Annotated in this window: 91 protein-coding genes, 2 tRNA genes and 1 pseudogene (1 of these 94 running past the window's edge); 40 read left to right on the forward strand and 54 right to left on the reverse strand. The window is 67.6% G+C overall.

Annotated features, from left to right (window positions below):
* The 4 genes from ACYQZ5_RS13675 to ACYQZ5_RS13690 all read right to left on the reverse strand — a co-directional run.
* On the reverse strand, positions 1 to 113 hold the start of the coding sequence (locus ACYQZ5_RS13675) for a sulfatase (protein ID WP_379731235.1). 1447 nt of this gene lie to the left of the window's left edge; only the first 113 of its 1560 coding nucleotides appear in the window; the start codon lies at positions 111 to 113; the stop codon falls past the left edge of the window.
* A 75-nt stretch (positions 114 to 188) separates the two neighbouring features.
* Complete coding sequence (locus ACYQZ5_RS13680) at positions 189 to 812, reverse strand: IMPACT family protein (RefSeq protein WP_379731234.1); 624 nt, start codon at positions 810 to 812, stop codon at positions 189 to 191.
* A 1-nt stretch (position 813) separates the two neighbouring features.
* Positions 814 to 1314: a TrpY family transcription regulator gene (gene trpY, locus ACYQZ5_RS13685; RefSeq protein ID WP_379731233.1), complete on the reverse strand. Its 501-nt coding sequence runs from the start codon at positions 1312 to 1314 to the stop codon at positions 814 to 816.
* Between the two features lie 33 nt (positions 1315 to 1347).
* Positions 1348 to 1719, reverse strand: a complete 372-nt coding sequence (locus ACYQZ5_RS13690; protein WP_379731232.1) for a hypothetical protein — start codon at positions 1717 to 1719, stop codon at positions 1348 to 1350.
* Between the two features lie 87 nt (positions 1720 to 1806).
* Between ACYQZ5_RS13690 and ACYQZ5_RS13695 the strand changes: the two genes are divergently transcribed.
* A complete protein-coding gene (locus ACYQZ5_RS13695) occupies positions 1807 to 2400 on the forward strand; it encodes a hypothetical protein (protein WP_379731231.1) in 594 nt (197 codons plus the stop codon).
* On the opposite strand, the gene hisB is transcribed toward ACYQZ5_RS13695, so the two are convergent.
* Both hisB and hisA read right to left on the reverse strand, forming a co-directional pair.
* On the reverse strand, positions 2397 to 2984 hold the full coding sequence (gene hisB / locus ACYQZ5_RS13700; protein WP_379731230.1) for an imidazoleglycerol-phosphate dehydratase HisB: 588 nt from the start codon (positions 2982 to 2984) through the stop codon (positions 2397 to 2399). The two genes, ACYQZ5_RS13695 and hisB, sit on opposite strands and share 4 nt — an antisense overlap.
* 470 nt (positions 2985 to 3454) lie before the next feature.
* A complete protein-coding gene (gene hisA / locus ACYQZ5_RS13705) occupies positions 3455 to 4183 on the reverse strand; it encodes a 1-(5-phosphoribosyl)-5-[(5-phosphoribosylamino)methylideneamino]imidazole-4-carboxamide isomerase (RefSeq protein ID WP_379817860.1) in 729 nt (242 codons plus the stop codon).
* An 89-nt stretch (positions 4184 to 4272) separates the two neighbouring features.
* Between hisA and ACYQZ5_RS13710 the strand changes: the two genes are divergently transcribed.
* Together ACYQZ5_RS13710 and upp are read left to right on the forward strand one after the other, a co-directional pair.
* On the forward strand, positions 4273 to 6018 hold the full coding sequence (locus ACYQZ5_RS13710; RefSeq protein WP_459846518.1) for a DNA-directed DNA polymerase II small subunit: 1746 nt from the start codon (positions 4273 to 4275) through the stop codon (positions 6016 to 6018).
* Positions 6019 to 6078: 60 nt separating this feature from the next.
* Positions 6079 to 6759 (forward strand): uracil phosphoribosyltransferase, encoded by a 681-nt coding sequence (gene upp / locus ACYQZ5_RS13715; protein WP_379731972.1) that lies wholly within the window; start codon positions 6079 to 6081, stop codon positions 6757 to 6759.
* 116 nt (positions 6760 to 6875) lie between these two features.
* Here the strand turns inward: upp and ACYQZ5_RS13720 are convergent, their stop codons facing one another.
* The 3 genes from ACYQZ5_RS13720 to ACYQZ5_RS13730 all read right to left on the reverse strand — a co-directional run bounded on the left by ACYQZ5_RS13720 (position 6876) and on the right by ACYQZ5_RS13730 (position 10136).
* Positions 6876 to 7652 carry a DUF7979 domain-containing protein gene (locus ACYQZ5_RS13720; RefSeq protein WP_379731971.1) on the reverse strand — a complete coding sequence of 259 codons (777 nt, stop codon included), beginning with the start codon at positions 7650 to 7652 and terminating at the stop codon, positions 6876 to 6878.
* A 43-nt stretch (positions 7653 to 7695) separates the two neighbouring features.
* Positions 7696 to 7863: a hypothetical protein gene (locus tag ACYQZ5_RS13725; protein ID WP_379731970.1), complete on the reverse strand. Its 168-nt coding sequence runs from the start codon at positions 7861 to 7863 to the stop codon at positions 7696 to 7698.
* Between the two features lie 134 nt (positions 7864 to 7997).
* A complete protein-coding gene (locus ACYQZ5_RS13730; protein WP_379817862.1) occupies positions 7998 to 10136 on the reverse strand; it encodes a S9 family peptidase in 2139 nt (712 codons plus the stop codon).
* Between the two features lie 119 nt (positions 10137 to 10255).
* Here ACYQZ5_RS13730 and ACYQZ5_RS13735 point away from each other — a divergent pair, with 119 nt between their 5' ends.
* The gene (locus ACYQZ5_RS13735; RefSeq protein ID WP_379731583.1) at positions 10256 to 11068 is read left to right on the forward strand and encodes a S24/S26 family peptidase; all 813 of its coding nucleotides are present in this window, start codon (positions 10256 to 10258) and stop codon (positions 11066 to 11068) included.
* Positions 11069 to 11125: 57 nt separating this feature from the next.
* Here ACYQZ5_RS13735 and ACYQZ5_RS13740 read toward each other — a convergent pair whose 3' ends face one another.
* Entirely contained in the window at positions 11126 to 12778 is a 1653-nt protein-coding gene (locus ACYQZ5_RS13740; RefSeq protein WP_379731584.1) for a Cdc6/Cdc18 family protein, read from the reverse strand.
* A 1071-nt stretch (positions 12779 to 13849) separates the two neighbouring features.
* Here ACYQZ5_RS13740 and ACYQZ5_RS13745 point away from each other — a divergent pair.
* The 5 genes from ACYQZ5_RS13745 (at position 13850) to ACYQZ5_RS13765 (ending at position 16680) form a co-directional block, all read left to right on the forward strand.
* Positions 13850 to 14491, forward strand: coding sequence for an Era-like GTP-binding protein (locus ACYQZ5_RS13745; RefSeq protein WP_379731585.1), 642 nt, complete (start codon positions 13850 to 13852; stop codon positions 14489 to 14491).
* 2 nt (positions 14492 to 14493) lie between these two features.
* Positions 14494 to 14916 carry a DUF2073 domain-containing protein gene (locus tag ACYQZ5_RS13750; RefSeq protein WP_379731586.1) on the forward strand — a complete coding sequence of 141 codons (423 nt, stop codon included), beginning with the start codon at positions 14494 to 14496 and terminating at the stop codon, positions 14914 to 14916.
* A gap of 4 nt (positions 14917 to 14920) precedes the next feature.
* Complete coding sequence (locus ACYQZ5_RS13755) at positions 14921 to 15718, forward strand: OapC/ArvC family zinc-ribbon domain-containing protein (protein WP_379817864.1); 798 nt, start codon at positions 14921 to 14923, stop codon at positions 15716 to 15718.
* Positions 15719 to 15805: 87 nt separating this feature from the next.
* Complete coding sequence (locus ACYQZ5_RS13760) at positions 15806 to 15898, forward strand: hypothetical protein (RefSeq protein ID WP_459077012.1); 93 nt, start codon at positions 15806 to 15808, stop codon at positions 15896 to 15898.
* Positions 15898 to 16680 (forward strand): DUF7089 family protein, encoded by a 783-nt coding sequence (locus ACYQZ5_RS13765; RefSeq protein WP_379817867.1) that lies wholly within the window; start codon positions 15898 to 15900, stop codon positions 16678 to 16680. Before ACYQZ5_RS13760 ends, ACYQZ5_RS13765 begins: the two co-directional genes overlap by 1 nt.
* 255 nt (positions 16681 to 16935) lie before the next feature.
* Here ACYQZ5_RS13765 and ACYQZ5_RS13770 read toward each other — a convergent pair whose 3' ends face one another.
* Complete coding sequence (locus ACYQZ5_RS13770; RefSeq protein WP_379732581.1) at positions 16936 to 17520, reverse strand: DUF7090 family protein; 585 nt, start codon at positions 17518 to 17520, stop codon at positions 16936 to 16938.
* A 107-nt stretch (positions 17521 to 17627) separates the two neighbouring features.
* Here ACYQZ5_RS13770 and ACYQZ5_RS13775 point away from each other — a divergent pair, with 107 nt between their 5' ends.
* A complete protein-coding gene (locus ACYQZ5_RS13775) occupies positions 17628 to 18305 on the forward strand; it encodes a class I SAM-dependent methyltransferase (protein WP_379732582.1) in 678 nt (225 codons plus the stop codon).
* A 431-nt stretch (positions 18306 to 18736) separates the two neighbouring features.
* Here the strand turns inward: ACYQZ5_RS13775 and ACYQZ5_RS13780 are convergent, their stop codons facing one another.
* Both ACYQZ5_RS13780 and ACYQZ5_RS13785 read right to left on the reverse strand, forming a co-directional pair.
* Entirely contained in the window at positions 18737 to 19759 is a 1023-nt protein-coding gene (locus ACYQZ5_RS13780; protein ID WP_379732038.1) for an LLM class flavin-dependent oxidoreductase, read from the reverse strand.
* Between the two features lie 58 nt (positions 19760 to 19817).
* A complete protein-coding gene (locus tag ACYQZ5_RS13785; RefSeq protein ID WP_379732039.1) occupies positions 19818 to 20957 on the reverse strand; it encodes a thiamine ABC transporter substrate-binding protein in 1140 nt (379 codons plus the stop codon).
* A 161-nt stretch (positions 20958 to 21118) separates the two neighbouring features.
* On the opposite strand from ACYQZ5_RS13785, the gene ACYQZ5_RS13790 reads away from it, so the two are divergent.
* Complete coding sequence (locus tag ACYQZ5_RS13790; RefSeq protein ID WP_379732037.1) at positions 21119 to 21616, forward strand: hypothetical protein; 498 nt, start codon at positions 21119 to 21121, stop codon at positions 21614 to 21616.
* Positions 21617 to 21674: 58 nt separating this feature from the next.
* On the forward strand, positions 21675 to 22733 hold the full coding sequence (locus ACYQZ5_RS13795) for an AI-2E family transporter (RefSeq protein WP_459846528.1): 1059 nt from the start codon (positions 21675 to 21677) through the stop codon (positions 22731 to 22733).
* Between the two features lie 27 nt (positions 22734 to 22760).
* Here ACYQZ5_RS13795 and ACYQZ5_RS13800 read toward each other — a convergent pair whose 3' ends face one another.
* Positions 22761 to 23540 (reverse strand): sulfurtransferase, encoded by a 780-nt coding sequence (locus ACYQZ5_RS13800; protein ID WP_379732456.1) that lies wholly within the window; start codon positions 23538 to 23540, stop codon positions 22761 to 22763.
* Positions 23541 to 23660: 120 nt separating this feature from the next.
* On the opposite strand from ACYQZ5_RS13800, the gene ACYQZ5_RS13805 reads away from it, so the two are divergent.
* Positions 23661 to 24524, forward strand: coding sequence for a sulfurtransferase (locus tag ACYQZ5_RS13805; RefSeq protein ID WP_379732457.1), 864 nt, complete (start codon positions 23661 to 23663; stop codon positions 24522 to 24524).
* Between the two features lie 92 nt (positions 24525 to 24616).
* Positions 24617 to 25234, forward strand: a complete 618-nt coding sequence (locus tag ACYQZ5_RS13810; RefSeq protein WP_379817871.1) for a transcription antitermination protein — start codon at positions 24617 to 24619, stop codon at positions 25232 to 25234.
* A gap of 66 nt (positions 25235 to 25300) precedes the next feature.
* On the opposite strand, the gene ACYQZ5_RS13815 is transcribed toward ACYQZ5_RS13810, so the two are convergent.
* Both ACYQZ5_RS13815 and ACYQZ5_RS13820 read right to left on the reverse strand, forming a co-directional pair.
* Positions 25301 to 25573 carry a DUF7553 family protein gene (locus tag ACYQZ5_RS13815; RefSeq protein ID WP_379732222.1) on the reverse strand — a complete coding sequence of 91 codons (273 nt, stop codon included), beginning with the start codon at positions 25571 to 25573 and terminating at the stop codon, positions 25301 to 25303.
* 60 nt (positions 25574 to 25633) lie between these two features.
* A complete protein-coding gene (locus ACYQZ5_RS13820; protein WP_379732221.1) occupies positions 25634 to 25903 on the reverse strand; it encodes a DUF7553 family protein in 270 nt (89 codons plus the stop codon).
* 103 nt (positions 25904 to 26006) lie between these two features.
* Between ACYQZ5_RS13820 and uvrB the strand changes: the two genes are divergently transcribed.
* Positions 26007 to 28067 (forward strand): excinuclease ABC subunit UvrB, encoded by a 2061-nt coding sequence (uvrB, locus tag ACYQZ5_RS13825; protein ID WP_379732220.1) that lies wholly within the window; start codon positions 26007 to 26009, stop codon positions 28065 to 28067.
* A gap of 24 nt (positions 28068 to 28091) precedes the next feature.
* Here the strand turns inward: uvrB and ACYQZ5_RS13830 are convergent, their stop codons facing one another.
* Together ACYQZ5_RS13830 and ACYQZ5_RS13835 are read right to left on the reverse strand one after the other, a co-directional pair.
* The gene (locus ACYQZ5_RS13830; RefSeq protein WP_459846534.1) at positions 28092 to 29069 is read right to left on the reverse strand and encodes a hypothetical protein; all 978 of its coding nucleotides are present in this window, start codon (positions 29067 to 29069) and stop codon (positions 28092 to 28094) included.
* A 95-nt stretch (positions 29070 to 29164) separates the two neighbouring features.
* Entirely contained in the window at positions 29165 to 30271 is a 1107-nt protein-coding gene (locus tag ACYQZ5_RS13835) for a DUF7345 domain-containing protein (protein ID WP_459846537.1), read from the reverse strand.
* A 133-nt stretch (positions 30272 to 30404) separates the two neighbouring features.
* Here ACYQZ5_RS13835 and ACYQZ5_RS13840 point away from each other — a divergent pair, with 133 nt between their 5' ends.
* From ACYQZ5_RS13840 to fer, 3 genes are all read left to right on the forward strand, one after another.
* Entirely contained in the window at positions 30405 to 30596 is a 192-nt protein-coding gene (locus tag ACYQZ5_RS13840; RefSeq protein WP_379732917.1) for a DUF7554 family protein, read from the forward strand.
* 113 nt (positions 30597 to 30709) lie between these two features.
* Positions 30710 to 31210: a 2'-5' RNA ligase family protein gene (locus ACYQZ5_RS13845; RefSeq protein ID WP_379818460.1), complete on the forward strand. Its 501-nt coding sequence runs from the start codon at positions 30710 to 30712 to the stop codon at positions 31208 to 31210.
* A gap of 127 nt (positions 31211 to 31337) precedes the next feature.
* Entirely contained in the window at positions 31338 to 31727 is a 390-nt protein-coding gene (fer, locus tag ACYQZ5_RS13850; RefSeq protein ID WP_379732596.1) for a ferredoxin Fer, read from the forward strand.
* Between the two features lie 162 nt (positions 31728 to 31889).
* Here the strand turns inward: fer and ACYQZ5_RS13855 are convergent, their stop codons facing one another.
* On the reverse strand, positions 31890 to 32603 hold the full coding sequence (locus ACYQZ5_RS13855; protein ID WP_379732598.1) for a hypothetical protein: 714 nt from the start codon (positions 32601 to 32603) through the stop codon (positions 31890 to 31892).
* Between the two features lie 160 nt (positions 32604 to 32763).
* Between ACYQZ5_RS13855 and ACYQZ5_RS13860 the strand changes: the two genes are divergently transcribed.
* Positions 32764 to 33780: an A24 family peptidase gene (locus ACYQZ5_RS13860; protein WP_379818462.1), complete on the forward strand. Its 1017-nt coding sequence runs from the start codon at positions 32764 to 32766 to the stop codon at positions 33778 to 33780.
* Here the strand turns inward: ACYQZ5_RS13860 and ACYQZ5_RS13865 are convergent, their stop codons facing one another.
* Positions 33781 to 34257 (reverse strand): phosphate-starvation-inducible PsiE family protein, encoded by a 477-nt coding sequence (locus ACYQZ5_RS13865; protein ID WP_379732675.1) that lies wholly within the window; start codon positions 34255 to 34257, stop codon positions 33781 to 33783.
* A gap of 80 nt (positions 34258 to 34337) precedes the next feature.
* Here ACYQZ5_RS13865 and hisI point away from each other — a divergent pair, with 80 nt between their 5' ends.
* Both hisI and ACYQZ5_RS13875 read left to right on the forward strand, forming a co-directional pair.
* Positions 34338 to 34742: a phosphoribosyl-AMP cyclohydrolase gene (hisI, locus tag ACYQZ5_RS13870; RefSeq protein ID WP_379732674.1), complete on the forward strand. Its 405-nt coding sequence runs from the start codon at positions 34338 to 34340 to the stop codon at positions 34740 to 34742.
* Positions 34739 to 35875, forward strand: a complete 1137-nt coding sequence (locus tag ACYQZ5_RS13875) for a DUF7118 family protein (protein ID WP_459846542.1) — start codon at positions 34739 to 34741, stop codon at positions 35873 to 35875. Before hisI ends, ACYQZ5_RS13875 begins: the two co-directional genes overlap by 4 nt.
* A 21-nt stretch (positions 35876 to 35896) precedes the next feature.
* Here the strand turns inward: ACYQZ5_RS13875 and glmM are convergent, their stop codons facing one another.
* The 9 genes from glmM to lipA all read right to left on the reverse strand — a co-directional run bounded on the left by glmM (position 35897) and on the right by lipA (position 46904).
* Positions 35897 to 37264: a phosphoglucosamine mutase gene (gene glmM, locus ACYQZ5_RS13880; RefSeq protein WP_459846545.1), complete on the reverse strand. Its 1368-nt coding sequence runs from the start codon at positions 37262 to 37264 to the stop codon at positions 35897 to 35899.
* Positions 37265 to 37769: 505 nt separating this feature from the next.
* Positions 37770 to 39665 carry an ABC transporter ATP-binding protein gene (locus ACYQZ5_RS13885; protein WP_379732455.1) on the reverse strand — a complete coding sequence of 632 codons (1896 nt, stop codon included), beginning with the start codon at positions 39663 to 39665 and terminating at the stop codon, positions 37770 to 37772.
* An 84-nt stretch (positions 39666 to 39749) separates the two neighbouring features.
* Positions 39750 to 40262: a hypothetical protein gene (locus ACYQZ5_RS13890; protein WP_379818000.1), complete on the reverse strand. Its 513-nt coding sequence runs from the start codon at positions 40260 to 40262 to the stop codon at positions 39750 to 39752.
* A complete protein-coding gene (locus tag ACYQZ5_RS13895; RefSeq protein ID WP_379732354.1) occupies positions 40259 to 40546 on the reverse strand; it encodes a hypothetical protein in 288 nt (95 codons plus the stop codon). Before ACYQZ5_RS13895 ends, ACYQZ5_RS13890 begins: the two co-directional genes overlap by 4 nt.
* 40 nt (positions 40547 to 40586) lie before the next feature.
* On the reverse strand, positions 40587 to 42011 hold the full coding sequence (lpdA, locus tag ACYQZ5_RS13900) for a dihydrolipoyl dehydrogenase (protein ID WP_379732352.1): 1425 nt from the start codon (positions 42009 to 42011) through the stop codon (positions 40587 to 40589).
* Positions 42012 to 42013: 2 nt separating this feature from the next.
* A complete protein-coding gene (locus ACYQZ5_RS13905; RefSeq protein ID WP_459846549.1) occupies positions 42014 to 43525 on the reverse strand; it encodes a dihydrolipoamide acetyltransferase family protein in 1512 nt (503 codons plus the stop codon).
* Between the two features lie 3 nt (positions 43526 to 43528).
* Complete coding sequence (locus ACYQZ5_RS13910) at positions 43529 to 44515, reverse strand: alpha-ketoacid dehydrogenase subunit beta (protein ID WP_379731836.1); 987 nt, start codon at positions 44513 to 44515, stop codon at positions 43529 to 43531.
* Positions 44512 to 45621 (reverse strand): pyruvate dehydrogenase (acetyl-transferring) E1 component subunit alpha, encoded by a 1110-nt coding sequence (gene pdhA / locus ACYQZ5_RS13915; protein WP_379731835.1) that lies wholly within the window; start codon positions 45619 to 45621, stop codon positions 44512 to 44514. Before pdhA ends, ACYQZ5_RS13910 begins: the two co-directional genes overlap by 4 nt.
* Before the next feature lie 332 nt (positions 45622 to 45953).
* Entirely contained in the window at positions 45954 to 46904 is a 951-nt protein-coding gene (gene lipA, locus ACYQZ5_RS13920) for a lipoyl synthase (RefSeq protein ID WP_379731834.1), read from the reverse strand.
* Positions 46905 to 47019: 115 nt separating this feature from the next.
* Here lipA and ACYQZ5_RS13925 point away from each other — a divergent pair, with 115 nt between their 5' ends.
* Complete coding sequence (locus tag ACYQZ5_RS13925) at positions 47020 to 48453, forward strand: MATE family efflux transporter (protein ID WP_379818004.1); 1434 nt, start codon at positions 47020 to 47022, stop codon at positions 48451 to 48453.
* Positions 48454 to 48529: 76 nt separating this feature from the next.
* Positions 48530 to 50899 (forward strand): DEAD/DEAH box helicase, encoded by a 2370-nt coding sequence (locus ACYQZ5_RS13930; protein WP_459846554.1) that lies wholly within the window; start codon positions 48530 to 48532, stop codon positions 50897 to 50899.
* A 66-nt stretch (positions 50900 to 50965) separates the two neighbouring features.
* Here the strand turns inward: ACYQZ5_RS13930 and ACYQZ5_RS13935 are convergent, their stop codons facing one another.
* From ACYQZ5_RS13935 to ACYQZ5_RS13945, 3 genes are all read right to left on the reverse strand, one after another.
* Positions 50966 to 52663 carry a hypothetical protein gene (locus tag ACYQZ5_RS13935; protein WP_379731955.1) on the reverse strand — a complete coding sequence of 566 codons (1698 nt, stop codon included), beginning with the start codon at positions 52661 to 52663 and terminating at the stop codon, positions 50966 to 50968.
* A 255-nt stretch (positions 52664 to 52918) separates the two neighbouring features.
* A tRNA-Ile gene (locus tag ACYQZ5_RS13940) sits at positions 52919 to 52992 on the reverse strand.
* 85 nt (positions 52993 to 53077) lie between these two features.
* Entirely contained in the window at positions 53078 to 53647 is a 570-nt protein-coding gene (locus ACYQZ5_RS13945; protein ID WP_379731954.1) for an FxsA family protein, read from the reverse strand.
* A 102-nt stretch (positions 53648 to 53749) separates the two neighbouring features.
* Here ACYQZ5_RS13945 and ACYQZ5_RS13950 point away from each other — a divergent pair, with 102 nt between their 5' ends.
* From ACYQZ5_RS13950 to ACYQZ5_RS13970, 5 genes are all read left to right on the forward strand, one after another.
* Positions 53750 to 54148 (forward strand): DUF5778 family protein, encoded by a 399-nt coding sequence (locus ACYQZ5_RS13950; protein ID WP_379731953.1) that lies wholly within the window; start codon positions 53750 to 53752, stop codon positions 54146 to 54148.
* A gap of 100 nt (positions 54149 to 54248) precedes the next feature.
* Positions 54249 to 55514 carry a glutamyl-tRNA reductase gene (hemA, locus tag ACYQZ5_RS13955; RefSeq protein WP_459846558.1) on the forward strand — a complete coding sequence of 422 codons (1266 nt, stop codon included), beginning with the start codon at positions 54249 to 54251 and terminating at the stop codon, positions 55512 to 55514.
* A gap of 41 nt (positions 55515 to 55555) precedes the next feature.
* Positions 55556 to 55831, forward strand: coding sequence for a 4a-hydroxytetrahydrobiopterin dehydratase (locus tag ACYQZ5_RS13960; RefSeq protein WP_379732633.1), 276 nt, complete (start codon positions 55556 to 55558; stop codon positions 55829 to 55831).
* Positions 55832 to 55859: 28 nt separating this feature from the next.
* On the forward strand, positions 55860 to 56255 hold the full coding sequence (gene lwrS / locus ACYQZ5_RS13965; protein ID WP_379732634.1) for an LWR-salt protein: 396 nt from the start codon (positions 55860 to 55862) through the stop codon (positions 56253 to 56255).
* Positions 56256 to 56300: 45 nt separating this feature from the next.
* Positions 56301 to 56954, forward strand: coding sequence for an HAD family hydrolase (locus tag ACYQZ5_RS13970; protein WP_459846560.1), 654 nt, complete (start codon positions 56301 to 56303; stop codon positions 56952 to 56954).
* Here ACYQZ5_RS13970 and ACYQZ5_RS13975 read toward each other — a convergent pair.
* The 4 genes from ACYQZ5_RS13975 to ACYQZ5_RS13990 all read right to left on the reverse strand — a co-directional run bounded on the left by ACYQZ5_RS13975 (position 56951) and on the right by ACYQZ5_RS13990 (position 61533).
* Positions 56951 to 57568 (reverse strand): SGNH/GDSL hydrolase family protein, encoded by a 618-nt coding sequence (locus tag ACYQZ5_RS13975; protein WP_379733059.1) that lies wholly within the window; start codon positions 57566 to 57568, stop codon positions 56951 to 56953. The genes ACYQZ5_RS13970 and ACYQZ5_RS13975 overlap by 4 nt on opposite strands.
* The gene (locus ACYQZ5_RS13980) at positions 57568 to 59460 is read right to left on the reverse strand and encodes a molybdopterin biosynthesis protein (protein ID WP_459846563.1); all 1893 of its coding nucleotides are present in this window, start codon (positions 59458 to 59460) and stop codon (positions 57568 to 57570) included. The genes ACYQZ5_RS13975 and ACYQZ5_RS13980 overlap by 1 nt, the downstream gene beginning before the upstream one ends.
* Positions 59457 to 60695 carry a molybdopterin molybdotransferase MoeA gene (locus tag ACYQZ5_RS13985; RefSeq protein WP_459846565.1) on the reverse strand — a complete coding sequence of 413 codons (1239 nt, stop codon included), beginning with the start codon at positions 60693 to 60695 and terminating at the stop codon, positions 59457 to 59459. Before ACYQZ5_RS13985 ends, ACYQZ5_RS13980 begins: the two co-directional genes overlap by 4 nt.
* 124 nt (positions 60696 to 60819) lie before the next feature.
* Positions 60820 to 61533, reverse strand: a complete 714-nt coding sequence (locus ACYQZ5_RS13990) for a class I SAM-dependent methyltransferase (protein WP_459846568.1) — start codon at positions 61531 to 61533, stop codon at positions 60820 to 60822.
* Positions 61534 to 61643: 110 nt separating this feature from the next.
* Here ACYQZ5_RS13990 and cmk point away from each other — a divergent pair, with 110 nt between their 5' ends.
* The 7 genes from cmk (at position 61644) to ACYQZ5_RS14025 (ending at position 66764) form a co-directional block, all read left to right on the forward strand.
* The gene (cmk, locus tag ACYQZ5_RS13995; protein WP_379732921.1) at positions 61644 to 62222 is read left to right on the forward strand and encodes a (d)CMP kinase; all 579 of its coding nucleotides are present in this window, start codon (positions 61644 to 61646) and stop codon (positions 62220 to 62222) included.
* Positions 62223 to 62224: 2 nt separating this feature from the next.
* Positions 62225 to 63121 carry an RNA-guided pseudouridylation complex pseudouridine synthase subunit Cbf5 gene (locus tag ACYQZ5_RS14000; RefSeq protein WP_459846570.1) on the forward strand — a complete coding sequence of 299 codons (897 nt, stop codon included), beginning with the start codon at positions 62225 to 62227 and terminating at the stop codon, positions 63119 to 63121.
* Positions 63122 to 63162: 41 nt separating this feature from the next.
* Entirely contained in the window at positions 63163 to 63300 is a 138-nt protein-coding gene (locus ACYQZ5_RS14005; protein ID WP_379732990.1) for a hypothetical protein, read from the forward strand.
* A gap of 65 nt (positions 63301 to 63365) precedes the next feature.
* Complete coding sequence (locus ACYQZ5_RS14010) at positions 63366 to 64436, forward strand: succinylglutamate desuccinylase/aspartoacylase family protein (protein WP_379818783.1); 1071 nt, start codon at positions 63366 to 63368, stop codon at positions 64434 to 64436.
* Between the two features lie 64 nt (positions 64437 to 64500).
* Positions 64501 to 64571 (forward strand) — tRNA-Pro (locus ACYQZ5_RS14015).
* 325 nt (positions 64572 to 64896) lie between these two features.
* On the forward strand, positions 64897 to 65154 hold the full coding sequence (locus tag ACYQZ5_RS14020) for a hypothetical protein (RefSeq protein WP_379730436.1): 258 nt from the start codon (positions 64897 to 64899) through the stop codon (positions 65152 to 65154).
* On the forward strand, positions 65151 to 66764 hold the full coding sequence (locus tag ACYQZ5_RS14025) for a DUF7845 domain-containing protein (RefSeq protein WP_379730435.1): 1614 nt from the start codon (positions 65151 to 65153) through the stop codon (positions 66762 to 66764). The genes ACYQZ5_RS14020 and ACYQZ5_RS14025 overlap by 4 nt, the downstream gene beginning before the upstream one ends.
* Positions 66765 to 67022: 258 nt before the next feature.
* On the opposite strand, the gene ACYQZ5_RS14030 is transcribed toward ACYQZ5_RS14025, so the two are convergent.
* The 16 genes from ACYQZ5_RS14030 to ACYQZ5_RS14105 form a co-directional block, all read right to left on the reverse strand.
* Positions 67023 to 67430, reverse strand: coding sequence for a hypothetical protein (locus tag ACYQZ5_RS14030; protein ID WP_379730434.1), 408 nt, complete (start codon positions 67428 to 67430; stop codon positions 67023 to 67025).
* 265 nt (positions 67431 to 67695) lie between these two features.
* Positions 67696 to 67968 (reverse strand): hypothetical protein, encoded by a 273-nt coding sequence (locus tag ACYQZ5_RS14035; RefSeq protein ID WP_379730433.1) that lies wholly within the window; start codon positions 67966 to 67968, stop codon positions 67696 to 67698.
* A complete protein-coding gene (locus tag ACYQZ5_RS14040; RefSeq protein ID WP_379730432.1) occupies positions 67965 to 68294 on the reverse strand; it encodes a hypothetical protein in 330 nt (109 codons plus the stop codon). The genes ACYQZ5_RS14035 and ACYQZ5_RS14040 overlap by 4 nt, the downstream gene beginning before the upstream one ends.
* A gap of 3 nt (positions 68295 to 68297) precedes the next feature.
* The gene (locus ACYQZ5_RS14045; RefSeq protein WP_379730431.1) at positions 68298 to 71309 is read right to left on the reverse strand and encodes a zinc metalloprotease; all 3012 of its coding nucleotides are present in this window, start codon (positions 71307 to 71309) and stop codon (positions 68298 to 68300) included.
* A gap of 223 nt (positions 71310 to 71532) precedes the next feature.
* Positions 71533 to 72912: a hypothetical protein gene (locus ACYQZ5_RS14050; RefSeq protein ID WP_379730430.1), complete on the reverse strand. Its 1380-nt coding sequence runs from the start codon at positions 72910 to 72912 to the stop codon at positions 71533 to 71535.
* On the reverse strand, positions 72909 to 73715 hold the full coding sequence (locus tag ACYQZ5_RS14055) for a hypothetical protein (RefSeq protein WP_379730429.1): 807 nt from the start codon (positions 73713 to 73715) through the stop codon (positions 72909 to 72911). The genes ACYQZ5_RS14050 and ACYQZ5_RS14055 overlap by 4 nt, the downstream gene beginning before the upstream one ends.
* Positions 73708 to 75456: a hypothetical protein gene (locus ACYQZ5_RS14060; RefSeq protein WP_379818782.1), complete on the reverse strand. Its 1749-nt coding sequence runs from the start codon at positions 75454 to 75456 to the stop codon at positions 73708 to 73710. Before ACYQZ5_RS14060 ends, ACYQZ5_RS14055 begins: the two co-directional genes overlap by 8 nt.
* Before the next feature lies 1 nt (position 75457).
* Positions 75458 to 75820, reverse strand: coding sequence for a hypothetical protein (locus ACYQZ5_RS14065; RefSeq protein ID WP_379730427.1), 363 nt, complete (start codon positions 75818 to 75820; stop codon positions 75458 to 75460).
* 61 nt (positions 75821 to 75881) lie between these two features.
* Complete coding sequence (locus ACYQZ5_RS14070) at positions 75882 to 76175, reverse strand: hypothetical protein (protein WP_379730426.1); 294 nt, start codon at positions 76173 to 76175, stop codon at positions 75882 to 75884.
* A complete protein-coding gene (locus tag ACYQZ5_RS14075) occupies positions 76172 to 76525 on the reverse strand; it encodes a hypothetical protein (protein WP_379730425.1) in 354 nt (117 codons plus the stop codon). The genes ACYQZ5_RS14070 and ACYQZ5_RS14075 overlap by 4 nt, the downstream gene beginning before the upstream one ends.
* A 91-nt stretch (positions 76526 to 76616) precedes the next feature.
* Positions 76617 to 76976 (reverse strand): hypothetical protein, encoded by a 360-nt coding sequence (locus tag ACYQZ5_RS14080; RefSeq protein ID WP_379730424.1) that lies wholly within the window; start codon positions 76974 to 76976, stop codon positions 76617 to 76619.
* 1 nt (position 76977) lies between these two features.
* Positions 76978 to 77394: a hypothetical protein gene (locus ACYQZ5_RS14085; RefSeq protein ID WP_379730423.1), complete on the reverse strand. Its 417-nt coding sequence runs from the start codon at positions 77392 to 77394 to the stop codon at positions 76978 to 76980.
* Position 77395: 1 nt separating this feature from the next.
* Positions 77396 to 79201 (reverse strand): hypothetical protein, encoded by a 1806-nt coding sequence (locus ACYQZ5_RS14090; RefSeq protein ID WP_379730422.1) that lies wholly within the window; start codon positions 79199 to 79201, stop codon positions 77396 to 77398.
* Positions 79198 to 79545, reverse strand: a complete 348-nt coding sequence (locus ACYQZ5_RS14095) for a hypothetical protein (protein WP_379730421.1) — start codon at positions 79543 to 79545, stop codon at positions 79198 to 79200. The genes ACYQZ5_RS14090 and ACYQZ5_RS14095 overlap by 4 nt, the downstream gene beginning before the upstream one ends.
* Positions 79542 to 79778, reverse strand: a complete 237-nt coding sequence (locus tag ACYQZ5_RS14100; RefSeq protein WP_379730420.1) for a hypothetical protein — start codon at positions 79776 to 79778, stop codon at positions 79542 to 79544. Before ACYQZ5_RS14100 ends, ACYQZ5_RS14095 begins: the two co-directional genes overlap by 4 nt.
* A complete protein-coding gene (locus ACYQZ5_RS14105) occupies positions 79771 to 80010 on the reverse strand; it encodes a zinc-ribbon domain-containing protein (RefSeq protein WP_379730419.1) in 240 nt (79 codons plus the stop codon). The genes ACYQZ5_RS14100 and ACYQZ5_RS14105 overlap by 8 nt, the downstream gene beginning before the upstream one ends.
* 235 nt (positions 80011 to 80245) lie before the next feature.
* On the opposite strand from ACYQZ5_RS14105, the gene ACYQZ5_RS14110 reads away from it, so the two are divergent.
* Positions 80246 to 80431, forward strand: coding sequence for a hypothetical protein (locus ACYQZ5_RS14110; protein WP_379730418.1), 186 nt, complete (start codon positions 80246 to 80248; stop codon positions 80429 to 80431).
* 3 nt (positions 80432 to 80434) lie between these two features.
* Here the strand turns inward: ACYQZ5_RS14110 and ACYQZ5_RS14115 are convergent, their stop codons facing one another.
* Both ACYQZ5_RS14115 and ACYQZ5_RS14120 read right to left on the reverse strand, forming a co-directional pair.
* Complete coding sequence (locus ACYQZ5_RS14115; protein WP_379730417.1) at positions 80435 to 80758, reverse strand: hypothetical protein; 324 nt, start codon at positions 80756 to 80758, stop codon at positions 80435 to 80437.
* 72 nt (positions 80759 to 80830) lie between these two features.
* Positions 80831 to 81436 (reverse strand): site-specific integrase, encoded by a 606-nt coding sequence (locus ACYQZ5_RS14120; RefSeq protein ID WP_379730416.1) that lies wholly within the window; start codon positions 81434 to 81436, stop codon positions 80831 to 80833.
* Positions 81437 to 81639: 203 nt separating this feature from the next.
* Here ACYQZ5_RS14120 and ACYQZ5_RS14125 point away from each other — a divergent pair, with 203 nt between their 5' ends.
* The 4 genes and pseudogenes from ACYQZ5_RS14125 to ACYQZ5_RS14140 form a co-directional block, all read left to right on the forward strand.
* The gene (locus ACYQZ5_RS14125) at positions 81640 to 81897 is read left to right on the forward strand and encodes a hypothetical protein (protein WP_379730415.1); all 258 of its coding nucleotides are present in this window, start codon (positions 81640 to 81642) and stop codon (positions 81895 to 81897) included.
* A 50-nt stretch (positions 81898 to 81947) separates the two neighbouring features.
* Entirely contained in the window at positions 81948 to 84194 is a 2247-nt protein-coding gene (locus ACYQZ5_RS14130; RefSeq protein WP_379730414.1) for an ATP-binding protein, read from the forward strand.
* A gap of 210 nt (positions 84195 to 84404) precedes the next feature.
* Positions 84405 to 85406 carry a Cdc6/Cdc18 family protein gene (locus tag ACYQZ5_RS14135; protein WP_379730413.1) on the forward strand — a complete coding sequence of 334 codons (1002 nt, stop codon included), beginning with the start codon at positions 84405 to 84407 and terminating at the stop codon, positions 85404 to 85406.
* A 120-nt stretch (positions 85407 to 85526) separates the two neighbouring features.
* A pseudogene (locus tag ACYQZ5_RS14140) lies at positions 85527 to 85953 on the forward strand (hypothetical protein); the annotation flags it as partial.

Raw genomic sequence — 85953 nt, forward strand, 5'->3', positions numbered from 1 at the left:
AACGCGTCGAGGCCGGGCGTCGTGTCACGGTCGTAGCCGTACGGGCCGAGGTGGTCCTTCCGGACCGTGTCCATCACCACGAAGAGGACGTTCTCGGGCGAGCCGCTGGTCATACCCCGAGTAGTGGCTGTTGGGCGGATAAGTTTCCTGTTCCGTGCCGACCGCCGGTCCCCGACGACAGCCGCCGGCTACTCGACTCGCGCCCGGCCGCTGGTCGCGGACTGGATGCGATCGCGCAGGTCGTCGCTCTCGGTGACCGGGACCGACACGTCGAAGCTGACCTCGGCCTCGTACGCGGCGTCGAACTCGCAGTCGGCGCCCTCGAGCAGCCCCCGAACCGTCCCGGAGTCGTCGTAGTCGACGGTGACGGTGAAGCGGTGGCGCGGCTGGACCTCGGTGACGCCGGCGTCGTCGACGGCTTCCTTCACTGCGCGGGAGTAGGCGCGGGCCAGCCCGCCAACGCCGAGATTCGTCCCGCCGTAGTAGCGCGTCACGACCGCGACGACGTTCCGGATCTCGCGCTGCTGGAGCACGTTCAGCGCGGGCTTGCCCGAGGAGCCAGTCGGCTCGCCGTCGTCGCTCTGGTACTCCCGGATCATGACCTCGTTCACGCGGTCCGGCGAGGTCTCGCCCGCGGGGACGCGGTACGCCGGGACGTTGTGGGTGGCGTCGTCGTACTCCGCGTCGACGGCGTCGACGAACGCCTCCGCGGCCTCGACGGTGTCGACGCGGTCGACGTGGCCGATGAACTCCGAGCCGCGGATCTCGAAGCGGGCCTCCCCGCGGCCGGCGACGGTGCGGAACGGCTCCATCTCAGAAGCTCACTTCCCGGACGTGCGGCAGGTCGTGGACCCGCTTCAGCAGGTCGCCGGACGGTTCGTCGTCGAGGATCAGGTACAGCATCGGCTCGTCGGCGAACTCCGGGTCGTCCGAGAGCACCTGCCGGATCGAGTGCCCCTCCTCGGCGACGATCTCGGTGACGCGGGCGACGATGCCCGCGGCGTCTGCGTCGGTCGGTTTGACCCGGACGACGGTGAAGTCGAGCACGGGCGCGAGATCCATCAGGCTCGGCACCGCCGAGATGTTCTGGAAGATGTCCCGGAGCTCGTCGTCCGCCAGTAGCGCCTCCGTGGTGGAGTCGACGACGCGGCGATCGACGCCGACCTCCCGGGCGATCTGCGTGTCGGGGATCTCGATGCCGCCGGAGACGACCCGCCCCTCGTCGTTGATCGAGAAGCCGCGTTCGAGCAGCAGACGCACCACCGCCTGCTGGGAGGGCGACCCCTCGAACTTCTCCATGATCTCGTCGAACACGTTACCGTGAAAGGGGGCGCGGCAGGGTTAAAGTCACTCTCCTCGCTCGGCGGCCGATCGGGCGGGCGTGTTCCCGGCCGCGCGGTCGATCTGACAGTCGATGCAGCGGTCGTCCTCGTAGCAGTGCTCGACGCCGTGTGGGCAGTCCCACGCCGACTCCTCGGCGGAGAGTCGGCGCTTCTCGCGTTCCCACGCGCGCTCCCACTCCTCGATCGTCCCGTTGCGCTCGGAGTGGTAGACGACCTCGTCGTCCTGCAGGATCTTCGCCTCCTCGAACTCGCTCGCGGCTTTCACGGTCGCGACGGCGTCGGCGATCGACGTGACCGACTCGCTCTCGACGCCGTGGCGTCGGAACAGCTTGACGACGATCGAGCGGCCGGTGGTCTCGGTCGGCGGGATGTCCACGGTATCCGAGGTCGTCGCTCGCCGGCCTTAAGCGGCGGGTCGGCCCACACGACACAGATTTTTCCCCGGCGGGGGCGACACCCGACCATGGCCGACCTCCAGTCGTGTTACTTCTGTGGCGCGCCCGACGAACTCGGGGAGTACGCGGTGGTCCCGCCCCGCCTCGGCGGCGGCGACCGCTCGGTAGCGCTCTGTCCGGACTGCAAGACGAAACTGCTGCGCGTGATGGAGCCGCTGATCGAGCGGGCCGAAGGCGGCGACGGAGCGAGTGCGGAGGCAGCCGACGCGGCGGACGACTCGACCGCAGCGCAGTCCACGACGGGCGCGCACAGCGATCCCGGTCCCGCGACGGGCGGGGTCACGATGAGTTCGGGCGGGAGTCCGGAGTCGGGCGGTGGCGGTGAGGGGGGTGGTGGTGAGGCAGGTGTCGGTGAGGCGGGTGGCGATGGAACAGGCGACGGTGCGGGGTCGCGACCCGGTACCGGGGAGGGGACGCCCCCGAGCTACCGCCGGGCGATGCGGATGCTCTCGAACCGGCCGTTCCCGATCGAGCGCAGCGAGGCGGAGTCGATGCTGGCGAACGCCTACGACCTCGAACGCGAGGAGATCGACGCGGTGCTCTCACACGCGGCGTCGGAGGGACGGCTCGTCGTCGAGGACGGGGAGATACGGGAGCCTTAGAGCGTCTCCTTCGTGCTCGGGGTGTCGCTCCGGCGCTCGTCCAGCCGGGTGGCGTCGTCGAGCGCGCGGGCGAGTCCCTTGAACAGGGCTTCGACCTCGTGGTGGGCGTTGTCGCCCTCGATCTCACAGTGGAGCGTGAGGCCGGCGTGCTGGCCCAGCGAGCGCGCGAAGTGGCGGGCGAGCACGCTGGTGAACTCGCCGACCGTCTCCTGCGAGAACGCGCCGTCGAACCGGAAGTACGGGCGACCGGAGACGTCGACGACGACGCTCGCCTGCGCCTCGTCCATCGGGACGCGGCGGTCGGCGAACCGGCGGATGCCCGAGCGATCCGCGAGCGCCTCGTCGAACGCCTGCCCGAGGACGATCCCCACGTCCTCGACCGTGTGGTGGTCGTCGATCTCGAGGTCGCCGTCGCAGGTCAGTTCGAGGTCGAACAGGCCGTGCCGGGCGAAGGCGTCGAGCATGTGGTCGAGGAAGCCGATCCCGGTGTCGACCTCGCTGTCGCCGCTCCCGTCGAGCGTGAGCGTGCAGTCGATCTCGGTCTCGGCCGTCTCCCGGGCGACGGTCGCGTGCCGGTCGGTCATGGTTGGGAGGGCGTTCCGTGGGGGCAAAGCGGTTGTGGAAGGGTGGAGTAGTGGTGTTCGGTGTCTCGACCGCCGAGTTCGGTGTTTCAACGGCAAACAGGACCGCCGAATTCGGTGACCTGACCGCAAACACGACCGCGGAGTGGGCTAGACCACTTGCGACCGCCCCGCACAGCCCTCAGGCCTCCCCAGCCGACTCCTTCCCTCACGTCCGTTCGGTCGGTCGTCCCTCGCGCGCTCGTTCGCGCACGGAGGCGCTCACGTCGCGCGCCGACCGCCACAGCGGTGCGGTCGCGGTGGACGCCTCGCGGCCGGCACCGGTCGCCGGCCGCGGGGGGGGGTGGGGACTCGGTGCTGCGCCGGACCTCGTGTCCGGCGCACTGCGGTCACAAGTGGTCTACGATCGAGATGCTGTCGCGCTTGCCGTTCCAGTAGCCAACGAACGAAACACCGACGAACCAACCCCAGAATCAGACCTCCATCGCCTCAGCAAGCGAAAACCGACCTTCGTACAGCGCCGTCCCCACCACCACCGCCGCCGCCCCAGACTCCCGAAGCTCACCCACGTCCGCCAAATCAGTGACCCCGCCGCTCGCGACAACCGGAATCTCCACCGCATCGACCACTCTTTCCACCGCCTCGCGGTCGATCCCCGAGAGCTGTCCCTCCACGTCGACGTTGGTGAACAGCACCGAGCCCGCGCCCAGTTCCTCATAGCGCGCCGCGGCCTCGGCCGGATCGAGTCCGGTTCCCTCGGTCCAGCCCGAGACGACGACCTCCCCCTCCTTCGCGTCGAGGCTAACCATCACGCTCCCCGGATGCGTCTCCGAAATCTCCTCGACGATTTCGGGGTTCTCGACCGCCGCGGTGCCGAGGATCACGCGATCGACGCCGGCGTCGAGCAGCGAGGTGGCGTCCTCGACGGTCCGAATCCCGCCGCCGACCTGGACGTCCACGTCCTCGCCCGTCGCGTCGACGATCGCTTCGATCGCGTCGGCGTTCTCCCGGTCGCCCTCGAACGCGCCGTCAAGGTCGACGAGGTGGAGGGTTTCGGCGCCCTCGTCCAGCCAGCGCTCCGCGGCGGCGACGGGGTCGCCGTAGCGTTTCCCCGAGTCGCGCTCGCCGGCGACGAGCTGGACCGCCTCGCCGTCCTGTACGTCCACCGCGGGGATCACCTCGAACGTCGGGAACTGGCTCACGCCCGGGGCTGGGGACGCCGCTCGCTTAGCCGTGCCGGAACCGGGGGCCGGTCGGTATCCTTTTCCGCCCCCCTCGCCGAGAGATTCCCGTGCCACAGGAGTCCCATCGACGGCTCGTGGAGGAACTCACGAGCCGGGGGTACAACGCCGAGCGCGAGGCGGTGACGCTGCTCGCGAACGCCGGCGAGCCCGAACTCGCCGCCGAAGCCGCCGCCGAGGCGGCCGGCGACGCGTTCGTCGTCACGGTCGAGCACGCCCGCGAGGCGCTCGACAGCGCGCTGCTCGACCCCGCCCCCGAGAGCGAGGCGACTCCCGACGAACCCACCCCGCCGGAGGCCAGCGAGGGCGCCCCCGACCTCGCCGAACAGGCGCCGACGGACATGAATGCCGGGAACGACCCGACGCCCGCGGACGAACTGCTCACGGGCGAGGACGGAAGCGGCGATCCCGACGTTTCGACTGGAGCCAAAAATTCTGAAAATCGGCAGACTGAATCCGTATCCGGAGTCGAAACGGAGGGGTCAGCGGGCGCGAGTGCGGGCGAAGGGGGAGCAGCAGACGACGGCGGGACGACCGCCGACGCCGAGAGCCAGCCACCGACGACCGCCGACGCGATCGGCGACCGCTCGCCGCCGGCCCCCGACATCCGCAACGACGTGACCGGCCGATCGACGGGCACCGGCGAGTACGAGGAGTTCGTCGGGACGTTCCAGGACCGCTACGAGCGGCTCTCGGGGCTGCTCCGCCGGCGCGTGAACCACCGGCCCGCGGAGGCGATCCAGTCGATGCCCGGCGGCAGCGAGGCGGAGATGATCGGCCTCGTCGACGACATCCGCTCGACCGCCTCGGGCCACTGGATCGTCGAACTGGAGGACACCACGGGAACGTTCCCCTGCCTGATCATGAAGGACCGGGCCTTTGCACCGCTCGTCGACGACCTGCTGCTCGACGAGTGTCTCGCGGTGCAGGGGACGCTGGCCGACGACGGGGGGATCCTGTTCGTCGACTCGCTGCACTTCCCCGACGTGCCCCGGACCCACAAGCCCAACACCGCCGACCGCCACGTGCAGGCGGCGCTGATCTCCGACGTCCACGTCGGGAGTCAGGAGTTCGCACAGGAGGCGTGGGACCGCTTCGCCGACTGGCTCCACACCCCCGAAGCGGAGGCCGTGGAGTACCTCCTGATCGGCGGCGACATGGTCGAGGGCGTCGGCGTCTACCCGGATCAGGACGAGGAGTTGGACGTCGTCGATATCTACGAGCAGTACGAGGCGTTCTCGGAGCAGCTCAAGAAGGTGCCCGGCGACATGGAGATCGTGATGATCCCCGGGAACCACGACGCGGTCCGGCTCGCGGAGCCACAGCCCGCCTTTACGGAGGAACTCCGCGACATCATGAGCGCCCACGACGCGCGGTTCACGGGCAACCCCTCCACCGTCACCGTCGAGGGCGTCTCGGTGCTGATGTACCACGGCGTCTCGCTGGACGAGGTGATCGCCGAACTCCCCGAGGAGAAAGCCAGCTACGACCACCCGCACAAGGCGATGTACCAGCTCCTCAAGAAACGGCACGTCGCCCCGCAGTACGGCGGTCACACCCGCGTCGCCCCCGAGGAGAAGGACTACCTCGTGATCGACGAGGTGCCGGACGTGTTCCACACCGGCCACGTCCACAAGCTCGGCTGGGGGAAGTACCACAACGTGCTCGCCGTCAACTCGGGCTGCTGGCAGGAGCAGACCGCGTTCCAGAAGTCGGTCAACATCGACCCCGACTACGGCCACGCGCCGATCCTCGATCTGGACACGCTCGACATGACGGTGCGGAAGTTCGTGTAGGCCACACACGGAGGAACTGAACCGCCCGCGTTTATGCCGCTCGCGACCCCACAGCCGACAATGCCCATCGAGGACCGCGACCAGGCCAAGCTGGTCACGCACGCGCTGGCGAAGGACACGCTGTCACAGATCCGGGACGTAGAGACCGAGCAGGTCGGCTTCCGCAAAGGACTCGTCAAACTCGGCCGGATCTGCGGCTACGAGATCATCGACGGCGCGATGGAGACGGAGTACGTCCCCGTCGAGACGCCGCTGACGGAGACCACCGGCGAGCGCGTCAAGGGGCTTGACGACGTAGTGATCATCAACGTCCTCCGGGCGGCGACGCCCTTCGTCGAGGGGCTGCTCAAGGCGTTCCCCCGCGCGAAGCAGGGAGTCATCTCCGCCGGCCGCGACGAGGAGGCCGGGATGGGCGAGGACGGCACGTTCCCCATCAGCGTCGACTACAAGAAGCTGCCCGAGATCACCGCCGACGACACGGTCGTCGTCGCCGACCCGATGCTCGCGACGGGGTCGACGATGTGTACCGTGCTGGAGCACGTCCTCGACGCCGCCGTCGAGGGGCCCGAGGACCTGTTCGTGCTCTCGGCGGTGTCGGCGCCGGAGGGACTCGTCCGCGTCGACGAGGCGTTCCCGGAGGCCGACCTGCTGACCGTCTCGATCGACGACGGGCTCAACGACGAGGGGTTCATCGTCCCCGGGCTCGGCGACGCCGGGGATCGGTCGTTCCGGACGAACTGAGCGAGGGAGGCAAACGTCGCGCCGTACGGCGCGACGGCAAACTACCTCGGATACCGAACGGCGAGTGAAAACGAGCCGTGAGGTGGGGTGTTGGTTGGGAAACCGTCGGGACCGAACTACCGCCAGCGGTCGTAGGCGTAGAGCCCGCCGGCGGTCAGCAGTAGGACGATCCCCAGCGCCGCCACGCCGAGGCCGACGACGAAGCCGGCGAAGCCGGATCCGAAGTCGTCGACGTGGCCGTAGACGGAGACGCTGTACAGCGTCCCATCTTTCCGGACCGTGGTCGGGAGCTGATCGACGTAGGGGTCGTTCACGTACGGGCGGTAGCCCAGATCGTCGCCCGTGGAGTTGTCGATGATGCGGTCGACCGTGCGCTGTTCGCCCGCGGTGAGGTTCGCGTAACGCGGTGCCTGCGCGGCGATCGCGTCGGCGACGGGGCGCAGCGAGACGCTCTCCGCGCGGACGAGCGAGCCGTTCTCCTCGACCGTGAGCCGGTAGTAGCCGTCGGGGTCGGTGTTCTCGTTGGTGTCACGCACGAACGCGTACTCGCGGTCGATCTCGCGCAGATCCGCGCGGGCGTCGGGGTCGTCGACGGTGGCCGACCCCTCGCGCATGGCGGTCACCAGCGCGTCGAGCGTGGCGTTCGGCGCGCGGTACTCCTCGCCGTAGCGTGCGGTGAGCCGGTAGTCCGGGAGCGCGACCTCGTGGTCGTGAGCGCTGACGAGCCGTTTCTGGTCGGAGACGTTGTCGAGGTCGATCGGCTCGGCGACGTAGATTTGGGAGGTCTGTGCGGGCGGGGACGTGGCCTCCGCTGCCCAGCCGAGGTAGTACGGCGCCGGGAGGCAGAGCAGCCCGACGACGGCGAGCAGGAGGGCGACGCGGCGGGGATCCATCGGCCGAAAATCCCGGCGGTTCGGGTAAGTGCCTTCTGGGGCCTCAGGGCGACCAGTTACAGGCGGCGCCGTCGGCCAGCCCGTGCTCGTCGACGTAGGTGGTGAGGCAGGCGTAGTTGCAGAACGCCATCGGCTCGGCGTCCACGGCACCCTCGGCGACGTAGACGGGGTCGTGCTCCTCGACGGTCGAGTCGCAGTACACGCAGTCCATACGGAGGGTAAGGGATCGGGACCGATGGGCGTTACGGCGGAACCCCTTCGCTTCGGATCGAAACCGCAGCCGGGCAGCGCGTCTGACGAGCAGGTGAAGCCGCCCTCAGTAGCGCTCCGGAGCCGTCGGGAGCGCTACTCGTCGCTCCCGTCGGTTTCGTCGTCTCCGCTCTCGCTGTCTCCGTTCTCGTCGTCCTCGCCCGCCGAGAGGCCGTCGTCGCGCTCGCGGTCGAGCGCGCGCGGCACGTCGTGGTGGTCACTGTAACCGTCGAACCACCGGGCGATACGCTCGATGCGGTCGACGATGTGGCCCGGCTCGCCCGAACGCGAGAGTTCGTGGCCCTCGCGCGGGTAGCGGACGAACCGCGTATCGGTGCCCTGCTTGCGGACCATGCGGTACCAGAGTTCGGCCGTGCAGGCCGGGGTGCGGTAGTCCTCCTCGGAGTGGATCACCAGCGTCGGCGTCTCCACCTCGTGGGCGTGGCCCGCCGGCGACTTCTCCCAGAGGAACTCAGGCTCCTCCCACGGCGTGGTGTCGAAGTCGCCCTCGACGAGGGCGTAGGCGCCGTCGGTCGAGCCGTAGAAGCTCGTGAGGTCGTAGACGCCCCGTTGGGAGACCGCGGAGGCGAAGAAGTCGGTCTGGCCGACCGTCCACGAGGTCATGAAGCCGCCGAAGGAGCCGCCCGTGAGGTGGACGTCGTCGCCGTCGACGTACTCGCGATCGGTCAGCAGGTCGACGCCGGCCATCACGTCGGTCAGGGTCACGTCGCCCCAGTCGCGCTCGATGGCCTGCATGTACTCCTCGCCGTAGCCCGTCGAACCGCGGGGGTTCGACCAGAACACGACGTAGCCGCGGGCGGCGAGCGTCTGGAACTCGTGCCACATCGTCCCGGCGGTGGTCCACATCGCGTGGGGGCCGCCGTGGACCTCGACCGCGAGGGGGTACTCCTCGTCGGGATCGAACTCAGGGGGCGTGATCGTCCAGCCGTGGACCTCGCCCTGCTCGGAGTCGAAGTGGAGCTCTTCCGGCTCCTGTACGGAAACGTCGTCGAGGTAGTCGGCGTTGAGTTCGGTGAGGCGGACGCAGTCCTCGCGCTCGGCGCCCGCGCCGCCGTCGAGGCCGGGCTGGTCGGCGTGCTGGCGGCTGCAGACGAACACGTCGCCGGGGTGGTCCCACTCGCTCATCGCGAACGCGAAGCGCTCCTCGCCGACGTGGCCCGTGCTGACGGCGCCGGGCCGAACCACGCGGCGGGGCGCCTCGCTCGCGTCGGCCGGCGCCGACCAGACGCTCGTCTTCCCCTCGTCGGGCGTCGAGAAGTAGACGCGCTCGCCGTCGGGACCCCACTGCGGCGCGGACTCGTACCCCAGCCCGCGGTCGAGCTCCTCGGTGATCCACGCCACGTCGCCGTCCGCGTCGAGGACCTTGAGTTCGGCGGGTTGGATGGTGACCTGCTCCTCCTCGCTGTAGAGGAACGCCACGTCGCCGTCGGCGTTTGCGGCGAGGCCGGCGCCCCAGCCGCTCGACTCGTGGATCTTCTCGGCCTCCTCGGCGTCGGTGTCGTAGGCGTAGATCGAGTAGCGGTGTGAGTCGTCGGGGTCCTCGCCCACGTCCTGTGCGGTGTAGTACAGCGTCGACGCGTCGCCCCAATCGGGGCCGGCGAAGTCCACGTCACCGTCGGTGATCCGCTCGACCTCGACGTCCTCGGCGCTCGCGAGGCCGTCGCCGACGTGGGCGACGTAGACGTGCGAGCGCGTGCCGTCGAAGTACGACTGGCCCGTGCGGTAGACCGTGCGGTCGATGACTCGGGGGTCAGGCTCCTCGCGCTCGTACTCCTCCTCGTCGGAGATGTCGACGTCGAGTCCCTCCTCGCGCTCGTCTTCGGTCGTGGACTGGGTGAACGCGATCCGGGTGCCGTCGGGCGACCAGCTGATCCCCTGGACGCCGGCGGGGACCTCAGTGACTTGCCGTGCCTCGCCGCCGCCGACCGGGATCAGCCAGAGCTGCGGGCGGTCGTCGTCCTTCCCGCGGTTCGAGACGAACGCGATTCGGTCGCCCGACGGCGACCAGCGGGGCTGGCTGTCGCCGCCTTCGCTGACCGTGAACTGCCGGGGGTCGTCGCTCCCGTCGCTGGGGACGAGATAGACCGTCGACTCGTAGCTCTCCTCGTCGTCGGGCGTTGTCCGGACGAACGCGACCTGTTCGCCGTCCGGCGAGAGCCGAACGTCGCCGGGTTTGGTGATCTCGTGGAAGTCCGCGGCCTCGATTCGTGCCATGGAGTGACGCGGGGTCCTCCGGACCGAAAGGATGTCGGTTGCGGCCAAAAGCGAACGAGAGCGGCGACGGCACGGGTAGTCAGAAGGCCTATGACGACCCCCCCGCAAGCAAGGATCAGATGAGTGCTGGCGAGGGTCCCCCGCCGAAGCCGTCCGCCGGGGACGACGAACCGGACGGGCCGATCCAGCGGTTCCTGACCGCCGAGAGCGGCCCGCTGATGTTCGCTCGCGAGATGGCGACCAGCATGGCGACCGTCGCCCTCGTCGGGCTGTTGCTGTTCGCGATCAGCGGCGTCTGGCCGCCGATGGTCGCCGTCGAGAGCGGGAGCATGAACCCCAACATGCAGAAGGGCGACCTGATCTTCGTCACCGAGCCCGGGCGGTTCGCGCCCGACGCCGCCCACGGCGACACCGGCGTCGTCACCCACCGGGTCGGAGAGGAGGTCGGCTACAAGACGTTCAACGACTTCGGGACGGTCGTGATCTACGAGCGGCGGAGCGGCCCGCCGGTCATCCACCGCGCCCGGTTCTGGGTGGAGGACGGCGAGAACTGGTACGACGAGGCCAACAAGGCGTGGGTGGAGGGCGCCGACAACTGCGGGGAGATGGACAACTGCCCGGCCCCCCACGCCGGCTTCATCACGAAAGGCGACAACAACGCCTACTACGACCAGACCGGCAACATCCGGGAGCCGGTGAAGCCGGAGTGGCTGGTCGGCACCGCGCGGCTCCGGATCCCCTACCTCGGTTGGGTCCGGCTGGGTTTCTCGGGTGCGGCGACGCCCGGGCCGATCGACGGCGGGACCGCGAGCGCGACGACCGGCGGCCCGGCGACGGTGAACGCCACCGCTTCGAGTGGAGTCGAGATGGCGGGGTCGGTCGAAGGGGTTTCGAGTCCGGGACTGTCCTCGGACCGAATCGCGGCGGTCTGATGCGGTAGCTGCTGGGGGATCTTTACCGTCGGGAGAAAGGAACGCTACGCGAACCGATCAGTTGTCGAAGCGGGCCTGGACGAACGGCTGGGCGTTCTCGATGTCGCCGAGTCGGGAGTCCGAGAGGAGGACGTGTTCGGTCTCCTCGATCGGGACCGACAGCGAGATTTCCTTCGTGCGGCCGTAGCGACCCTTGGAGACGACGACGGCGTTGACGATGCCGAGCATGTCGAGTTCGCTGATCAGGTCCGTGACGCGGCGCTGGGTGAGCACGTCGGCGTCGATCTCCTCACAGAGCCGCTTGTAGATGTTGAACACCTCGCCGGTGTTGATGTTGTGGACGCCGTTTTTCTCGAGGAGGATCGTCGCGAACAGGACGATCTTGCTCTGAGTCGGCAGGGTGCGGACGACCTCGACGACGCGGTCGAGTTCGATCTTGTCCTGGGCCTGCCGGACGTGCTGCTCCTCGACGGTCTCGGCCTGACTGCGCTCGGCGAGTTCGCCGGCGGTGCGGAGGAGGTCCAGGGCTCGGCGGGCGTCACCGTGCTCCTGTGCGGCGAAGGCAGCGCAGAGCGGAATCACGTCGTCGGTCAGTGCGTCCTCCTTGAACGCCACGTCCGAACGGTGCTGGAGGATGTCCCGGAGCTGGTTCGCGTCGTACGGCGGGAACACGATCTCCTCCTCGCCGAGGCTCGACTTGACGCGGGGGTCGAGGAAGTCGGTGAACTTCAGGTCGTTCGAGATCCCCATGATCGAGATGCGGGAGGTCTCCAGTTCGGAGTTCATCCGGGAGAGGTTGTACAGCGTGTCGTCGCCGGACTTCTCGACGAGCTTGTCGATCTCGTCGAGCATGATGACGACCACGCGCTCGTGGTAGTCGATCGCGTCGAAGAACTTGGTGTACACCCGGTCGGTCGGCCAACCGGTCATCGGCACCTCCTCCATCTCCTCGCGATCGTCCTCGAGTTGGTCGATCTCCTCGTCGATCGCCTCGACGCTGTCGAACTCGGTGTCGGCGAGCGCGTCCTCGTCGCCGTCGGCCGCCGTCGAGCGCAGTTCGCGCAGCTCCTCGAGGCGGTCGGCGACGATCTCGCGGTTCTTCTCGATGAACTTGTTCGCGAGCTGGGCGAGCACGCGGTACTGCGTGTCCGTGATCTCGCAGTTGATGTACTCCACCTCGCAGGGCACGTCGTACTTCTCGGAGGTGGACTCGAGCTCCTGGCTGACGAACTTCGCGCTCGCGGTCTTCCCCGTTCCCGTCTTCCCGTAGATCAGGATGTTCGACGGCGTGTCCCCGCGCAGCGCGGAGACGAGGATGGTGGCCATCTGGTTGATCTGGTCGGTCCGGTGGGGAAGCTCGTGGGGCGTGTAGGAGGGTCTGAGCACCTCCTTGTTGCTGAAGATCGGTTCGCCGGCCATCAGGTCGTCGAACAGCCCCTGACTGTCGCCGTCGTCCTCCAGCATCCGGTCGATGTCGACGCCGCCGGTGTCGAGATCGACCGAGGAGTCGATCCCCTCCGTGTCCAGCGAGGCGTCGACGCCGTCCGGGAGATCGTCGGTCGACTCGGGCTCGCCGGCGTCGGGCGTCTCCTCGGCCCCATCCGGATCGGCGTCCCCGTCTTCGCCGTCGTCGAACGCGCCGTCGTCGGTGATCGGCCAGCCGTCGTTCGGATCGCCCTCTCCCTCCGTGTCGTCGTCGGTGTCGTTCATTTGGATACCCCTACGTTTCGTGTGGAGAACGGCACTCGGGACCGGTATATCCGGCACGTGACCCGCTGCAAGGCACGATCCCAGGCGAGACGTTCCGGAGCGCCGTCCAGTTGATGCACTCGAACCAAATGAATAGGGGTACCAAAAACCTGTCCCTGTCGGCGCGATCTGCTGGGGGAGCCGCGTCGACGATCGCGTCTCGATCGGCTCACGGGCGATGTGTCGCGCCCCCGTACCCCACTGTTTCGACTGGACCGATCCGCCCGACTGGGAGACGGTCCGTCGAGTGGTGCGAGCTCGTCGAGAGTGGCCGCGAGGGTCGAAGGGATCGGGGGTAGAGGTGAAACGGAGGGTCGGCGGCGGCAGGTACATGGCTGGCATCGCTTCGAGTGGAAAAGCCCGATAGGAAGGGGGCAGTCAGCGACGGCGCCGGTCGGTAGGGGGTGGCGACGCTCGATCGACGGGAAACGGTAGGGGGTGGTGACCCCCCCACCCCATCGTTTCGGGTGGAACGCGAGTCAGCCGGGGGTGAGGGTGGCGAGAAACGGCAGAACCTGCCGTCTATCGAGCGGTAGTTTTACACTACACGACGATAGATTAGTCCGTACTGCAATTTATCTTCTTTATTTAGACGTGGAGTTGTGTGGTTAGTTGTGTCTCTGACCGCCAGCTCGCGACCCCACCCCCTCGTCGTCTCGGCGCTCCACGGGAAACGGAGGGGAGGGGGTCGTCGGCGCGATCCGTCCAACATCGAACCCGACAAGACGGGCGGTTCGAGCAGTGTATCCCGAAAATATTCTCGATCTTCACCGAACACGCCGGGCATCCACCTTTGTTTCGAGTGGAAACGGTCCGTTCCCGATGGCGGGGGAGCCGCTCGGTCCCCGATCGACGGAGCTCCCCTTCGGCGGTGCCCCTCGATTTCGTGTCGACGGCTCGAAACGCGGTTTCGATCGGCAGGAGCGTCGACGCCGCCCGGAACACGGCGCCCCGATCGACGCCATTCTTAAGTACATCGCCGGCGGAACTCGCTGTAACGGCTCCCTACCGCCACGGGGGCAGGAGACAAGGATGGGTCTGCTCACGAATCTGAAACAAAGTATCACGCAGGTCACGGACGGCCTGTTCGCATCGGAGGAGCCGAAACGGATCGGGATATACGGCCCACCGAACGCCGGGAAGACCACGCTGGCGAACCGCATCGCCCGCGACTGGACCGGCGACGCGGTGGGCCCGGAGAGTCACATCCCCCACGAGACCCGGCGTGCGCGCCGGAAGGAGGACGTGACGATCGAACGCGACGGCCGGGAGGTCACGATCGACATCGTCGACACCCCCGGCGTCGCGACGAAGGTCGACTACGAGGAGTTCCTCGACCACGACATGGAGAAGGAGGACGCCGTCCGGCGCTCCCGCGAGGCGACCGAGGGCGTCGCCGAGGCCATGCACTGGCTCCGGGAGGACGTCGACGGCGTGATCTACGTGCTCGACAGCACCGAGGACCCGTTCACGCAGGTGAACACGATGCTGATCGGCATCATCGAGAGTCAGGAGCTGCCGGTGCTCATCCTCGCGAACAAGATCGACAAGGACGAGTCGGACATCCAGCGAATCGCCAACGCGTTCCCGCAGCACGAGACGATCCCGCTCTCGGCGCTGGAGGGACAGAACATGGACGAAGTGTACGAGAAAATCGCGGAGTACTTCTCCTAACAATGCCCGAAGTGACCAGCGGAGACGGCGACGGGACGCCCCCCGAAGAGGACGGCCTCGACGACGGGGTCCGGGTCGACATGATCAGCGGCGCCCGGATGGAGGGGCTCACCAGCATGGAGAAGATCCGGCTGATTCTCGACGGCGTCCGCGATGGGAACATCGTCATCCTCGAAGAGGGACTCACCCCCGACGAGGAGTCGAAGCTGATCGAGGTCACGATGACCGAGATCAGCCCGGACGAGTTCAGCGGCATCGAGATCGAGACGTACCCCAAGTCCAGTTCCGGCAACGCCGGGCTGTTCGACCGACTGATGGGGAACGACGAGCAGACCCAGAAGCTCACCGTGATCGGGCCGGCGAACCAGATCCAGACGCTCCACAAGGACGAGAACCTGATCAGCGCGCTCGTCTCGCGCAAGTAGTCCCGTGCCCCACGAGTGTACCACCTGCGGCCGGCAGTTCGACGACGGCTCCAAGGAGATGCTGTCGGGCTGTCCGAACTGCGGCGGGAACAAGTTCCAGTTTCAGCCGCCCGGCCGCGACACCGCCGAGCCGTCCTCGGCGACCGACGACGCCGCCACGGCCGACGCCGAAACCGCCGGGTCGGCCGAGTCCGAGCGACCCGACCGTGGCTCACCGTCGACGGAACCCTCCGACGGCGACTCCCAGCTCCCGGAACGGTCCGGCGACGACTCCAAGCCGCCGGAACGGTCCAGCGGCGACTCCCAACCCCCGGCCCACCCGGCCGAAGCGGAGCCGGACGTCGACGCCGCTGAGGACCGTGCACAGACGGACGCCCGGTCCGCTGCGGTCAGCAGCGAGGAGATCGACGAGGGTCGCCGGACGGCGGAGGACGGGCCGCCCTCGGACCGCGGCTCTCCCGCCCGGGGCACGCCGCAGGGTCCCCCGGCGGAGCGTTCCCCGGACGAGTCGGCCGACGAGTTCGACCTCTCGGGCGCGGTCGGCCCCGAGGACGACGAGCCGGTCGAGAAACAGCCCGTCGCGGGCTCGGCCCCCCAGCACGAGGAGCCGGCCTCGGACGACGACCTGGGTGCGCTGCGCGAGGAGCTGAACGACCAGTTCGAGAGCATCAAGATCACCGCCCCCGGGCAGTACGAACTCAACCTCATGGAGCTGTACGACCGGAAGGAGTACATCATCTCGCTTCAGGAGGACGGCCGCTACGTGATCGAGATGGCCGACGACTACGGCATCGACGAGTAGGCCTCCGTCCCGCGACTCTCTCTGTCCCTTTCTGCCACCTCGACCGCTTCAGCAACCGTTAACAGCCACGCGGTCGCAGACGGGGGTATGAGCACGGCGACGAAGATCGTCACCAGCACAGTGGGCCTGTCGGCGCTTCTGGCGTTCGCCTTGGTCTTCCAGATCGTCCTCTCGGCCTGATGTTCGCCGAGCGGACGCTCTCGCCGGCGGTCGAGCGGCTGCACAGGGAGATCACGCCCGACGTACTCGTCCTCGACACCGAGCGGGACTTCGAGACGCTCCCGCCGGCGGTCGCGGAGGAGCTGGGCCTCCTCGTGGAGTCGCTCGACCCCGCGAGCTACCCCGAGGCGTGGCTCCCGGAGAACGCGCCCGCACAGCTCGAGGCGTACGCGTCCGAGCAGTTCACCATCGGCCTCCCGGGCGACGGCACGGTCGTCCGGACCCACCAGACCGAGCCGCCGACGGTGCTCGTGAAGGCCCGCGCCGAGACCACCCCGGCGTCGTTCCGGGACTTCCTGATCGCGGAGGCGCTGGTCGAGATCGACGAGGGGGTTCCGGAGAGCTTCCTCCCGTTCTTCGGCGAGCAGTACGCCGAACTCGACTCGGCGCTGGGGCTGGGCGGGACGGCGACGTACCAGATCGCGGCCGCGCTGTTCGACGCGTGGGTCGGCCTGCACACCCGCGAGCGGTTCCGCGCGTGGGCGGGCGACCACGACGAACTCCACGCCGCGTGGGAAGACGCCGGCGACCGCCTCGTCGGTCGGATCGACGACCTCCCGGGCGAGGTCGCCCGCGGGGAGACGGAGTTCCCGGCGGCGACGGAGCTGGCGTGCTCGGCGGTGAAACACGGCCTCGACCTCCCGGCGCCGTTCGCGGCGTTGGACACGCTGGCCTACCGGGACCACGGCGCCGAGTACGCGGTCCGCTGGGCGGAGAAGACGATCGACTCGCTCACGGAGTAGCGGCGGGACGGTTCGTGTTCGTCGGTCGGTTCGAGTCGGCGATCCGTTTCGACTGTTTCCCCTCTTTCGACTGCAGCCTGCCTTTCGACTGCACTTCCCTGTTTCGACAGCACCGACCGTTTCGACTCCACGAAGCGTTTCGACTCCGCGAACCGTTTCGACTCCACTATCCCCTTCGACTGGAACGACAGCCGCGACGCTCTCTCGGTGTTTCGACTGGAAACCAACCGATCGGTGCGGAGGGGAGCTGTCGGTCTACTCCTGTGGCTCGTAGCTCACGCTGCCGTCGTCGTGGAGGCGGACCGTCGCGTCGAACAGTTCCGCGAACGCGGCGACGGTGTCGTCGTCGTGGACCTCGCTGGAGAGGTGGAACAGGCAGACTGCGTCGTGTTCGCGCACCAGTTCGATCAGCCGTTCGGCGGCCTCGAGCGCGGCGGCATCGTCGCCGTAGTAGGCCAGTTCGCTGAGCGAGTCCAGCGTGATCCGGCGCTTCCCGTCGTTCTCGGTGAGGAACGCCTCGACCTGCTCGACGATCCCCTCGACGTCGTCCGGGCCGGCGGCGTAGTGGACGTGCGGCGCCGAACGCCGGGAGTAGCCCCGTTCGATCGAGAGCGTGTCGAGTATCTCCGCCCGCGACTCGTCGACCTCGTAGTAGTCGAGCTTCTGTTCGACCTCGCGAGCGGTGGTTCGGGTCGAGACGACCAGGAAGCGGTCGGTGTCGACGCTGAGGAAGTCGGTGTCGACGCGGTCGGTCTCCCCGATGCTGGGGTGTAGCAGCAGTAGCGCGGTCCCGGCCGGGACGCTGTCGGGCGCGCCGTCGATAGCGAGGTCGTACTCCATATCCGGTAGTAGCGCGGCGAGGACTTCAAACTCGCGGCGGTACTGGCGGGAGGCGACTCCGCGCCCGGAGCCGAACCGGTTTTGCCCGCCACGCCCCACGCACGACCATGAGCGTTCGCGAGGAGTTCGACACCTGGGCTGCGGAGGGCCGCGAACAGGGGATGGAGGAGCGCCACTGGCACACCGCGCGACCCATCCTCGCACGGATTCCGGTCGAGGAGGGGGACACGGTGCTCGATCTCGGGACGGGCAGCGGCTACGCGCTGCGGGCCCTCCGGGAGCGCGGCATCGGCGCCGGCTACGGCCTCGACGGCTCGCCCGAGATGGCGCGGAAGGCCGACGGCTACACCGACGACGACGCGGTCGGCTTCCTGGTCGGTGACTTCGACCACCTCCCGTTCGCGACGAACTCGATCGACCACGCCTTCTCGATGGAGGCGTTCTACTACGCGAACGACCCCCACCGGACGCTGGAGGAGGTCCGTCGCGTGCTGAAACCCGGCGGGACGTTCTACTGCGCGGTGAACTACTACGAGGAGAACACCGCGTCCCACGAGTGGCAGGAGACCATCTCGGTGGAGATGACCCGCTGGGACCGCGAGCAGTACCGCGAGGCGTTCCGCGACGCCGGCCTGCACGTCGCCGAGCAGGACAACGTTCCGGACCGCGAGACGGAGATCCCCGACGAGTCCGAGTTCCCCTACGAAGGGTTCGGCAGCCGGCAGGCGATGGTCGAGCGCTACCGGACGTGGGGGACGCTGCTGACGGTCGGTGTCGCGCCCTGATTAGGGGGATTTCGGTGGGGACTTCGGTAGTAGCTACGATCTTTTTCTTCTTCGGTATCGACGGCAACAGCAGCTCGATCGTTGGCACCTTGTGACCGCAACCGCCCCGCACAGCCCACGAACCTCCCCAACCGACTCGTTCCTTCGCTGTCGCTCAGTCACTCGTCCCTCGCGCTGACACGCGGCACGAGGCCGCGTGCGCCTCGCGCCACCGCCGGCTGCGGTGGCGGTGGACGCCTCGCGAGCGCCAGCGGTCGGCGCTCGCGGGGGGAGGGGTGGGGATTCTGTGCTGTGCCGGGCCTCGTGCCCGGCACACTGCGGTCACAAGTGGCCTACGAACGAGCTGCTGTTGCTGTTCGCTGTCGCAGTGCCGTCGCCGTCCTCATCCTCTCTGAATACGCAACCTAATCGATCACTTCCAACGGATCGAGTCACCCACCGTTCACACCCTCGGCGATCAGTTCGTGCGAGCGCAGCGCCGCCTCCTGCTCCGGGACGACGTGCTGGATCATCATCTCCTCTACCCCGACGCGATCCGCGAGCTGCTCGAACAGCCCGGCGATCGTCTCCGGACTCCCCGAGATCGCGCGCGGCCACTCGTCCTCGTCCAGCGTCGCCGGCGTCGGCTCGGGGACACCGCCGAGTTCGTCGATCGCCTCCTCGACCGAGGGCGTCGATCCCACCTCACCGCGCTGCATTCGCTTGAACGACGCCTCCGCGACCGCCCGCAGGCGCGCGGCCTCCTCGTCCGTCTCGGCGGCGACGGCGTTGAGCGCGACCATCCCCTGCGGCTCGTCGATCCCGCCGGGCAGCGACGACGGCTCGAACGTCTCGCGGTACGCCTCGAACGCCGGCACCGCGAAATCCGGGCGGATGAACGCCGCGAAGCAGAACCGCAGCCCCAGTTGGCCCGCAATCTTCGCGCTCGACGCGCTCGAACCGAGCACCCACGGGACGGGCTGGTCGCCGTCGGAGCTCGGCACCTCGATGTCGGCGTACTCGTGGGCGTCCGGGAAGTCGTCGTACAGGTGGTTCACGACGGCGGTGATCTTCTTCCGGTGATCCTCGTCGGGGTTGCGCTTCCGGCGGTTTGTCCCGAGCGCGCGGTCCACCGCGGGCGAGCCGTTCGCTCGACCCAGTCCGGCGTCGACGCGGCCGGGCGCGAGCCCGTCGAGGACGCCGAACTGCTCGGCGACTTTCAGCGGGCTGTAGTGGTTCAGCAGCACCGCACCCGACCCCAGCCGAATGGAGTCGGTCTCGGCGGCGAGGTGGCCCAGCAGCACTTCGGGACTGACGCCGGCGAGGCGGCTCCCCATCCCGTGGTGTTCCGCGACCCAGAAGCGCTCGAACCCCAGTTCCTCGGCCTGTCGTGCGGCCTCGACGGTGTTCCGGTACGCGTCGGTCGCGGTGCCGTCCTCGGGGACCGGCGAGAGGTCGACGGCGGAGAGATCCATACCCGGACTCGTGGACTGCGGGAGAAAACGGTTCGGCTAGCGGTCCCCGTCTCCGCTGTCAGTTGCTCGCGATCTGGCGGCTCCACTCCTCGATCCAGCCCTGGAGGTTCCCCCGGAGCTCGTCGTAGGTGAAGCTGACCGCCTCCGGCGGCACCTGGGCGTACTGCTCGTACTCGGCGTTCTCCTCGCCGAACTCCGCGTCGGTGATCGCGGGGAACTGGACGTTCCGCACCGCGATCTCGGCCTGTACCTCAGGTTGGAGCACGAACTCCATGAACGACTGCGCGAGGTCGGGGCTGTCGGTGCTCGCGAACTGGGCCATCCCCTCGGGGTTGGCGTACGCCTGATCGTTCAGGAACCTGATCTGGTGGCGGTCCATGTCCTGATCCGAGCGGTTGGCGTACACCTGATCGGTGGAGTAGGAGACGACCATCGGCGCCTCACCCTCCCCGTACGCGCTGTAGGAGTCGCCCCAGCTCCCGAGCACCCGGACGTCGTTCTCCTGTAGCTGCGACCAGTAGTCGAGGTAGTTCTCCTCCCCGCGGGCTTTGATCGTGTGCAGGAGGAACGCCCGCCCGGTCGCCGAGGAGGAGGGGTTCTGGGCGAGCAGGTCGCCCCGATACTCCGACTCCAGCAGCCCGTCGAACGTCTCGGGCGCGACGAACTCGCCGTCGTCGGCCGTGGCGTTCCAGACGAGGCTGATGTAGCCCGTGTCGTAGGGCACCGCCCGCCCCTGCGGGTCGAAGCCCAGCCCCTCCTTGATGTCGGACTGTCCCGGGAGGTCGGGCGCCTCGGCGAACAGCGAGCCGCTCTCGAGGTTCTCGTCAAGCCGGATCAGCCCGTCGACGTTCAGCCCGACGTACACGTCGGCGTCGATGTCGACGCCCGCGTTGGCCCGCTGGATGTACTGATCGAGTTCGTTGGGCGGCGTCTGGTAGACGAGGTCGGCGTCGAACTCCGACTCGAACTGCTGTTTGAGCCACCCGCCCGGGCTGGAGCTGACGGCGTCGATGAACGAACTGTACGTCGCGACGACCAGCGTCCCGCCGCCGGTCCCCCCGACGGTCGTCCCGGTCGTGGTGGTCCCGGGGGAGTCGGTGGCCGACTCTGTCGGCGACTCCACCTCGTCGGCCGAACAGCCCGCCAACAGTGCCGCGCCGGCCGCGCCGGCGCCCGCGAGGAACCGCCGCCTGTCGATCCGATCTCGGCTCATTACTCAGTTGTTTCTCTGGGTTGTTGTTAAGCGGACCGGTCGAACGCCATCGGCCGAAGGCGCCGGTCTTCTACCGTTGTGGGGGCTGTCGCCCCGATCGGCGAGTAGATTTTTCCGACGCTCGTCCCAACGCCGAAGCGGTCACGATGTCTCACGAACTCCACGAACCGTCGTTCTACGGCACGACCACCGAGCGGTGGGAGGAGCCGTCCCGGCAGGAGTTCGACGACTCCCGCGTCGCGGCCGTCGACGACCACTACCTGCTCTCGGCCTCGGGGTTCCCGCCGGACTCCTTCGAGGACCTCGCGCTGCCCGTCGTCGACGAGGACGGGCAACTGAACCGAAACGCGCTGGCGGCCGCGGCCTACGGGCCGGGCAGCGTCGAGACGCTGGACGTCTCTGAGGGGGTGGTCGAGGAGACCCGCGACCTCGTCCACGACCTGCTGACCGAGAACTTCGACTCGCTCCCCCAGACGATGAGCCGCGGCGAGCAGCGCGAGGAGATGCTCGCGTGGCTCGAGGAGCGACGCGAGGACCGCCACGAGGTCGAGCAGAAGCTCCACACCGACGACGAGGCCCGCGAGCTCGAGGCCGACGAGCAGCTCGACGAGCACCAGGAGGAGCGCCCGGAGAAAGGCCGGTAGCGTGGGCAGACGGCCGATACGGGACAACGGTTTTCTCCCCGCGGGTCCCCTCGGCCGTATGGAGACGGACTTCGGGAAGACCCGGCTGCTCGTACTCGCGCTGGTCGTCCTGACCGCGCTGTCGGCGGTGGTGCTCGCGGAGGTGCTGTACACGGTGGTGTTCGCGATCACCGTGGCGTACACGCTGTTCCCGTTCCGGCAGGCGATCGTCGACCGCGGCTACTCCCGCCGGACGGCGACGACGACGGTCACGGGCGTCGCCGCGCTGGCGCTGGTCGGCGCGGTCGTCCCGGTGGCGTTCGTCCTCTACCGGCGGCGATCCGTGTTGCTGGACATCGCTCGCGAGCTCCCGGAGAGCATCCCGATCGTCGTGGGCGAGTTCTCCTACACCATCGAGACGACGCCACTGATCGCGGCCGTCGCCGCGGCGCTCCGGGACGCCGCGCTGTCGATCGCGAGCGCCGCGACGGTGCTCTCGCTCAAGGGGATGCTGTTCGCCATCGTCGTCTACGGCCTGCTCGCGCGGCCGGGGTCGGTCCGGTCGGTCGCGGTCGGGCTGGCTCCCGCCGACTTCTACGACGTGCTGGAGCGCTACCACGAGCGAGTCCACGCGACGCTCGTCGGGATCTACGTCGTGCAGGCCGCGACCGCGGCGGCCACGTCGGTCGTTGCCTACGTCGTCTTCGCGCTGCTGGGGTACGACGCCGCGCTCACGCTCGCGGTCGTCGCGGGCGTGCTCCAGTTCGTCCCCGTCGTCGGCCCGAGCGTCGTCATCGTCGCGCTCGCGGCGACGGACGTGGTGGCCGGGAACGTCCCGCGGGCGACGACGGTGCTGCTCGTCGGCCTCCTCGTCGTCGGCTTCCTCCCGGACGCGGTGGTCCGCCCCCGACTGGCCGCCGTCACCGGCGACCTCCCGACGACGCTGTACTTCGTGGGGTTCGTCGGCGGCGTGCTCACGATCGGCCCGCTGGGGTTCGTGCTCGGGCCGCTGGCGGTCGGTCTCCTCGTGGAGACGGTCGAACTGCTCTCGACGGTGCCGGAGATCGAGGACGCGCCCGCGCCCGAGGCGCTGGCCGACGAGGCGGTACAGTCCGACCGCGAGGCCGGAATCGAGTAGTCGTTCCTTCACACCCCGCCGCGATCGTTACTCCGTGACCAGCTCCCCGCCGCGATCCTCCCACTCCGTCAGGCTGCCCTCGTACAGTTCGACCTGCTCGTACCCCAACTGTCGGAGGACGAGATAGGTGTGGCTCACTCGCCGGGCGGTGTTGCAGTACAGCACCGTCCGGCTCTCGGGGACGATCCCGCGCTCTTCCAGTAGCTCCCGGAGTTCGGATTCGGGGCGCAGCCCGCGGCGCTCCTCGTCGACGAGCTCCCGCCAGTCGAGCTGGACCGCGCCCGGCAGGTGCCCCTCGGCGAACTCCCAGTCCTCCCGGGTGTCGACCAGCGTCACGTCGCCGGATTCGGCTGCCGGAAGCAGCTCCCGGACCGTCTCGAAGTCCACCAGCGGCGTCTCCGCTTCGGGGTCGCTCTCGTACGTGGCGGGGTCGGGATCGACGCCGTCGGTCGTCGTCTCGTACTCCCGTTGCCACGAACTGAAGTCGCCGTCGAGCAGGTGGAGCTTCTCGGGATCGTGACCCAGCAGCAGCGCGGTCACGACGAACCGCGCGGCGAACACCCCCTGCGTGTCGTCGTAGGCGACGATCTCCTCGTCGGTGCCGATCCCGGCGTCGGAGAGCAGTTCCTCCCACTCCGCACGCGGGGGGAGCTTCCCGGCCTCCCCCTCGTCGGAGCGGAAGCTGTCGAACGGGACGTTCACCGCGCCCGGCAGGTGGCCGATGCTGTCGTACTCCCACGGGTCGCGCACGTCGACGACGGCGGCGTCGCCGCCCTCGACCCACGACGCGGGGACGAATGGCTGCATGGGTGACCCGACGACGCGGCCGGACTTAGCCCCCCGGATCGCGACACCGTCGGAGAGGCCGGCGAGCGCCGCCGGTGGGGTTGCCGTTTAAGTGGGCACCGGACCTAGTTTAGAGCGAACATGTCTTCAGAGTACGCGACCGACGCGCTCGTCTCCGCCGACTGGGTGGAGGAGCGCTTGGACGAGTTCCAGAGCGACGACCCGGACTACCGGCTGGTGGAGGTCAGCGTCGACACCGAGGCCTACGACGAGGGCCACGCCCCCGGCGCGATCGGCTTCAACTGGGAGAGCCAACTGCAGGACCAGACGACCCGCGACATCCTGAGCAAGGGTGACTTCGAGGACCTGCTCGGCGAGCACGGGATCGCCAACGACTCGACGGTCGTGTTCTACGGCGACAACTCCAACTGGTTCGCCGCCTACGCCTACTGGCAGTTCAAGTACTACGGCCACGAGGACGTCCGCCTGCTCGACGGCGGCCGCGACTACTGGGTCGAGAACGACTACCCGACCACGACGGAGGAGCCGGAGTTCTCCGCACAGGAGTACACCGCCCGCGGCCCCTTCGAGGACATCCGCGCGTACCGCGAGGACGTGGAGAACGCCATCGAGCGCGGCGTCCCCCTCGTCGACGTTCGCTCGCCCGAGGAGTTCTCTGGCGAGGTGCTCGCGCCGCCGGGACTCAACGAGACCGCCCAGCGCGGCGGCCACATCCCCGGCGCCCAGAACATCTCCTGGGCCGCGACGGTCAACGACGACGGGACGTTCAAGTCCGCCGACGAACTCCGCGAGCTGTACGCCGAGAAGGGGATCGACGGCGACGAGTCCGTCGTCGCCTACTGCCGCATCGGCGAGCGCTCCTCGATCGCGTGGTTCGCGCTCCACGAACTGCTCGGCTACGAGTCGACCGTGAACTACGACGGCTCTTGGACCGAGTGGGGCAACCTCGTCGGCGCGCCCGTCGAGACCGGCGACGGCGAGTAACGTCGGCAGCCAGCCGCTCCCTGCGGCCATATTGACGGCGTTCGACTGCCCCGACCGTGGGCTACAAGCCGCTCCTGCCCCTCCGTCGGGGTATGGACGCCGACACCTTTCTCGACGAACTGCGGGACGCCCGCGGCACCGAACTCTCGCGGCTGAGCTCCTCGAAAGCCGTCTACGCGCTGACCGGCGGCGAGATGACCGGCGACGCGGTCCGGGCCGGCACCGCACGCGAACTCCACGCGCTCACGTCGGTCTTCGACGACTGGGCGGAGACGAGCGAGGACGATGTGGCCGACCTGTTCGCCGACGCCGCCGTGTTCGCGGCAACGTCTGCCGGCGACTTCGACACCGAGGCAGCGAGCGACGCCGCGACGGGCATCACCGCCGACGCACTCGCGGGCGGGGAGACCGACGTGGAACGACTCGCCGGCGCCGCGGCCGCCCTGCTCGTGCTCGAAGAGCTCACGGGCCAGCTCGTCGGCTTCTTCGTCGGCGACGCCGACCGGACGAGCGCCGACGAGTTCCGCCAGTTTCGTTCGGAACTGGGCGAGTACCGGGACGACGCGGCCGACCTCCTCGCCGAGCACTGTGCGGACGACGCCGACCGAGAGATCGCGAGCGAGGTCGGCACCGACGTGATCGACGCCGCCTACGACTGGTACGTCGAGACGCTGGAGGGGATGGGCGTCGAGCCGAAGAACGTCTGTTGAGTCGGGCAGCCCGTCGCTCTGGAGCGATCCGTACCTCTCAGAATCTCCAGACGAAACGGAGGGGTGTTAGACGCCGCCGACGGTCTCGCGGTACGCCGTGATCGCTTCCTCGGCGTCGTCGACGTGGGCCACGGCGTCCCCGTCCAGCGACTCGCGGATATCCGACAGCGCATTCAGGTGGCGCGCGAGCCGGCCCTGATCCGGCCCGCGGTCGGCGGTCGCCAGTTGATCGAACTGGTCGGCCTGTTCGGCGAGGCGTTCTTGCAGTTCGGGGTCGGTCGCACGCTCGGCCGCCGCCCGGAGTTCGTCGCTCGCGGTCTGTAGCTGGTCTCGGGTCATGTACGGCGGTTCGGCGCGAAGCGACAAAGCCGTTCGGCCGGCGCTCTCGCTACCATGGTCTCAGCCGTCCAGTTCCTCCCGGCGCTCCCGCACGCTCTCGAGCGCGTCGTTCACCTGTTCGCTCACGTCGCCGCTGGTCGCCTCGCGCAGGTCACCCAGCGCGTGGAGGTGCTGCATCAGGTCGTCGCCGTCCGGCTCCTCGTCGGCGGCCGCCAGCGCGGCGAGGCGGTCGGAGAGGTCGTACAGCCGGCGCTGAATCTCGGCGTCGGTGGCGGCCGCGCTGGCCCGTCTGAGCGCCTCGCTTGCGTGCTGGAGTCGGTCGTCGGGCATGGTCGATCCGTCGGCGCGCCCGCGGCAAAGCGGTTCCGTTCGTCGGTGCGAACGGTTCCCACGACCGGGCCGCTCAAGTCCGTTCATCACCTGTTTCCCGCCAATGAGCGACTCCCAGAGCGGTCCGCTGTCGCCGGACCGACCCGAGGCCGAGCGGCCGTTCCGCGTCGACGCCCCCTTCGACCCCGCGGGCGACCAGCCCGAGGCCATCGAGCAGTTGGCCGAGGGGTTCCGCGAGGGGATGGACCGCCAGACGCTGCTGGGCGTGACCGGCTCGGGCAAGACCAACACCGTCTCGTGGCTGATCGAGGAGATCCAGAAGCCGACGCTCGTCATCGCCCACAACAAGACGCTCGCGGCCCAGTTGTACGAGGAGTTCCGCGAGCTGTTCCCGGACAACGCCGTCGAGTACTTCGTCTCCTACTACGACTACTACCAGCCCGAGGCGTACGTCGAGCAGTCGGACACGTTCATCGAGAAGGACGCCTCGATCAACGACGAGATCGACCGGCTGCGCCACTCCGCGACGCGCTCGCTGCTCACGCGCGACGACGTGATCGTCGTCGCCTCCGTCTCCGCTATCTACGGGCTGGGTGACCCGCGGAACTACGTCGATATGTCCCTGCGACTGGAGCAGGGCCAGCAGATCGACCGCGACGAACTGCTCGGCCAACTGGTCGACCTGAACTACGAGCGCAACGACGTCGACTTCACCCAGGGCACGTTCCGCGTCCGCGGCGACACGGTCGAGATATTCCCGATGTACGGCCGCTACGCCGTCCGCGTGGAGTTCTGGGGCGACGAGATCGACCGGATCCGGAAGGTGAACACCCTCGAAGGCGAGGTCGTCAGCGAGGAGCCGGCAGTCCTCCTCCACCCGGCGGAGCACTACTCGATCCCGGAGGACCGCCTGCAGGAGGCGATGGCCGAGATCGAGGACCTGATGGAGGAGCGCGTCCGCCACTTCGAGCGGCAGGGCGACCTCGTCGCCGCCCAGCGCATCGAGGAGCGCACCACGTTCGACCTCGAGATGCTGCAGGAGACGGGCTACTGCTCGGGGATCGAGAACTACTCGGTCCACCTCTCGGACCGCGAGCAGGGCGAGGCGCCGTACACGCTGCTCGACTACTTCCCCGACGACTTCCTCACCGTCGTCGACGAGTCCCACCAGACGCTCCCGCAGATCCGCGGGCAGTTCGAGGGCGACAAGTCCCGCAAGGACTCGCTGGTCGAGAACGGGTTCCGGCTCCCCACCGCCTACGACAACCGCCCGCTCACGTTCGAGGAGTTCGAAGAGAAGACCGACGAGACGCTGTACGTCTCCGCGACGCCCGGCGACTACGAGCGCGAGCACTCCGATCAGATCGTCGAACAGATCGTCCGGCCCACCCACCTCGTCGACCCCGCGGTCGAGGTGACGAGCGCCGAGGGACAGATCGACGACCTGATGGACCGCATCGACGAGCGCATCGAGCGCGACGAGCGCACGCTCGTGACGACGCTCACCAAGCGGATGGCCGAAGATCTCACCGAGTACCTCGAGGAGGCGGGCGTGAACGTCGCGTACATGCACGACGAGACGGACACGCTCGAACGCCACGAGATCATCCGCTCGCTCCGACTCGGCGAGATCGACGTGCTCGTCGGGATCAATCTCCTCCGTGAGGGGCTGGACATCCCCGAAGTGAGCCTCGTCGCGATCCTCGACGCCGATCAGGAGGGGTTCCTGCGCTCGGAGACGATGCTCGTCCAGACGATGGGTCGTGCGGCACGGAACGTTAACGGCGAGGTGGTGCTGTACGCCGACGAGCGCACCGACGCGATGAGCAGCGCGATCGAGGAGACGCGCCGCCGCCGGGCGATCCAGCAGCGCTACAACGAGGAACACGGCTTCGAGCCGACCACGATCGAGAAGGAGATCGGCGAGACGAACCTCCCCGGGAGCAAGACCGACGCCTCCGGCGCCGCCGACGCCGAAGTCGGCGACGCCGACGACGCCGCCCGCCAGATCGAACGGCTCGAAGAGCGCATGGAGGCCGCCGCCGACAACTTGGAGTTCGAACTCGCGGCGGACATCCGCGACCGGATCAGGGAGCTCAGAAAGGAGTTCGACCTCGACGGCGGCGACGAGGGCGTCGCCCCCGAGCCGGACGCGGAGTTCTGAGCCAACGGCCCGGACTGACGCGCTCTAGGAGGTCGCCGTGGGCGTCGCCGTCTCGGTCCCGCCGTCGGTTTCGTCGCCTTCGCCGGCACCGTCGCCGCCGTTCTCGGAGTCGTTCTCACTGCCGTCTTCGGTACTGTCGCCGCCGTCCCGTTCGCGGGCGTCGGGCGCGCCGTCCTCGCCGGTACGCTCGTCGGGGGCGCTCCCGTTGCCAGCCCCGTCGTCGCCGTTCCCCGTTTCGGCGCCGCCGTCGCTCGGCGGGCCGCCGGTGTTGTTCCCGGCGGTCGACGCGTTCCCCGTTCCGTTCTCGGCGTCGGGACCGACGTCGTCGGGCGGTCCGGCCTCGTCACCCGCTCCGGGCTCGCCGTCCTCGTCGGGCGGGCCGGCGTCGTCAGGTGGTCCCGCGTCCTCCGGTGGGCCGGCGTCCTCGGGCGGGCCGAGTCCGTTGCCTACCCCCTCACCGGCGATCTGGCGGGCGGCCTCGGCGACGTCGCCGCCGCCGGTACGGTTCGCCTGCTGTGCGATCGAGCGCACCTCGCTCACGTTCGCGCCGTGCTCCCGGAGCGCCGGCTCGGGGAGCGACGCCGCGTTGGTCGCGGTCCGGTTGGCTTGGCGCTCGACCGCCCGGATCTGGGCGGCGAGCTCCGCGAGGCGGGCGCGGTACTCGCCCTGACCGATGCTGCCGTTCTCGTGGGCGCGTTCGAGGCGGGCTTTCTCCGCTTCCAGCTCGTCCAGCCGCTCGCGGAGCTCGCGGCTCTGCTCGGCGACGACCGCCGCCTTGGAGTCGTTCGTGGACGCCGCCGCGAACTCCTGGGCGAACGCCCGGCGGTCGATCTCGTTGTCCACCTCGGCGCCCTGGACGCCGACGACGCCCGCGAAGACGGCGCCGGGCTCCGACCCGTCGCCGGTGTCGGTCGTCTGGGCGCCGCCGGCGAACGCGGCGGCTGCCGGGACGCTCCCGACGAGCACGAGCAGCGCGATGGTGACGGCGGCGGTTCGGTTCACGGTCGATCGATAAGCGACCCATCGGTAAAAACAGTCAACTCCCTCCACCCGGGTTCACCCCGATTAACCCAGTTTAACGTCCCGACGGCGGCCGATCACTCCTCGTCGTCGGGGAACTTCAACACGTTCTCGCGGCCGAGCCGGAACGACTCCACCTTCCCCTCGTCGCGCAGGTCGCCGACCACCTGACTCGTGCGGGCGGCGCTCCAGTCCAGCTCCTCGGTGACGGTCTTCTGTTTCATCCGCCCCCCGTTGGCTTCGAGCAGGCGGAGGACGCGCTCCTCCGGACTGAGCAGCTCCTCGGCGGTGTCGTCCTCGCTCCCCGCGTCGGCGACGCCCGCGGCGGCCGCCCCAGTCTCCGGATTAGGTGCCGTCTCGTCGCCGACACCCGCGTCCTGCTCGGGTTCCGGTTCGTGTCCGTCCTCCGGCCCTCGATCGGGCTCGGTGCCGACGGACGGTTCGTCGTCGCCGACGCCGGGGACCGGCGTTCGGCCGGCCTGTCGCCGGCGGTAGTACCACAGCACCCCGGCGGCCCCGAACAGCGCGATACCGACCAGCGGTCCCCACGGCGGCGCCGAGTTCCGCGTCCGGAGCACCACGCGGGGCTGTCCCAGGTCGAACTCCCGGGGTCCGGTCCACGTCACCGAGCGCTCGCCCTCGCGGTCCGGTTCCGGCTCGACGAGCGAGACCACGTACCCCTCGGGCCACCTGATCGTGAGCTCGGTGTCCGCGTCGAGGAACAGCCCCGTCAGCACCTCGCCGGTCGCGAGCCGGTCGTCGGACACGTCGGCGAAGCCGACCCAGTCGAAGCCGTAGCGGACGATGCCGTACTCGCCGCTGAGCGGGCTGGTGGTCGCCTCGACGCTGACGTTCTCGACGGCCATCTCCCGCCCGGTGGCGTTCTCCGCCGTCGCGACCGTCGACCGCATCCGCGAGGCGAACTGGCTACGGTACTCGCTGGTGTTCCCCTCGATGTCGCGCTGGAGGCTCTCGAACGCCTCCGTCGTGTTCTGGTCGTCGAGCGCCACCCGGTACTCGATCGTCCACCGGGCGTCGCCGTCCTCCTCGATCGCGGCTTCGAGCACGACCGAATCGCTCTCGACGTCGCCGGTCTGGAGCCCGGGGAACTCCGCGGCGGCGCCGACCCCCGAGCCGACGAGCAGGAGCGCCAGCGCGACCGTGACGACGGTCCGTCGATCCATTCGCCCGAACGTGGGACGGCACGGAGTAAATGCGTTGCCGTCCGGCAGTCGCCCGGCGAACGTCGCCGCTCGCGGCTCGACGCCGCCGAAACGGCCACAGCCCTTTTACTCACCCCCCGACGAGCTACCTCGCATGAACACGCGAGGCAATCTCGAGGCCGAGGACCTGCTGAAGCTGATACTGGTGTTGGTGGTGGTGTGGCTGGCCATCGAAGTGCTCGGCGAAGTGCTCGGCCTGTTCGCCAACCTGCTCGGCCTGCTGCCGGACCTGCTGGGGATCGTGATCGTCGTGTTGGTGATCCTCTGGTTGCTCGACCGGATCTGAGCCTCCCGCGGATCGCACCGCTGACGCTCGACACCCGACGACGCGCTTTTTGCCGCCGACTCCCCACGCCCACTCGTGAGCCGTCGAACCCACAGCCCCGCCCCCGCCCGCCGGTGAACCTCCGCGTCCCGCCGGCGGTCGAGCGCCTCGCCGACCGTCTCCACCCGAAACTCACCCCCTTCGAGCAGGTCCGGGAGCGCCACACGCTCGTCGTCAAGCGGATCGAGGCCGACACGTGGCGCGCGGGCCGCGGCGGCGTCCGGGAACGCCTCCGGCGCGTGCTCGACGAGACGAAGCCGTTCCCGGTCCGGATCGACGGGATCGACTACTTCGCCGACCCGCCGGACGGCCACGGGCCGGTCGTCTACCTCGCCGTCGAGAGCGAGGGGATCCGTCAGCTCCACCGGCGGCTCTGCCGGGAGTTCCCGGTCGTCGACGAACTGGAGGGGGAGAACTACGTCCCGCACATCACGCTCGCCCGCGGGGGCAGCGTCGCCGACGCCGAGCGCGTCGCCGAAACCGAGATCGAACCCGTCGAGTGGACCGCTGACCGCGCGCTCACGTGGGACCGCGAACACCGCGAAGCCGTCGATCGGTTCCGCCTTCGAGGCTAACCCTCAGTCTTCGGCCGCGACCGTGAAAAGGGATTTGGACGTTTTCGGGCGCCCTAAAGCGCTGAAACTCCCGATTTTCCGCTCAGAACCACAAGACCCTATACGGAGGCAGGAGAAACGCCGGGTGATGCCAACCGTCGAATACCTCAACTACGAAGTGCTTGACGACCACGGCTGGTCGATGGACGACGACGACCTGTTCGAGCAGGCCGCCGACGCGGACCTCGACGACGAGGACTACGGCACGCTCGAAGTGAATCAGGGCGAGTACATCCTCGAAGCGGCCGAGGCTCAGGGCTACGACTGGCCGTTCTCCTGCCGCGCCGGCGCGTGTGCGAACTGCGCGTCGATCTGCAAGGAGGGGGAGATCGACATGGACATGCAGCAGATCCTCAGCGACGAGGAGGTCGAGGAGAAGGACGTCCGCCTGACCTGTATCGGTTCGCCCGCCACCGACGAGGTCAAGATCGTCTACAACGCCAAGCACCTCGACTACCTCCAGAACCGCGTCATCTGATCGCGGTCGGCGCTTCTCGAACGGGTCTTTTTCGACGACGGCACGCCAGCGCCCCGCTTTCCGCGCCCGCACCGCCCGCTACTGTTCTTTCGGCGTCGTGGCGACGCTGATCTGGGGCGGACTCGCTGGTACTCGTACCGGCGACATGATCGTCCCCGCAGTTCAACTCCACCGCAGCAGCACCATCAGCCCGATCAGCGCCAGTTGGAGCAGCCCCTGCACCCCGCCGAGCTTGGCGTTCAGCGCGCCGATCCGGGAGATGACGCTCGCGTCCGGCTCCGCGGAGGTGATTTGGGCGTACATCCGGATCTCGCCGGGCAGCAGGAAGCCAAAGCCCTGCACCGACAGCAGCGTCACGATCCCCAGCGACAGCGCGACGAGCAGCGGGATCTCCTCCAGCCCGCCGATCGTCGTCGCCACCCACGACAGCGAGCCGACCGCCGAGAGCGCGAACAGCGCCTGCCAGCGCCGGTCGTCGAAGGCGTCGAGCCGATACCCCGCCAACAGCAGCGCCGGCAGCAGGTTCGCGGCAGTGAACAGCGCGAGCCACGGCTCGCTGTTGGGGAAGTAACCCAGTCGCTGGGCCAGCGTGATCCCCCCGGCGATCGTCACGAGCGCCATCGCGGGCAGGAAGAACGTCGTCTTCGGCGTCAGCCGCGTGAACACCGCGGCGCTCTCCTCCTCGTCCAGCCCGCCGATCGCGGGGCCGAGCACCGCCCCCATGAACAGGTCTGTCCCGGTCCACAGCAGCCCCGCCATCACGTGGACGTACGTGTGCACCTCGATCGACGCCATCCCCGAGGTCACGTACGCCGTCGCCAACAGCGAGACGGCGACGACTCCGCCCGCGAACGCGGGGTTCGCCCGGCTCCCCAGTCCACTGATCGTGCCACGTACCGAACGTGTCGACATACGGGGACGTTCTGACGGTTGGTAATAAGGCTACCTCCTGCGGAACCCTCTCGGCGCGCCGACCCGGCCGGTTTCCCCAAACGCTTTGCCCGTCGCCGCTGGCCTCGGGGGTATGCTGGACTCGCTGGGAGCGATCGCCTCGCCGGGCGACCTCGCGCGCCTGCTCGCGGTGCCGCTGCTGGGCTGGGCCGCGCTGCGCGACGTCCGCACCCGCCGGGTCCCCAACTGGGTCTGGTACGTCCTCGGCGGCCTCGGCGTGGCCCTGCTGGCCCTCGATCTGGCGCGGGCGGCGCCGTTCGCGGGCCGCTACGCCCGCCTCGAACTGTTCCGCGTCGCGGTCAGCGTTGGGCTGGTCGTCCCGCTGTCGTACCTGTTCTGGCGGATCGGCGGCTTCGGCGGCGCCGACGCGAAGGCGCTGATGGCGCTGGCCGTCCTCTTCCCGACCTACCCCGCGTACTACCTCCCGGCGACGCTGTTCGGCGTCTCCCTCCCGCCGGTGCTCCCGGTCGAACCGACTCTCGTCGGGGTGTTCTCGCTGACGGTGCTGACCAACACCGTGCTCGTCGGCGCGCTGTTCCCGCTCGCGCTGGCGGCCCGGAACGCGCTCGCGGGCCGGATCGGCCCGGCGATGTTCCTCGCCCGGGTCGTGCCAGTCCACGACCTGCTCCACCATCACGGCCGGCTGTTCGAGGACCAGTCGGGCTTCACTCGCTCGGGACTGGACGTGGACGCGCTGCGGATGTACCTGCGCTGGCGCGGGCTCTCGCTCGCGGAACTGCGCGCGGCGCCCGCCCGCTACCGCGACCCCGAGAGCGTCGGCGAGACGTTCGACCCGACCGACGGCGCCGTCGACGAGGCCGCCGTCGAACACGGGGAAGCGACGGGGAGCGAGGACGTCGATGCGGACGCGGTGGACGACGACCCGTGGGCCGCCGAGCGCTTCCTCGACGAACTCGACGGCTCGGCGTACGGCACCGACACCGAGACGCTCCGGGCGGGGCTGGAGACCGTCAGCCGGGAGGACGAGGTATGGCTCTCGCCGGGGCTGCCGTTCCTCGTCCCGATGTTCGTCGGCCTGCTGCTCGGGCTGACGTACGGGGACCTGCTGTACGGGCTGTTAACCGCGGTCGGGCTGGCCTGATCACCGACGCCGCTCGACGACGAGCAGCGCGGCGAGGCCGAGGATGAGCAGCGTGTACGCCGTCGCGGCCAGCAGCGCGTCCCCCTCGGTGGCGTACTCGCCGGTCCGGAAGATGATCGCCTTCCGAACCATCGCGATCACGCCGGTGTAGAGCACGAGCCGGACGATCCGGCGGGTGTCAGACTCCTGCGTGTAGGCGACGACGGTGTGGTACACCTCGACGATGATCAGCAGCAGCAGCGCCGTGTCGATGAAGCCGACGACGATCAGCGGGTCGGTGATGGAGCCAGAGGCGGCGCTCTGGACGATCTGCAGCGCGAGGTCGAACACGCCGATCGCGAACAGTACCCCGAGCACCACGGCGGCGACGACCTCGGTGTAGCGGATGAGCTTCTGGCTGAACGCGAGGATTCGGTCGTCGAGGCTGTCGCCGAGTTCCGGCCGGGTCCGTACCGGGTCCGATCGATCGTCCGTCACACTTCACGGTTCGTGGCCACCGTCAAGACTCTGTGGGCGTCGGCCGCGCACTCTTTACCTCCGAGGGCCAACCGTGGCGTATGGCCGACCTCTCGGCGGTCGATATCGACTTCGGCGACGACGGGCTGGTCCCCGCGGTGGCACAGGACGCCGACTCCGGCGAGGTGTTGATGCTCGCGTACGTCTCCCCCGAGGCGCTCAGGCGCACCGTCGACACCGGCCGCGCCCACTACTACTCCCGCTCCCGCGAGGAACTCTGGGAGAAGGGCGCGACCAGCGGTAACACCCAGTCCGTCGTCGACGTGCGCGTCGACTGCGACGCCGACACGCTCCTCTACGTCGTCGAACAGGACGGCGGCGCCTGCCACACCGGCCACCGCTCCTGCTTCCACCGGTCGATCGCGGAGATCGACGACGCAGGTGAGACCGCACAGGTCGAGACGACCGGCGAACGGGTGTTCGACCCCGACGACGTCTACGAATGAGCGTCGCCGACGAGCCGGTCCCCGCGGAGCCGAGCGCCGACGACCTGCTCGACGAACTCCGCGAGGCCCGCGAGGAGCGCGAGGCGATCGCCGCCGAAATCGAACGCTACGGCGAGCAGTCGGTCCAGTCCGTCGCCGACGCGGTCGGCGAGGCGACCCGGCTGTTCGACCGCTACGAGGACTCGGCGACCGGGACGGGCGACTTCGAGGCGTATCTGGAGTTCCAGAGCCAGTTCGCCGAACTGGTCGAGAGCCTCCCCGAGGAGATGCCCGAACGCGACGGCTTCGAGGAGGCCAACGAGGCGGTCGACCAGCGCACCATCTCCGAGAGCGACTTCCGGCGCGCCCGCGAGGCCATCCGCGAGGCCGGCGAGATCGCCGACCTGCTCGACCGCCGCGAGGCCGCCCAGCAACGCGTCGACGACGCCGAGCGCGCCGTGACCGAGCGGCTGTCGGCGATCGAGCGCCGGCTGGACGAACTCGCCGAACTCCGGCGGCTGGGCGACGCGGACCTTTCCGCGCCGACCGAGACGCTGACCGAGCCGATCGAACGCTACGACGCCGCCGTCCGCGAGGCGTTCGAGGCGTACGTCCAGGATGCACCGGTCCGGGAACTGCTCGAACTGATCGAGACGACGAAGCAGTACCCGCTGATCGACTACCAGCGGCCGCCGACGGACCTGCTGGAGTACGTGCGAAACCACCCCGCGGGCGAGGAGCCGCTGTCGACGCTGCTCTCCTACGCGCAGTACTCGGGCTCGAAGCTCTCCCACTACGTCGAGGACCCGACCGCGTTCGAGACCACCGTCCCGGTCCACCGGACCTACCTCGACCGCATCGGCCCGGAGCCGCTGACGGTGGGATCGCCGCCGCCCGCGGACGAACTGCGCTACCTCGCGAGCGAACTCGTGTCGGTCGTCGGCCGCTTCGCCGACGAGGAGACGGTCGCGCTGGCCCGGAACCTCCGTGATCTCGCCCGGCGGGAGGACTACGACCGGCTGCGGGACGCGGTCGTCGCGGAGGAAGAGCTTACCGCGGAACAGCGTGAGGCGCTCCGGAACGGCGAGATCGAGGCCGAAGCCGAACGGCTCCGCGGGGAGCGTGATCGGTTGGAGCAGGCGTTGGAGAACTGAGAACGGTCCTCGGCCGGCGGGTCAGTTGTCGAGCGCCGCCGCGAGTTTCTCTTCGACGGCGTCGGCGAGTTCGACCGCGCGCTCGCGCTCGCGGGCCTCGGCGTAGATCCGGACCTTGGGCTCGGTGCCGGAGGGCCGGACCAGCACCCACGCGTCGCCGTAGTCGAGCCGGTAGCCGTCGACGGTGCTCGCTTCCACGTCGGCCGCCTCGGCGTACTGCTCGGCGGCGGCGAGCATCGCGCTGAGTTCGGACTCCTCGTCGTACGCGAGGTTGCGCCGGACGTTCTCGTAGGCGGTGTAGGGCGCGACGACCTCGCTCGGGCTGTCGCCTGTTTTCGCGAGCAGTTCGAGGAACTTCGCGGCGATGAACGCGCCGTCACGGACCAGCCGGAAGTCGGGGAAGAAGATCCCGCCGTTGCCCTCGCCCGAGATGGGGACCCGGCGGCCCTCGGCCTCGAGTTCCTGAATCCGCGTGATGATGTTCGTCGCGCCGATCGGGGTGAGTTCGAGGTCGGCGCCGACCTCGTCACACACGTCGACGAGTCGCTGGGAGACGTTCACGGCGGCGACGGTGGCGTCGCCCGGCTCCAGGGCTTCGGCCGCCAGCGCCGCCAGCGAGGCGTCGCCCTCGATGTACTCGCCGGTCTCGTCGAAGAAGATCGCGCGGTCGGCGTCGCCGTCGTGGGCCACCCCAACGTCGGCGTCGCTCGCCCGGACGAGCCGGCCGAGGTCGTCGAGGTTCTCCGGGACCGGCTCGGGGTCGCGGCCGGGGAAGTGGCCGTCGGGCTGGCCGTTGACGGTCACCACGTCACAGCCCAGCCGGCGGAAGAACTCGGGGCTGGTGAGCGCGCCCGCGCCGTGGCCGGGGTCGAGTGCGACGGTGAGGTCGGCGTCGGCGATCGCCTCGCGGTCCACGTTCGCGAGCAGGTCGTCGACGTAGTCGTCGGCGACGCCGTCGATGGGTCGGGAGGTTCCGGTGCCGTCCCAGCCGGCCTCGTCGAACGTCTCGCCGAGCAGGCAGTCCTCGACGCGTTCGAGTTCGGCGACGGGGAGTTCGACGCCGTCGGCGCCGACGAGCTTGATCCCGTTGTACTCCGGGGGGTTGTGGGAGGCGGTAACGACGACGGCCGGGACCTCCTCGACCTCGGCGTAGCGGACGGCCGCCGGCGTGGGGAGCACGCCGAGGCGGTCAGCGTCGACGCCCACGGCGGTGAGGCCGGCGTCGGCGGCGTTGGCGAACAGTTCGCCGGTGGTTCGCGTGTCGCGGGCGATCGCTGCGCGGTCGGCGTCCCAGACGGTGCCGGCGGCCTTGGCGACCCGGAGGACGAACTCGGCGGTGAGCTGTTCGCCGGCGACCCCGCGGGTGCCGCTGGAGCCGAAGACCTTCATTCGAGTGGTGGTTGTGTGCTGGGGGTCAAAGCGGTTCCGGAGAGGGAAAGTTGGTACTCGTTGTTTCCTGCGGTGTGGTGGGGTCTGTGACAGTAGCTTCGGCGATGGTGGGCTGGATGACTTCCGCGACAGCAACAGCAGCTCGATCGTTGGCACCTTGTGACCGCACCGCCACGCACAGCCCACAGACCTCCCCACCCGACTCGTTCCTTCGCTGTCGCTCAGTCACTCGTCCCTCGCGCTCGGCTCGCGCACGGAGGCGCGAGCGCTTCGCGCCGACAGCGACCGCGGTGCGGTGGCGGTGGACGCCGCGGGCCGGCGACGACTGCCGGCCCGCGGGGGAGGGGTGGGGACTCGGCGCTGCGCCGGGCTTCATGCCCGGCACACTGCGGTCGCAAGTGGTCAAGCATCGAGATGCTGTCGCGGTTGCTGTCGGATGTTCCGTTCCAGCACCTCGGGCAAAACTCACCACCAGATTTCCACCAGTTCTGAAAAACGAACCCACCTAATCGTCAGCGCTCGCCACGTTCGCCGAGCCGCCGGCCTGCATCGCCCAGAGGTTCGCGTAGTCGCCGTCCTCACGCAGGAGTTCGTCGTGGCTCCCGCTCTCGGCGACCTGCCCGTGCTCCATCACCACGATGCGGTCGGCGTCCTTGATCGTCGACAGCCGGTGGGCGATCACGAACGCCGTCCGGTCCTCGGTCAGCCGGTCGAGGCTCTGCTGGATCTGCTCCTCGGTCTCCGTGTCCACGTCGGAGGTCGCCTCGTCCAGAATGACGATCTCCGGGTCGTTCAGCAGCGCGCGGGCGATCGCCAGCCGCTGGCGCTGCCCGCCCGAGAGCTTCACGCCGCGCTCGCCGATCTCGGTGTCGTACCCCTCCGGCAGGTCGGTGATGAACTGGTGGGCCTCCGCGGCCTTGGCGGCCTCGACGACCGCCTCGCTCACCTCGCCCTCCTCGCCGTCGAGCACCGAGAGGTCGCCGTAGGCGATGTTCTCCTCGGCGGTCCCCGAGAACATGTAGGGGTTCTGCTCGACGATCCCCACGTGCTCGCGGAGCGCGGGGAGATCCCACTCGCGGACGTCGACGCCGTCGACGCGAACCGCGCCCGAGTCGACGTCGTAGAACCGCGGCAGCAGCTTCAGCAGCGTCGACTTCCCGGCGCCGGTCGTGCCCGCAAGCCCCACAGTCTCGCCCGCCGCCACGTCGAGGTCGATCCCGTTCAGGATCGTCTCGTCCTCGTCGTAGCCGAACGTCACGTCGTCGAACTCGACGCGGCCCTCGACTTCCTCGGGCACGTAGGCGTCCTCCGGCGTCGTCACCTCGGGCTCGTGGCCGAGGATCCCGAACACGCGCTCGGAGGAGGATTTCGCGAGCTGGTACTTGTTCGCGGTCTTCCCGACGCGGCGCATCGGCGCGTACAGCCGGCGCAACAGCATGAAAAAGGTCGCGACGACGCCGGCTTCGAGCGCGCTCGAGGAGCCGGTGATGATGTCGCTGCCGACGACCCACAGCATCGCGACGAACACCAGCCCCGTGACGACCCGCAGCGAGGAGAAGAAGGCGCGCCGGATTTTGATCGCGCCGACCTTCTCGTCGTGGTAGATCTCGCTCTGGTCGGAGACGCGGTCGAGTTCGAAGTCGTAGCGGTTGAACGTCTTGATCACCCGTGCGCCGCCGAGGTTGTTCTCCAGCCGGGAGTTCAGCCGCGACACCGTCTCGCGGATGCCGCGGTACTTCGGCTCGATCCACGTCAGGAACTTCCCCGACGCGAGGCCGATGATCGGCACCGGCGCCAGCGCGATCACCGCCACCTTCGGGGAGTACCAGAACATGATCGCCGCGATGCCGCCGACGGTCGCGACGACGCGGATCGCCTGCCGTATCTCGGTGTTCAAGAACTGCTCCAGCCGGTTCACGTCCTGATTCAGCACGGACATCATCGCGCCGGTCTGATGAGAGGCGAAAAAGCCCAGCGAGAGCCGCTGGATGTGGTCGTACGTGTCGTTCCGGAGGTCCCGCTGGACCTTCTGTGCGGTGGACATGAACAGGTACCGCGACGCGAAGCGGGCCAGCGACCGGACGACGTACGCCGCGCCGGCGATGATCACCAACTGTTCGAGGAACGCCAGTCGGGCCGCCTGCCCGCTGATCTGTCCCGAGGGGATCAGGCCAGCAGTGACCAGCAGGCCACCTTGACCGGTGCCGTTCCGGATCACGCGATCGATCGCGACCCCGACCAGCAGCGGCGGGATCAGTCGGGACAACCGTACCACGAACGCGGCGACGGTGCCCACGGTCAGGCGCCGCCAGTAGGGGATGCAGTAGCGCAGGAGCCCCTTCATCGAGTGGCCGTCGACCGACTGACGGATCTCGGAGAAGCTCCCGTGTTCGTCGCTCATTACGGTTCGAAACACGCTCCAGTCGGAAAGGTGTGGGGCTGGCGGACATGGGGACCGGTTCGAACGTCGGCGTTCCCGGCTGTGTCACCGGTCCCGCGCCACGTCGAACCCGCGGCCTTCGAACGCCGCGACGGCGCGCTCGAACGCCTCGTCGCCGTCGACGGCGTACAGCGACGGGAGCAGCAGCCGCCGCTTCCGGGTCTTGCCGTCGGTTCGGAACGTGAGCACCAGTCGCGGCCGAGTCAGCCCTTTCGATCCGCGCGTCGCGGCTACCGACTCGATCCGGTCCAGATCGAGGGAGTCGACCGACCGGTAGCCTCGCGCCCGGCCGATCAGCCAGCCGAGGCCGACCAGGCCGACCACGACCCCCGGCAGGCGCCACCGCCCGTGGCCGAGCTCCCACGCGAGGACGCCCAGCCCGTAGAGGATCGCGAACAGGTAGCCGGCGACGATCGCGCGCTGGCCGCGGCTGCCGCCGTGCCAGTAGTCCCGGAGCAGCGCGCGGAGGTAGCCCCCGATGGACTCCTCGAACCGGACGGTGCCGTCGACGAACCGCGCCCGGCCGCGCTTCGTCCGGATTTCCGTCGGCGGCGTCACTCGCTTTCGGCGTCGAGGTCGGTCGCCGAGAGCGGGACGGTCGACAGCCCGCCGGCGTTGCCGTTCTTGTAGGCGTAGACCACCACGCCCGCCTCCCGGTCGATAGCGCGTTTCAGCGTGCCGTTCGGGTCGCCCCGGCTCAGCGACGCGGTGTCGAGCTCCGAGAGCGAGTCCGGGTCGTCGTCGACGGGGGGACCGGCCGACGCGTCGGCGGACTCGTCGACACCCCAACTGCTCTCCGCGTCGCTGTCGTCGTCGGACTGCTCGTCGTCGAAGAGGGCCATAGTGGGCGTGTGGCCCCCGGCGTAGAAAGTGTACCGCCGACTACCGGTTCAGCGTGTGGATCGCCTGATCGTCGGCGTTCTCGGCGGCCTCCATCACGGCCTCCGCGAGCGTCGGGTGGGTGTGGACCGTCGACGCCACGTCCTCCAGCGTCGCGCCCATCTCGATCGCGAGCGCGCACTCGGCGATCAGTTCGCTCGCTTCGGGGCCGACGATCTGCGCGCCGAGGACGAAGCCCGCCTCCTCCTCGGCGACGATACGGACGAACCCCTCGCTCTCGCCGGTCGAGAGCGCGCGCCCGGAGGCGCGGAACGGGAACTCGCCGACCTTGGGCGTGAAGCCGGCCTCCTCGGCCTCAGCCTCGGTCATCCCCACGGTCGCGATTTCGGGGTCGGTGAACACGGCCGCCGGGATCGCCTGCTGGTCGAGCGCGGCGGGCTCGCCGGCGATCACCTCGGCCGCGACGATCCCCTCCTTGCTCGCTTTGTGCGCCAGCATCGGCTCGCCGGCCACGTCGCCGACGGCGAAGATGTTGTCGACGTTGGTGCGGGCCTGATCGTCGGTGTGGATGAAGCCGTTCTCGTCCACCTCGACGCCCGCGGCCTCGGGATCGAGGCTGTCGGAGACGGGCTGGCGGCCGACCGCGACGAGCACCTTCTGGGCGTCGTAGGTCGATTCGTTGCCGTCCTCGTCTTCGGTGGTGACGACGACGCCCTCGCCGGTCTCTTCCCACTCGCTTGCGACCTCGCCGAAGTTGAACTCGATGCCGAGTTCGTCGGCGCGTTTCTTGACCGGCCGGCTCACGTCGTCCTCGTAGCCCGGGAGGATGCCGTCGAGCATCTCCACGACGGTCACGTCGACGCCCATCTTCGCGAACACCGTCGAGAGCTCCATCCCGATGTAGCCCGCGCCGACGACGAGCAGGTCCTCCGGCGGCTCCTCCACGTCGAGCGCGTCCCGCGAGGACCAGATCGGGTCGTGCTCGAACTCGAAGCCGGGTACCTGGATCGGCCGCGAACCGGTCGCAATGATGGCGTGCTCGAACTCGATCGACTCCGAGCCCTGCCCGTCGCCGCCGTGGGCGATCCGGGCGGTGGAGTCGTCGACGAACGTCGCCTCGCCCTCGATCAGGTTGACGCCGTTCGCCTTACAGAGCTTCTCGACGCCGCCGGTGAGCTGATCGACGACGCCCTCCTTCCACTCCTGCATCTCGTCGGTGTGGATCACCGGGTCGGCGTGGACGCCCATCTCCGTCGCGTTGCCCGCGTCGTGGGCCACGTCCGTCGCGCTGATCAGCGCCTTCGAGGGGATGCAGCCGTAGTTGAGGCAGGTCCCCCCGTAGGCGTCCCGATCGACCAGCGTCGTGTCCAGTCCGTTCTGTGCGGCGCGGATGGCGGCGACGTAGCCGCCCGGCCCCGCGCCGATCACCAGTACCTCCGTTCCCGTCGTAACGTCTCCGACAACCATTGTTAGAGTAGTAGTTTCGTCGGCTCGGCCAGGTATTCCTTCACGGTGTTCGTGAACTGTGCGGCCTCCGCGCCGTCGATGACCCGGTGGTCGATGGCGAGCGAGAGCGGCAGCGTGTGCGCCGCGACGACCTCGCCGTCGTCGACGACCGGGCGCTGTTCGATCGCGCCGAGGCCGAGGATCGCGGTCTCGGGGTAGTTGATGATCGGCGTGGCGTACTCGCCGCCGAACGCGCCGAAGTTCGTGATCGTGAACGTCCCGCCCTGCATCTCCTGGGGCGAGATGGAGCGCTCGCGGGCCTTCGTCGCCAGCTCCTGCACCTCGTCGGCCAGTTCGAGCAGCCCCTTCTCGTCGACGTTCTCGACGACCGGCACCATCAGGCCGGCGTCGGTCGCGACGGCGATGCCGATGTTGTAGTAGTTCTTCAGCCGGATGACGCCCTCCTCCTCGTCGAGCTCGGAGTTGAGGATCGGGTACTCCTTCAGCCCGGCCACGACCGCCTTGAGGACGAACGCCATGTACGTCAGGCGGACGCCCTTCTCCTCGGCGGTCTTTTTCAGCTCCTCGCGGGTCTCGACCAGTTCGTCGATCTCCGCGGTGTCGTGGTGGGTGACGTGGGGCGCGGTGTACTTCGAGGTCGCCATCTGCTCGCCGATCGTCCGGCGAACCCCGCGGTAGGGGACCGTCTCCTCGCGTTCAGGCTCAGCGGTGGCGGACACCCCGGCTTCGGATCCGGTGGCCTCGGCAGCCGCTTCCTCCTCCCGCTCGGCGAACGCGCGCACGTCCTCCTTCTCGACGTACGCCTCGCCGTCGCGGCTCTTCTCGGTCGGCACGGCGTCGAGGTCGACGCCGAGCTCCTCGGCGAGCGCGCGGGTCGCGGGCGTCGCGAGCGTCGTCTCGCGCATCGCTTCCGGGCTGTCGCTCGCGCTCACGGTCTCGCTCGCGCCGGCGCCGGACGGCGGCGTCGGTGCCTCCTCCTCGCCGGGCGTGACGGGCGTCTCGGCGGCGGTCTCGTCGTGTACCTCGGCGGAGTCGTGGTAGGCGCGGACGTCGTCCTCGCTGATGCGACCGCCGGGGCCGCTCCCCTCCACGTCGGTGATGTCGACGCCGAGTTCGCGGGCCAGCCGTCGCGCCGCCGGCGGCGCGAACACGCGGCCGTCGGGCGTCTCCGCCGCCGCGGCCTCCTCGGTGTCGGTCTTGGCCTCGGCGGCCGACTCGCCGGGTTCGCCCTCGGTGTCGGGCGCCTCCGCGGCGGCGTCGCCTTCGTCGATCTCGTCGACCTCGAAGGAGATGATCACGTCGCCGACGGGCACCATCTCGCCCTCCTCGGCGAACAGTTCCTTCACAGTGCCGTCGTAGCGGGAGGGCACCTCAACCAGCGCCTTGTCCGTCTCGACCTCCGCGACGATGTCGCCCTCGCTGACGCGGTCGCCGGGCGACACCTGCCAGGAGACCAACTCCCCCTCTGCGACGCCCTCGCCGACGTCGGGTAGTTTGAACTCTTTGACAGTCATGGCTCAGAACTCCACCGCCTCACGGATACCGTCTTCCACTCTCGCGGCGTTAGGCAGGTAGTAGTCCTCCATCGCGTACAGCGGGACGGGGACGTCGAAGCCGGTGACGCGCTTGATCGGCGCCTCCTGATAGACGAGCGCCTCCTCCTGCAGCAGCGCGGTGATCTCGCCGGCGAGGCCGCCCGACTTGGGCGCCTCGTGGACGACGACCCCGCGGCCGGTCTTTTTGAACGACTCGACGATGGCCTCGCGGTCCATCGGCGAGACGGTTCGGAGGTCGACGACCTCGGCGTCGATCCCCTCCTCGGCGAGATTCTCCGCGGCTTCGAGCGTCGGCCGGGTCATCGCGCCGTAGGTGAACACCGACACGTCCGAGCCTTCGCGGCGGACGGCGGCCTCGCCGAGCGGCACCTCGTAGTCCTCCTCGGGCACGTCCTCGCGGAACGCGCGGTAGATGAGTTTGGGTTCGAGGAAGATCACGGGGTCGGGGTCGCGGATCGCCGAGATCAGCAGCCCCTTCGTGTCGTACGGCGTCGACGGCACGACCACCTTCAGGCCGGCCTCGTGGGCGTAGAACGCCTCCTTCGAGTCGGAGTGGTGCTCGGGCGCGCGGATGCCGCCGCCGTACGGCGCACGCAGCACCATCGGCAGCGTGAACCGCGAGCGGCTCCGGGTGCGGTAGCGCGCCATGTGGGAGACGATCTGGTCGAAGCCGGGGTACATGAACCCGGAGAACTGGATCTCCGGCACCGGCTTCATCCCGCCGGTCGCGAGGCCGACGGCGCTGCCGATGATCCCTGACTCCGCAAGCGGCGTGTCGACGACGCGCTGCTCGCCGAACTCCTCCTGCAGGCCCTGCGTGGCCCGGAACACGCCGCCGTTCTTCCCGATGTCCTGCCCGAGCGCGATCACGTCGTCGTCGAGCGCCATCTCGGTCGCGAGACCGTCCCGTACCGCCTGCACCAGCGTGAGGTTCTGTGTCCCGCTCATTCTTCCTCCAGGAACGCGTCCTTGCCGTGTCGCTCGACCGCCGCGACGAACTCCTCGCGCTGTTCGCGTAGCTCCGGCGGGAGGTCGGCGTATGCGTGCTCGAACATCTCCTCCGGCTCCGGACGGGGCTCGGACTCGGCCTCGTCGATGGCGTCGGAGACCCGCTGTTCGATCTGTTCTTCGATCTCGGCCACTTTCTCGTCGTCGAGGACGCCCTCGCTCCGGAGGTACGCCTCCAGCCGCGGGATCGGGTCCTTGGCCTTCCAGCGCTCGACCTCCTCGTCGTCGCGGTACACCGTCGGGTCGTCCGCGGTGGTGTGGGCGCCGAAGCGGTACTGCACCGCCTCGATCATCGTCGGCCGCATCTGGTCCTCGTCGGGATTCCGGGCCTTCTCGAGTGCGTCCCGCGTGACCTTGTAGACGGCCAGCGGGTCCATCCCGTCGACCTGCACGCCCTCGAAGCCGTAGGCGTCGGCCTTCTGGGCGAGCGTCTCGGAGGCGGTCTGCTTCTCGCGAGGCACCGAGATTGCCCACTGGTTGTTGTTGCAGAAGAACACCATCGGCACGTCGTAGACGCCGGCGAAGTTCATCCCCTCGTGGAAGTCACCCTCGCTGGTGGCGCCGTCGCCGAAGTAGCAGATGCCGGCGGTGTCGTCGTGGCCCTGCAGCTTCCAGGACCACGCCAGCCCCGCCGCGTGGGGGATCTGGCTCGCGATCGGCACCGCGACGGGGAGGACGTTCGTGTCCTCGGGCACGTCGTTACCCGCCTCGTACCCCATCCAGTACAGCAGCGTCTGCTTCAGCGGCAGGCCCCGCACGACCGCGGCGCCGTGTTCGCGGTAGGACGGCACCATCCAGTCGTCGTCGGCCAGCGCGTACGCCGAGCCGATCTGGGCACCCTCCTGTCCCGACAGCGGCGGGTACGTCCCCATCCGCCCCTGTCGCTGGAGGCTGACCGCCCGTTCGTCGAAGTGCCGGGCGAGCTTCATGTCCCGGTAGATGTCCAGCATCGTCCCTTCGTCGATCTCCGGGGGCTCGCCCACGAGGTTGCCGTCCTCGTCGAGCACCTGTACCCGGTTCTCGGGATCGCGCTGTAACGTACTCACGGCTTCACCCTCCTCTCCATAAGGCGGATTTTGCCTCGCCGGGGGTATAGTGCTTTCGTAAAAGGTTTACTATGAGCAGAAATCCCCCGATCACGGTTGTGTTCTTCCGAGAAGGTCGGACATATTCTCACGTTTTCCCATTTCGTCCTCGAATACCGCCGTTCCCGTCGACCGATGGCCGGTGTCACGCGAGAAACTGGACGAACGTTTGGGAAGAACTCGGGCGGGCGTCGACGGCTGGTCAGAAGTCGGGGTTGGCTAATCGCACAATCACGGCAACGCGCTCCGTGCCGTCGACATAGCGTCGACGGCTGGTCACGAGCCGTGATTGGCTAGTCGCTCGCCGCTGCCCGCGCCTCCTCACGAGCCTGCTCGGGACTTTTCCCGTCCCGGACGAGCGCGTCGACGAACAGCTCCCCCGCCTTGTAGGAGGAGCGCACCATCGGTCCCGAGGCACAGTAGAGGAAGCCGAGTTCCTCCTCGGCGACCTGCCGCCACGTCTCGAAGGCGTCGGGGTGGACGTACTCGAACACGTCGAGGTGCGAGCGGGAGGGCTGGAGGTACTGCCCGAACGTCACCACGTCGACGCCGACCTGCCGCAGGTCCGAGAGCGTCCGGTAGATCTCGTGGTCGTACTCCCCGAGGCCGAGCATCAGGCTGGTCTTGGTGTAGATGTCCGACTCCCGGTCGACCTGTTCGAGCACGTCGAGCGTCTGTTCGTACCCCGCGCGGCGGTCCCGGACCGGCCACTGGAGGCGCTCGACGGTCTCGACGTTGTGGGCGATCACGTCCGGCCCGGCATCGATGATCTGCCGGACCGCGTCCTCGTCGCCGCCGAAGTCCGGGATGAGCACCTCGACGAGCGTGCCGGGGTTGCGCTGCTTGCACTCCCGGATCGTCTCGGCGAAGTGGGCGGCGCCGCCGTCCTCTAAGTCGTCGCGGTCGACGGAAGTGAGAACCACGTAGTCCAGCCCGATCTCCCCGACGGCCTCGGCGACGTTTTCGGGCTCGTCGGGGTCCAGCGGCTCCATCCCGCCGGTGGCTACGTCACAGAAGTTACAGCCCCGCGAACAGCGCTCGCCCATCAGCATGAACGTCGCGGTGCCGGGGCCAGTGCCCGGCCCGTCCCGGCCGGACCAGCACTCGCCCATGTTCGGGCAGTTCGCTTCCTCGCAGACGGTGTGGAGGTCCCGGTCCCGGAGCGTCTGCTTGATGTCGGTGAACCGTTGCCCGGTCGGCGGCTGGCTCTTGAGCCAGTCGGGTTTCCGCCTGCGGCTGCTCATAGCCCGAAATGGGACGGCACTCGTGAAAAGCGTGCGGTTCGTTCGACGGCTCTCCGACTTTGTTTCCACTCCGATGGGTATTTGTTCCCTCTGCATAATGTGGGTACGATATCGGATGCTCGATCTCGACCCCGGCGACATCACCGAGGGCCGGCTCTCCCGTGCACTGCTCGTCCTCGCGGCGCCGCTGGTGGCCCAGAACCTCGTGCAGGTGGCTAACTCCGCGGCCGACGTGTTCTGGCTCGGCCGCCTCGGTGACGGTGCGGTCGGCGCGGTCGGCCTGAACCAGCCGATCATGGCGCTGGTGATGGTGCCACTGATGGCGGCGATGGTCGGGACGCAGGTGCTCGTCTCCCAGCGGATCGGCGGCGAGAACCGATCGGACGCGCGGAAGGCGGTGTTCCACGGGATCGGGCTGGCGTTCGTCTCCGGTGCGGTCATCGCGCTGCTGGTCGCGCCAAACGCGGGGCCGCTGGTCCGCCTGCTCGGCGCCGGCCCCGACGTGGCGCCGCAGGCCGCGGCGTACCTCTCGGCGTACATGCTGCTGTTTCCGTTCACCTCCGTCAGCGACACTGTGGAGATGGGGTTCGTCGGCGCGGGCGACTCCAAGACCGCGATGTACCTCAACTTCCTCGCGATCGGCGGCAACCTCGTGCTCGACCCGCTGCTGATCTTCGGCGTCTGGGTGTTCCCCGAACTCGGCGTCGCGGGCGCCGCGCTCGCGACCGTGCTCGGCTACACGATGTCGATGGTGCTCGGACTCTACTGGCTGGCCGGCGACCATGGCTCGATCTCGCTGTCGCTCGCGGACGTGGGGTTCGATCTCGACGAACTCCGCGAGATGGTCGACATTGGTCTCCCCTCGGCGGGCCAGCGGCTCGCCTCCCAGTCGGTCCGGCTGGTCGTCGTCGCCATCGTCACGGTCGTCGGCGGCGCCGCGGGGCTGGCGGCGTACACCGTCGGCGCCCGGATCGCGACCATCGCGTTCGTCCCGGCACAGGGGCTACAGCAGGCCGGCCAGAGCGTCGTCGGCCAGAACCTCGGCGCCGACCGCCCCGATCGCGCCCGCCGGGCGACGTGGATCGGCGTCGGGATCGCCGCCGCCGCCCTCGCGGTGATCGGCGTCGTCCAGCTACTGATCCCCGACCTGCTCACGCAGGTGTTCGTCCCCGACATCTCCGCGCAGGGGAAGGCCTACGCCGTCCGCTACCTCGAGATCCTCGCCTACGGCTACTGGGCGATCGGCGCGACGTACATGCTGCTCGCGGGACTCAACGGCGCCCGCCGCACCAAGACCAGCCTGATCGTCGACCTCGTGAAGTACTGGGGGATCCGGCTCCCGATCGCGGTGCTCGCCCTGCCCGTCGGGCTGGGCGTCGGCGCGTTCGGCCTCTCGATCGCGCCCGGCCTCGGCTGGGGGATGGGTGCCATCTTCTGGGCGGTGACGGGCTCGAACGTCGCCGCCGCGCTGGGGCTGGCGGCGTACTTCAAGTACGCGACCAGCGAGGGGATGATGCGCCGCGCTGCCGACGTGGCGACGGCGGAGTAGCGGTCCCGGTAGTGGGACTTCGCTCGCGCCCGCGCGAAGGAAACCTCTTTCTCCGTGGCCGTCCCGACTCAGGGTAGTGTCTCAGCGCTCCGACGCCACGGCCCGCGTCGCCGACGCCGTCCCCGAGTTCGCCGAGGCGTTCGCGTTCGAGGAGTTCAACGCGATGCAGCGGGAGGCGCTGCCCGCCCTGCTCGACACCGACGAGAACGTCGTCGCGAGCGCGCCCACCGCGTCGGGCAAGACGGCGCTCGCGGAGCTGGCGATCTGTAAGACGCTGCGGGAGGGCGGCACCGCCCTGTTCATCGCGCCGATGCGGGCGCTGACCAACGAGAAGGAGGCCGAGTGGGACCGCTTCGAGGAGTTGGGCTACTCCGTCTACGTCGTCACCGGCGAGCGCGACCTCGACCCGCGCCGGGCCGAGCGCGCTGACATCCTCGTGATGACGCCGGAGAAGACCGACTCCGCCACCCGGAAACACGACTCCGCCCGTTACGGCTTCATCACCGACGTTGACTGCTGTGTGATCGACGAGGTCCACCTCCTCGACTCCGAGAAGCGCGGCTCGGTGCTCGAAGTTACGGTGTCGCGGCTCCGCCGACTCTGCGAACCCCGAATTATCGCGCTCTCGGCGACGATGCCCAACGTCGAGGACGTGGCGGAGTGGCTCGACGCGCCGCCGGCGAACACGTTCGCGTTCGGCGACGAGTACCGCCCGGTCGATCTGGAGACGGGGGTGAAGACGTACAGCCACGGCGAGAACTCCTTCGCGGACAAGTACCGCCGGCTCTACCGCGCGCTCGACCTCGCGAAGCCCCACATCCGCGAGGAGGGCCAGTCGCTCGTGTTCGTCTCCTCCCGGCAGGACACCGTTCGCGCCGCCGAGAAGGCCCGCGACGAGGTCACCGACTGGGATATCGAGATGGGTTCCCGCGGCGACTACGACTTCCACACCGCCGCCAAGGAGGTCGAGAACGAGACGCTCAGACACTCCGTCGTCGACGGCGTCGCGTTCCACCACGCCGGCCTCTCCCGCAACGACAAGGACCTCGTCGAACAGTGGTTCAAGGAGGGGAAGATCCAACTGCTGTTCTCCACCTCGACGCTCGCGTGGGGGGTGAACCTCCCCGCCCGCTGTGTGGTCATCCGCGACACGAAGTACCACGATCCGCTGGAGGGCGAGGTCGACATCTCGCCGCTGGACGTGCTGCAGATGCTCGGCCGCGCCGGCCGCCCGGGCTACGACGACGTGGGGTACGGCTGGGTGGTCTGTGACGCCGACGACGCCGACAAGTACCGGACCCTCCTGCGGGAAGGGAAGGAGATCGAGTCGATGCTCGCGGGCGACATCGAGACTCACCTCAACGCCGAGGTCGCGATGGGGACGATACAGGGCCTCGACGACGTGATGTCGTGGGTCGAGACGACGTTCTACTACGTCCGGGCGAAGTCCAAGCCCGAGGAGTACGACTTCGAGAACCTCCGCGAGCGCGTGCGCGGGACCGTCGAGAGCCTCGTCGACTCGGGGTTCGTCGAGACCGACGACGAACTCGGCGTCGAGGCGACGACGCTCGGCCGGCTGGCCTCGAACTACTACCTCCGGCTCGACACCGCCGAACGCTTCCGCGAGGCCTGCGAGCGCGACCGCCTGACCGGCGACAACGTGCTGGAGGCGGTCGCCGCCGCAGGCGAGTTCGACTCCGTCTCGGCCCGCCAGTCCGAGACCGACGCGATCGACCGCGCGCTCGACGGCGCCGGCGTCGAGACCGACCTCGAGAACGGCAACCGGAAGGTGCTCGCGATCCTCCACGCCGCGACCGACGGCCGTACCCCGGGCGACCTCCGCTCGGACGCCTGGATCATCCGGCAGAACGCGCTCCGACTGCTCGCCGCGCTCCGGGAGTTCGCCGCCGCCTTCGCCGGCCCGCGAGCCGCGAACCTCGTCCGCCGGATGGAGGCCCGCGTCGAACACGGCGTGCCGCGCGAGGCGGTGGGACTCACCGCGATCGAGGGCGTCGGCGCCGGCCGCGCGGAGACGCTGGCCGACGCCGGCTATACCTCGCCCGCGGAACTGGTCGACGCCGGCGCCGCGAAACTCACGAACGCGGGGCTTTCCGACAGCGTCGCCGAGCGCGTCGTCGACGCCGCCCGTGACCTGCCGCGGATCTCGGTCGACTGGGGGGCGTTCCCGGAGACGATCGCGGCCGGCGAGAACGAGATGTGTGAGCTGACGGTCCGGAACCTCGGCGGCGGCGCCCGCGTCGGGATCCGGGTGACGGTCAACGGGACGGAGATGACCGGCACCGAGACGTACCTCGGCGACTCGGAGACGGTGCCGGCGCCCGTCTTCGGCGCCGACGAGGACGAACTCCGGTTCGTCGTCGAGGTGACGTTCCCGGAGCTACCGCTGTCGCCCGTTCGCGAGGACCGGACGGTTCGGGTGGAGTAGCGGCGAACGCGACCGACGCCGTATTTTCGGGGCTCGGGTGCCCCGAGCGTCGCGTCCGGCGGCCCCTTACAGCCCGACGTGTGCGAGGAACACGTACGACGGAACCGACACGAGCACGCCCGCCATGACCACACGGAACTGCCGCTGGTAGTCACGGGGGAAGTCCCGGGCTTTGATCCGCCCTTCCACGTCGAACACTTCCCACGTGTCTCCCAAGTACTCGTACGTGGCGACGCCGACCGGAATCTCCGGCGTCTCGTCCTGCCGGCGGTAGAGTCCCGACTGCGAGGGGTTGTCGTCGGTCTGGAGATCGACCCGCGTCCCCTCCGCGTTCTTGAGCAGTCGCGTGGGCACGCTCTTGTTCCGGTAGGTGACTTCCTCGTCGGGCGAGTAGTTCCGTTCGACGAAGTTGAACGTCACCAGCCGCCCGCACGCGTCACACTTGTTGCAGTCGTGGGTGCCTCGCCCGCCGCAGTTGCTACAGGTCACCTGCCCGCCGCCGCCACACGTCGAGCAGTCGACGGTGCCGCCGTAGCAGTTCGGACACCGCTTCGTCTTCTCGACGCTCCCGTACCCGCCGCAGTTGTCACACTCCCAACCGCTCGACGTTTCGCCGCTCCCTCGACAGACGCCACAGGTCTCCTCGACGGTCACTTTCCCCCGGCCACGGCAGTTCCCACACTCCGTCTCGCCGCTGCCGCGGCAGTTGCTACAGTTGACCCGGCCCGACCGGTTACACTGGCTACAGTCCAACTCCCCCCGGCCACTACACTGATCACACGACTGCACCTCCTTCGATCCGGGCTCGAAGAAGCTGTAAGACGCGGACTGGAACCCGTCGGGGGCGATCCGCTCGCGCCGCTGGTAGTCGGTCCGGTGGTTGCTCTTCTCGCTGCTGAACTGCGTCTCGGGGACGGTCTTCGTGTATCGCGTCTCCTCGACCCACAACCCTCGAACGATGTCCCGGAGGGGTTCGATACGTCGGGTCTTCTGTACGCTGCTCCGGTTGGGGAGTTCGTCCGGGACGACCCACTTGGATTCGGCCAGCGTCTCCACCATCTCGCGGCCCTTGCTGTCGGCGATCGTCTCCCCTTTGTACGACTTCGTCTCCGTGTGATCGTCCGTGTCCGAGGACTCCCCCTTCTGTTTGTTGATGCGCTCGATGTTCTGGCGCTTGACGAGGTAGCCGTTGCCGACGGACCCGCCGTAAAGCGTCGATACGACCGGGATCAGCGCCGGCGCGACCAACGCCTCGGGGGTCCCGACTCCGTAGTAGACGACGTACACGACCGCGATCAACAGTCCGAGAGGGAACCCCACGAGCAGGGTGATCCCCAGTCGCTGCAGCAGATCCCGCTCCAGGCTCTCGCTCACGAAGAACGTCGTGCTGACCCCGAGCGTGATGCCCAGCAGCGTGAGACCGAACGTACTCGTCACGAGACCGACTACCGACCCGAACGGCAACCCGACACGGAACACGGCCGGGCCGTAGCTCACGAACAGGAGCGCCCCCAAGTAGAGGACGCCCCAGAGTATCGGCACCCCGACTGTCGCGTCATCGGGGAACCCCAGCGTGGCGTGGAGCGGGGAGTCCTCCATCTCCTCACCGATATCCGGCTCCTCGCCGATCTGTCGATAGACGTAGTAGAACGGGTAGAGAGCCAGCACTGGCAGGAACAACAGCGTGTAGCAGAAGCCGACCCCGAAGTCGATCACCCCTTGCGGTACGTACTCTGACGCTCCGATCGTTCTCTCTGAGGACACGTCATGAGGATTGGATGAGATTGTTATATTAGTTGTCTATTTTTTAACCCTACACTCGATTAGTTTCTATATATACACTCTGGCATTATCTTCCGTCGCACCTGTCGGAAATACACAGACGACTCTGGGGATCTGAACGACCTTGCCGGTACAAGACGCCAGACTACCGTCTCAGGATCGTTAGAACGGCGAAATTGGGTGGCTGGGGAGCCAAAGGCCCAATTCAATCCGGCACAAGGCCGGATTATTTTTGGATGGGCCAACGCGGATTTGAACCGCGGACCTCCCGGTTATCAGCCGAGCGCTCAACCTAACTGAGCTATTGGCCCAGGTGAGCGCATTTCTCCGTTGGCCGGCGTATCTGTTAAGGCTTTCTTTTCGCCGACCGCGACGCCCGCGGCCGATTCCGTCGGCTCACTCCTCGTCTTTCGTCCGGTAGGAGTCCGGGTCCACGTCGTACACGTCGTCGCCGTCCGACGTGTCGTTCGCCGTCCCGTCGAACGGGCCGTCGTCCCCGTCGTTGCCGAACGAGGCGCCGCCGAACTGCCCGCCGTCGCCGCCGTTCGGGAAGCCCCCCGTCCAGACGCCCCCGGTGACGAACCCGCCCGTGCGTTCGTCGAGTTTCGGTACGACCACGTACTTCTTCAGCAGGGTCCGGATCGGGTAGCGCGTCGGGGGAATCGTGAGCAGGAACCCCAGCGCGTCGGTGACGACGCCGGGCGTGAGCAGGAACGCGCCGGCGGCGATCAGCAGCGCGCCGTCCAGCAGTTCGTCGGTCGGCGCCTCCCCGCGGGCCGCCTTCTGTTGGATCCGGGCGAGCGTGTGGCGCCCCTCCGCGCGGACCAGCAGCATGCCGATTAGCCCCGTCAGCACCACGAGCAGCACGGTCGCCTGCCAGCCGAGGTAGTCGGCGACGACCACGAGCAGCAGGGCGTCCGCGAGCGGGATCAGCAGCAGCGCCGCGATGGCGTACCGGGTTCGCATCACCCACAGTTCCGGCGGCGGCGGCATAGCCCTTTCGCGTAGTTCCGGCCGGCAACTGCGGGAAACCGCCACCGGTAAACCCCCGCCGAACCGAGTGCGAGCATGGCCGACGCCGTCGACGACGACCTCTACCAGCGGGCCAGACGACTCCTCGAACCCGGCGAGATCGAACTGGTCGGCTGTATCGTTCACACGGGCCTCGCGGGCGAGGAGGACCTGGAGATGCACGAGCTCACCGTCGCGATCAACGACGTGATCGCCGACCACGCCGGGAAGGGCGAGAGCTACATCTACGCCGGCAACGACACCGAGGAGTTCGCCTCGAACCAGTTCCAGGGGAAGACCCTCACCGACGACGAGTTCGTCTGGGAGTGCCAGCAGCTCCTCCGCGAGGGGACGTTCGACCTCGTGTTCTACTACGAGGTCGGCGTCGATCAGGAGGCGCTGGCGGAGGATCTCGACTCGCTCGACCACGTCGAGGGGGTCACGCTCGTCCCCTGAACCGAACTCGTTCGGCCGACCCCCACGCCGTATCCGGAACCTTTTACCGAGTACCGGGGTAAATCCCGTCGAGAGACCCGTGACCGGAGTGATCACTGGCGTGAGCGTCTCCCACGCGCTCGCGACCGTCGAGGAGGTGGAGTCGGCGGCGCCCGACGACGAGAGCGCCGCTGCCCAGCGACTCGCAGCCCGGCCGGGCGTCACCGAGAGCGTCGTGCTCGCCACGTGCAACCGCGCGGAGGCGTACGTCGTCACCGACAGCGCCGCCGACGGCGAGGACGCGCTGTCGGACTTCGCACCGGAGGTCCGCGAGGGGGCGGTCACCCGCCTCGAACACGAGGACGCGATCCGCCACCTGATGCGGGTCGCCAGCGGGCTGGAGTCGCTCGTACTGGGCGAAGACCAGATCATCGGACAGGTGAAGGACGCGATCGAACGCGCCCGCGAGGACGGCACGCTCGGCCCCGTGCTCGAGGAGGCGCTGCTGAAGGCGGTCCACGTCGGCGAGCGCGCCCGGACCGAGACCGCGATCAACGAGGGGACCGTCTCGATGGGCTCGGCCGCGGTTGAGCTCGCCGGCCGCGAGGCCACCCTCGACGACGCGACCGCGCTGGTGCTCGGCGCCGGCGAGATGGGGACGCTCGCGGCCCGAGCGTTCGACGGCGCCGGCGTCGACGAGCTGCTCGTCGCGAACCGCACGCTCCCCAACGCCGAACACGTCGCCGAGGACGTGAGCGTCGACGCCGAGGCGGTCCCGCTCCACGACGCCCCCGCCGCGGTCCGCGAGGCGTCGGTCGTCGTCGCCGCGACCGGTGCCGACGAGCCGGTGCTGACCGCCGAGGCGCTCGAGGGCGCGGACGCGGTCTGTGTCGACATCGCCCGCCCGCGGGACATCGACCCCGCGGCCGACGCGCTCGACAACGTCGTCGTCCACGACATCGACGACTTGGAGCGCGTGACCGAGGCGGCACACGAGAACCGCCGCGCGGCCGCCCGCGAGGTCGAGGCGATGATCGACCGGGAGCACGACCGCCTGCTCTCCTCGTTCAAGCGTGCCCGCGCCGACGAGGCGATCCGCGGCATGTACGAGGGCGCCGAACGGATGAAGGCCCGCGAGCTCGACCGCGCGATCACCAAGCTCGAGGCCCAGGGTGACCTGAACGAGGACCAGCGCGAGACCGTCGAGGCGCTGGCGGACTCGCTGGTCTCCCAACTGCTCGCGCCGCCGACCGAGAGCCTGCGCGAGGCCGCCGGCGAGGACGACTGGACCACGATCCAGACCGCGATGGAGCTGTTCGACCCCCGCTCGGACGCCGCCGACGTCGACGCCCCCGCCGACGCGGCCGACGAGCGGGCAGGCGAGTAGCCGGGCGAAGCTTTTCCCCCGCAGGACCCCACCTCCCGCGTATGTCGGAGACACTCGACGACGAGGAAGTAGAGCGGCGACTGCCCGCGGACTGGGAGCGCGACGGCGACGAGATCGTCCGGACCTACGAGTTCGACGGCTACCCGAGCGCGGTCACGTTCGTCAACGACGTGGCAGAGATCGCCGAGGAAGAGTTCCACCACCCGGAGATCGTCCTCCGCTACGACGAGGTGGAGGTGCGCTTCACCACCCACGACGCCGGCGGGATCACCGAGAAGGACCTCCGACTCGCGGACCACTGCGACGGCGAGTACTGATGACCCCCACGCGACGATCGACCCGCCGATGAAGGCGGCGTACACCTTCGACGCGACGTTCCGCCTCCCGACGGGGGGCGTCGCGGTCGACCCGAACCGCTTCGAGACGACGCTCCGCCTGTTCGCGCCCGCGCCGGGCGTCGAACCCGGCCCGGAGCGGATCGACTGGCTGTTCTTCCGCGACCGGCTCTGGCACGGCGAGATCGGCGACGAGGCGCCGCTACGCGAGGTCGTGAGCGACTGGCTCGACGTGGAGGTGGTCTCGCTGTCGTTCTCCGAACTCCGGGCCGACGAGGCGTACGTCGAGGCGCTACGGGCGGAGATCGAACGGGACCTCTCGCGGTTCAACGCCGAGAGTGCCGACGAGGTGCTTCACCAGTATCTCGGCTCGTCGGTGCACGTCGTCGACGCCGAGGCGGTCTGAGCAGGGAGAAAGGCACTTACCCCCGTACCCGCTAGCCCTCTCCCCATGGCGTACGACTTCTGGCTCCTCGACCTCGACGGGACGATCGTCGACGTGGAGCCCGACTACCGCCACGACGTGTTCGAGGCGGTCGGCGACCGGCTGGGCCGGGAGTTCACCGACAGCGAGATCGAGACCCTCTGGCACGGCCTCGGCGGCCCCCGGAGCGAGAAGCTCCAGTCGATGGGGCTGGACCCGGGGACGTTCTGGCCCGCGCTGCACGAGGCCGAGGACCCCGGCGCCCGCGCGGAGGCGACGTACGTCCACGACGACGCCGCGGCGCTGCTCGACGAACTCGACGCCGCGGGCGTCCCGGTCGGCGTCGTCACCCACTGCGCGCCGTTTCTCGCGAACGAGGTCGTCGACCACCTCGACCTGCGCTCGCGCTTCGACGCGTTCGTCACCTGTTCGGACGATCTGGGCTGGAAGCCCGACCCCGAGCCGGTCCACCACACGATGAACCGACTCGGCGTGGACCACGCCGACGGCGCGGGCGTGCTGGCCGGCGACGGCCCAAGCGACGTCGGCGCCGCGTGGAACGCCGGCCTCGACGCCGTCCACGTCGAGCGCCACGGTCCCGAACGCCGCGGCCAGTGCGTGCTCGCGGACCACCGCGTGGAGCGCTTCACCGAACTGGACGAGCGCGTCCTCGGGAACTAATCGAGCGCCGCCGCGGCGACCGGGTAGATCCGCTCCAGCCACAGGTCGTGCTGAGCAGGTGCGGGGTGGAGGTCGTCGTCCGCGACGAGCGACCCGTCCTCGGCCACGCGCTTCGACGGCGGCACCACGTCGACCAGTCGCGTTCCCTCCGCACGCGCCGCCTCCCGGACGATCTCGTTGTACCGCACCAGTCGCTTCGCGTGCTCGTCGGGGTCGTTGTCTTCCCCCACCGGCGTGAGCGTGTAGTCCGGGACCGTGATTACGACAACCGAGTCCGGGTCCGGCGCGAACCCCAGCGCCCGGTCGAGCATCGCCCGGAACTTCGGCTCGAACGTCTCGGGGGACTCGCCCTGGAAGCAGTTGTTCGCGCCGATCAGCAGCGTCACGAGGTCGAACGGGCCGTCGGGATCGCGTTCGGTTATCTCCTCGTCCAGGTCGTCCGTTGTCCAGCCGTTCTCGGCGATCACCACTGGATCGGCGGCCGATTCGCCGTCCTCCCGGAGTCGATCGACGAACTTCGACAGCCAGCGCTCCTCTGCATCGACGCCCGTGCCGACCGTGTAGGAGTCGCCGAGCGCGAGGATCCGCGCTCGCTCCTCGTCGGTCCCCGCCATCAGTTCGCGGGCTCGAACCCGGGCAGCTCGGCGAGCACTTCGTCGACCCCCGACAGTACGGCTTCGAGGTCCCGAACGCCCTGTTTCTCGACGCGCTCGGGGTTGGCCCGGACCCGGACGGTCTGACTGTCGACCGGGACGAACCCCAGCCCGAGCTTCTCGGCGGTCGCGCGGAGGCCGAGTCCGGCGTCGGCTTTCCCGGCGAGCACGCGCCGTGCGGGGCTCTCGTGGGCCTTGAGCGTGAAGCCGTAGCCGTCGATGGCCGACTGGAGATCCGCGGCATCGGCGTCCCGCGCGGCCGCGAGCCGCTCCAGTTCGGCGTCGGCGCTGGCCCGCAGGCCCGTCGCCGTGTCGAGGTTGACGAACCGCAGGTCGCCGTCGACCAGCGTTCCGAACCCCTCGACCCCGTCGGGGTTGCCCTCGGGGACGATCAGTCCCCACTCGCGCTCCCACGCGCCGAGTTCGACCGACTCCACCTCCCGGCGGATCGGCCCGGCGACGACGGCGGCGTCGGGCAGCCCGTCGCGCAGGCGTCGCAGCCCCTCGCGGGAGCCGACTGGGAGGAACCGGCTCGATCCCAGCCGGTCGAGCAGCCGGGAGAACGCGGGGTCGTCCTCGCCGAACGCGAGCACCGCGGGGGTACGCACGTTCGGGGAGAACAGCGTCACCGTCACGTCCTCACCCGCGGCGAGGTACTCGGTGTCGGCGTCGACCTCGACGACGCCGTCGGCCTCGACGAGGCTGGTCGTCGCGCCCGACCCCTTGTCGACGGGGTAGACCAGCGTCTCGCCGGCTTCGTTCTCGACCAGCCCGACCGGCATCAGCCGGGTTCGGCCCTCGCTGTAGCGCTCTTCCGCGGCGAGCGTTCCGTCGACGGTCGCCGTTCTGGGCTCGGGGAGGCCGGCGGCCCGCCGGATCGCGGGCGCGACGAACGTCCGGAAGATGGTGAGCGCCGAGACGGGGTACCCCGGCAGCCCCACGTAGGCGCTGTCTTCGAGTCGCCCGACGAGCATCGGCTTCCCCGGCTTCACGGAGACGCCGTGGAGCAGGAGGTCGCCCCGCTCCTCGATCACGCGGTAGATCACGTCGACCGCGGAGGCGGAAGTCGACCCCGAGGAGAGCACCAGATCGCACTCCTCGGCGGCGGTCGTCAGCGCGTCCTCCATCGCGTCCATGTCGTCGCCGGCGTGGGGGTAGAGCTCGGCCCCCCCGCCGGCCTCCTCGACGCCGGCGGCGATCGTGTAGCTGTTCACGTCGTAGATCTGGCCGGCGTCGCTGTTTAGCGACTCGCCGGGCCGGACCAGTTCGTCGCCGGTCGAGACGATCCCCACGGTCGGCTTTCCGCGGACCTCGATCTCGTCCCGCCCGAGCGCCGAGAGCAGGCCGATCTCGCGGGGCGTCAGTTCGGTTCCGGGTCCGAGCGCACGCTGGCCGGCGGCGATGTCCGCCCCGGCGGGCATCACGTTGTCCCCGGGCGCGACCGAGGTGCGGATCTCGACGGCTTCCGTCCCGATTTCGTCGGTCCGCTCGACCATCACCACCGCGTCGGCGCCGTCTGGCAGCACCGCGCCAGTCGAGATTTCGACGGCCTCGCCGTCGTCGACGGACACGGCCGGCTCGCTGCCGGCGTGGACCGTGCCGACCAGATCGAGCGTCGCGGGGTCGGCCTCGTCGGCGCCGAACGTGTCGCTCGCCCGCACCGCGTAGCCGTCCATCGACGCCCGATCGAACCCCGGCACGTCGAGATCGGCGTCGACGCGCTCGGCGAGGATTCGCCCTCTGGCCTCGGCGAGCGGGACGGTCTCTGGCTCGGGCTCGATCGCCAGCGACGCGATAGCCTCGTGGGCCTTCGCCGGCTCGGTGAGGTCGCGGAACTCCTTGCGGTCGCTCATTGGCGGGCCTCCCAGTTCTGCACCGCGACGGTTTCGCCGGCGTCGATCCCCTCCGCGGCCTCGTCGACGACGACCCAGCCGTCCGCGAGCGCGACGCTCGACAGCACCCCCGATCCGGACACCCGGGTCGGGACGGCGGCCGGCAGCGGCTCGCCCGGGCGCTCCTCCAGCCGGACGCGTGCGAACGTCCGTACGCCGGGCTCGCTGGCGATCTTCCGCTCCAGCCGCGCCTCGGTCGTCGGATGGGGCGGCAGCGGGGCGTCCATCGCGCGCTTGATCGCGGGCCGCAGGAACTGCACGGCGTTGACGATCGTCGCGACGGGGTAGCCCGGCAGCATCAGCACGGGCGTTCCCTCACAGACCGCGAAGCCGAACGGGTGGCCGGGTTTGAGCGCGACGCCGTGGACGACGATATCGCCGAGGTCCTCGAGCACCTCGGGGAGCAGGTCGCGCTCGCCGACGGAGGAGCCTCCGGAGGTGACGACGAGTTCGCCGTCGAGTCCCGAGTGGATCGCCTCTTTTAGCGCCGCTTCGTCGTCCTTGACCGGATCGAGTTCGGTGACGTTGCCGCCCCAGCGCTCGACGAACCGCGCGACGGTGAGCCCGTTCGTCTCGATCGTCTCGCCCGGGCCGGGGTCGGCTTGGACGAGTTCGTCGCCGGTCGGGATCACCGTCACCTCGGGCTTCTCGAAGACTGGGACCTCGGTGACGCCGACGGACTTCAGCAGGCCGAGGTCGGAGGGTCGCAGGACGTGGCCGGGGTCGTAGAGGTGCTGACCTTCCTCCACGTCCTCGCCGGCGGCGGCGACGTTCTCCCCCTCGGCGACGGCGTCGAACACCTCGACCTCGTCGGCGATTGGCTCGACCTGTTCGATCATCACCACGGCGTCGGCGCCCTCGGGAAGCGCGCTCCCGGTGTGGACCCGGATGGCTTCGCCGGGGCCGACGGTGCCCTCGGTCGGTTCCTCGTCGACGGCGCGCAGGACTTCTGGCGATCGGTCGGAGGCGCCGAACGTGTCGCCGGCCCGGACCGCGTAGCCGTCCATCGCCGCCTCCGGCGCCGAGGGGACGCTCGCGGGCGCGGCCATCGTCGCCGCGAGCGTGCGCCCGTCGGCCTCGGCCAACGGGACCTCCTCCGCGCGGCCGTGGGGGTCGACGGCGTCTCGTAGCGCCGCGAGCGCGTCGTCGACCCGAGTTCGCTGCTTGAAGCCGGACTGCTTCCGGTCGGTACTCATTGTCGGAGGGTGGGTCTCCGTGGTGAAAAAGGGGGGTAACCACGGACCGCGGCGAGCGAGCGGCGCGGGCCTCCGTGCCCGCGCTTGGAGCCATGCCGTGGTCGGTCACACGCCAACGTCGCGACTATTCCGGCAGTTCCATCGCGACGCTGTACATCCGTCCCTCGTCGCTGCTGCCCGTCGCCTTCGCCAACTGTTCGGCCTCGGTGATTAGCTGCTGGCCGAGCGCGTCGGGCAGCGACTCGGCGTGTCCGCGGACCTCCGCGGTGTGGGCCGTGAGGTGGCTCTCACTCCACGGCACCGGTTCGAGGATCGACCGCGTGCGGTCGTGCGTCCAGCCGTGCCCGCCGAACAGGCGCCGCAGGCCGTCGGCCGGGTAGAACGTCAGCGCCGCGCGGGCGCTCGCGAGTTCGGCCGCCGCGTTCTCGACGGCGAACAGTTGCCGGACCGGGGATTCGGGCGGCATCGGGTCGTAGTCGTCGACGACCAGCGTCGCGCCCGGCGCGGCGACGCGGGTGAGTTCGGCGGCGATCGGTGCCGCGGCGTCGTTCGGAAGGACGTTGAACAGCGCGTGGCAGGTGATCACCTCGACGGCGTCGTCCGGGAGCGGGATCTCCCGGAGGTCGGCCTCGATCAGTTCCACGCGGTCGTCGTCGGCGAACCGTTCGCGGACGCCGTCGGCGTGGTCCGCGCGGTCGGTCACCGCGTAGACGTGCTCGGCGCCGGCGTCGAGCAGTCCGGCGGTGGCGTTGCCGACGCCCGCGCCGGCTTCGAGGCAGCGCTTCCCGGCGATATCGCGGTCGGCGAGGGCAGTCGAGACGGAGTCGGGAACCTCCATACCCGACGGTCGACGCGGCGGCTGAAAGCGCTGGCGGGCGAGCGTCACCGCTTCCCACGGCGACGAGCGCGAACGGCAACGATTTTGCCCCTCTACGTGCGAGTAGCGCTATGTTACTCACCGTCTCCGGCCCGCCGGGCAGCGGGAAGAGCACGAACGCCGAGATCCTCGCCGAGCGCTTCGATCTGGAGTACATCTCCGGCGGCGACATCTTCCGCCAGCTCGCCGACGAGCGGGGGTACACGCCCGTCGAGTTCAACGAGCTCGCCGAGGAGGAGGAACAGATCGACAAGGATCTCGACCGACGGCTCCGAACCATCGCCGCCTCCCGCGACGACGTGTTGCTCGAGTCCCGGCTCGCGGGCTGGCTCGCCGCCGAACACGCGGATCTGCGGTTCTGGCTGGACGCCCCGCTCGACGTGCGCGCCGAGCGAATCGCCGACCGCGAGGACAAGACCGTTCCGGAGGCCCGCGCGACGACCGAGCGCCGCGAGCAGAGCGAGGCCAAGCGCTACGCCGACCTCTACGACATCGACATCCACGACCTCTCGATCTACGACGCCGCGATCAACACCGCGCGCTGGGGCGAGACGGTCGTCCCCGACATGCTCACCGCCGCCGTCGAGCGCTACGACCCCGAACAGGACGAGGGGAAACAGCCCGTCGAGGGCATTCGCTACGACTTCTGACCGTGACTGACCCGCTCCGCGACCCGCCCGGCGAGCGCTCCGTCGAGGCGCTGCTCTCCTTCGGCGTCGTCAACCTCGACAAGCCCGCCGGCCCCTCGGCCCACCAGGTGGCGGCGTGGGTCCGCGACCTCGCGGGCGTCGACCGCGCGGCCCACGCGGGGACGCTCGACCCGAAAGTGACGGGCTGTCTGCCGACGATGCTCGGCGACGCGACCCGGCTCGCGCCCGTCTTCCTCGAAGGCGGGAAGGAGTACATCGCCGTCCTCGAACTCCACGGACTCCCGCCGACGGACCTCGAGTCGACGCTCGCGGAGTTCGAAACCGAGATCTACCAGAAGCCGCCGCGAAAGAGCGCGGTCGCCCGCCGGCTTCGCTCCCGGGAGATCTACGACCTCGACCTGCTGGAGCTGCAGGACCGACAGGCGCTTCTCCGGATCCGCTGTGAGAGCGGGACGTACATCCGGAAGCTCTGTCACGACCTCGGGCTGGCGCTCGGCACCGGCGGACACATGGGTGACCTCCGCCGCACCGCGACCGGGCCGTTCGACGACACCGACCTCCGGACGCTCCACGATCTCGCGGACGGGCTCGCGTGGGCGCGCGAGGACGATTACGAACAGTTCCTCCGGGAGGTGGTCTCTCCCGCCGAGCGCGCGATGGAGCACCTGCCCGCGGTGACGATCGCCCGAAGCGCGGCCGTGGAAGTGGCCGACGGCGCGCCCGTGTACGCGCCGGGCGTCCTCGAGACCGACGACGCCGCGGCCGCCCTCGACCCCGGCGACGACGACCTGCTCGCGTGCTACACGCCCGACGGCAGCGCGGTCTGTCTCGGAAAGCTGGTCGGCGATCCGGGTAGCGAATCGGGCGAGGTCGTCTCGCTGGAGCGGGTGCTGGTGTAGGCGACGACTTTTTGCCGGCTCTCGCACACCGTCCGGCGACGATGGGTGACGACACCGACGGTCCCTCGGCCGAGGCGGACGACGGCCTCCCGGCAGACGATGACGACGACCGGAGCCTCCATCGACGGCTGTTCCACGGGTTCCTCGACGTGGTCGAGTTCGTGCTGAGCCTGTTCTGACGGAGGGTCCCGGCAAACGCCGACCCGGGGCGTAGCTTCTTGCTCGCGGCCGCCGGACTCCGGGCATGGACATCGGCACCGCGAGCGCGGCGCCCGGCGAACTGGCACGCGGCCACCTCGAACTCACCGACCTCCCGACGGGAATCCCCGAGCGACTGCCCGTGATCGTCGCGAACGGGGCAGAAGCGGGGCCGACGCTGTGGATCACCGGCGGCGTCCACGGCGACGAGGCCACCGGCGTCGCGGTCACGCAGGACGTCATGCGCGAGGACCTCCCCCAGCGAATTTCGGGTGCGGTCGTCGCCGTCCCGGTGGTCAACCCCGCGGGGCTGCGTCGGAACGTCCGGACCTCTTACTACGGCGACGACGACCCGAACCGGAAGTTCCCCGACCCCGAGAGCGACTCCTCGACGCCCCCGGAGGTGCAGGAGCGGATCGACGAGCGCCTCTACGACACGATCGTCGACTCCGCGGACGCGCTGATCGACAACCACACCGCGGGCGTGAACTCCCACCCGTTCGTGATCCGGGACCGCGTGCTGTACGGCGAGCGCCGGACCGAATCGGAGGCGGAGGCGCTGGCGGACGAACTGGAGGCGCTGGTCGAGGCGACGGGGCTGCCGGTGCTGACGGAGTACCCCGCCGAGGAGTACGTCGACAAGGGACTCCAGCGATCGACGGCCGGCGCGGTCTGCAACGCCGCCGGCATCCCGGCGTTCACGACCGAACTCGGCGGCCACAGCGTCGTCACCGAGGCGGCCCGGGCGGCGGGCGTCGCCGCCGCCTACGGCGTGATGGACGAACTCGGGATGCTCCGGGAGTGGCCGGACGCGGTCGAGGAACCCGGGGCGTTCGAGTCGCCGGTCGAGTTCCCCGTCCGGCGGTTCCGCGGCCCGCGGACCGAGACGGCCGGCCTCCTGCGCCACCGCGTCGAGGCGGGCGACGCCGTCGAGGCGGGCGAGGTCGTCGCGGACGTGGTGAGCGCGGCCGGCGAACGACTGGACACGATCGAGGCGGAGCACGACGGCTACGTGCTCGGCCGCAAGGAGGGGTTGGCGGCCTACGAGGGGGACGCGGTGCTCAGCATGGCGGCCCGCGACGACGGCGCGCTGGTGGCGCCGCGGGACGCCGAGTAGGGCTCTCGGTGTGGAGGAAACGAAGCGAAGTGCTTAACTGCCGGACGGCGCTGTCTCTACGTGCGGGACCGTAGGGTAGTGGTATCCTCTGCCGATGGGGTCGGTAGGACCTGAGTTCGAATCTCGGCGGTCCCATACCACATCCTCCTGAGTCGGGACAATTCGACCGCTCAGGGCTCTCTATCCATCCTTCAGTCTCTGAGCCGTTGGTCTAACCAGCGCTCAGTCTGTACAAGGTGGTCCGCGTGAATCCGCACACGGGCACGCTCGGAACCGAGAAGGACTCCGAGTTCCGGTGCGGGACCTGCAAAGCGCGTTGCACCCGTAGCCCGTCCGACGGCACCGAGTACGGGCACCTGATCGGCTGCCCACACCGTCCGGACGATCTCACGATCGGATCCTCCGGAGGCGGGCACTACTACCGGCCCGATTCGGAGTCGGTCTCCGGAGGTGAGTCGGCTTGACCGAAGCCTTAGGCCCAAAGGCCGGTGAAGTCGGCATCCCCGTCGACGCCATCTGTATCGGCTGCTCCTCGAGCGGTCGCGATCGGAAGACGACGAAGCGGGTCACGCTCGACGAACTCGATGCCGAGGATCCCGATGAGATTAAGACCGGGACGTTTCGACACGTCTGCCACGAGTGTCAGACTGCGACGTTCTGGAACGTCGTCGACGTTCGTCACGACCTGCTGGACGATGATCGGGGTGGGTCGGTGTGAGCCAGCCTCGACAAGCGCCCGCGAATCACGAAGCGGACATGTTCTGGTGGTTCACCGAGAACGGTCTCTCTCCCTATCACGCGCTCTGCCAGCTCGTGCTGGCCGGTGACGGGAAGATCGAGACGCAAACCGAGATCGGCGGCCGTACCTGGGTGATCAAGATCTACTACTCCGAGAGCGGGATCGCAGCACGACCCGAGGATCCGATCGACGGACGCCTCTGGGAGCTGAACCTCCACGCCGACGGCCCCGATGAAGCGGGCGCCGACTACAACATCTCCCCGCGTTTCGACGGGATGGAGAAAGCCTCAGACGGTGAGGAAGCCAACATCCCGTGGTGCGGTGGTGACGGTGTCGACGTTCACGTCCAGGGCAGTAACCTCGGCCTCGAGGAGTACCAGTACCTCCTCGCCCAGTCGGTCCAAGCTCTCGCCGATGCAGTTGGGAGTGACTTCAGCCGTTCCTATTTCAGAAACATCCGCGACGACAGTAGCATCGTCACCTGCGAACTCTACGTCCGACTGATGCGGGAGTACAGCCGGAAGCTCACGCGCTCGGACGGCGCGTTCTACCGATTGATGCACCTGATGAACACCCGAGACAACACGACGTGGGCGTACTCGGGGAACAATGAGGATGGCGTCGCGAAGCGGCACGCCTTCGAGGTTGGCCCCTCCGCCAGCCACGAAATGATTCCCGGGAACCGTCTGGGGAAGCGTCTGAAGTGTTACCACCCGAAGCACATCCGCGAAGAGGAGAGCAGCGACGACGCGCTCTCCTCACCGAAGTTCGGGGTGGCGTTTCACAAGTCCCTGAACGACCACGACTCGGTCCGATGGGGGGATCGCGACGACCTACTCCGGGAACTTGAGGAGACAGTTCACAACGTTCTGGAGTGGTCGGGCATCCCGATCCAACCGGACGAGACCGTGTTCGTCGAAGACGACCACTTCGGGATATCCGAATCGGAACGGGATATCGCGATCATCTCTGACCCAACACCCGAACTCGAGGCCGAACAGGAGCTCTTGGTCGCTCGTACGCTGAACGATCTGATGCCGTCCTCCCAGTCTGTCCTGGAGCGACTAGCGACGGACGGCGGCCAGCCCGTTCAGCAGGTAGCCGACGAGACCGGGTACTCCATCAGCCAGATCTACCGTGCACTCGCTCAGCTGGGCGATGACGTGATCGAGAACGACAACGGGCTGATTCAACTCCAGAGCGAGAAGCTACGCCAGGAGATCGCTTCCGTCGTCGACCGGCTCGAGGAGCACGTCGTGAACGCGGGGAACCGCGTGGCGAAGCTCGCGCGTCTGGAGACACGGAGTGCCGCCGACAGCGCGTTCTCGAAGTGGATGGACAAGTACGGCGCTCGCTTTGTCAGGGACGACGGTGACGGCGACGACGGCGGCGTTCTACGCTTCGACATGGTGCTCTCCGAGATGAAGAGTCTCGACGCTCCGTACGTCGACGACATTCTTCGCGAAGGGCGTGAGGCGTGGACCTCGGCCGGTCGAGACGTATCCGAGTTCGCCCAGCTCCGCTACGAGGCTCCCGACGTACTCCACGGTCCGAACTCCCGGCGCGTGGGCTCGAAGATCACCTGGTAGCGCCGCGACTGACGAGAGGCATCACTATCCAACGGTTCTGTTCTTTATAAGTAACTCCGCGTCCCAGCGGCATATTCGTCCTTGGAGCGCTCTCGATCGTCCCGATCGATACGCTTGACCCGCCGCGACAGCGCGGTCCTCTCGCACTCGGTGCGAGGATCCCCTTAGGGAGTGTCCCTAAAAGGGACATCCAGAAAAATACCCCCGCACCGCTCAGCATCTCCAGTTGATGCACGGGAAGCGGAGGTTGTGGCTCCTTCAGGTTCCTATGATCTGTATGACTCCGACACCAACAATCAGTACCGAGAGGAAGGCAGCCAGATACTGTGCGTATCTTGGGAGAAGGTAGTTTACTCTATAGTAATCTCTGTCGTACACCATGAATGTATAGGCCCTAGCTCGTCTATTGCCTGATCTATTCCTTGTTTCGTAATCGTAGTCGCCATCTGACTCGTGGACCACCGCAGTGTCAATCCTTACCGCAGCATGGCCTCGGTGTGAAATCATATCCGGGTTCAGAGTCCCAGTTGTGCTCTCGCCTGGCTCCAATCCGAGGTTAATGCTTGCGTGCTCTTCCCCGTAGTCATCGTCTGATTCATCGAACTCTACCCGGGCAATCACTCTACCACCGATGGAAGCATCCGAGATATTCGTTGCCTCGATCACAAACTCTGGATTCTGATCTGTGAAATAGACAGACCGACGACGCTCGAGGTCGCCAGAAACACTCATCGATAGCATATCCTCACTAGCGTCGGACCTTTTCCGAAATGTAACCTCTCGACTGGCGGGCATGCAGGCTTCCTTGCCGCCTAGACAATGAATCCCCTACCTGGTTGAGTCCCTAACGGGACAGGGACAGCAAAATACACCGCACCGCCCCCCACCGCACGCAGAAATCTCCAGTTGAAGCAGATGAAACGAAGGGGGGTTAGAAACGGTCCGCGAGAGCGCCCACCTTTGCCTTGACCACGCTGATCACGACGGCCGAGATCGCGACCACGGCGAGCACGATGCGGATCTCCTCGACGCCGGTGACGAGCAACTCTCCCCAGCTCCCCAGCGACGCGACCCACATACCGATCGGGCTCCGGCCGCAGCCCCAGCGCGTACACCAGCCGAGAACGCTGTGCAAGAGCGCCCATCCGAAGAACGTGAACGCGAACACGAGCGTCACCGCGCCCTTGACGCGATCGAGGCTCATGCGCTGCCACCCGCGAGCGCGTCGACGGCCCAGCGGACGAACCGCCGACCCGGCCCGCTGCCCTGTTCGACGAGGACTCGAAACGCGTTGCCCAGATGCTCGGTGATCACGCCCGGGTTCGGGTCGATCCAGCCGAACGCTAGTGCTGCCGCGATCGCGACCAGCGTTGCCGCTGTGTACGCGACCACAGCCGCGCCCAGCGACGCCATACGCGCGCCGGCGCTCTTGGCCCGGAAGAGGTAGAACACGACCATCAGGCACGCCACGGACGCCAGCGCGCCGCCCTGAACGCCGAGCATCCGGAGCACGTCGAGCACCGCCGACATGGCTCAGTTCTCCCCCTCTCCGAGGTCCAGTTCGACCTGCGTGTCCGGCGTCGATGCCTCGGCCTGCTGGGTCTTCTGGCGCTGATAGATCACGTACGCGACGATCCCCAGCACGATCAGCACGACCAGCCCGCCGACCTCGGCGAGCACACCCTGAAGCGCGCCGAGGACCGAGCCCGGCCGGATCGCTTCGAGCGCCATGATCGACGCGATCCCGACGGTCGGGATCGTCACCCACCACGGCACGTCGGCGCTCGTCCGGGCGTTGATCTGCCAGAGCCCGAAGAACACGGCGATCGCCGCGATCACCGCGCCGACGCCGCTCGCTGCTGCGTCGCCGAGTGCGAACACGGTCGCCCGCCAGATCGAGGAGATCGTCCCCGGCGAGACGAGTTCGAGCGCGGCGACGGCGACGATCGTCGAACCGACGAGGAGCAGAGCGTTGCCCCGGATGCCCGACGCACCACCGAACCGGCGCCCGGCCCAGAACAGGCCCGCGACCGAGATCCCGACCGCCGGCACGACCAGCACCAGCGGCGCCGACGAACCTGGCGACTGCTGTTGCGGCACCACGCCGCCGACGGAGTCAGAGCGGTCACGCTGCCGGATCTCGAACGTTTGTGCGGACGTGAGCCCCGTCGAGAACTGGACCGGACTCTCCGCGCGATCGGCGTCGATCTCGCGGGACTGCGTCACCGACCAGAGGACGTAGCGGTTCCCCGCGGTCGTGTCGTGGTAGGTCACGTCGACGGAGGACGATCCCGCGACTCCCTCGTCGGAGAACCGGAAGCGCGGCGCCTCCGGGTTCTCGACGTGGACCGCGATCTCGCCGTCGACCGGCTCGACCTCGAGCGGGATCGTGCGGACGCGCGCAGTGCTCCCCTCGTTCGCGTCCGCGAAGTGGAGGAGCTGATCGCCGCCGGAGTCAACCGTGACGTAGGCGCTGTCGCCCGTCCACGTCTCTTCAGCGGCGTAGTGAACGCGATCCATCCCGGAGAGATCGAGTGCGAAGTTCTCGCTACGATTCTCGATCTCGATCTTCGTGTCGAGTTTGTCGCCGTCGACGGTCGGCTCGAGCACGTCGATCGCGCCGTTCCGGACGCCGACCTTGTAGCCCGTCGCTCGGATGTCGATCTCCGAATCCGCGGCCACGTCGCCGAGTTGGACGGTCAGATCGGTACCGTTCAGCGTGTAGTCGTTCGTCTCGTTCCACGAACCGCCGTTGCGTCGGACCTCCACCGCGTTGATCTCGACGACATGCTCGTTGAACGTCAGCGTCGACTCGGCGTCGGCCACCGCGCTCGGGAACGTGTGCGAGACGTTGAACGACTCGGTCCAGCTCGTCGCTTCCACGCTGACGCTCTTCGTCGTCCCCGCGGCGTCGTGGCTGTACTCGAAGCCGACGAGGGACTCAGGCCCGCCGGCGGAGCTATTCGTCGTGACCGTGACGTTGTTCGTCCCCTCGCGGAGCCACGCCTCGTTCGTCGCGAGCGAGATCGTCTCGTTCTTGTCGAGGACACCGTCGTGGGTGGTCTCGTAGCCGTTAACTATCACACCGGGGTCTTCCGTCTGGGTTCGCTCTTTCAGGTCAACCTCAATATCCACGGCACCGCTCGTCGCCGATACCGTCACCGTGTCGTTGCTGACCGAGAGGCTCGATAACGTGCGTGTCACGCTCTCGCTCCCCGATAGCGTCCCCGAGTAAGACGCTTCAAGCGATCCGTCGCCGTCGATGTCGAGTCCGGGATCAGTCACCTCATTCTGTACTAACTGGATATCGGCCCAGTAGCCATCGAGAGCGGTGGTTCCGACGCTTCGGGTATACGTCGAGGACGTTGAGCCGTCCCAGTCAAATGCGAGCTGGAGGTGATCGTTAGCTCCGTCGCTGTCGGAGTTGGTAGTCACGAACTCAACCGTGTAGTTCGTGCCGGCAGTAAGCTCGATATTTGAGTCGAGAGGCACCGATTGACGGCCCGACGACCACGAGGGTTCCCACCCGCTTTTGACGAGAGTTCCCTCCGCCCATGTCGAATCGGGCGTCCCTTGGCTGATGTAAATGTCGACAGATGCGGAATACCCCGATCCGTCAGTAGCGCCAATGTACGGCCGCAACTCGCTGACATTCACGTTTTGATCCGGTTGGATCATAATCCCGGCCTTGATACCGTTCCCGGTGCCGTCGTCGCCGATCACATACCGGCTCGCGTCGGTATTGCCGTCTCCTTCGCCGTTGAGCGGGTTATAAACCGGAGCCTCGGCCGGTTTGAATGTCACTTCCGGGCTGCCGCTGGCCGGGCCAGTCGGATCGAGGTTGCCGCTGATGTCGAGCGTTGCTGTGTCGCCGTCTGATAGTGTATTCGCGGAAACGTTATCCCACTCGCTGTTAGTCACGCCCGTCACATTTATCGAGAAGTCGTCGACGCCGTCCAGCGAGCTCAGTTCGTACTGGTACTGCGTCCCGTTGCCGGCGGCGTCGCCGTCCAGCTTGATCCCGCCGGTGAACGTCACGCTGTTCGACGAGAACTCCGGGACGTGGAACACGCCGACTGTGCCCTCGCGCTCGATCGGTGAGCGCCACTCCTCGCCGCTCTCATGCGTCCCGTACGCGACCTTCGGGACGAACCCGACGCCCTTCTCAAGCACGTCGAGACCGACCGCAACGTCGCGGCCCTCGTGGACCTCGTCGTCGCGCAGCACGATCGCGACCTCGTCGTTCGCGACCACGCTCGCGTTCGGCCCCAAGTGCTCGTCCGCCCGCTCGGGCGTCGTGAGCACGACCTCGAGCGATCCCGCGTGCTCGCTCGCGTAAACTGCACCCTCGAGGTCGCTCGCGCGGATGGGCAGATCCGCGCCCTCGGGCACGTCCTCGCTTATCTGCCCGCTCCCGAGCGCGACCATGCCCTCGGGTCCGTCCGCAGCGCTCACGGGCGCCGGCACGACCGCCGCGCCGAACATCGACACCACCAACAGCGACGCGATGAACGTCGCGAAAGTTCGTTCTCGGATTCTCGTCATGTTTCTCCTCCAGTGTGTGCTGAGGTGCCGCTGAACCCCACCCCCGGGGGGTGCTCCCAGTTGAAGATTAAGCCACGCGCGCGTGCGAGGCCAACTGATCCCGCGATCTCGATCGGCATATCAGACCGTGGAGAGGTCGATCTTCGACGCGACCCCCGGGTTCGATCGCTTCTTTTCGATCTTCGCGAGAAAACGCGCTCTCGCGAGATCGTCGATCGACCCGTCATAGCCCCACCGCCTCGAAGTCGAAGTCGATGGAGACCTCCGCGTCGAGGCGGGCTCCGCGCTTGATGTTCGGCCAGTTGATCGAGGCGTAGTTCGAGTCGTTCCACACCATGGCCTCGCCCTTGCCCATATCCCGTGTGTAGCGACTCGTCGGGATGGGGCAGGTCTTGTCGCCGGGCAGCGTCTTCCCGATCGGCGGCGTCATGCCGTTCATCGTGATCCACCAGCGCTGCTTGGCGCGGAAGAAGTGGCTCACCTCCGAGAGCGCGTGCGAGTACGAGTAGACGCTCACACCCTTCTTCCGGGCGTCAGCGAAGTCCTTCGCGAAGTTCCGGACCTTCTGGTACTCTTCGTGCTCGTCCTTCTGCGCGTCCGGATCGAAGATGTTCCCCGCCTCGTCGAACATCAGCGAGGTCCAGTGCGTGAACAGGTCCGACTTGATCCGCCCCTGCACGAACGCGAACCACCACTGGTCCGCCGGCGTCGGCGACGACGGTCCTTCCTCGCCGACCGGCGTCACGCGCCCGGGCGGGTGGTACGCGAACCTGCTCACGTCCTCGCACCCGCGATGGAGCGGGTCCGGGAACACGACGTAGAACTGTCCCTCGATCAGCTGACCGAGGAGATCGAGCGGCGACGAGTACCGGATCACGTCCCGGCAGATGTCCTCGAGGCCGACCACGAACGACGAGACCTCGGGCGAGTTCGGGACGATTCGGACCTCCACCGGGATTCCCTCCGGCACCGCGATCGTCGCCCACGGTGCGAGCGGCAGCCACTCAGCGCGGTCGTTGGTCCCGCTGTCGTCCATCGTGTCCGCCAGCAGCACCGTCTCGTTGTTGACGCCCTGAAGCACCGAGGCGGTGAAGTCCATCAGCGTCGACTTCCCCGAGCCGGGTTTCCCGTACGCGAGGTAGTCGGAGCCGCCAGCGGTCCACGCGTCGATCGTCCGGCGACCCTGAGCCTTCGGCGCTACCCGGTGCCCATCGTCGTCGGCGATCCACTCCAGCACCTTCGCCCGTGGTCGGGGGAAGTCCTCGAGCGCCTCGTGGCTCGGGTACGGCTCGTCCGGGTCGAAGTCGACCTCGCCGACCAGCTGCTCGACGAGCTCGATCTCGCGCTCTCGCATGTGGACCAGCGGCGTGACCCATGCCGAGGGATACGTTGCGACGTTCTTTCCGCGCTTCTCGTTCAGCGCGAGGTACTTGTGGAACGGCGCGATCCCGAGCGACTTGTACATGTCCTGCCCGTCGTTGTGGTTGGGCAGCGTCGGATCTCCGCGTGCCTGAGCGGACTTGTCGTGCGTGTCGAAGACCTGCGACATCTGCTGCCGGATCTCCGACTCGGTCTGAACCTCGGTGCGTAGTGATTTGCTCATGAAGTGGGGTAGGTAGCTGGGCTGTGGTCGGTCGTCTCTCCGCCGGAGACAGCCTCTCCGGCGCGGTCAGCAAGCTCTGCGATCGCGAGGTTGAACGGCCCGAGCAGCTCGCTCGCGATGAACGTCTCCCGGAAGAACCGCGGGGCGCCGTCGTCGTACCGGCGCTCGATGAACATCTCTCGAAGCGGCTGCTCGCGCCAGAAGTCCGCTGCGAGGTCCTCGTCGATCTCGCCGAACGACGCTTGGATCGCGGTCGGGACCCACGTCTCGACCACGTCGTCCAGCGAGCCGAAGCCCTCGAGGCCGCGGTCGATCACCCACTCCTGGCGCTCGGCCGCCTCGGTGATCGCGGGTCGCATCGCCGGATCGCTCTGGACCTCCGGGTCCACCCGCATCGGGCTGTCCTCGTCGTGGTCGTGGGTGCGCTCCACCGTCGACCACCGGATCGAGCGCAGCGCCGACCGGCACGCCGGGATCAGGTCCTCGCTCGCGAGGACGGTTCTGTACTCGCGGGCGTGCTCGGGCTCGAGCGCAGTGTCGCCCTCGTCAACCCATCGGAACCGCTGGTCGGTGACGATGTGCGTCGAGAGCTCCGAGCCGGACATGAGCCGCTCGAGGTGCCACTCTCGATCGAGGTAGCCGAGCGTCAGCACCGACGCCTCGTGGCACCAGCGGAGGAGGTCCTCGCGGCTCTCGAAGCCCGCCAGCCATGACCGGATCAGGTCGCGCTGGTCACGCGAGAGCGTCTCCAGCGCCGCCCTCGTGGCGTCGGCACCGAACTCCGGCGGCGAGAGATCAGTCATCGCTCGCCGCCTCCGTGCGCGCCTGCTGGGCGCTGTCTTGGGTCAGTTCGGAGTCGAGGTCCTCCGGCACGTCGCCGTTGAGTTCCTCCATGACCTGCTCGAACCGGGAGAGCTCCGACTCCTCGGTCTGGCGCTTGTGCTCGGCGGCGTTCTTGCCCATCTCCTCGTGGTACTTCTGCCGGAAGTAGTCCCGATCAGCGACCTCGTCGAATTCCTCTTTCGCGTCGACGAGTGCGACCAGCACACTCCCGTACGAGGCCGGTGCGAGGTGCCACTCGGCGAACCCCTTCACGGGCTGGCCGGCGTACATCGCCGCCGGGATCGCTGAGACGAGCAGGCCGATCGCCGAGCTCGCGACCAGCAGGCCGCCGAGGAGCCAGCCGGCCGCGAGAATCCCGGCCGCCGGGATCAGTCGCTCCCACGCGACCGCGGTGAGCTGATCGACGATCTGGTCCACGGCCCCCGCATCCGGGTCTGTCTCCGGTGGCTCGTAGAGGTGCGAGAGCGACCAGCCCTCCCGCTTGACCGTCGTCGGGTCCGACTCGAACGGGTCCGCGAAGTAGATCGTGTCGTAGCTCCCTCGGCCCGGGAACCGGAGGCTCGGATCCTCGGTTCGCTCCTCGCCCCCGCAGAACAGGGAGAGCTCCGGGATCGCTCCTCGAGCCCGCGCGAGGTAGGGCGTGATCCCGTCGACCACGAGCCCGCGGACGCCGTCGACCTCCGCGACCTCGTAGGACTCGACCCTGACCGGGATGTCCCCCGACCCGTCCTCGTGGGCCTGCGGCGAGGTCATGTCGACGTGGACGACGCCGACGCTCTCCGTGTCGTCACCCCACCAGTTGATCGCCGCGATCGTCGCGAACAGCGCGACCAACGGGATGAGAATCCACGGCGCCTCAGCGACCGTCGAGAGCACCTGCTGGTAGCCCAGCACGAACGTCAGGAAACCGATCGGGAACGCCCCCGCGATGTAGAGCCAGATCGGGTAGCCCGGCCCTTTCCCGGCGCGTTCGTGCAGCCGGTGGGCCAGCTTCATGAGCGCAAGCGTGAGCACCAGCATGAGCAGCACGAAGCCGAGTCCCCAGAGTGCGAGGTCGCTGCGCGTGTCGATCGAGACCGGCTGCGCGAGCACTGAGGTCTTGATGTTGAACCGCCATGTCGCGTCCCCGTCTGGGCCGGAGACGAACATCGTCACGCGCTCGAGCTCGTCGTAGCTGGTCAGCAGGTCGATCGACTCCCGGTCGTACCCGCCCGAGAGCGTCACGCTCGTCTCCTCGACCGTCTGGTTCACCGCCGCCGGCTCGTACCGGACGTTCCCCTCCTCGTCCTCGACGCGGACCTGACCCTTCTGCCAGTACACCAGCTCCACGTCGAGTTCAGTCGTCGTGTCCCAGCCGAGGAACCCGCCGAGGTAGACCTCGTCGCGCTTGACGGTCGTCCCGCTGCTCAGGTAGTTGTACGTCGCCGGGTTCCCGGCCGAGGAGCCGAGTCCCGTCAGAGCGTACCGAAGCCACAGCTGGCCGTCGCCGTATCGACGAACCGAGGGTGGTGCGGTCTCAGACCCACGGACGCCCCGGTCCCGAAGCTCTTCAAGCGTGTAGGGGCCGGTCTCTACTGTCGTGTTCGCGGTCGTGTTGGCCGTCTCGTTCTCTTGGGCGGTGACAGTCGGCGCTCCCGCAGCGACCGCGAGAAGCGCGAGCAGCGCCACGACGGCGACCACACCGCGGGAGCGTCCCCGCATGTCAGTTCCTCACCGCCGTTGTGATCCCGAGCACTGCGACCACGATCATCGTCCCGCCGACGACGCCGATCTCGAGCCAACCGCCGAAGCCGGCGATCGCGAGGAACCCGAGCACGGCCTGTCCGACGCCCGCGGGCGAGGTCGCGACCACGTCGCCCACGGTGCCGATCAGCCCCGTGAACTCAGAGACCGCGACGACGATGCTGAACACCGCCGCCGAGAGCACGCCCACGACCGTCTCCGTGGTCCTCGAGGTCGCTTTCGGAGCGTCCTCGGTAGATCGGTAGTTGATCACCCACAGCGCGACCACTGACAGCAGGCCGCCCAGGGCCGCCACGACGGCGAGCGTCGAGAGGGGGATCATCGTCGATCGACCTCCCCCCGCATGCGGGGTGTCTGTTCGTCGTTCATCTGTTCGGAATCCGTCATGAGTTTGAGTTCCGTCGTTCGTTGAGGTTCTTCGCTATCCGATACAGCCCGTACACGGCCGTCACGAGGGCGATAGCCGTCGAGAGGCTCGAGAAGAGCCCGACCGGCAGCCACGCCACGTTCGGCGCCGCCGCCGCCAGCCTCGCCGTGACCATGTAGATCAGCCCGCTCTGGTTCAGGAAGAAGTCGAGCGCGAGCATGAGCGCGCCTCCGCCGTTGATCAGCAGATCCGCGCCCGCTGCGAACACTCCCCCGATCCCGAGAGCGAGCCCGCCGTCGCGCTTGCTCATGTGATGATCACCACCAGTCGGTAGGTCGCGTACAGCAGCGCTGCCGTGATCGCCGCCACCGCGGCGAAGATCAGTGCCGAGACCAACGGGGCGAAAACCCCGGCCGACTCCGCGATCCCGCCTATCGCACTGATCGGCGTGTCGACAGCGACCGAGACGAACATGTCCCCGATCTTCCCCAGCTGCGAAGCGATCTCCGAGCCGCCGCCGAGGAGCACTCCGCGAATCGTCGAGATGACGTTGATCCCGGAGCCCACGACCGCTGAGACCAGTCCGAGAATCCCGCCGACGAAGATCGACAGCACGACGCCGCGAATGTACCCGTCCGGGTCGTTCGCGAACTTCTCCATCGCGGAGCCTCCGTTGGAGGAGCTCCCACTCGAACCGTCTCCGGAGGTGCTCCCGCTCGATCCGCCGCTCATCGTGTTGAGCGAGGAATCACTAGACAAAGCGAGACACCCCCCAGAGGATCAGGGACAGCGATAGCACGGTCACGAGCACTGCCATCGGGAACGCCAGCAGTCCCCACGATGTGATCGCCGTTCTGCCCGTCTCGATCGCAGCCTCTACCTCGCCCGCTCCGGCCTCGAACGGGGCGCTCAGCAGCTTCGCGTACCACGACCCGTAGCCCGAGATCACGCCGTTGATCCCGGTCACGATCAGATCGATGAAGGACGCGTACATCCACCCGAGGAGGGTGACGAACGTGCCGACGATCCCGGCCGCGAGGCCCTTCCGTCCGGTCCAGACGATAGAGCCCCCCTCGATGTACTGGTCCGGGTCGGTGTCGGCGCCGCTCATGTTACTCGTCCTCGTCGGAGAACACCGAGAGCGGGTTGATCTCCGTGTTCGTGATCCACCAGAGGAAGATGCTCATCCCACCGACCGAGACCAGCACCGCGACCGGGAACGCGAACGGCCCCAGCAACGACGCTGTACCCGTAGCCAACGACTCGGCGGAAGTCTCCGCGCCCGCGTCAGTGATGATCACCGGCGCGCCGATCGTCCCTCCGATGTAGTCAGCGATCGATCCCGTGAACGCGCCGATCGGCTCGAAGATCGTCGACTGGAGGTTCAGGATGAAGCTCGCGATCGCGATCCCGAGCGCCGAGAGCGACGAGCCGATCACCGCGCCCTGCGCGTAGCCACCGACGCCTTGCTCCTCGACGCCAGTAGTCCCGTCTTCGACCGCGTCTTGGGCAGTGTAGTCGTCGGCCATCCTACTGCCCCTGACCCGAGCCTCGGGCCTTCCAGATGCCCAGCGTGCCGACCACGCCGGTCAGAGCAGCCACGATCCAGCCGATCGGATCGCTCATGAACCCGCCGCTGTTGTTCGACATCGGTGCAGCACCGCCGCCGCCGGAGCCGGACGAGACCGCCATCTCGGTGACGATCCCCTCGTCCTCGGTCACGACCGCGTGGATGCCGATCTGGTCGCCCGCGCTAGCATTCTGCGAGATCGTCACCTCGGCCTCCATCTCGGCGTCTTGGAAGTGATTGGTGACATCAGTCCACGATACTTCATCGAGATTGTCCAGCGTCGGTAGCGAGGAGAGGTCGTGTGCGTACTCGACGGTCTGATAGGCGCTCTCCGGGTGCCGGACCTCGCCCACCAGCGTCCCCGCCTTGACTACGTCTACGTCGTACAGGCCTCCGGGAACCTCGAGCCCGCCAGCCATCTTGAAGCGATGGGAGTAGGTACCGCGCTCGACCGGCTCGATCGCCGCGTCCCAGTTACTCGCGGGCGACTCGTCTGCGCGGACCTGCGTCTTGTACTCGAGGTTCCGGATCGTCGCGTCGCTGAACTGCTCGGTCAGCGTCGAGAGCGACGTGATCCACGACATCCCCGTCGGCTCGACGAGTGTCTCCGTGACCACCGTCTCCTCCGCGGAGTCGTACACTTCGCGCTCGCCGAAGGTCCACTCCGTGTCGAGTTCGAGGTTCAGGCCGTGGATCGTCAGGTCCGCGTTGGCTTCGGAGATCTCGATCACGATCTCCTCGAGCGTGTCGAGGTTCGTCCCGCCGGACAGCTTCCCGAGCTCGACTTGGTAGACGATCCCTTGACCCTGTGTGGTCGCGATCGTCGACTCTGCCGCGGAGTCGGCCGCCGAGTCGATCGTCGTGACGACCGACGCACCGCCGGCGTCGACGGCCTTCACGTTGACCACTGCGCTGGCCTCGAGCGTGTTCACGTCCAGGACCAACTGGAGCATCTTCCGCTGCTCGCCGGAGTCGATCGTGAAGTTCGAGAACGTCGCCGAGGCCACATCGCCGCTCGTCTGACTCGAGGTCGAGACCGTGAGCGCGTCTTCGGCGTCGCCGACGGTGATCGAGCCGGCAGTGCTCGAGGCGTCGGTCGTCCACTCTTGGGCGTCGAGCGCGGAGACGGGCTCTTCCTCGCCGTCGGCGTTGGTCCGCGTCACGTCTCGCGGGAACGCGGTGTACTCGCTTGTGTCGATCTCGCTAGGGTGGAAGCCCACAGGGTTGTGGGTCTCGTCGTCCGCCTCCGGCGGCTCGGCGAGGACGGCCCCGAACTCCTCGGTGAACGACTTGATGTTCCCGTCGTTGTCGACGTAGTCGAGCTCGCCCATGTCGGCCACGTCGTGCTCGGTCACGCGGAACTGCGCGCCCGTGAGCCGCGGCTGGGGCGTGTACTCGCTGTCGAAGTTGGGAACGAGGTCCTGCTGTTCGGTCTCGGACTGGGCGGCTGCCGTACCGGCCGTCGCTGCGGTCGCGGCGGCGGCGCCGACGCCGGCGAGGAACGCTCGCCGACCCATCGGCGTGTCCGAGATCGCCGGGAACGCGAAGGTGACACTCCCCGGGTGCGCGAAGTGTGCGGCCCCCAAGAACGCGTCTCGGTAGGTCGTAGTCGATGCTGTCTCGTCAGTAGTGTCTTCGGTCATGAACTCAGAATGGACGTTTCCGCCGTCCTCGGCGCGGTTGTCGTGCGTTTCTCGGAGTCCGTCGACGTAGGCGCGGAACCTCTCGCTGAGGTCGATCCCCGTCGGCGACCAGCTCGGCGTCACGCTGCGGCCCCCGCTGGGTCAGCGCTGTCGTCGACGCCGGCGCCGCGCCGAACTCGGTACTCGACCGCGAGGATCGCGAGGATCGAGACGATCACGGCGACGCCGACGCTCGCGACTAGCGCGAGATCGAGCGTCCAGTACGGCCCGAAAAACCCGTAGTCGTAGTAGGTCGTTCCCCAGCCCGCGCCGTCCGGGTTCTGATAGACGCTACCGTTCGGTTCCTCGTAGAACTCCCCACCCGCCAGCGCGATTTGGAACAGCACCGACTGGGCGATCAACGGCAGCCCCGCCGCCGCTACCAACTGGCGCGCCGACGCTCGAGGTCGGAGTCGATCCCGGATCATGCCAGCCCCACGATGAACTCGGCGCCGTAGTACGCGATCACGAGCATCGAGATCGAGAGCAGCATCGCGACCACGATGATCAGCGAACGGGCGAACTGCCAGAGGAGTCGGTTGAACTCCTCCATCGCGTCCGCTGCTGATCCGAGCCGCTCTCCTGCCTCGAGATCGACCCCACCCTCCGGCTCTGGGAGATCCTGCTCGCTCTGTGTTGCCGGGAGGTCGCCCTCACTCATACTGGATCAGGTCCTCGTCGACGCCGACCTCTTGCAGCGCGTCGGTGAGCGCCTCCGAGGTCTCCTCTGACACCCCTCGGATCACGACGCCGGGCTCTCCGGCGTCGGGCTCGCGCGCTCCGCATCGCGGGCAGAAGATCGAGTCGTCAGGAATCTCGATCCCGCAGGCTGAGCAGGTCGTCGAGGACGGCGCGATCCGGTCCGCGATCCGCTTCCGGACCGTCCTCACCATCGCCGCCTCCGGCGCTCCCAGCGCTGTGGGTCGTGCCTTTTCTCCGCCGTGTCGGGCTCTGTCTCAGAGCCCCGAGTGTCGTCGTCCATACTTGTCGTCGGCCGAGCCGCTCGGCCGATACTCGCGAATGGCAACGACAGCGCCTAAATCGCAGAAAATTGGGGGGAATCTAATAGACTTTATGAGAATCTGTTCGGTTCTCCCGTTTTATGATAGACCACGAGAGTCGAGACGTATGGGCATCGAGGAACGATTCGCGGACTGCCGGACCGCACAGGAAACCAAGGGCAGCGTGACGGTCACGATCCCCAGTCCGCTCGCCGAGGAGTGGGAGATCGAGCAGGGAGACCAGATACCGTTCTACGCGGAGGAGGGCGACGACACGGCCGAGATTCGCCGTCCCGGGAAGCGCGACGACTGAGTTCTAGAGAATATTCTCATAGAAGACACTGAAAGCAGCTATCCCAGAAGCAACTGTGATGCACATAAGGGCCGCAATAAGCCCGAAAAACACAATATAAACCCTGAGCGGTGAGCCACCAAACCCGGACGCGAACGGCGTTATCGAGAATATTGCAGCGAGGCCCATGAAGGATACTGAACCTAACACCAGAACAATCCCCAAATTGAGTGATTCTATTTCGAACAGTTCCCTCAGATTGGAGAACGCTACGAGAAGTAGAGCAAGCGCAGGCAGTGATAGAGCGATGAGACGGAGTAGATCGCCGTATGATGCCGGGTCGGCCATGTCAAACGGTCGGAGATGGTATTGTTTAGGCTTTACCCTGAGAGGCCGAAAACGATCGAACCCACGCCTGTACTACGCGAACCCCGCCTCCTCGAACGCCTCGTTCACGACGCTCGGCGTCGGCGCGTTCAGGTAGGGCTCGATCGCTTGGAACGAGTCCCAGCCGCCCACCTGCATGACCACGCGAGGGTTCATCTGTCGATCGACGAGGAGCCGCTGCGCGAAGCGCCGGCGGAGATCGTGGCTCGAGACGTAGCGGAAGTCGCCGTCGCCGGTGGCCTCGGCCGCGCGCTCGGCCGTGCGTTTGACCACCGCCCGGACGCCCCGCTCGGAGAGATCGACGAGCTGCTCGTGGCGGCCGATGTCCTCGGCGGTCTGGTAGCGGTGGATGTCGCCCTCCACGTCGCGCGGGAGGTAGGCGTCCCGGGGCTTCCCACCGCCGCCGGTCGTGTCCTTCCCCTCCGGAACGCGGAGCCGGAAGTGGTCGCCGTCCTCGGTCCGCTTGACGTGCTTCGGGCAGATTTGGGGAATCTCGAACGCCCGGAGGCCGACGTAGCCGCCGAGTTGAACGATCAGGTCGTCGCGATGGCTCGAGGCCGCGCGGCGGAGCTCCTCCAGCTCGTCGTCGGTGAGCCAGCACTTGTACTGATCCGGCTTGTTGGTGGCCTCCAATCGCATAGAGCCTTGTAGAAGAAGATCGCACATAATGGGTGAGAACCGACCGGGTTTCGGCCGTGATCGGGGCGGGTTTGCGGGGGGTCGCTTCCGACTTGTGCAAGAAGTAGGTTGAGTCAGTCCGATAGACTGTCCCCACTAATTTCGTTGACCGTTGAACTAACCGTGATTTTTATGATCGGGACGAGCCCAATTGCCCAATATCAATGAGGGCTGGCGAATTTTTCAGGGAGAAGTTCGGGGTCCTCTTTTGGCGTAGTTCAGAACGCCGAGAAGACCTATCTAAATCGAAAGCCCTCGAAATCACCGAGTCTGATCTAAGCAGGTGCCAAAAAGAGACGAGGTACCTACGGGCGGAAATCGACTGTAGCGACGACGAGATGGTCGAGAAACGCGTCCACTCTCTAAGAAACCAGATCCAGAGCATAGACGACACGCTCGAGTCTATCGAAAAGGAATACTAACAGAGGATATATTACGGAAGAAGGTATTCCATCAGACAACATCTTCTTCCATGAGTCAGCTTCCTTCGTTTATCGATCGTCAGGAAGAGCTACGGACTGTATTTGACGGAATCGAATCTTCTAGTGGGTCTTTCTACTCCATAGTCGGGCCTAGTGGTCACGGGAAAACACGCTTTCTCGAAGAAATCAGACAGCAGTACGCGGATGAAGACGACGTCTTCGTCCTCGATTTCCAGTTCAACAGCGGGCTAACTAGTATCAAACAGTTCGGGGCAGAATTCCAAGAACGGTGGAAAGAAGAAGTTCCGTCGGGAAAGACGAAGAGGGCCAAACAGGCCCTTCACCGGGTAATTCGTTCTAAGTACACGGACCCCGCCATCGACCTACTCTCTGCCGGAGGCGGCGCAGTCGTACCCGGACTTAGCACTCTCTCAGTGGGTAAGCACCTCCTCCCCGAAGAAGATTCAGACTCTAACGTCCCACTGTACGGAGAAATCTTGACCGACTTCCTCGGGGAATTCTCTAACCTAAACCCCGACTGCACGCTCTTGGTCCTCCTAGATCACTACGATCGAGTCGAAGCTAGGCAAGAGGAGTTCGACCGCCTCTTCAAAAGTCTCTCAAGAGACCTTCCGGAGAACGTCGTCTTCTGTGTTGGCTCTCAACGAAGATTGGCTACAGAGCACGACATCCCGATCACTACAGTCGAACTAGGTGAATTCGACACGGAGGAAACTGAAGCGTACCTATCGGAAGCAGGACTCGACCCATCGGAGGAAGAAATCTCAGAAGTCGTAGAAGTCACCAAAGGTAATCCTTACTACCTGAATCGGTTTGCCTCGATAGCTGTCGAAAGTAGCGTCGAGTCCGCACTCAACGACCTCCCAGAGTCTCAGATTCACAGCTACCTCGAGAGTGAATTCCTGAACGAACTCGCCGAGGACCAAGAACGATTACTTCGAAACATCTGTGCTCTGTCGGAATTCCGTCGAGATATTGTCTCAAAACTTATTGGGGAGGATACAACGAAAACGAGGAGAGAACTACAGAGCCTCTACCGCGAATCGGTGCTCGAGAAGATCGGCCACCACTCGTATCCGGTCTACAAACCACACGATCTGCTGCACGATTATCTCAGGAACTCTATATCTGAAGAACGTCTCGCAGAACAACACAGGGAGTGTGCCACAATATACGCGAACGACGTGACTGAAAGCCCTCTAATCGACGTTCTGGAGGATTTTCTGTGGGACTTTGTTCTGGGAAGCAACCCTAATTCCGAGGCAGTCGAAGAGTTTGCACGTACCACGGGGGATCGGTTCGCTACCGGTGTAATGGTTGACTTACACCTTGACCAAGTACCAACCAAGGAGTCGAAAGAACAGCAACTGGTGAATTTACTCCAAGATCCAGCTGTAAACGAAGACGAAGCGGAAACTAGTCTATCGCTCTACTACAGTGGGCAGGAGGACGTAGACTGGTCAGATGTCACCGAACGAGCGAACGGCGACGATCAGAGTTCAAAGCCTGTCGAAGAAATTCTGGAGACCGAGACAGACAAACCGCCGGAGAAGACCCTAGTAACCGAAGTCGCGAGAGCCGTCACCCTCGCGGGATCGTTGGAGGACCACAACAAGGACGACAAGATCGAGAAGACGTTCGAAGAGATCACCGAGACGATTCGCAGACTAACGACCAACCAAGACATCCATCTCGTAGCGGGCCTCGGGTACCTCATCTCGAAACTCGCAGAAGCGATGTTTTATGACAGCATCGGCGAGACGAACAAGGAAGACACAGCCCGAAACGAGGCGAAACAGTTCATCCAAGACTTCTACGGGCTTAGCCAAGACGACTATATATTCTGTAAAAACCTGCTGAAGACCCTAGACTATCACCTCCAGAACCCCGATCTCGATATCTCTGTTGACCCCGAGTCGGACCTCGAACAGGCCATCGAAACCCGAGGAGTCTACGGAGGAGCACAATCCGGGTTCCGGAGCATGATCGTTGAGTTAGCCTCAGATCTGAACCAAGCCCGGCAAGACAACGATCCCCTCATCCAAGACAGGCAAACCCTGAAAGACGCCAGTCGTGAAGCGGCGATCTACTTCGCGAACGAGGATCACGACGTAATCGCCGCGGTGATTCGCGATCTTGGAAACCTCGTCGAGTACGCACTCAGCTCTGACGGCGTGGCGTCTAAGGACGACATTGATTACGCCTTTGAGGACACGGAGTTCGCCGACCAACTCGATCACGTCTTCTCGACCGTGGAGTGGCACAGCGAAGAGTAACTGGCTTTGCCCACCAGTGATCTCTGCACGAAGAGCCGTCGTCTCAGAGGCTATTGGTCGTTTGCTGGGTCTTCCGCTGATACTTTCCACTGCTTGCCACCCTCAAGGGCTGTCCGAATGCTCTCGGCATCAAATCCTCCGCGCCATTCGGAACCATTCGGAACTGCAGGGGTTCCACTTATGGAGTGTTCCGTTGTCTAATCTGAGTAGATGCTGAGAGACGGGACCGTCTTCGACGAAGACCACCTCCCACGGGAGATAGTTGGCCGAAACAGCCAGATGAACGAGGTCACCGACGCTCTCGCGCCGATCGAGGACGGCTTTCGCGCCGAGAACTGCTACCTCTTCGGGCCGAGCGGTGCCGGAAAAACCACGGTCGCCCGAGCTGCCGTACGGGAACTCCGGCGCGAGGTACTCGAGGTCCCAACGGCATACGTGAACTGCTGGAAGGAATCGACGCGTTCCGGCGTCTTGGAGCGTGCCGCGAAGGACCTTGCCAACGCGGCCGTGCCGAAGAATGCCCCAGCGCGGGATTTGGTCGATAAGCTGGAGTCGTCGCTCGACTCGCCGAGTGTGATCATTCTCGATGAAGTCGACCAGCTTCGCGATCCGGACACGCTGTACGATCTCCATTCGATCTACGGGCTCTCTTGGATTTGCATCGCGAACCGCGAGGTCGACCTCCTTGCCCGCCTTGAGGAGCGTGTCCGCTCGCGAGTCTCAGTTGGATATCGGGTTCAATTCGACAGATACACTGCCGACACAGTGACGGAGATTCTCGCCCGACGCGCCAGTCAGGGTCTCGATCCGGGGGCTGTCGAGCGCGAGACGCTGAAGGAGATCGCCGAGATGGCCGACGGCGACGCTCGTCGGGCCATCACGGCGCTGCGGGTTTCGGCACGCAAGGCAGCCGACGAGGGACTGTCGTCAATTCCACGTCGTCTCGTGCGCGAATCAGTTCTTGACGCCGAAGAGGAGGTGCGCCAGAAAGCGATCTCGAAGCTGAACGACCACCAGCGTGTCCTCTACGAGTGTCTTGAGGAGGCCGGTCCGCTGATCCAGAAAGAACTCTACGAGCACTACAAGCGAGAACACCCCGACCCGATCACGCTCCGAGCGCTTCGAGAGCGGCACCTTCCGAAGCTCGAGCACTACAACCTGATCACCACAGATAGCGAGGGAGGTGCGAAAACGTACCAGATCGTGGAGTAGCCTCCGGAACACCGTTCGGAACTACCGTCTCCGCGTCCCCGTTGGGCGGTTTTGGCCTATCCGGAACCGTTCGGAACCTCCCGAGAGACACTCTTGGAGCTGTTCCCGGTTGTTGGAGATATGCTACACCAGAGGAACGACTCCCCATCATTGACGATCCCTGAACTCCCGTCACTCGATTCAGGTATTACGCTGGTCGAAGCTGAGAACGACCCGCGTCTACCTCTTCAGACCCTGATGGTGGACCGCCTGTTACTCGAAAGTGGTCGCGCAGTCTGGGTCGGGACCGGGCGATATTGCACGACAGACACGCTCGCCGAGGTGTCTCCGGATAGACGGGTGCTCGAACGGGTCGACGTGGCTCGAGGATTCACTCCCTATCAGCACACCGCGCTCATCGGAAACCTCGAGGCGAATCTCGGCGAGAACACCGAGGTGGTCGTGTTACCGGACATCGACGCCCTGTATCGAGGGAGTGATCTCCAAGGTGATGACGGGCAGGAGATGTTGGTTCGTGCCCTTGCCAAGCTGGCCGGGGTAGCCCGTG

The organism is Halolamina salina (assembly GCF_054653455.1).

Excerpts from the sequence above, each read along its gene's own strand:
- ACYQZ5_RS13680 (WP_379731234.1), bottom strand. The coding sequence starts at position 812 with ATGGAGCCGTTCCGCACCGTCGCCGGCCGCGGGGAGGCCCGCTTCGAG.
- ACYQZ5_RS13695 (WP_379731231.1), top strand. The coding sequence starts at position 1,807 with ATGGCCGACCTCCAGTCGTGTTACTTCTGTGGCGCGCCCGACGAACTC.
- hisB (WP_379731230.1), bottom strand. The coding sequence starts at position 2,984 with ATGACCGACCGGCACGCGACCGTCGCCCGGGAGACGGCCGAGACCGAG.
- upp (WP_379731972.1), top strand. The coding sequence starts at position 6,079 with ATGCCCATCGAGGACCGCGACCAGGCCAAGCTGGTCACGCACGCGCTG.
- ACYQZ5_RS13720 (WP_379731971.1), bottom strand. The coding sequence starts at position 7,652 with ATGGATCCCCGCCGCGTCGCCCTCCTGCTCGCCGTCGTCGGGCTGCTC.
- ACYQZ5_RS13725 (WP_379731970.1), bottom strand. The coding sequence starts at position 7,863 with ATGGACTGCGTGTACTGCGACTCGACCGTCGAGGAGCACGACCCCGTC.
- ACYQZ5_RS13730 (WP_379817862.1), bottom strand. The coding sequence starts at position 10,136 with ATGGCACGAATCGAGGCCGCGGACTTCCACGAGATCACCAAACCCGGC.
- ACYQZ5_RS13735 (WP_379731583.1), top strand. The coding sequence starts at position 10,256 with ATGAGTGCTGGCGAGGGTCCCCCGCCGAAGCCGTCCGCCGGGGACGAC.
- ACYQZ5_RS13740 (WP_379731584.1), bottom strand. The coding sequence starts at position 12,778 with ATGAACGACACCGACGACGACACGGAGGGAGAGGGCGATCCGAACGAC.
- ACYQZ5_RS13745 (WP_379731585.1), top strand. The coding sequence starts at position 13,850 with ATGGGTCTGCTCACGAATCTGAAACAAAGTATCACGCAGGTCACGGAC.
- ACYQZ5_RS13750 (WP_379731586.1), top strand. The coding sequence starts at position 14,494 with ATGCCCGAAGTGACCAGCGGAGACGGCGACGGGACGCCCCCCGAAGAG.
- ACYQZ5_RS13760 (WP_459077012.1), top strand. The coding sequence starts at position 15,806 with ATGAGCACGGCGACGAAGATCGTCACCAGCACAGTGGGCCTGTCGGCG.
- ACYQZ5_RS13765 (WP_379817867.1), top strand. The coding sequence starts at position 15,898 with ATGTTCGCCGAGCGGACGCTCTCGCCGGCGGTCGAGCGGCTGCACAGG.
- ACYQZ5_RS13770 (WP_379732581.1), bottom strand. The coding sequence starts at position 17,520 with ATGGAGTACGACCTCGCTATCGACGGCGCGCCCGACAGCGTCCCGGCC.
- ACYQZ5_RS13775 (WP_379732582.1), top strand. The coding sequence starts at position 17,628 with ATGAGCGTTCGCGAGGAGTTCGACACCTGGGCTGCGGAGGGCCGCGAA.
- ACYQZ5_RS13780 (WP_379732038.1), bottom strand. The coding sequence starts at position 19,759 with ATGGATCTCTCCGCCGTCGACCTCTCGCCGGTCCCCGAGGACGGCACC.
- ACYQZ5_RS13790 (WP_379732037.1), top strand. The coding sequence starts at position 21,119 with ATGTCTCACGAACTCCACGAACCGTCGTTCTACGGCACGACCACCGAG.
- ACYQZ5_RS13795 (WP_459846528.1), top strand. The coding sequence starts at position 21,675 with ATGGAGACGGACTTCGGGAAGACCCGGCTGCTCGTACTCGCGCTGGTC.
- ACYQZ5_RS13800 (WP_379732456.1), bottom strand. The coding sequence starts at position 23,540 with ATGCAGCCATTCGTCCCCGCGTCGTGGGTCGAGGGCGGCGACGCCGCC.
- ACYQZ5_RS13805 (WP_379732457.1), top strand. The coding sequence starts at position 23,661 with ATGTCTTCAGAGTACGCGACCGACGCGCTCGTCTCCGCCGACTGGGTG.
- ACYQZ5_RS13810 (WP_379817871.1), top strand. The coding sequence starts at position 24,617 with ATGGACGCCGACACCTTTCTCGACGAACTGCGGGACGCCCGCGGCACC.
- ACYQZ5_RS13815 (WP_379732222.1), bottom strand. The coding sequence starts at position 25,573 with ATGACCCGAGACCAGCTACAGACCGCGAGCGACGAACTCCGGGCGGCG.
- ACYQZ5_RS13820 (WP_379732221.1), bottom strand. The coding sequence starts at position 25,903 with ATGCCCGACGACCGACTCCAGCACGCAAGCGAGGCGCTCAGACGGGCC.
- uvrB (WP_379732220.1), top strand. The coding sequence starts at position 26,007 with ATGAGCGACTCCCAGAGCGGTCCGCTGTCGCCGGACCGACCCGAGGCC.
- ACYQZ5_RS13835 (WP_459846537.1), bottom strand. The coding sequence starts at position 30,271 with ATGGATCGACGGACCGTCGTCACGGTCGCGCTGGCGCTCCTGCTCGTC.
- ACYQZ5_RS13840 (WP_379732917.1), top strand. The coding sequence starts at position 30,405 with ATGAACACGCGAGGCAATCTCGAGGCCGAGGACCTGCTGAAGCTGATA.
- fer (WP_379732596.1), top strand. The coding sequence starts at position 31,338 with ATGCCAACCGTCGAATACCTCAACTACGAAGTGCTTGACGACCACGGC.
- hisI (WP_379732674.1), top strand. The coding sequence starts at position 34,338 with ATGGCCGACCTCTCGGCGGTCGATATCGACTTCGGCGACGACGGGCTG.
- ACYQZ5_RS13875 (WP_459846542.1), top strand. The coding sequence starts at position 34,739 with ATGAGCGTCGCCGACGAGCCGGTCCCCGCGGAGCCGAGCGCCGACGAC.
- glmM (WP_459846545.1), bottom strand. The coding sequence starts at position 37,264 with ATGAAGGTCTTCGGCTCCAGCGGCACCCGCGGGGTCGCCGGCGAACAG.
- ACYQZ5_RS13885 (WP_379732455.1), bottom strand. The coding sequence starts at position 39,665 with ATGAGCGACGAACACGGGAGCTTCTCCGAGATCCGTCAGTCGGTCGAC.
- ACYQZ5_RS13895 (WP_379732354.1), bottom strand. The coding sequence starts at position 40,546 with ATGGCCCTCTTCGACGACGAGCAGTCCGACGACGACAGCGACGCGGAG.
- lpdA (WP_379732352.1), bottom strand. The coding sequence starts at position 42,011 with ATGGTTGTCGGAGACGTTACGACGGGAACGGAGGTACTGGTGATCGGC.
- ACYQZ5_RS13905 (WP_459846549.1), bottom strand. The coding sequence starts at position 43,525 with ATGACTGTCAAAGAGTTCAAACTACCCGACGTCGGCGAGGGCGTCGCA.
- ACYQZ5_RS13910 (WP_379731836.1), bottom strand. The coding sequence starts at position 44,515 with ATGAGCGGGACACAGAACCTCACGCTGGTGCAGGCGGTACGGGACGGT.
- lipA (WP_379731834.1), bottom strand. The coding sequence starts at position 46,904 with ATGAGCAGCCGCAGGCGGAAACCCGACTGGCTCAAGAGCCAGCCGCCG.
- ACYQZ5_RS13925 (WP_379818004.1), top strand. The coding sequence starts at position 47,020 with ATGCTCGATCTCGACCCCGGCGACATCACCGAGGGCCGGCTCTCCCGT.
- ACYQZ5_RS13945 (WP_379731954.1), bottom strand. The coding sequence starts at position 53,647 with ATGCGAACCCGGTACGCCATCGCGGCGCTGCTGCTGATCCCGCTCGCG.
- ACYQZ5_RS13950 (WP_379731953.1), top strand. The coding sequence starts at position 53,750 with ATGGCCGACGCCGTCGACGACGACCTCTACCAGCGGGCCAGACGACTC.
- ACYQZ5_RS13960 (WP_379732633.1), top strand. The coding sequence starts at position 55,556 with ATGTCGGAGACACTCGACGACGAGGAAGTAGAGCGGCGACTGCCCGCG.
- lwrS (WP_379732634.1), top strand. The coding sequence starts at position 55,860 with ATGAAGGCGGCGTACACCTTCGACGCGACGTTCCGCCTCCCGACGGGG.
- ACYQZ5_RS13970 (WP_459846560.1), top strand. The coding sequence starts at position 56,301 with ATGGCGTACGACTTCTGGCTCCTCGACCTCGACGGGACGATCGTCGAC.
- ACYQZ5_RS13975 (WP_379733059.1), bottom strand. The coding sequence starts at position 57,568 with ATGGCGGGGACCGACGAGGAGCGAGCGCGGATCCTCGCGCTCGGCGAC.
- ACYQZ5_RS13980 (WP_459846563.1), bottom strand. The coding sequence starts at position 59,460 with ATGAGCGACCGCAAGGAGTTCCGCGACCTCACCGAGCCGGCGAAGGCC.
- ACYQZ5_RS13985 (WP_459846565.1), bottom strand. The coding sequence starts at position 60,695 with ATGAGTACCGACCGGAAGCAGTCCGGCTTCAAGCAGCGAACTCGGGTC.
- ACYQZ5_RS13990 (WP_459846568.1), bottom strand. The coding sequence starts at position 61,533 with ATGGAGGTTCCCGACTCCGTCTCGACTGCCCTCGCCGACCGCGATATC.
- cmk (WP_379732921.1), top strand. The coding sequence starts at position 61,644 with ATGTTACTCACCGTCTCCGGCCCGCCGGGCAGCGGGAAGAGCACGAAC.
- ACYQZ5_RS14005 (WP_379732990.1), top strand. The coding sequence starts at position 63,163 with ATGGGTGACGACACCGACGGTCCCTCGGCCGAGGCGGACGACGGCCTC.
- ACYQZ5_RS14010 (WP_379818783.1), top strand. The coding sequence starts at position 63,366 with ATGGACATCGGCACCGCGAGCGCGGCGCCCGGCGAACTGGCACGCGGC.
- ACYQZ5_RS14035 (WP_379730433.1), bottom strand. The coding sequence starts at position 67,968 with ATGAGCCTCGATCGCGTCAAGGGCGCGGTGACGCTCGTGTTCGCGTTC.
- ACYQZ5_RS14040 (WP_379730432.1), bottom strand. The coding sequence starts at position 68,294 with ATGTCGGCGGTGCTCGACGTGCTCCGGATGCTCGGCGTTCAGGGCGGC.
- ACYQZ5_RS14045 (WP_379730431.1), bottom strand. The coding sequence starts at position 71,309 with ATGACGAGAATCCGAGAACGAACTTTCGCGACGTTCATCGCGTCGCTG.
- ACYQZ5_RS14050 (WP_379730430.1), bottom strand. The coding sequence starts at position 72,912 with ATGAGCAAATCACTACGCACCGAGGTTCAGACCGAGTCGGAGATCCGG.
- ACYQZ5_RS14055 (WP_379730429.1), bottom strand. The coding sequence starts at position 73,715 with ATGACTGATCTCTCGCCGCCGGAGTTCGGTGCCGACGCCACGAGGGCG.
- ACYQZ5_RS14060 (WP_379818782.1), bottom strand. The coding sequence starts at position 75,456 with ATGCGGGGACGCTCCCGCGGTGTGGTCGCCGTCGTGGCGCTGCTCGCG.
- ACYQZ5_RS14065 (WP_379730427.1), bottom strand. The coding sequence starts at position 75,820 with ATGATCCCCCTCTCGACGCTCGCCGTCGTGGCGGCCCTGGGCGGCCTG.
- ACYQZ5_RS14070 (WP_379730426.1), bottom strand. The coding sequence starts at position 76,175 with ATGAGCAAGCGCGACGGCGGGCTCGCTCTCGGGATCGGGGGAGTGTTC.
- ACYQZ5_RS14075 (WP_379730425.1), bottom strand. The coding sequence starts at position 76,525 with ATGGAGAAGTTCGCGAACGACCCGGACGGGTACATTCGCGGCGTCGTG.
- ACYQZ5_RS14080 (WP_379730424.1), bottom strand. The coding sequence starts at position 76,976 with ATGAGCGGCGCCGACACCGACCCGGACCAGTACATCGAGGGGGGCTCT.
- ACYQZ5_RS14085 (WP_379730423.1), bottom strand. The coding sequence starts at position 77,394 with ATGGCCGACGACTACACTGCCCAAGACGCGGTCGAAGACGGGACTACT.
- ACYQZ5_RS14095 (WP_379730421.1), bottom strand. The coding sequence starts at position 79,545 with ATGATCCGGGATCGACTCCGACCTCGAGCGTCGGCGCGCCAGTTGGTA.
- ACYQZ5_RS14100 (WP_379730420.1), bottom strand. The coding sequence starts at position 79,778 with ATGAGTGAGGGCGACCTCCCGGCAACACAGAGCGAGCAGGATCTCCCA.
- ACYQZ5_RS14105 (WP_379730419.1), bottom strand. The coding sequence starts at position 80,010 with ATGGTGAGGACGGTCCGGAAGCGGATCGCGGACCGGATCGCGCCGTCC.
- ACYQZ5_RS14110 (WP_379730418.1), top strand. The coding sequence starts at position 80,246 with ATGGGCATCGAGGAACGATTCGCGGACTGCCGGACCGCACAGGAAACC.
- ACYQZ5_RS14115 (WP_379730417.1), bottom strand. The coding sequence starts at position 80,758 with ATGGCCGACCCGGCATCATACGGCGATCTACTCCGTCTCATCGCTCTA.
- ACYQZ5_RS14120 (WP_379730416.1), bottom strand. The coding sequence starts at position 81,436 with ATGCGATTGGAGGCCACCAACAAGCCGGATCAGTACAAGTGCTGGCTC.
- ACYQZ5_RS14125 (WP_379730415.1), top strand. The coding sequence starts at position 81,640 with ATGAGGGCTGGCGAATTTTTCAGGGAGAAGTTCGGGGTCCTCTTTTGG.
- ACYQZ5_RS14130 (WP_379730414.1), top strand. The coding sequence starts at position 81,948 with ATGAGTCAGCTTCCTTCGTTTATCGATCGTCAGGAAGAGCTACGGACT.
- ACYQZ5_RS14135 (WP_379730413.1), top strand. The coding sequence starts at position 84,405 with ATGCTGAGAGACGGGACCGTCTTCGACGAAGACCACCTCCCACGGGAG.